Annotated in this window: 80 protein-coding genes and 2 rRNA genes (2 of these 82 cut by a window edge); 27 read left to right on the forward strand and 55 right to left on the reverse strand. The window is 43.5% G+C overall.

From position 1 onward, the window contains the following. Positions 1-454, forward strand: the final stretch of a protein-coding gene (locus tag GDK41_RS13905) for an alpha/beta hydrolase (RefSeq protein WP_152086974.1). It extends 515 nt beyond the left edge of the window; only the last 454 of its 969 coding nucleotides appear in the window; its start codon lies beyond the left edge, outside the window; its stop codon occupies positions 452-454. Here the strand turns inward: GDK41_RS13905 and GDK41_RS13910 are convergent. Further along, positions 403-1,239, reverse strand: a complete 837-nt coding sequence (locus GDK41_RS13910) for a cation diffusion facilitator family transporter (RefSeq protein WP_232056569.1) — start codon at positions 1,237-1,239, stop codon at positions 403-405. The genes GDK41_RS13905 and GDK41_RS13910 overlap by 52 nt on opposite strands. A 248-nt stretch (positions 1,240-1,487) precedes the next feature. Between GDK41_RS13910 and trmL the strand changes: the two genes are divergently transcribed. Then, positions 1,488-1,952 (forward strand): tRNA (uridine(34)/cytosine(34)/5-carboxymethylaminomethyluridine(34)-2'-O)-methyltransferase TrmL, encoded by a 465-nt coding sequence (gene trmL, locus GDK41_RS13915; protein WP_152087592.1) that lies wholly within the window; start codon positions 1,488-1,490, stop codon positions 1,950-1,952. A 19-nt stretch (positions 1,953-1,971) separates the two neighbouring features. Here the strand turns inward: trmL and gpsA are convergent, their stop codons facing one another. The 4 genes from gpsA to GDK41_RS13935 are packed head-to-tail and all read right to left on the reverse strand — an operon-like array spanning position 1,972 to position 4,206. Further along, positions 1,972-2,979, reverse strand: a complete 1,008-nt coding sequence (gpsA, locus tag GDK41_RS13920; protein WP_152086975.1) for an NAD(P)H-dependent glycerol-3-phosphate dehydrogenase — start codon at positions 2,977-2,979, stop codon at positions 1,972-1,974. 3 nt (positions 2,980-2,982) lie between these two features. Further along, the gene (secB, locus tag GDK41_RS13925) at positions 2,983-3,468 is read right to left on the reverse strand and encodes a protein-export chaperone SecB (RefSeq protein WP_152086976.1); all 486 of its coding nucleotides are present in this window, start codon (positions 3,466-3,468) and stop codon (positions 2,983-2,985) included. Positions 3,469-3,505: 37 nt separating this feature from the next. Continuing rightward, on the reverse strand, positions 3,506-3,763 hold the full coding sequence (gene grxC, locus GDK41_RS13930; RefSeq protein WP_152086977.1) for a glutaredoxin 3: 258 nt from the start codon (positions 3,761-3,763) through the stop codon (positions 3,506-3,508). Positions 3,764-3,774: 11 nt separating this feature from the next. Continuing rightward, positions 3,775-4,206, reverse strand: a complete 432-nt coding sequence (locus GDK41_RS13935) for a rhodanese-like domain-containing protein (RefSeq protein ID WP_152086978.1) — start codon at positions 4,204-4,206, stop codon at positions 3,775-3,777. Between the two features lie 292 nt (positions 4,207-4,498). Between GDK41_RS13935 and gpmM the strand changes: the two genes are divergently transcribed. From gpmM to GDK41_RS13960, 5 genes are all read left to right on the forward strand, one after another. After that, positions 4,499-6,043, forward strand: coding sequence for a 2,3-bisphosphoglycerate-independent phosphoglycerate mutase (gpmM, locus tag GDK41_RS13940; protein WP_152086979.1), 1,545 nt, complete (start codon positions 4,499-4,501; stop codon positions 6,041-6,043). A 2-nt stretch (positions 6,044-6,045) separates the two neighbouring features. Continuing rightward, positions 6,046-7,179 (forward strand): murein hydrolase activator EnvC family protein, encoded by a 1,134-nt coding sequence (locus tag GDK41_RS13945; RefSeq protein ID WP_152086980.1) that lies wholly within the window; start codon positions 6,046-6,048, stop codon positions 7,177-7,179. A 38-nt stretch (positions 7,180-7,217) separates the two neighbouring features. Continuing rightward, positions 7,218-8,444, forward strand: a complete 1,227-nt coding sequence (locus GDK41_RS13950) for a S41 family peptidase (protein ID WP_152086981.1) — start codon at positions 7,218-7,220, stop codon at positions 8,442-8,444. A gap of 73 nt (positions 8,445-8,517) precedes the next feature. Next, a complete protein-coding gene (locus tag GDK41_RS13955; RefSeq protein WP_152087593.1) occupies positions 8,518-9,255 on the forward strand; it encodes a divergent polysaccharide deacetylase family protein in 738 nt (245 codons plus the stop codon). Positions 9,256-9,522: 267 nt separating this feature from the next. Then, a complete protein-coding gene (locus tag GDK41_RS13960; protein ID WP_152086982.1) occupies positions 9,523-9,942 on the forward strand; it encodes a CBS domain-containing protein in 420 nt (139 codons plus the stop codon). A gap of 45 nt (positions 9,943-9,987) precedes the next feature. On the opposite strand, the gene pepB is transcribed toward GDK41_RS13960, so the two are convergent. Further along, positions 9,988-11,283: an aminopeptidase PepB gene (gene pepB, locus GDK41_RS13965; RefSeq protein WP_152086983.1), complete on the reverse strand. Its 1,296-nt coding sequence runs from the start codon at positions 11,281-11,283 to the stop codon at positions 9,988-9,990. Positions 11,284-11,364: 81 nt separating this feature from the next. Here pepB and sfsA point away from each other — a divergent pair, with 81 nt between their 5' ends. The 7 genes from sfsA (at position 11,365) to panC (ending at position 17,268) form a co-directional block, all read left to right on the forward strand. After that, a complete protein-coding gene (gene sfsA, locus GDK41_RS13970) occupies positions 11,365-12,072 on the forward strand; it encodes a DNA/RNA nuclease SfsA (RefSeq protein ID WP_152086984.1) in 708 nt (235 codons plus the stop codon). Positions 12,073-12,247: 175 nt separating this feature from the next. After that, a complete protein-coding gene (gene dksA / locus GDK41_RS13975; RefSeq protein ID WP_070993460.1) occupies positions 12,248-12,691 on the forward strand; it encodes an RNA polymerase-binding protein DksA in 444 nt (147 codons plus the stop codon). 12 nt (positions 12,692-12,703) lie between these two features. Next, complete coding sequence (gene gluQRS, locus GDK41_RS13980; protein ID WP_152086985.1) at positions 12,704-13,609, forward strand: tRNA glutamyl-Q(34) synthetase GluQRS; 906 nt, start codon at positions 12,704-12,706, stop codon at positions 13,607-13,609. 209 nt (positions 13,610-13,818) lie between these two features. Next, complete coding sequence (pcnB, locus tag GDK41_RS13985; RefSeq protein ID WP_152086986.1) at positions 13,819-15,123, forward strand: polynucleotide adenylyltransferase PcnB; 1,305 nt, start codon at positions 13,819-13,821, stop codon at positions 15,121-15,123. Further along, positions 15,116-15,598 carry a 2-amino-4-hydroxy-6-hydroxymethyldihydropteridine diphosphokinase gene (gene folK / locus GDK41_RS13990; RefSeq protein ID WP_152086987.1) on the forward strand — a complete coding sequence of 161 codons (483 nt, stop codon included), beginning with the start codon at positions 15,116-15,118 and terminating at the stop codon, positions 15,596-15,598. The genes pcnB and folK overlap by 8 nt, the downstream gene beginning before the upstream one ends. Positions 15,599-15,625: 27 nt before the next feature. After that, positions 15,626-16,420, forward strand: coding sequence for a 3-methyl-2-oxobutanoate hydroxymethyltransferase (gene panB, locus GDK41_RS13995; RefSeq protein ID WP_152086988.1), 795 nt, complete (start codon positions 15,626-15,628; stop codon positions 16,418-16,420). Further along, positions 16,420-17,268, forward strand: coding sequence for a pantoate--beta-alanine ligase (gene panC, locus GDK41_RS14000; RefSeq protein ID WP_152086989.1), 849 nt, complete (start codon positions 16,420-16,422; stop codon positions 17,266-17,268). Before panB ends, panC begins: the two co-directional genes overlap by 1 nt. A gap of 415 nt (positions 17,269-17,683) precedes the next feature. On the opposite strand, the gene GDK41_RS14005 is transcribed toward panC, so the two are convergent. The 11 genes from GDK41_RS14005 to GDK41_RS14055 form a co-directional block, all read right to left on the reverse strand. After that, the gene (locus GDK41_RS14005) at positions 17,684-18,652 is read right to left on the reverse strand and encodes a PstS family phosphate ABC transporter substrate-binding protein (RefSeq protein ID WP_152086990.1); all 969 of its coding nucleotides are present in this window, start codon (positions 18,650-18,652) and stop codon (positions 17,684-17,686) included. Between the two features lie 77 nt (positions 18,653-18,729). Then, positions 18,730-20,061, reverse strand: a complete 1,332-nt coding sequence (phoR, locus tag GDK41_RS14010) for a phosphate regulon sensor histidine kinase PhoR (protein WP_152086991.1) — start codon at positions 20,059-20,061, stop codon at positions 18,730-18,732. A gap of 38 nt (positions 20,062-20,099) precedes the next feature. After that, positions 20,100-20,789, reverse strand: coding sequence for a phosphate regulon transcriptional regulator PhoB (phoB, locus tag GDK41_RS14015; RefSeq protein ID WP_070985814.1), 690 nt, complete (start codon positions 20,787-20,789; stop codon positions 20,100-20,102). 179 nt (positions 20,790-20,968) lie between these two features. Then, positions 20,969-21,919 carry a porin gene (locus GDK41_RS14020; protein WP_152086992.1) on the reverse strand — a complete coding sequence of 317 codons (951 nt, stop codon included), beginning with the start codon at positions 21,917-21,919 and terminating at the stop codon, positions 20,969-20,971. A 422-nt stretch (positions 21,920-22,341) separates the two neighbouring features. Next, complete coding sequence (fba, locus tag GDK41_RS14025; protein ID WP_152086993.1) at positions 22,342-23,406, reverse strand: class II fructose-bisphosphate aldolase; 1,065 nt, start codon at positions 23,404-23,406, stop codon at positions 22,342-22,344. Positions 23,407-23,546: 140 nt separating this feature from the next. Then, entirely contained in the window at positions 23,547-24,725 is a 1,179-nt protein-coding gene (locus GDK41_RS14030; protein WP_152086994.1) for a phosphoglycerate kinase, read from the reverse strand. Between the two features lie 42 nt (positions 24,726-24,767). Continuing rightward, on the reverse strand, positions 24,768-25,781 hold the full coding sequence (gene epd, locus GDK41_RS14035) for an erythrose-4-phosphate dehydrogenase (RefSeq protein ID WP_152086995.1): 1,014 nt from the start codon (positions 25,779-25,781) through the stop codon (positions 24,768-24,770). 108 nt (positions 25,782-25,889) lie between these two features. Further along, a complete protein-coding gene (locus tag GDK41_RS14040; RefSeq protein ID WP_152086996.1) occupies positions 25,890-26,513 on the reverse strand; it encodes a 3'-5' exonuclease in 624 nt (207 codons plus the stop codon). After that, positions 26,513-28,351, reverse strand: a complete 1,839-nt coding sequence (locus GDK41_RS14045; protein WP_152086997.1) for a DUF294 nucleotidyltransferase-like domain-containing protein — start codon at positions 28,349-28,351, stop codon at positions 26,513-26,515. Before GDK41_RS14045 ends, GDK41_RS14040 begins: the two co-directional genes overlap by 1 nt. A 97-nt stretch (positions 28,352-28,448) precedes the next feature. Then, on the reverse strand, positions 28,449-30,173 hold the full coding sequence (locus tag GDK41_RS14050) for a sodium:solute symporter family protein (RefSeq protein WP_152086998.1): 1,725 nt from the start codon (positions 30,171-30,173) through the stop codon (positions 28,449-28,451). An 11-nt stretch (positions 30,174-30,184) separates the two neighbouring features. Next, complete coding sequence (locus GDK41_RS14055; protein WP_152086999.1) at positions 30,185-30,448, reverse strand: DUF4212 domain-containing protein; 264 nt, start codon at positions 30,446-30,448, stop codon at positions 30,185-30,187. Between the two features lie 375 nt (positions 30,449-30,823). Here GDK41_RS14055 and GDK41_RS14060 point away from each other — a divergent pair, with 375 nt between their 5' ends. Together GDK41_RS14060 and purU are read left to right on the forward strand one after the other, a co-directional pair. After that, on the forward strand, positions 30,824-34,258 hold the full coding sequence (locus tag GDK41_RS14060; RefSeq protein ID WP_152087000.1) for a PAS domain-containing hybrid sensor histidine kinase/response regulator: 3,435 nt from the start codon (positions 30,824-30,826) through the stop codon (positions 34,256-34,258). Between the two features lie 126 nt (positions 34,259-34,384). After that, positions 34,385-35,215, forward strand: a complete 831-nt coding sequence (gene purU, locus GDK41_RS14065) for a formyltetrahydrofolate deformylase (protein ID WP_152087001.1) — start codon at positions 34,385-34,387, stop codon at positions 35,213-35,215. Positions 35,216-35,254: 39 nt separating this feature from the next. On the opposite strand, the gene GDK41_RS14070 is transcribed toward purU, so the two are convergent. Next, positions 35,255-35,908, reverse strand: a complete 654-nt coding sequence (locus GDK41_RS14070) for a response regulator transcription factor (RefSeq protein ID WP_152087002.1) — start codon at positions 35,906-35,908, stop codon at positions 35,255-35,257. Positions 35,909-35,999: 91 nt separating this feature from the next. After that, the gene (gene acs / locus GDK41_RS14075) at positions 36,000-37,937 is read right to left on the reverse strand and encodes an acetate--CoA ligase (protein ID WP_152087003.1); all 1,938 of its coding nucleotides are present in this window, start codon (positions 37,935-37,937) and stop codon (positions 36,000-36,002) included. 380 nt (positions 37,938-38,317) lie between these two features. On the opposite strand from acs, the gene GDK41_RS14080 reads away from it, so the two are divergent. Continuing rightward, a complete protein-coding gene (locus tag GDK41_RS14080) occupies positions 38,318-39,481 on the forward strand; it encodes a DcaP family trimeric outer membrane transporter (protein WP_152087004.1) in 1,164 nt (387 codons plus the stop codon). Between the two features lie 66 nt (positions 39,482-39,547). Here the strand turns inward: GDK41_RS14080 and recA are convergent, their stop codons facing one another. Then, positions 39,548-40,597: a recombinase RecA gene (recA, locus tag GDK41_RS14085; RefSeq protein ID WP_152087005.1), complete on the reverse strand. Its 1,050-nt coding sequence runs from the start codon at positions 40,595-40,597 to the stop codon at positions 39,548-39,550. 65 nt (positions 40,598-40,662) lie between these two features. Beyond that, positions 40,663-41,154: a CinA family protein gene (locus GDK41_RS14090; protein ID WP_152087006.1), complete on the reverse strand. Its 492-nt coding sequence runs from the start codon at positions 41,152-41,154 to the stop codon at positions 40,663-40,665. 22 nt (positions 41,155-41,176) lie between these two features. On the opposite strand from GDK41_RS14090, the gene mutS reads away from it, so the two are divergent. Then, on the forward strand, positions 41,177-43,756 hold the full coding sequence (mutS, locus tag GDK41_RS14095) for a DNA mismatch repair protein MutS (RefSeq protein ID WP_152087007.1): 2,580 nt from the start codon (positions 41,177-41,179) through the stop codon (positions 43,754-43,756). A 72-nt stretch (positions 43,757-43,828) separates the two neighbouring features. Here mutS and rpoS read toward each other — a convergent pair whose 3' ends face one another. The 10 genes from rpoS to GDK41_RS14145 form a co-directional block, all read right to left on the reverse strand. Continuing rightward, positions 43,829-44,806 carry an RNA polymerase sigma factor RpoS gene (gene rpoS, locus GDK41_RS14100; protein ID WP_152087008.1) on the reverse strand — a complete coding sequence of 326 codons (978 nt, stop codon included), beginning with the start codon at positions 44,804-44,806 and terminating at the stop codon, positions 43,829-43,831. A 56-nt stretch (positions 44,807-44,862) separates the two neighbouring features. Further along, positions 44,863-45,690 (reverse strand): peptidoglycan DD-metalloendopeptidase family protein, encoded by an 828-nt coding sequence (locus GDK41_RS14105; RefSeq protein WP_152087009.1) that lies wholly within the window; start codon positions 45,688-45,690, stop codon positions 44,863-44,865. Positions 45,691-45,781: 91 nt separating this feature from the next. Next, positions 45,782-46,420: a protein-L-isoaspartate(D-aspartate) O-methyltransferase gene (locus GDK41_RS14110; RefSeq protein WP_152087010.1), complete on the reverse strand. Its 639-nt coding sequence runs from the start codon at positions 46,418-46,420 to the stop codon at positions 45,782-45,784. A gap of 2 nt (positions 46,421-46,422) precedes the next feature. After that, a complete protein-coding gene (gene surE / locus GDK41_RS14115) occupies positions 46,423-47,172 on the reverse strand; it encodes a 5'/3'-nucleotidase SurE (RefSeq protein ID WP_152087011.1) in 750 nt (249 codons plus the stop codon). Then, a complete protein-coding gene (truD, locus tag GDK41_RS14120; protein WP_152087012.1) occupies positions 47,156-48,199 on the reverse strand; it encodes a tRNA pseudouridine(13) synthase TruD in 1,044 nt (347 codons plus the stop codon). The genes surE and truD overlap by 17 nt, the downstream gene beginning before the upstream one ends. Continuing rightward, positions 48,196-48,672, reverse strand: a complete 477-nt coding sequence (gene ispF / locus GDK41_RS14125; RefSeq protein WP_152087013.1) for a 2-C-methyl-D-erythritol 2,4-cyclodiphosphate synthase — start codon at positions 48,670-48,672, stop codon at positions 48,196-48,198. The genes truD and ispF overlap by 4 nt, the downstream gene beginning before the upstream one ends. Beyond that, the gene (gene ispD, locus GDK41_RS14130) at positions 48,672-49,364 is read right to left on the reverse strand and encodes a 2-C-methyl-D-erythritol 4-phosphate cytidylyltransferase (RefSeq protein WP_152087014.1); all 693 of its coding nucleotides are present in this window, start codon (positions 49,362-49,364) and stop codon (positions 48,672-48,674) included. Before ispD ends, ispF begins: the two co-directional genes overlap by 1 nt. Beyond that, on the reverse strand, positions 49,348-49,641 hold the full coding sequence (ftsB, locus tag GDK41_RS14135; protein WP_152087015.1) for a cell division protein FtsB: 294 nt from the start codon (positions 49,639-49,641) through the stop codon (positions 49,348-49,350). Before ftsB ends, ispD begins: the two co-directional genes overlap by 17 nt. 40 nt (positions 49,642-49,681) lie before the next feature. Further along, positions 49,682-50,314 (reverse strand): hypothetical protein, encoded by a 633-nt coding sequence (locus GDK41_RS14140; RefSeq protein WP_152087016.1) that lies wholly within the window; start codon positions 50,312-50,314, stop codon positions 49,682-49,684. A 48-nt stretch (positions 50,315-50,362) separates the two neighbouring features. After that, positions 50,363-50,842, reverse strand: coding sequence for a DUF2947 family protein (locus tag GDK41_RS14145; RefSeq protein ID WP_152087017.1), 480 nt, complete (start codon positions 50,840-50,842; stop codon positions 50,363-50,365). 62 nt (positions 50,843-50,904) lie between these two features. On the opposite strand from GDK41_RS14145, the gene GDK41_RS14150 reads away from it, so the two are divergent. The 3 genes from GDK41_RS14150 to GDK41_RS14160 all read left to right on the forward strand — a co-directional run bounded on the left by GDK41_RS14150 (position 50,905) and on the right by GDK41_RS14160 (position 53,238). Beyond that, positions 50,905-51,126 carry a DUF1653 domain-containing protein gene (locus GDK41_RS14150; RefSeq protein ID WP_152087018.1) on the forward strand — a complete coding sequence of 74 codons (222 nt, stop codon included), beginning with the start codon at positions 50,905-50,907 and terminating at the stop codon, positions 51,124-51,126. Positions 51,127-51,209: 83 nt separating this feature from the next. Further along, the gene (locus GDK41_RS14155; RefSeq protein ID WP_152087019.1) at positions 51,210-52,046 is read left to right on the forward strand and encodes an AAA family ATPase; all 837 of its coding nucleotides are present in this window, start codon (positions 51,210-51,212) and stop codon (positions 52,044-52,046) included. Positions 52,047-52,050: 4 nt separating this feature from the next. Beyond that, positions 52,051-53,238, forward strand: a complete 1,188-nt coding sequence (locus GDK41_RS14160; protein ID WP_152087020.1) for a vWA domain-containing protein — start codon at positions 52,051-52,053, stop codon at positions 53,236-53,238. A gap of 143 nt (positions 53,239-53,381) precedes the next feature. On the opposite strand, the gene GDK41_RS14165 is transcribed toward GDK41_RS14160, so the two are convergent. The 5 genes from GDK41_RS14165 to GDK41_RS14185 form a co-directional block, all read right to left on the reverse strand. After that, positions 53,382-55,166 (reverse strand): S41 family peptidase, encoded by a 1,785-nt coding sequence (locus GDK41_RS14165; RefSeq protein WP_152087021.1) that lies wholly within the window; start codon positions 55,164-55,166, stop codon positions 53,382-53,384. 77 nt (positions 55,167-55,243) lie between these two features. After that, positions 55,244-56,314: a helix-turn-helix domain-containing protein gene (locus tag GDK41_RS14170; RefSeq protein ID WP_152087022.1), complete on the reverse strand. Its 1,071-nt coding sequence runs from the start codon at positions 56,312-56,314 to the stop codon at positions 55,244-55,246. Positions 56,315-56,828: 514 nt separating this feature from the next. Continuing rightward, entirely contained in the window at positions 56,829-58,052 is a 1,224-nt protein-coding gene (locus GDK41_RS14175) for an alpha/beta hydrolase-fold protein (protein ID WP_152087023.1), read from the reverse strand. A 187-nt stretch (positions 58,053-58,239) separates the two neighbouring features. After that, positions 58,240-58,878, reverse strand: a complete 639-nt coding sequence (locus GDK41_RS20250; RefSeq protein WP_172971622.1) for a helix-turn-helix domain-containing protein — start codon at positions 58,876-58,878, stop codon at positions 58,240-58,242. A 573-nt stretch (positions 58,879-59,451) separates the two neighbouring features. Continuing rightward, on the reverse strand, positions 59,452-60,639 hold the full coding sequence (locus GDK41_RS14185) for an NAD(P)/FAD-dependent oxidoreductase (protein WP_152087025.1): 1,188 nt from the start codon (positions 60,637-60,639) through the stop codon (positions 59,452-59,454). Between the two features lie 424 nt (positions 60,640-61,063). On the opposite strand from GDK41_RS14185, the gene GDK41_RS14190 reads away from it, so the two are divergent. Beyond that, entirely contained in the window at positions 61,064-63,199 is a 2,136-nt protein-coding gene (locus GDK41_RS14190) for a S8 family peptidase (protein ID WP_152087026.1), read from the forward strand. 356 nt (positions 63,200-63,555) lie between these two features. Here the strand turns inward: GDK41_RS14190 and GDK41_RS14195 are convergent, their stop codons facing one another. From GDK41_RS14195 to GDK41_RS14270, 16 genes are all read right to left on the reverse strand, one after another. Continuing rightward, the gene (locus GDK41_RS14195) at positions 63,556-63,864 is read right to left on the reverse strand and encodes a hypothetical protein (protein ID WP_152087027.1); all 309 of its coding nucleotides are present in this window, start codon (positions 63,862-63,864) and stop codon (positions 63,556-63,558) included. Positions 63,865-64,069: 205 nt separating this feature from the next. Beyond that, positions 64,070-64,543, reverse strand: coding sequence for a hypothetical protein (locus GDK41_RS14200; RefSeq protein ID WP_152087028.1), 474 nt, complete (start codon positions 64,541-64,543; stop codon positions 64,070-64,072). 55 nt (positions 64,544-64,598) lie between these two features. Next, entirely contained in the window at positions 64,599-65,180 is a 582-nt protein-coding gene (locus tag GDK41_RS14205; protein ID WP_152087029.1) for a hypothetical protein, read from the reverse strand. 27 nt (positions 65,181-65,207) lie between these two features. After that, on the reverse strand, positions 65,208-69,056 hold the full coding sequence (locus GDK41_RS14210) for a contractile injection system tape measure protein (protein ID WP_152087030.1): 3,849 nt from the start codon (positions 69,054-69,056) through the stop codon (positions 65,208-65,210). Between the two features lie 2 nt (positions 69,057-69,058). Further along, on the reverse strand, positions 69,059-74,086 hold the full coding sequence (locus GDK41_RS14215) for a hypothetical protein (RefSeq protein ID WP_152087031.1): 5,028 nt from the start codon (positions 74,084-74,086) through the stop codon (positions 69,059-69,061). Between the two features lie 14 nt (positions 74,087-74,100). Further along, on the reverse strand, positions 74,101-76,833 hold the full coding sequence (locus GDK41_RS14220; RefSeq protein ID WP_152087032.1) for a hypothetical protein: 2,733 nt from the start codon (positions 76,831-76,833) through the stop codon (positions 74,101-74,103). A 123-nt stretch (positions 76,834-76,956) separates the two neighbouring features. Then, positions 76,957-80,136 (reverse strand): hypothetical protein, encoded by a 3,180-nt coding sequence (locus GDK41_RS14225; protein ID WP_152087033.1) that lies wholly within the window; start codon positions 80,134-80,136, stop codon positions 76,957-76,959. A gap of 88 nt (positions 80,137-80,224) precedes the next feature. Next, a complete protein-coding gene (locus GDK41_RS14230) occupies positions 80,225-80,629 on the reverse strand; it encodes a GPW/gp25 family protein (RefSeq protein ID WP_152087034.1) in 405 nt (134 codons plus the stop codon). 30 nt (positions 80,630-80,659) lie between these two features. Beyond that, a complete protein-coding gene (locus tag GDK41_RS14235) occupies positions 80,660-82,282 on the reverse strand; it encodes a phage baseplate assembly protein V (RefSeq protein WP_152087035.1) in 1,623 nt (540 codons plus the stop codon). 1 nt (position 82,283) lies between these two features. After that, positions 82,284-83,018, reverse strand: a complete 735-nt coding sequence (locus tag GDK41_RS14240) for a CIS tube protein (protein ID WP_152087036.1) — start codon at positions 83,016-83,018, stop codon at positions 82,284-82,286. 2 nt (positions 83,019-83,020) lie between these two features. Beyond that, on the reverse strand, positions 83,021-83,221 hold the full coding sequence (locus GDK41_RS14245) for a hypothetical protein (protein ID WP_152087037.1): 201 nt from the start codon (positions 83,219-83,221) through the stop codon (positions 83,021-83,023). Between the two features lie 23 nt (positions 83,222-83,244). Further along, a complete protein-coding gene (locus tag GDK41_RS14250; protein ID WP_152087038.1) occupies positions 83,245-83,700 on the reverse strand; it encodes a phage tail protein in 456 nt (151 codons plus the stop codon). A 51-nt stretch (positions 83,701-83,751) separates the two neighbouring features. Continuing rightward, complete coding sequence (locus tag GDK41_RS14255; RefSeq protein ID WP_138597422.1) at positions 83,752-84,198, reverse strand: phage tail protein; 447 nt, start codon at positions 84,196-84,198, stop codon at positions 83,752-83,754. A gap of 131 nt (positions 84,199-84,329) precedes the next feature. Then, complete coding sequence (locus GDK41_RS14260) at positions 84,330-85,754, reverse strand: phage tail sheath family protein (protein WP_152087039.1); 1,425 nt, start codon at positions 85,752-85,754, stop codon at positions 84,330-84,332. Between the two features lie 286 nt (positions 85,755-86,040). Beyond that, entirely contained in the window at positions 86,041-86,439 is a 399-nt protein-coding gene (locus GDK41_RS14265; RefSeq protein ID WP_152087040.1) for a 3TM-type holin, read from the reverse strand. Positions 86,440-86,453: 14 nt separating this feature from the next. After that, positions 86,454-86,870: a hypothetical protein gene (locus tag GDK41_RS14270; protein ID WP_152087041.1), complete on the reverse strand. Its 417-nt coding sequence runs from the start codon at positions 86,868-86,870 to the stop codon at positions 86,454-86,456. Between the two features lie 166 nt (positions 86,871-87,036). Between GDK41_RS14270 and GDK41_RS14275 the strand changes: the two genes are divergently transcribed. The 5 genes from GDK41_RS14275 (at position 87,037) to GDK41_RS14295 (ending at position 92,532) form a co-directional block, all read left to right on the forward strand. Continuing rightward, complete coding sequence (locus tag GDK41_RS14275) at positions 87,037-87,783, forward strand: hypothetical protein (protein ID WP_152087042.1); 747 nt, start codon at positions 87,037-87,039, stop codon at positions 87,781-87,783. Between the two features lie 154 nt (positions 87,784-87,937). Then, positions 87,938-89,263 carry a serine hydrolase domain-containing protein gene (locus GDK41_RS14280; protein ID WP_152087043.1) on the forward strand — a complete coding sequence of 442 codons (1,326 nt, stop codon included), beginning with the start codon at positions 87,938-87,940 and terminating at the stop codon, positions 89,261-89,263. A 3-nt stretch (positions 89,264-89,266) separates the two neighbouring features. Further along, on the forward strand, positions 89,267-89,974 hold the full coding sequence (locus GDK41_RS14285) for a response regulator transcription factor (RefSeq protein WP_152087044.1): 708 nt from the start codon (positions 89,267-89,269) through the stop codon (positions 89,972-89,974). Beyond that, positions 89,964-91,196, forward strand: coding sequence for a HAMP domain-containing histidine kinase (locus tag GDK41_RS14290; protein ID WP_152087045.1), 1,233 nt, complete (start codon positions 89,964-89,966; stop codon positions 91,194-91,196). Before GDK41_RS14285 ends, GDK41_RS14290 begins: the two co-directional genes overlap by 11 nt. 319 nt (positions 91,197-91,515) lie before the next feature. Beyond that, the gene (locus tag GDK41_RS14295; RefSeq protein ID WP_152087046.1) at positions 91,516-92,532 is read left to right on the forward strand and encodes a hypothetical protein; all 1,017 of its coding nucleotides are present in this window, start codon (positions 91,516-91,518) and stop codon (positions 92,530-92,532) included. A gap of 264 nt (positions 92,533-92,796) precedes the next feature. On the opposite strand, the gene GDK41_RS14300 is transcribed toward GDK41_RS14295, so the two are convergent. The 3 genes from GDK41_RS14300 to GDK41_RS14310 form a co-directional block, all read right to left on the reverse strand. Further along, entirely contained in the window at positions 92,797-93,513 is a 717-nt protein-coding gene (locus GDK41_RS14300; protein ID WP_232056468.1) for an alpha/beta hydrolase, read from the reverse strand. 485 nt (positions 93,514-93,998) lie between these two features. Next, positions 93,999-94,113, reverse strand: a 5S ribosomal RNA gene (gene rrf / locus GDK41_RS14305). Between the two features lie 192 nt (positions 94,114-94,305). Then, positions 94,306-96,260 (reverse strand): 23S ribosomal RNA (locus tag GDK41_RS14310); it runs 931 nt beyond the window's last position.

Consider the following 96,260-nt stretch of genomic DNA (forward strand, 5'->3'; position numbering starts at 1 on the left):
ATGGGTGGCCAAAATAGGCTGCTGGGTAGGACTCTCTAAACACTATGCTTTTGGTCAGAGCAACTATTTGCCAGTCGCGTTTGATGAAAACCAGCTAACCCATTGCCACACGCGATATCAGCGCTTTCGCTCATTATATCAAAAGGAAACAGAACTATGCTTAGGGGGAGTCAGTTTTAATTGGCTTAACGAAGTGTTTAATTTCATAGAAAAAATCCCGAGTTTAAACATAACCACCCCATTACTCATTGCCAGTGCTGAACAAGATGAAGTGGTCAATAACCGAGCGCACACACAGTTTATTAAAACTCATCCAAATGCGCATATAAAAACGTTCGCCAATGCTAAACACGAGCTACTTTGCGAAAAAGATGACATTCGACACTCGGTGCTCAACGAGTTTTATCTGTTTTGTGATAGTTTAGGGTTAACCGCCAAAGAAACAGGGTCTTGATGAATTAAAATATCGAGGTCTCCCTCAAAAGCCTGCTGGATCATTGCAACCACTTCATCACTCACTGCATGTGCACGCATCAGTGGCATGTCATCGTCAAGCTCTAAGTGCAACTGAATAAACTTCACTTTGCCACTTTGGCGTGTTCGCAGATCATGCACGCCGTATACATTTTCATGACTTGACGCCAGCATAATGATTTCTGCTTTCTCTTCGTCGGGAAGCTCTCTGTCCATTAGATGCGCGGCACTTTCCTTGGCTATATCCCAACAGTTATAAAGTAAGTACCCTGCAACGCCAATTGCAAAGAGTGGATCGGCATAAATAACGCCATAGTAAGAAAGCAAAATTGCCAACAGCACTGCAATGTTTAATAGCACATCTCCTTTGTAGTGCAGCGAGTCAGCCTTAACAGCGATAGATTGTGTGCGTTTAACGACCTGATATTGAACCGATACAACAAGTAATGTACATACAATAGCAAACAAACTAACCCATACCCCAAGCAATGAATGCTTTAAAACCACGGGGTTAATTAAACGTTCAATCGCGTGAAAAGCTAATAAGCAGGCAGAGCCAGCTATGAACGCAGCTTGCCCCAATCCCGCCAAGGCCTCTGCTTTACCATGTCCAAATCGATGGTCATCATCAGCAGGGCGAAGTGCATAACTCAACACTAAAAAGCTCATTAAAGAGGCACTAATATCTAGTAACGAGTCAGTCAATGACCCAAGCATAGAAGCACTGCCTGATGATAACCATGCCCAGCATTTGGTGATAATCATTAAGCTAACCATTAGCATGGTAAATACACTGGCAAAGCGTACTAATAGCTCATAACTTGGCTTTACATTTTTCTGCATTGACCAAAAGACCTCGAGGACTAGGTTAAAAATTTCTTATTTCAATAGTTTACAGTCTATACGGCACAAGTGAAATAATGATGACATAAATGGATAAAAGCCACAGAGAATACTTACCTAAGCAGGCGTCATTTCGTTATACTAAGCAGCGTAAATTTTTCGAGGTGATTATGTTAGATATCGTGCTTTACCAACCTGAAATTCCACCCAATACCGGCAATATCATTCGCTTGTGCGCAAATACAGGGTATGCGCTTCACTTAATAGAACCTTTGGGTTTTGACTGGGATGATAAACGTGTTAAACGTGCAGGCTTGGACTACCATGAATTTAGTCATGTAAAGCGCCATGCCTCATTCGAGGATTACTTAAAAGATTGCCAACCTAAGCGTGTCTTTGCCTGCACGACAAAAGGAACAAAATATCATCATCAACCTCAGTACCAAGCTGGAGACTGTTTGCTATTCGGCCCTGAAACTCGTGGCCTTCCTGAGGAGATTATTTTTTCACTACCCGAAGAGCAGCGTCTGCGCATACCAATGCGTGCAGATAGCCGTAGTATGAATTTATCTAATGCGGTTGCGGTGTTTGTTTATGAGTCTTGGCGTCAATTAGACTTTATTAATGCAGTATAAAAATAACAAAAAGCGGAGTTTACTCCGCTTTTTGTTCTCTACCAAGTAACGCCATTGCCGCTTCTTTTACATCTTTTTGTTGATATAAAACTTGATAAATTTGCTCTGTGATCGGCATTTCAATGCCACTTCTTTGAGCAAGTAGATACACTTCTTTGGTGTTACGGTAACCTTCAACGACTTGACCAATGCTTTGCATAGCTTCATCTACCGCCATTCCCTTACCCAAGGCTAAACCAAAACGACGATTACGCGATTGGTTATCAGTACAGGTTAAGATCAAATCACCCAAGCCAGCCATACCCATAAATGTTTCAGGACGCGCGCCAAGCGCTGTACCTAATCGACACAGTTCAGCCAAGCCACGTGTGATTAGTGCCGTGCGCGCGTTGGCACCAAAACCAAAACCATCTGACATCCCCGCACCAATTGCAATAACGTTCTTAACCGCTCCGCCCAACTGAATACCGATAAAATCGTCATTGTTGTATACGCGAAACGAACGACCGCAATGGAGTAACTTAGCTAACTGTGCAGCAAAATGACTCTCAGTGGCAGCCACCGAAATGGCTGTTGGCAATCCAGCGGCCATTTCCTTTGCAAACGTTGGCCCTGATAATACCGCTAGCGGAACTTGCTCACCAAGTTGTTGTTGAGCAACTTCTTGCAACAAGCGTCCGGTGTCTGGTTCTAGGCCTTTTGTTGCCCAGGCAACTTTTGCATTAGGTAATAGGTGATCTCGCACCTTTACTAACGTATCAGCAAACGCGTGACTTGGTACAACCAGCAATACGATTTCACTTGCTGTTACAGCGTTAACTAAATCGCTCTCTAACGTTAAAGACTCAGGAAACTGACAATCAGGAAGGTAACGTTGATTTTTGCGCTCAGCTGCAAGCGTCGCAACGTCATCTTTGTTTCGCCCCCATAAAGTCACCTTGTGACCATTACGGGCAAAACAAATAGCAAGGGCGGTGCCATAAGACCCCGCCCCTAATACAGTTACAGCTGACTGAACTGAATTCATTACTTATGCGTCAGCAGTTTGCTCTGCTTGCGCTGCTCTTTGCTGCATATACTGAGCAAACAACGCATCAAAGTTCACTGGTGCTAAGTTTAACTGCGGGAATGTACCACGGTTCACTAGACTCGCTACCGCTTCACGAGCGTATGGGAACAAGATGTTCGGGCAAAATGCTCCTAACATGTGCGCCATTTGTACTTCTTCTAAATCTGCAATTGAGAAGATACCTGCTTGTTGAATTTCACATAAGAATGCAGTTTCTTCACCAATGTTTGCTGTTACCGTCAAAGACAGTACAACTTCAAATACGTTGTTATCTAGCTTGTCTGAACGGGTATCCATGTCTAGCTTAATTTCAGGAGTCCACTCTTTTTGGAAGATCGCTGGAGAATTTGGTGTTTCAAACGAAACATCTTTAGTGTAGATACGTTGGATATTAAACTGCGCTTCTTGTTGTTGTTCTGTCGCGGCATTTTGATTTTGTTCTGTCATGAGTGTTCCTAAATTCTTTGAATTTTATTTAATTTTCTTACAAGTTCAGCAAAGCGTTTAACTCGCCTTTTGCTTCGATAGCCATCATATCGTCACAGCCACCAATGTGATTATCATTGATAAAAATTTGTGGCACAGTGTAACCACCATTGGCTTTTTCTATCATCTGCTCACGTAATTCTGGTCGCTGGCCAATATCGTACTCTGTGTATGTTACACCTTTTGCATCTAGCAGCGCCTTAGCTCTGTGACAAAACGGACAATAATCTTTTGTGTAAATTACAACCTCAGTCATAAAGGCTCCTATTATTTTCCAGTCGTGGTCGGCAGCCCAGCACTTTGCCATGCGCCCATTCCACCATTAAGCACGTATACATGCTCAAAACCTGCTTTGTGCATTGTGTTAGCAATTCCTGAGGCAGTCATCCCCGTGGTACACACCAATATAATGGGTTTACTTTTTTGTTTTTCAAGCCCTGCAAAATCACTTTGTTTTGCCTTTTCTGCGCTTAGCTGCACAGCTCCAGCAATCCTACCCGCATTAAACTCTTTGGCGGAACGAATATCGACGACTTGACCACCTTCACGGTTAACCAATAAAGTTAATTGTTGAGGATTCACCTGCACGATGGCTGAAAACTTACTTTTAAACCAGCTTGCCACTATCATAACGACAAGGGCTAACCAAATAACGCTTAAAATCGCGTTGTTGCTTATAAATTCGATGTATTGTTCCATGCACCTTCCAACTTAACTTTCTAATGTGCGATTTTAACTCACTTCACACACCCATATTATGAATAGCCCAGCAGTATACATTTTGCGTTCGTTTGGGTATAGCCCTTTGTCTTAACATCCAGCGCATATCCCCTCTCACAAGCAGTTAAACTGATAAATAGTTGAGGATAAATCATAGCAACAGGGCTGAATTTTTACGCAAAACAAGGTATGCTAGGCCAACTGTTGTGTCGCGCTAATGTGCCCACCTTTTCCTGTGCACATGTGTTAAATTAGTTCTAAAGGAGCCCAAATGACTGCACAAAAAAAACCACTTGTTCTAATGATTTTAGACGGTTGGGGTTATAGAGAAGAAAGCGAAAGTAACGCTATTTTAGCAGCCAATACCCCTGTGCTAGATCATTTATGGCAAACAAAGCCTCGAACTTTGATTTCTGGTTCAGGGCTCGATGTGGGCCTTCCTGATGGTCAAATGGGTAACTCTGAGGTTGGACACGTTAATTTAGGTGCAGGACGTATCGTATACCAAGACTTTACCCGCATTACTAAAGCGATTGAAGACGGAGAGTTTGAGCACAACCCTGTGTTAGTTGAGAGCATTGATAAAGCGGTTAAAGCCGATAAAGCCGTTCATTTAATGGGCCTTTTAAGCCCAGGTGGTGTACATAGCCATGAAGATCATATCATTGCAGCTATTAAACTCGCAGCAAGGCGCGGTGCAAAAGCCGTTTACTTCCACGCATTTTTAGACGGTCGAGATACGCCTCCACGTAGCGCTCAAGTGTCTATTGAGCGAGTCGAAAAACTATTTTCAGAACTAAAATGTGGTCGCCTTGCATCAATCGTTGGCCGCTACTATGCAATGGACAGAGATAACCGTTGGGAGCGCATAGAAGCAGCTTACAACCTGATGGTGAGCGCACAGGCACAGTACACTTATGCGGATGGTGTAACGGCACTGAATGCAGCATATGAGCGCGACGAGAATGATGAATTTGTCAAAGCCAGTGTTATTCAACCAAAAGGGAGTGACGCTGCCACAATAAATGATGGCGACACCCTGATATTCATGAACTTTAGAGCCGATAGAGCGCGTCAAATGACACGCACATTTGTAGACCAACAGTTCAATGGGTTTACCAAGCAAGTCTCACCTCAGTTAAGCGCATTTGTCATGATGACTGAGTACGCTGCAGATATAGATGCGCCGGTGGCATTCGCTCCTGAAGCACTGACGAACGTACTTGGTGAGTGGCTAGCTAAACATAACAAAACGCAACTGCGTATCTCTGAAACTGAAAAATATGCACACGTGACGTTTTTCTTCAGCGGAGGCAAAGAAGATGAGTTTGAAGGCGAAAAGCGTGAACTGATCCCATCACCACAAGTGGCCACTTACGATCTGCAACCTGAGATGAACTCTGCGTTACTTACCGACAAATTGGTAGAAGCCATTCACAGCGGTGCTTATGATGTTATTGTTTGTAACTATCCTAATGGCGATATGGTTGGCCACTCCGGCGTATTCAGTGCTGCAGTAAAAGCCTGCGAAGCCGTTGATCAGTGTATTGGTCGAGTCGTTGAAGCGCTTGAGCAGGTGGGCGGCGAAGCACTGATCACAGCAGATCATGGTAACGCTGAGCAAATGACTAATGCAAAAACAGGCCAAGCTCACACTGCACATACCTCAGAACCAGTGCCATTTATTTACATTGGCCGAGATGCGGTACCACATGATGGAAAAACCCTCAGTGATGTTGCGCCAACCATGTTGCACTTACTTGGGATGGAGCAACCGAGTGAAATGACTGGCACGCCTATCATGACCTTGAAATAACGATGCTTAATTTGCCCAGTAAGTTATTTGCGCTTGGCATATCATTGGTGGTTACCTCGGTGGCCGCCAATGAGTCTAGAACCAAGCAAGATTTAACTGAAGTACAACAAGAGCTCAAAAAGAGCCAAAAAAACTACCAACAGCAACGAGATAATATCGCGGCGTTGCGTGCAAAACTCAAAGCACAAGAATTAGATATTGCAAAAAATTCAAAGGCACTATCATTAACCAGACGTGGTATTGCTGAAAACCAACAACACCAGTACACCTTGCAAAATGAGGCCAAAAGTCTAGAAAACAAAAAGCAACGCTTACAAAAACTGCTTGCTGCGCAACTCAAAAGTGCCTATATGACGGGTAGCCATGACTATTCAAAAATGCTCTTAAACCAAGAGCAAAGTGCGACTTTAGAGCGAACTATCAGTTACTATGACTACTTCAATAAAGCGAGAATAACGCAGCTAGAAGAGCTGAAACAAGTTTTCTTCGAACTAGCGAAAAACCAACAACAGCTTGAACGTAAGCAAACACAATTAGCTCAACTAAGAGAACAACAAGAACAACGACAAACAGCACTTGTCGCACGCCAAGAAGAGCGCCAAGTACATCTGCAAACGCTCAATAAAGCATTGCAACAAACCGCACAAGCTATCGACTATTTAAAAGAAAACGAACAAACATTGCTTAGCACACTCGAAGAGCTAGCGAGCATTCAACAGCCCGAGGAAGTGGTCCTAGATGGCCTAACACAGAGCAAAGGACAGCTACAATGGCCAAGTCAGGGACGTTTACGTCACCGCTTTGGACAACGTAAACATGCGGGGATGAGCTGGAAAGGAGTCGTTATTCAAGCCCAAGCAGGCACACCTGTTAACAGCATAAAGCAGGGCCAAGTGGTTTATGCCGATTGGCTAAATGGCTTTGGCTGGGTCATGGTTGTTGACCATGGAAAAGGGTTTATGAGCCTTTATGGCCACACTCAAACACTACTAAAAGATGTTGGTGATATCGTCAATGCGGGTGAAACCATCGCGTTAGTTGGCCAAAGCGGCGGACAAATTCGATCTGGTCTATACTTCGAAATACGGCATAAGGGAAGCGCTGTCGATCCGGTAAAATGGTGTAAAGCAAGTTAATTGATTAACCCGTGCTGCACCAACACTTGGAGCAGCACATGAACATATTTTTTCGTATAAAATGCACTTGCAAACGCGTTTATCAAAGTTGGGGCTTACTCGCCCTTAGCATACTGCTATGCCTAAGTTTTGCCACGCCCAATGCGTTTGCAAAGCAACACTACACCGAAGAGCAAGTTGAAGAGATCTTGTTTCACATTCATGCCTACTATGTTGAAGATTTGGTGCTCAGCCACATTGATAAAAACAACTTTGAGCAATTACTTGCGCAACTAGACCCTTATTCGAAATATCTCTCTGAAGCCGAACTCGAAGCTATTTTTAGTGCTGCAAATGGACGCTATACAGGGATAGGGATTGAGGTTGAAGAAATAGCTAATCACGTTGTTATTATCAATACCCTGCCAGGTTCACCTGCAGATATTGCGGGCATTGAAGGTGGTGATAAGCTAGTGGCCATTAACAACCATGACGTAACAAACAAAGACATTGCTTATGTGTCTAAGCTACTGCAAAAAGCAGAGTACTCAATCATTAAAGTTACTGTAGAGAGAAAAGCACAGCAACTGACACTGGCACTACGTCGTCAAGAAATTAACCTAGAGAGCGTCACTAGCCTGTTACTTAGTAATGGCAATGGTTACCTTTCATTGAATGGCTTTAACAATAACACTTACCATGATGTCGCTCGGCATCTAAACCGCTTGAGACTCGAAAATGGCGAAGCACTCAGTGGCTTAATAATTGACTTAAGAGATAATCCCGGTGGCACCCTTACGAGCGCCGTTGCCATCTCAGATCTGTTTTTGGATGCCGGTACCATCGTGTCAACGCAAGGGCGATTTTATGATGCCAATCAGCACTTTAGTGCTCAACAAGGCGATGTACTCAATGGTGCTCCCGTGGTTGTAATGATCAATGAAAATTCAGCCTCCGCCGCAGAAATACTAGCCGGCGCACTGCAAGATAATCGTCGGGCCATCGTCGTTGGAACCCCTTCTTTTGGTAAAGGCTCCGTGCAATCACTCATACCTATCGGCAATGGTACCACCGCACTTAAACTGACCACTGCGCGCTACTACACTCCATCTGGGCGTTCCATTGAAGGCGTTGGTATTGAACCGGATATCCCTCTTACGCAGCAAGTGCTTTCACATTTAAGTAAAAGCGCTATAATGACTGGCGAACAAACAGCCAAAAAAGAGCATTTAGCTAGACTAGACTCTCATTTAACTGATGCAAGAAAGTTACTTAAAAAACATTAAATTATAATTATTAAAAACAATAAGAAATGGGACTGTGCGACGCATATACTGGGGACTTTTAGCGCTGTGGCTGATGGCTTTGCCAAGCGCTGCAAAACAAATAGCCATTGTTATAGATGATATTGGCAACCACAAACGAGATTTACAGCTGCTGGAATTACCCGGCCAGCTGTCGTTTTCTATTTTACCTCATACGCCGTATTCTCAGCAATTTGCGTTTTTGGCCAGCCAGCAAAGCAAGGAACTTCTACTGCATGTACCCATGCAGTCACTGCAAAATAAAGCGCTTGGTCCAGGTGCACTCACTTTAGAGATGAATAAATGGCAGTTACAAAGTACCTTAGGGCACGCTTTAGCTACGTTACCGCAAGTAAAAGGCATTAATAACCACATGGGCTCTGCACTAACACAATTTGTTGAGCCAATGAAATGGACGATGGAAGTTTTAAAAAGACGCGGACTGTTTTTTCTCGATAGCCGCACAACAGAGCATACTCAGGCCCAGACAGTCGCCAACTTATATGGTGTTGAAAATATTAGTCGTCATATATTTTTAGATAATATTACGACCACTGAATCATTGAGATCACAATTTGAAGCTTTAAAACAAAAAGCTGATTCAGAAAATTTTGCCATCGCCATCGCGCACCCCTACCCCGAAACGGTCGCTTTTTTGACAATGGCTTTACCAGAGCTTAAAGCGCAAGGTTATGAATTAGTCCCCGTTTCACAATTAGTTGAGTCCAAATATATTCAACTAGCCGAGCATAATAAACCTCAAGCACGCTTTTTTATCCCAACCAGCGATTAGCAGCCAATCTAGTCGACTAACTTCGAGTTTTAATCGTTGTTTTGAAACAATAAATGCAGCGCTCAGACACTATCAGTCTCTTTTTGCTGCTAATCACACGCAATGAAACACATCAACATCAGCAATAGAAAATTAGCTTTAAGGCATAGGTTCATCGCCACTTAAGTCGCATAGTTTGATCTCGATTTATGCACAGCGCAAAAATGTACGTTATAACTAAGATATACATATTTAAGTGCAAACCCAATTCAGCTAGAGGAAATAATGATGTTAAACACTGTTGCCGATCTGATGACAGCCGATCCCTTTGCAGTTTCACTCAAAGCATCACTAAAAGATGCCCACGATTTAATGCGAGAGAAAAACATTCGCCATATTCCAGTTATTGACGAGCAGGGTATTTTGCAAGGCATGCTGACTCAGAAAATAATGATCGCAAAAGTAATGGGGATTATGGCAACGTATGGAGCAAATGCTCTGGAAAGAAAAGAGAAGTATACCGTTGTTGAAGACATAATGGCCACCGACTTTGCGAGTATCAAGCCCGAGCAAAACCTTGCGCAAGTGGCTGATTTTTTTGTTAGCAACCGTCATGGCTGTATGCCTGTTGTCGATGAAAACAACAAATTATTAGGGATTTTAACCTCTTCTGACTTTGTGCGTCTGGCCGCAGCGCTACTATCGTAACACGTATTTTGGCAATGCTAGCAGCTAGCATTGCCAAGCAAACACTTAGGCCTTTTCAGCTAACGTGCGCGCCACCGTTCTCATTCCTAAAGTTGTAGCGCCAGCGGCCCATTGACTCCCCGCATTGTTTTGAAACGCTGCAGCTAAATCAATGTGTACCCAGCCTTTACCTTCGTTTGGCACAAAACGCGACAAGAACCCAGCGGCATTTGAGGCACCACCAAATCCACCGCCTTTTTGTGCACGACTGTTTGCGGTATCAGCATAAGCTGATGGGCAGTTGTTCTGATGCCACTTTTCAAGCGGTAAGGGCCATGCCGCTTCAAATTCTTCACCAGCAAACTGCTGAACATCACCAACTAACTCTTTATCTAAACCAAATAACGCGTTGTATTCTTGACCAACCGCGACTAACGCAGCCCCGGTGAGCGTTGCCGCATCGATAATAAGCTCTGCGCCAGTTTCACCTGCAGCCATTAAACCATCGGCCAGCACTAAACGGCCTTCAGCATCAGTATTAACAATCTCAACGGTTGTGCCATTTTTATACGTTAAAATATCACCCAATTTGTATGCATGACCTGAGATCAGGTTCTCAGCACAGCACAAAAACAGCTTAATACGCTTATTTATACCACGCTGAATAGCCAACGCTAAGCCTGCAGTGACCGTTGCAGCTCCCCCCATGTCGCACTTCATACCCAGCATTCCTTCACTGGGTTTAATAGAGTAGCCACCCGAATCAAACGTGATACCTTTACCTACTAACGCAGCACTCACTGGCGCATCAGCATTGCCAGTTGGGTTATAATCAAGCTCTAACAATACAGGCGGACGCTCACTACCGCGGCCGACTTCATGAATACCTATCCACTGTTGCTCAAGTAATGCTTTGCCTTTAATAATTTGATAGCTGACATGCTCTGGCGCGAGAGATTGAATGAACTCAGCCGCTTTACCCGCTAAACTTTCTGGGTAGATATCCTCTGCGGTCCCATTGATCATTTGTCGAGCCCATGTTGCCGATGTTTGCAAAGCAGCCAACTCATTCATATCTGATTGCGCATTGTCTACAAAAGTCACACCTGCTAATTGCTTGGGGCTTACAAAGCCTTGATAAAACGCCCACTGCGACTCTGTGCACCACTGCTCGCCTTGCAGCTGTACTTGCGTGATCCCTTGTTGAGCAAGTGTTCTGGCCGCTTTTTGAATATTTTTGAGCGTTTCACTTTCATTTAAGTGAACCGTTGCACCTTGGTTATCAAAAGATAAAGAAGCACCGGCTCCCCAATGTGGCGCAGCGGCCTCTTCACTTAAACGAACAATAAATTTGTCAGACATAATCCTATATTCTCTTGCACTTGTTAGTGTCCTAAAGTGTACACTAGTGCGCATATAGCCCCAACCTAATGCGATTAATCAATGAAATTTGCAAGTTCGCTCAACAAAGCAACCCTTATCAAACGCTACAAACGCTTTTTGGTCGATTTACACTGCTCACATCAGGGGGAGTTCACGGTACACTGTGCCAACACAGGTAAAATGACTGGCTGCGCCGACACTGGATTTAGTGCCTACTACTCCACCAGTGACAATAAAAAACGTAAATATCCACACTCATTGGAGCTTACACAAAACACGCAAGGAGCGCTTATTTGCGTAAATACCAACCACGCCAACACGGTCGCCTTCGAAGGTATTGAACAAGGTATCGTCAAGCAACTGAGTGGCTATACTCGCAGCCATAGAGAGGTAAAGTATGGCCAAGAAAACAGCCGTATTGATATTCTGCTTGAAGATGATGAGCGTGCACCTTGCTACGTTGAAGTGAAATCGGTCACCTTGCTAGAAAACAACCGTGGCTATTTTCCTGATGCCCAAACACTCAGAGGCCAAAAACACCTTCGCGAGCTGATAGCATTAAAACACCAAGGCGCAAGAGCAGTATTATTGTTTGTCGTAATGCATGAAGGAATTAACGACGTCGCAGCGGCCGAACACATCGACCCCCACTATGCCACCTTACTTACTCAAGCATCTCAAGAAGGCGTAGAGATATTGGCGTATAAAGCAACTATCTCAGCACAGGAAATTACCCTATCACAGCAAGTACCTGTTAATATAAGTTGAAATAAAATTAATGATCCCCATATCCCAGCTCATTAGAATTTCGTCTCTAAGACTGAGATGTCTTCGCAAATGCCATACTAAAAAATGAAAAAGTGTTTGCGTAGGGGGGGAGATTCTGCTATTTATAGCCGCCGGCGTTAGCTGGGGTAATGTATTAAGGATTTAGGAGAATGCTATGCCTGACCAAAAGAGACTAGGCTTATTAGCTCAAGCCGGTTTAGAACCTTATCAGGAAAAACCGGGCGAAGAATACATGAATGACGCACAACGTGCGCATTTCAAAGCAATATTAGAAGCATGGCGTAAAGATTTGCGTAACGAAGTTGATCGTACCAAGACGCACATGCAAGATGAAGCAGCAAACTTTCCTGATCCTGTCGACCGTGCAGCACAAGAAGAAGAGTTTTCTTTAGAGCTGCGTACACGTGACCGTGAACGTAAACTGATCAAAAAGATAGAAAAAACACTGCAGCTAATCGAAGATGATGACTTTGGCTTCTGCGAGTCGTGCGGTATCGAAATCGGTATCCGTCGCTTAGAGGCTCGACCGACAGCCGATTTATGTGTTGATTGCAAAACACTGGCTGAAATTAAAGAAAAGCAAAACGGCCGAGGTTAATCTCAGCCCATTATGCTCACCCCAGCATTATCCCATCAAGGGAGCTATCGCGGTCGATTTGCTCCCTCGCCTTCGGGTCCCTTACATTTTGGTTCGCTCATTGCAGCGCTTGCTAGTTTTTTAACTGCCAAAAGCCAACAAGGTCAGTGGCTGGTCCGCATTGAAGATATTGATACACCGCGCGTAGTCAAAGGCGCAGACAGTGACATTCTGCATACTCTAGAGGCCTACGGGCTACACTGGGACGAGAACGTAATATATCAAAGTCAACGCCATTCTTTGTATGAAGACGCGTTAGAGCATCTTAACCAACAATCCCTAGTTTACGCATGTCAGTGCACACGCAAAGAAATAAAACTGCGTGGCGGCTTTTACGACAATCACTGTAGAACACTCAATCTACCGCGCTCAGGCAACGCCTTGCGTTTGCAACAGCACTTTCCCATAGAGAAATTTCATGACCAAATTCAAGGCTTAGTGCACATTCCAAAAAAAATTGCGCATGAAGATTACATAATCAAACGCCGTGATGGCTTGTTTGCGTACCAATTGGTAGTCGTATTAGACGATATTGAGCAAAAGATTACTCATGTTGTAAGAGGTGCAGACTTATTAGAACCAACGGCTCGCCAGTTGGGGCTGTTTGAACAACTCGGCAATTGCGCGCCACATTACGCTCATATACCACTGGCTGTAGCCAAGCCTGGCTTTAAGTTATCAAAACAAAACCATGCACCAGCAATAGACAAACGCAACCCCATACCTGCAACGCTGGCTGCGCTGCGCTTTTTAGGGTTTAATCCTCCAAGCGAATTAACCACTGCCACAATTGAAGAAGTATTAGCATGGGCGGTGCAATCATTTTGCCTTGATACGATCCCAAAAGTGCAGGAAAAACCCATGAACTATGATGCTTAAGCAAACAATATTTCAGTCCAAAACTTAATTTTTCGTCAGCACTGGTATATTATAGCGAGCCTTATAGGTTCGCCTATGCATTTTATTACTTTTGGCATTCCCACTGTTTTAGGAGACAGGTTATTATTTCTAAGTTATTTAAGTTTTGCAGACAATTAGTTGGCCAAAGCGATGCTAAGGCGACGACTGTAACCTGTACCGAGCCAAAATTGATCCCGCGTAGCGAGCACAATATTTCTCGCAAGCAACTAAGTCCAAATGCAATTAAAGTATTGTACCGCTTAAAGGATGGTGGCTATGACGCCTATCTTGTCGGTGGCTGTATTCGAGATATTTTACTCGGCATAGAGCCAAAAGACTTTGATGTTGTGACTAACGCTACTCCAGAGCAAGTAAAAAAGCTGTTTCGTAATTGTCGGTTAATTGGCCGACGTTTTCGCTTGGCACATATCGTATTTGGTCGTGAAATTATTGAAGTAGCAACAATGCGCGGCCACCATCAGGGCCAAGATAGTAAAAACCCGATAAGCCAATCGAGTGAGCATGGACAACTACTCAGAGACAACGTCTATGGCACCATTGAAGAAGATGCAGAACGTCGCGACTTCTCTATTAACGCGCTTTATTACTCCGTTAAAGACTTTAGCATTCATGACTTCGCCAATGGTATTGCCGCAATAAAAGAGCGCAAAATTGAACTGATCGGCGATCCCGAAACTCGATATCGAGAGGACCCAGTACGAATGCTACGTGCTGTGCGTTTTGCAACAAAACTCGATATGCAGATCGCGCCAGCAACCGAGGCGCCAATTAAAGACTTAGCCGACTTGTTGAGTAATATTCCACCGGCTAGATTATTTGAAGAAACATTAAAATTATTTCTTAATGGTAAAGCTGAGCAAAACTACCACATGCTAAGAGAGATGGGCTTATTTAAGCAACTATTTCCAGCTCTTGATGCCATTATTGAGCAAAGCGACAGTGGTTTCGAGCCGCGCTTTATCGCACAAATGTTTGCAAATACCGATCAGCGTATCAATGCAGACAAAAAAGTAACTCCTGCATTTGTCTATGCTGCACTACTTTGGTTCCCTCTGCTAAAACGCAGTGAGCAACTTCAACAACAAGAACAAATGCCCATGTTTGATGCGTATGCACAAGCGATGAACCAAGTACTCGCAGAAAATGCCAAACAAATCGCAGTACCAAAGCGTTTTACGCTGGGAGCGCGTGATATTTGGCATATTCAAATGCGTTTAGACAAGCGCGGTGGTCAAAGAGCGTATCGACTGTCTCAACAACCTCGCTTTAAGGCTGCTTATGACTTTTTACTACTTCGTGTAGAAAGCGGAGAGCATCAACAGCAAGCATTGGCTGATTGGTGGACAGATTATTTAAAGCAAGATATCAATGGCCAAAAAGATATGGTGAAGTCGCTACCGACCCAAGAAACAGGCAAGCCTCGTCGCCGTTATCGCCGCAAACCCAAAAAGAAACCACAAAGCAATGACTAAAGTTTACATTGGTTTGGGCGCAAACCTTAACGAACCTATTGCGCAACTAGAACGTGCTATCGATGCGTTAAAAAGCCTATCTGATAGTCATTTTGTTGGCTGCTCACGCTTTTATGGTTCAAGGCCTATGGGTCCTCAAGATCAACCCGATTATGTAAACGCAGTGGCGTGCATTGAAACCAGCTTAACAGCTGAAACATTGTTGGATGCACTGCAAAAAATAGAACTTGAACAGGGTCGTATTCGTAAAAACGAACGTTGGGGGCCCCGTACACTCGATTTAGACATTTTACTATTTGGTGAATTACAAATTAATACCGAGCGCTTAACTGTACCTCATTATGGGTTATGCCAACGTGAATTTGTTGTTTACCCTTTGCTTGAGATTGCCCCTCACCTTGAACTGCCCTCAGGTGATAAATTGACGGACATTTGCAAACAAGTGCCGCTAAACGGCTTAACTCCTATTCAATAATAAATACACTCCATCAAGAGGACTGACATGGCTAAGGTAACTGTATCAACACTGGCAAAAATGAAAAAACAGCAAAAAAAAATCACGGCGCTTACAGCCTATGATGCGAGTTTTGCAAAACTATTTCATGATAATGGTGTTGATATCATATTAGTCGGCGACTCTTTAGGCATGGTCTTACAGGGGAGCGAAGACACGCTTTCTGTAAGTAACAATGATATTGCCTACCACACACGCTGTGTAAGAGCTGGCAGTAAAGAACTATTTGTTATAGCGGATATGCCTTTCATGACTTATTCGAACCCTACTCAAACATGTGAAAACGCAGCACAGCTAATGCGTGCGGGCGCAAATATGGTGAAGTTAGAAGGCGGAGAATGGCTATTAGACAGTATTCGAGCTCTTACCCAGCAAGGGATCCCTGTGTGTGGCCACTTAGGGCTAACACCGCAATCAGTCAATGTCTTTGGTGGCTTTAAAATTCAAGGCCGTCAAGATGAGCAAGCTGACCGCATGGTTGCTGATGCCAAAGCGTTAGAAGAAGCCGGTGCTCAGCTGCTTGTTGTTGAGTGTATTCCATCACCACTTGCAAAACGTATCTCTGATGAACTTAGTATTCCAGTGATAGGAATTGGCGCAGGTAAAGAGACCGATGGCCAAATCCTCGTTATGCATGATTTAGTGGGTATTTCAGCGGGCTATATTCCAAAGTTTTCTAAAAACTTTTTAGCTGAAACGGGCAACATGCCGGATGCAGTTAAGAAGTACTGTCAAGATGTACAATCTGGCGCGTTTCCTACTTCTGAACATGAGTTTAACTAATGCAATCAGTCACTGAGATTAAATCGCTACGTAGTCAAATTAAAGCGTGGCGTCAGCAAGGCTTAACCATCGCCTTTGTACCAACGATGGGCAATTTACACTATGGCCATTTTTCATTGGTAGAAAGAGCCAAAACGCTTGCCGATAAAGTGGTAGTGAGTATTTTTGTTAACCCGATGCAATTTGGTGCGTCGGAAGACTTAGATAGCTATCCAAGAACGCTTACAGAGGATAAGCAAGGTCTTGCTGAGCTAGAAACAGATCTTGTTTTTACGCCAAGTGTTGACACTATTTACCCTAATGGACTTGCAGCACAAAGTTATGTCGATGTCCCAGAAATATCTTTGGGCTACTGTGGCGGCTCTCGACCCGGTCACTTCAAGGGCGTTGCAACGGTAGTAACCAAACTATTTAATATGGTGCAACCAGATATTGCGTGTTTTGGAGAAAAAGACTATCAACAGTTGCAAGTCATCAAAACCATGGTGAGAGATTTGTCTATGCCCATTGAAATTGTGGGGGTACCAACTAAACGTGAAGCCTCAGGTCTTGCGATGAGTTCTCGCAATGGGTATTTAAGTGCACAAGAGAAAAGCACTGCCAAAGTGCTGTTTAACACACTCAATGATGCAGTAAGCCATTTGCAATCTGGTAATACAGAGTTTACCCAAATTGAAGAGCAAGCAAAACAAACATTAATCGAGCATGGTTTAAAACCTGATTACTTTAACATTGCTAATGCGCAAACATTAAGGCCAGCAAACCAAAATGATAAACAGCTAGTTATTCTCGCAGCAGCGTTCTTGGGTAAAGTTAGACTCATAGATAATATGCAAGTAACGCTCTAAAAGTAAAAGAACATTTGTTAGTTATGCGTTTATACCCATTCGCATAATTAACTGCTCTCTTTAGAGTCGATAAAAATTATCGCTATTTTGTTGTTTTAAATGAGACGTTTAAACGCAACTGGTGTTAAGTTTTATCCCTAAAAATGATTAATACCAATCCGCTTAACTAAGTGGTCTATTTTGAAGCAAGAAAACCTTGTCGATAGCAAGGCAAAAATTACGTTATTTTGTTGTTCTAAATGAGAAATTTTTAACGCAGCTGTCGTCAGGTTTAATCCTTCAAAAGGATTAAGTGTTATTGCGCATTAGTATTGCATCATCTCATCAACGTTTATTAACAACAAAAATGCCCCTACGATAAGGGGCATTTTTTTGAGCGCTTTCTAAAGCCTTTCCATAGGCTAAAGAGTTTATTTTATAGCAAGCCTAACTTCTTCAGCTCTGAAGTAGCCATCTTACCAGAAAGTGGAACATAACCATCTTTCTCTACAATCTTTTGACCATCTTGAGACAATACCATCTTCAAGAATTCAGCTTCGATTGGCGCTAAAGGTTTGTTTGGATGCTTGTTCACGTAAACATACAAGAAGCGAGATAGTGGGTATTTACCTTGTGCAACATTGTCTAGTGTCGCATCTACAAAGCTGTTGCCTTTTTTAGCAATCGGTACCGTACGAACACCTGATGTTTTGTAACCAATACCAGAGTAACCAATCGCATTCACTGATGACGAGATTGACTGTACTACAGATGCAGAACCTGGCTGTTCATTTACGTTATTACGGAAGTCGCCTTTACATAATGCTTTCTTTTTAAAGTAACCATAGGTGCCAGATACTGAGTTACGACCGTAAAGCTGCACGTCTTTTGCAGCCCAGTCGCCTGTTAGGCCTACATCACTCCAACGCGTTACTTCTTCAGTTGCACCACACTTACGTGTTGATGAGAAGATAGCATCCACTTGATCAATGCGTAGACCTTCAATTGGGTTATCTTTGTGTACAAATACTGCTAACGCATCGATAGCTACGCGCACTTCTGTTGGCTTATAGCCATAGCGCTTTTCAAATGCTTCGATTTCTTTAGATTTCATCTTACGGCTCATTGGGCCAAAGTTAGCAGTCGCCTCTGTAAGTGCCGGCGGCGCAGTAGAAGAACCTGCCGCTTGAATTTGGATATTTACGTTAGGATAAATACGCTTATATTCTTCTGCCCAGAACGTCATCATGTTTGCAAGCGTATCGGAGCCCACAGAAGAGAAGTTACCTGAGATCCCGCTGGTTTTATTATATTCTGGTAGAGCCTTATCTAGCGCAGATACTTGTGTTGAAACTAAGGTTGTTACAGCCACACCCATTGCGGCAACTAAGCTTTTAAATTTCATTGGGGTTACTCCAATTGTTCGTCCCATTTAAATAACGCAGACTATTTTGCAGTCATTCGATGACAGAAAAATTACTCTTAAATGACACTTTTATGACTTTCAGCATTTGTCATAAAAGTACTCTTTGATTTAGGAAAGGCAAATGAAAAGGTAGATCCCTCACCTACAGTACTCTTAATCTCAAGTGCTGAGTCATGCCTTGTCAGTACGTGTTTTGTTATAGCAAGCCCCAAACCAGACCCTCCGGTTTTTCTGCTACGCGCTTTATCAACACGATAAAAACGCTCTGTTAATCTATGAATATGCTCAGGAGCTATACCATCACCATTATCTGTTACCGAGAAACGTGGACGACCATCTGGATCACATTGCCAACTCACTTCTACACGCCCGTCAGATTTTGTGTAGTGAATAGCATTAAACACCAAATTAGAAAAAGCACTGCGTAATTCATCTGCTGCCCCTAATATGTCTAATGAGGGGTCAACATTAAATACCAGCTCATGGTGTTTATCTTGGTTTAATGACTTGGCCTCTGTTTCAATCAATGAAAGCATCCTAGGCACATCAACCGGCTTATCCTTCTCATGTTTTCGAGCACCTTCAATTCGAGATAGCGATAACAACTGATTCACTAAGCTATCCATTCGCTTGCATTGCTCTATCATAGTAAAATGCGCTTTATTCCAAACAGATGGTGGGGGCAAATTATCACTCTCTAACATCTCTAAATAACCCGTCACCACCGTTAATGGTGTTCTGAGTTCGTGAGACACATTAGCAACAAAATCTTTGCGCATTTGCTCCAACTGCTTTAAACGCGTGATATCTCGAACCACCATCATTAGTTGCTCTGCATAGGGCATAACACGGAATTCAAGTACTTGCTCGCTAGCATGACCTGAGTCTAACTCAAGTGGCTCATCGAACTGATGATTGTTCATATATCTGACAAATTTAGGATCTCGGATCAAGTTATCCAAGCGTTGTCCATGATCAGTGGGCCACTGTAAGCCAAGCACTTTTAACGCCAGTTGATTACACCACACGATACTCATGTCTTGTTGCAGAACAACAACTGCATCAGGAACTGCTTCAGCACCTTCACGAAAACGTCTGATCAGTTCGGCTAGTTCATTTCGCTTTTTACGATTTCGATGCTGTAGATGGTAGATCCCCTCAAAAATCTGCTCCCAAGCCCCCTCTCCTTCGGGTGGGTTGAAGCTTCGTTGATTAAGCAACCAGTCACTGAGACGATACAACTGATGATAATGCCAAAGTAATAACGAAAGCGCCCCGATAAATAACAATACGAAGGGGGCACCAATCAAAATACCGATCAAAGTCAAAGGCAGAAAATACAAAAACAGGCGTTTAAATAACGCCTGTTTATTAATCACTCGGTACATATATAATCGTGTCCTAACACAACCACTACTAGCCTATGTTATAACTTGCTAGAAAAACGGTAACCTGCACCACGAACAGTCTGTACAAGTCTATCGTGACCTAATGGCGCGATTGCTTTGCGCAAACGACGAATGTGAACATCAACCGTTCTGTCTTCAACATACACATTAGTGCCCCAAACATGGTCAAGTAACTGTTCTCGACTATACACGCGTTCTGGGTGGGTCATAAAAAAGTGTAACAAGCGAAACTCTGTAGGTCCCATATCAAGCTCACTACCAGCTGATGTTACGCGATGTGAAATAGGGTCTAAACGCAAACCGTGAACCTCGATAGCTTCTTCAAGCGAAGTCGGTGAAACTCGGCGGATCACTGCTTTGATCCTTGCCATAAGTTCTTTAGGAGAAAACGGCTTAGTAACATAGTCATCGGCACCAACTTCTAAGCCTTTGACTTTATCTTCTTCTTCACCACGTGCCGTTAACATAATAATTGGGATCTGTCGGGTATATTCACTTTGCTTAAACTTTTTAGCTATCTGAATACCACTGCCTCCTGGCAACATCCAGTCTAATAATACCATATCTGGATAAGGCTCTACCATCGCGGCAATTGCCGAATCATAATCTTCAGCTTCAATAGCTTGAAAACCATTTTGCTCTAAAACAAATACCAGCATTTCTCTGATAGGCGCTTCATCATCAACTACAAGTACTTTACGTGACATCCCAATGTTCTCTTTCATTACCGAAGTTGGTGTCATTATTATGACTTAGTGTGACAGTTTTATGAAATACTACACCGGATTTTAAAAAGCTGCCAAAAAAATTACAAATAAAAGAATATTCAAAATAATTTCGTAGCTTATTGATGTTACTGGATTATTTAAAAAATAAAAATATTTAACTAAAAATCGTATCGTAACGTTAGTGCCATATGTTCTTGCTCAGCATTATTATCTAAGTCAAATTGAGAGTACCAAAAATACATACGCGCTTGCTTTGAAAGGCTTTTTTCTACACCTAGAGATGTTGCATTACCAGAGTCTGATAATTTACCACTCGCACCGTCTGAGTCTTGATATTGTGCAAGTAACTTGTAACTTTTTATTTTGTATGAGGCACTCACCATAAAACTGTCGACTTTACTGCTTGAATCAACTTTTTCACTTTGTTGATATACCCCACCAAGTGTTGCATTACCCATTTTACCTTGCACTGTGATACGATTAATATCTTGCCCAGCCACTTCTTCATCATGAGCAACACTAATATATATAGGCGTTTTCTTTAATTTACTGTCACCATACATAGCTGCAACCGATAAACCAGACTTTCCTTTTTGCTTGCTATTATCTTCAGCAATGTAACTTACAACAAACTTTAAATGATTGAGCTCTGGCGTGCTGTATTGAATAGTATCTCCCAAACGATTTTCACCAGCAAACAGGGTCTTAATATCCGCTTCAAAATCATTCATCATGTCTACTTTACCCTGCGACTTTTTCATCGCGGTGTCGTCACGACCAATTAAAATTTGTCCCAAACTCCCCTTCATACCAACATATTGAGATCTTGCAGTAATATTCTCACCACTTTTACCATCTTTATCATTATCCGCTGGATTCACTTCAAACTCATACTTGAAAAATATTTCTAATCCGTCATTTACTTTCGTATCACCTTTAAAACCCAAGCGAGAAGCATAGCTTTCTATGCTGGTTTCACTCTCACTCGATATATCACTGTATTGGACACCCGCGTGCACTCGACCATATGCTTTTAACGTTTCAGCACTGACGAAACCAGATATCATAGATAAGGAAAAACAACCAACCGTTAGTAAATTTATTTTCATGATTGCGCAGCCTCAAGGGATAAAGTTTTAAGTTCAAATCCATGAACTCACATAACTCAAAACACGAGCTTCAGTATAAAAATTAGTCGCTCCTGAGGGGAGATCAAGAAATAACCCTGCTCAAGATCAAATTTATACTAAGAAGCGTATTTCAGATCAAAATCTTACTAACCCGATCCCTTCAGGGATCAGTATTTTACTTACACTAAAGCCTACAAATACTTTTACAACCATACAATTAGCTAAAAAACACCCAAAAATGAGCTATATTTGGATCTAACGCTATTTAGCTAGTAAAAAACTGATCCCAGTAAGCTAAAATGGCTAACTTACTGATCTTAAAATATGATCGGTGGTAAAATATTGATCCAAAAAAAAGCCTCATATAGAGGCTTTTGATTAACTAATAGCAGACTTAGTTATTATTTGATCTGAGGGTTTAACTCACCAGATAAATAACGCAAATGCATATCATCCAATGAGATTGGTTTGATCTTACTTGCTTGTCCTGCTGTGCCAAATGCCTCATAACGATCAACACAGATCTCTGTCATTGCCTTGGTAGCCTCAGCTAAGAATTTACGTGGGTCAAAGTTGGCAGGATTGTGCGCAAGGTGACGACGGATAGCACCGGTTGATGCTAAACGTAAATCAGTATCAATATTTACTTTACGTACACCGAATTTGATACCTTCAACAATCTGTTCAACAGGCACACCGTAAGTTTCTGGGATCTCACCACCGTATTCATTAATTACTGCAAGCCAGTCTTGTGGCACAGATGAAGAGCCGTGCATTACAAGGTGCGTATTTGGAATACGCGCATGGATCTCTTTGATGCGATTAATCGCTAAAATATCCCCCGTCGGTGGACGTGTGAACTTATACGCACCATGTGAGGTACCACATGCTATCGCCAGTGCATCTACACCTGTTTTGCTTACAAAATCTGCAGCTTCTTCAGGGTCTGTCAATAGTTGATCGTGAGTTAGTTTACCCACCGCACCAATACCATCTTCTTCACCGGCTTCACCTGTTTCTAAAGAACCAAGTACACCTAACTCACCTTCAACTGACACACCACAAGCGTGAGCCATTTCTACTGTGCGACGGGTTACATCAACGTTGTACTCATAACTAGAAGGCGTTTTACCATCGTCTAATAGTGAGCCATCCATCATGACTGACGAGAAACCTAATTGAATTGAGCGCTGACAAACCGCCGGAGACGTACCATGATCTTGGTGCATCACAACCGGAATATGCGGCCACTCTTCAATTGCAGCTAAGATCATATGACGTATAAACGGCGCACCAGCATAAGCACGTGCACCCGCAGAACCTTGCACAATTACAGGGCTGTTTGTTCTGTCAGCCGCTTCCATAATCGCGCGCATTTGTTCTTGGTTGTTTACGTTAAAAGCTGGAACCCCATAACCATGCTCTGCTGCATGATCAAGAAGTTGACGCATACTGATTAAAGCCATTTTGCTTTCTCCAATAGTCGATGACTTTGTCATCTAGTTTGAACGGATAAATTGTATGTGGCCTACACCACTGATATTTGTTCACATCTAAGTGAGAGTGATATAAACAAATAAGGCCAGCAAAGCTGGCCCATTAAAAATTAAACGCCTGCTCTTTTTTCAAGCATAGCTACTGCTGGTAGTTTTTTCCCTTCTAAAAACTCTAAAAAGGCACCGCCACCTGTAGAAATATAAGAAATATCGTCTGCAACACCATATTTATCAATTGCAGCTAATGTATCACCACCACCAGCAATCGAGAATGCGTTAGATTTGGCAATGGCATTTGCAATCGCTTCAGTACCATTACCAAACTGATCAAACTCAAACACGCCAACTGGGCCATTCCAAACAACAGTACCTGCATGCTCAATGATTTGTGCCAATATATTTGCGGTATCAGGGCCGATATCAAAAATCATATCTTCATCGGTCACTTCACTGACATTTTTGATAGTCGCCACAGCTGATTCTGAAAATTCTGAGCCAACCACAACATCGGTTGGCACTGGGATATCGCCATCGTTACTGCGCGCAGCTTCTGTTAGCTTGGTTGCTTCAGCGATTAAGTCTTTTTCATATAAAGACTTACCAACTGGATGTCCTGCAGCCGCGATAAAGGTGTTGGCAATACCGCCACCGGCAACAAGCTGATCAACCACTTTTGATAGCGAATCAAGCACAGTGAGCTTAGTGGATACTTTAGAGCCACCAACAATCGCCACTAACGGGCGCGCAGGGTTATCTAATGCTTTACCTAGTGCGTCTAATTCAGCTGCCAATAAAGGGCCTGCACAAGCTACAGGTGCAAACAAACCAACACCATGGGTAGACGCCTGAGCACGGTGAGCCGTACCAAATGCGTCCATGACATACACATCACACAGTGCAGCTAGCTTTTTAGACAATGCTTCATCATCTTTTTTCTCGCCCACGTTAAAGCGAACATTTTCAAAAACGACCACTTCATTATCTGCAACTTCAACACCATCTAGGTAATCAGTCACTAAGCGAACATTTTGCTCTAAGGCATCATTTAAATAATCGACAACAGGCTGCAATGAATATTGCGCATCATACTCACCTTCAGTAGGACGACCTAAGTGAGACATCACCATCACTTTAGCACCTTTTTCAAGCGCTAATTTAATCGTTGGTAACGATGCACGGATGCGGGCATCAGAGGTCACTTTGCCCTCTTTAACAGGCACATTTAAATCTTCACGGATTAAAACGCGTTTGCCACTTAAATCTAAATCGGCCATTTTAATGACTGACATGGACCTTCTCCTTAATAAACGATACTTCAATATTCAAATAAACTACTTTTGTGCCAACATAGCTGCTGCGGTGTCGAGCATGCGATTAGCAAACCCCCACTCGTTGTCACACCATACTAATAACTTTACTAGCCGTTTATGACTAACTCGTGTTTGTGTACCATCAATAATACAAGAATGTGGGTCATGATTAAAATCAACCGAGACTAATGGCTCTTCGGTATAACTTAAGATCCCTTCAAGACGCCCTGATGCGGCCTGCTGCAACACCTGATTGACCTTCGATAAATCTACATCTTGGTTTAGCGTTACACTCAAGTCCATCGCTGTCACATTGATGGTCGGAACTCGCACAGCAATTGCCTCAAAGCGACTATGAAATTTAGGCAAAATACGTTCAATGCCCCGCGCTAACTTAGTATCAACGGGAATGATTGACTGGCTCGCAGCACGTGTTCGGCGCAAATCACTATGATATGCATCGATCACTTGTTGATCATGCATAGAGGCATGGATCGTCGTTATCGCGCCTGATTCAATGCCAAATGCATCATCAAGTACTTTTATCACTGGCACAATACAATTAGTCGTACATGAGCCATTCGAAACGATAGTATGCGACGGCGCTAACTCTTCTTCATTGATGCCATACACTATCGTGGCATCAACATCAGCGTCTGCTGGTTGAGAGAATAAAACCTTTTTTGCGCCCGCGTTGAGATGCTTTTGTGCATCTTGGCGCGAATGAAATACACCAGTACATTCCAGTACAACGTCAACATCAAGTGCTTGCCAAGGAAGCAAACTCGGATCAGCTTCGCTAAACAGTTGGATGTTATCACCCGCCACATTTAAATAAGGTGCTTGATGCTTTACATCAAAGGCAAAACGGCCGTGCGAGGTATCGTATTTTAAAAGATGCGCAACCGCTTTTGGGTCTGCCAGTTCATTTATCGCTACAATTTGGATCTCTTTCTGGCGTCCAGACTCGTATAACGCGCGCACTATGTTACGCCCAATACGACCAAATCCATTAATTGCCAGTTTGATTGTCATTAAAGTGAAAATCCAGCTATCTGCAAAAAGATGATAGGAGCATGGCTCCAAAGATGGCGCTATTGTAATCGACCATGATTAAATGTGTAAGGGAAATGATGTTTTTTTTTACATTAAGTCAGCTAATTTAATGCGTTTTCCTGCATTCATCGCGTTAACCTGTGCCAGAAGAAGCTCCGCTGTCGCTAACGCATCCGTCAAAGCATGATGCGTTTGATAATCAGGTAAATGATAACGCTTTCTACACGATGCTAGAGTTAAACCATCACCTGCTATAGGTTGTCCACGGCTTTGTAAACGTTTCTTTTCAATCTCCATAGTATCAACCATCGTTTGCGGTTCAACCGCGATACCTGTCATTACACTTGCTTGTTTGAGAAATGGCCAATCTAATGCGCTGTGGCACACTAACACTTTATTATAGAGCGCCTGTGATAGCGCACGCATAATGTACTCCAGCGACTCCCCTTCCTTTAGCATACCGTCGTCGATACCATGGTACACCGGACTTTGCTCTAATGCTTTTACATCTTTGTGGATATGGTACTGTGCTGAACTTAAATCAATTCGACCCGCCTCTATCGCTAGCCAAGCTATCGATACAATTTCACTTTGTTTGGCATCTAGTCCGGTTAGCTCTATGTCTACAACGAGATAATTCAAAGCTTCAAATTCACATTGCTTTAACTTAAATTGCTTATAGGCTCTTTGCCACCAGCGTTTTGCGAACACTACAAGCTTCCTCTAGCAAACTTAAAAGCACATGCCTGTTGTGCCCGCTTGATTAAACAAAACGCTTCTTTTAATTGGTGCTTTTCAAGCGATGTAAGGTCTGCAGGATCGATACAGTTTTCTGGCAAATGGTCATGCTCTAGCTGGTTGTTGAGTCGTAACTGAGTTAGATAGCGCCAACAATCTTTAAGATTATAAACATCGTTTTTATTTAGTAAGTCACTGCTAAGCAGTGCGTCTAAACGCTCTATTGTATTAGCTTTATATATTTGCGCTTTAAGCGCGTACAAGCGAGCCAAATCGTTAATGATCACCACACCTCGTCGTTTCAGATCTAAGAACTTATGCTGTTGTTGATCTTTCTCTAGTTTCAGTTGTTGAAACAACCCCAGCGGTACAGAATTTGTATTGATATCCGTCGCCATTGCAGCAAAAAACAAGTCATCTTTTTTCAGCTTGGCCAGCTGTGCAGTAAATTCGCTATAGAGCGTACTCGACCCTTCTATAAAGCGTAAATCAAAATAGATTTTACAATTAAGCATTGCCTTAGGCGTCGGCGCGTATATCCATTTTTCAAAACGTGCTAACCATTGCTGTATAGAGCCTCGACATGCCTCGTTACTGGCCATAATATTGCCTGGGCAGCGCTTAATACCGCATTGTGCAAGCTGTTCACACACAAACTCCCCCATGCTCTCGAAGTATACACGCTGCTGCTGCGTTACATCATTTGGCAACAGCAACCCATTATCTTGATCTGAATGCAATGTTTGCTCTTCTCTTGCCTGGGAACCAAAACAGATCCAGCTAAATATACAAGGTGCTTGACCATGTTGCTGCTGGTAGATAGCGATAAGGCGCGCTGTTAGGGCATCACTTAAACCACTCAATAATTTGCCAATTAAAGAAGTATCTTCCACATTATTGGCGAAACTCTTGAGTAATTGCGGGATCTCACCCGCTAGATGCTTCAATTGTGCAACACCTTGCGCTTTGTAAATATTACCAATTAATTGTACAGGGTCGCTCTTTTGCTGCTTGAGCAAGTCCGTACTCGTAAGCATACCAAGTGGCACATGGTGTTCGTTTAAAACGGGCAAGTGGTGGATATTATGTTTTAGCATCAAGTGAAGAGCCGAGAAAACACGTTTATGCTCAAATACATACTTAGGAGAGTGAGTCATGATAGAAGATAGCATATCACCTGGGTCTCGCTCTTGTGCCAAAACGCGATTGCGTAAATCCCTATCCGTCACTATCCCTAATAGCTGCTCATCTTCGCTGACTATAATCGAAGAAACCCCATGTTGGCTCATGGTTTTTGCCGCATCAACAATTCGAGCATCAGGCGTTAAGGCCACTGCACCTTTGCTCATCACATCACTGATCTTCTTTTCAGTCCAATTGTCACGAGTTTGCTTATAATGAGAAGACAATAAGCGGTTTGCATGTGCTTTTACAAAGTATTGTTCGAGTAGCGGATATTCATGTCGTAAAAAGTCAAAATCCGTCTGTTTTAGCGCGTAAACAAGACCTGCGCTGGTAACACTCAATTGATTTTTTATAGCCTCCCCTGTCAGTAAGGAGGGGTAACCAAAGTAATCTCCCTCGCCTAAACGCGTTATCACTTCTCCATTTGCACTGAGCAGATCATAACTACCAGAGCGGACTAAATATAAATACAGCTTTGAACTGCGCAACCACTGATGTTGATTCTGCTGCGTTAAGTAAATCACTTCAAGATGAGTGGCAAAAAAATGACTCGCGGCTTCTGGTAACTGACTAAATGGCATTTGTTTAATAACAAACTGTTTAACCTCAGCGATTTCTGGCGTCACGTCATACTCCTTAACTCATATTGCGCACTCTGAGTTGCAGGCTGTTAACAAAAAACCCAGCCCAATGGGCTGGGTATCCTTTTACTCACTTGAGCTATTAATGCGCATGAGCAGCACTTGAGCCTTTTGGATTACGAATACTTTCTACCATTTGTTGCACTTCAACTGGTGTTTGCGCAGTTAATTTCAATACTACCGCAGCCACCACAAAGTTCACCACCATACCTACAATACCTATTCCCTCTGGAGAAATACCGAATAACCAATTCGCAGGAGTGTTAAGCTCTGGGCTAACAAACTTAAAGTAAATAATATAGGCAGCAGTGAAGGTGATCCCTGTTACCATACCCGCAATTGCACCCTCTTTATTCATACTCTTAGAGAAGATCCCCATAATAATCGCAGGGAAGAAACTAGCTGCAGCTAAACCGAAGGCAAACGCAACTACCGAAGCTACAAATCCAGGAGGATTAATCCCAAAATATGCTGAAATAACAATTGCTACCATGGCTGACAAGCGTGCGGCAAGTAACTCTTGTTTATCACTTATATTGGGTTTAAGGGTACGTTTGAGCAAGTCATGAGATACCGAAGTGGATATAACGAGTAACAACCCTGCAGTTGTAGATAATGCCGCAGCGATACCACCGGCCGCGACCAATGCGATAACCCAAGCAGGTAAATCTGCGATCTCAGGGTTTGCCAACACCATAATGTCACGATCTATCTTCACTTCATTAGCGCTATTTGGATCTTCTACTTTACCCGCCGAGTAAGACATCTTGCCGTCGTTGTTTTTGTCTTCAAATACGATCAACCCTGTTCTTTCCCAGTTTTTCACCCAAGTTGGTGCATCCGCATACACAGTACCACTGCCATCTTTACCGTTAATGGTATCTATCATATTAACGCGCGCAAATGACGCAACAGCAGGTGCTGTTGTGTATACAATAGCAATAAAGACCAAAGTCCAAGCGGCAGATATACGGGTATCTTTAACACGAGGCACAGTAAAAAAGCGCACAATAACGTGAGGTAAACCAGCTGTTCCCACCATTAATGCAGCGGTAATCGCAAACACATCAATCATGCTCTTAGAGCCTTCAGTATACTGAGCAAAACCGAGCTCGGCACTTAACCCATCAAGCTTGTCTAAGACGTACATCCCTGAGCCATCAGCCAGTGTAGCGCCAAAACCTGTTTGTGGCAGCAAGTGACCCGTCATCATCAACGAGATAAAAATTGCGGGAACTAGATACGCAAACACCAGTACACAATATTGCGCAACTTGTGTGTAGGTTATCCCTTTCATACCACCCAGTACGGCATAGAAGAACACAATCACCATGCCGATATAAACACCGGTTTCAATGTCTACTTCTAAAAAGCGAGAAAACACCACGCCAACGCCGCGCATTTGCCCCGCAATATAAGTAAAGCAGATAAATATGGCACACAGTATGGCCACAACACGCGCCACCTGAGAGTAGTATCGATCGCCAATAAAGTCGGGCACAGTAAACTTGCCAAACTTACGTAAATAAGGTGCCAAGCACAATGCTAGTAAAACATAACCACCAGTCCACCCCATTAGGTAAACACCACCATCGTAACCTGCAAACGAGATGATCCCCGCCATAGAAATAAACGATGCAGCACTCATCCAGTCTGCTGCGGTTGCCATGCCATTTGCAAACGGCGGTACACCGCCACCAGCAACATAAAAGTCTTGCGTTGATCCCGCTCTTGCCCATATTGCAATGCCGATATAAAGCGCAAAGCTCAAACCAACAATAATAAATGTGAGAGTTTGTACATCCATCGTATTGCCCCTTATTCGTCTACGCCATATTTTTTATCTAATGCATTCATTTTGAATACGTAGACAAAAATCAAAACCACAAAAGTGTAAATTGCGCCTTGTTGTGAAAACCAAAAACCTAATTTGAACCCAAAGAAACGGATTTCATTCAGTACATCTACCAGCAAAATGCCAAAACCAAACGACACGACAAACCAAATTGCCAATAGTTTGAACATTAAACTGAGATTTTCTGACCAGTATGCTTTTGCTTGTTGTTCGTCTTTAAAAGCCATTTTTGTATCCCCTATCACTTGCTCTGTGATGAGCTGTGTTGGTATTAATTGTCATCATTTACCTTAGCAATGGCTTTGTAAGAAGAAATTGAGACCTTAGTCGTAGCAATTAACTTACCTTTACGTAAACTGCACCTTGAAAGAAACTAATACAAAATAAAACTAATAAATAACAATGGCTTAAAAATATAAAACAAAGCGCATGTGAACTTGCCCTAAAATATGACGCTTATACGACATTAGTCTAAATATATTTAGAATTACAATTAATTACTTTAAATACAAAAACTTGTAATTTATCAGACCAAGTCAGCTATACAGACTTAAAAACAAATTGTGGTAAGGTAAAGCAATCGAAGTTTAAGAAGAACAACAATGACAGCCGCTCTCATTCTCGTTGCACTGAGCTATATAGGTGTATTATTTTGGTTGGCCAACTGGGGGGATAAAACCACCCCCCTGGCAATGCGCATTACCCATCACCCCTTTGTCTATGCGTTTTCATTGGGTATTTACTGCACATCTTGGACTTACTATGGTGCAGTTGGCACGGCAGCAGAGAGTAGCTGGCACTACTTACCAATTTTATTGGGGCCAGCCTTACTGTTTTTGTTTGGCCATGGTTTTTTACGCAAATTATTACTGGTCAGTAAAAAGCAAAATATCACAACCATTGCAGACTTTATTTCAGCACGCTATGGCAAACGTCAAACCACTGCTGTGATGGTCACTATGATAGCGCTGCTGGCAACGATTCCTTATATCGCACTGCAACTTAAAGCGTTAAGTAGTAGCTTTTTGCTGCTACAACAAGATGACGCGCTCTCTGGAAATGTACTTGCATTAACTGGCACACTCATTATGGCTTTGTTTGCTATCTTTTTTGGCACCCGCAAAGTGGATGTCACAGAGTATCGCTCTGGATTAATGTTAGCAGTGGCTTTTGAGTCAATCATCAAATTACTGGCACTCGCTGCGGTTGCATTTCTGGCTATTATAACGCTAATTCAGCTACCACAAGCGCACACCATTTCTTTTCAACATTGGCTTAATTTTGACGCATTAAACTTCAACTTTATTGGCCAAACGTTAATGGCTGCCGCTGCCATTATTTGTTTGCCTAGACAGTTTCACGTCACTGTGGTCGACAACCAAAATCATCGGCACTTGCATACTGCTCGCTGGGCGTTTCCACTGTATTTACTACTCACAGCCGCCATGATCATCCCTATAACAACCGCAGCAATACACCCGCAAATAGGGAGCAATATTTCTGCTGATAGCTTTGTACTTGCGCTACCTCTCATGCTGGACCACCCCATTGTTACAACTTTTGTCTTTATCGGGGGGTTATCAGCCGCAACAGCGATGATTGTTGTGGCAACCTTAACGCTCAGTACCATGTTATCCAACGATGTGGTTTTGCCGCTGCTGTTAAAACGTAAATTGAAGCGCAGTGCACTTACGCGCAACTACAAAACCCCAATTTTGCTGATCCGCCGCCTAACAATTGCCGCAATCTTATTGCTGGCTTACCTATACCAACAATGGTTTGGTCATGGTGAAGCATTAGCAAGTATGGGCTTGGTTGCGTTTTCTTTGGTCACTCAACTCCTGCCTGCCATCGTTGGCGGGCTGTATTGGCGTAAAGGACATGCCTACGGTGTTTATGCAGGTTTACTCGCTGGCTTTACCTGTTGGGCATTGTTTTTAATGCTGCCAGTGGTCAGTACCGGGGCACCTTTCGATTATGAGCTAAGACAAAGCATCATTACGCGTGGTACGCTCATCGCGCTGCTGGCCAATATCACCTGCTATATTAGCTTTTCACTTGCTGCCCATGAACGCTTGATTGATAAAATCCAAGCCGCCGCCTTTGTTTTTCCAAAAGAACAAGCGCGCTTTTCAAAGCGTTTAGATAAAAATGTTAAAGCCAGCGTTTATGACTTTAAAGTACTACTGCAAACATTCTTGGGTATTCAGCGTTCTAATCAACTACTTAGTCACTATGCACTGAGCCATAGTATTGATGACAATAACGCACATCCCGATGCTGATTTTATTGCTTATTGTGAGCGAGCACTCACTGGCGTCTTAGGTGCTTCATCAGCGCAAGCGCTTATTCATACCGTGGCATCAGGAAAACAAATGGCATTTGAAGAAGTAGTTAACTTTTTTGATGAAACCACACAAGCGCTACAATTTAACCAAAATCTACTTTATACCTCTTTAGAAAACCTCAGCCATGGTATTTCCGTTGTTGATAAAGATCTCAACTTAGTGGCTTGGAATAAACGTTACAGCGAAATGTTTGCCTATCCTGAGGGCTTTTTGGAAGTCGGTTTACCCATTGAAAAGGTGATCCGATTTAACGCACAACGAGGTGAATGTGGTCCAGGAGATATTGAGCGATTAGTCGATAAACGCGTGCAACATTTACGCAATGGTACTCCTCACCACTTTATTCGCCATCGACGCGATGGCCAAGTATACGAAATGCGCGGCAACCCTTTACCCGAAGGTGGTTTTGTAACGAGCTTTTCGGATATTACGATGCACATTGCTACCCAAAATGCACTCGAAGAAATCAACATGGATCTTGAAAACCGCATTGAGGCTCGCACGCAAGAGATCCGCACCATCAATACCGATTTGCAAGCACAAATAGCTTCTCGTATCGACACAGAAAAAGCGCTCATGGCCGCTAAAAAAGAAGCAGAGCAAGCCAATGATAGTAAAACGCGCTTCTTAGCTTTAGCCAGTCATGACATATTGCAACCACTTAACGCTGCGCGTTTATACCTTGCTGCCATAGATGAAAGCCAATTAAATCAACAAGATCAAGGTAATTTCGATAAGCTATCTGATAGCTTAGATTCAACGGTACACTTAATGTCTGCACTGTTAGATATCGCTAAGTTAGAACAGGGTGCCATGAAACCCGCACCGAGGCATTTTTGTATTGATGATATTTTGAACCCACTGGCCAATGAATATGCCATAGTCTCTAGCGAGAAGGGCTTACAACTTAAAGTTCGCAGTAATCATGCTTACGTTCATAGCGACATTACATACCTAAGACGAATTATCCAAAACCTCGTCTCTAATGCAGTAAAATATACCGAAAATGGCAAGGTGCTAGTGACATGTCGTAACCGAACACACAGTTTGCGCCTAGAAGTGTGGGACACCGGACCTGGGATCTCAGAGCATCAATTGAATAAGATTTTCCATGATTTCTATCGCATCCAGAGTAATGACAACAAAGGGGTTGGCCTTGGCTTAGGCGTTGTAAAACGGCTTTGTGATCTACTGTGTTTAGAGCTGGATGTCACTTCAATTGTTGGTAAAGGGAGTCGTTTTTCCATCACTATCCCTGTTGGTGATAGGCAACTTGCAGATTCAAAAGCGAATGCTGATCCACTTCAATCACAAAGCAATAAAAAAGCCCAACTCAAAGTCATAGTTGTAGATGATGATCCAAAAAACCTCAAAGCCATGGATAGCTTACTAAGTAAGTGGCACATCAACGCAGCGCTCTTTAGTCAAGCACAAGAGGCAATTGAATACGCAAACAATCAGCATGCGCCCGATATGATATTAATGGATTATCAACTTGGTCAGGACGGCGATGGTATTTCACTCATTGCAAACTTACGAAAGATTTGGCAAGCCCCTGTTCCTGCGATATTGATTACCGCAGTGCGAGACGAGGCGCTAAAGCAACAGGCTAAACAAGCGCAGATCCACTACTTGAGCAAGCCAGTTAAGCCCGCAAAACTAAAAGCATTACTCAATCATCGCCTGTAACTTCGCTTATCAGCGGCTAATTTCAAAAAATAGCCGTTATTTTGCAATTTATAGTTAACCTAGTGATTGCGGGTTGCTAGTATGCTAAATCCCTTGCTAAAAAGGGTTTGTATAGGAATGAGGAAAATGAACTACATACTTACTACGCAATGTGCCGATGACGTCGGGCTCATTGCTAAAATTACCAACTTATGTTTTCAACACAATTTAAATATTACTCGTAACAATGAATTTGTAGACCGCGAAGGATCTCGTTTTTTCATGCGCACAGAATTAACAGGCGAGCCAAACCCGCAATTTTTGGATCAGTTACGAGCGCAACTTCCACAAGGTGCGCAAGTTTCACTTCATCATGGTGAGAAAACAAAAGTTGTTTTATTGGCAACCAAAGAAGCCCATTGTTTAGGTGGTGTGCTACTTAAAGAATATGAAAAAGCAATGAATATCGAGATCTTAGCCGTGGTGGCCAATTATCCTGATTTAGAACCTTTAGTTACTGGTTTTGGTATTCCTTTTCACAACGTACCGCATACCGGGTTGTCGCGCTTGGAGCATGATAACAATATGGCGCAAGTCATTGAGCAATATCAGCCTGATATTATTGGCCTAGCCAAATACATGCGTATTTTAAGTCCTGAATTTGTAGCTCGATTCAACAACCGCATCATTAACATCCATCACTCGTTTTTACCGGCTTTTATTGGTGCAAAGCCTTATCACCAAGCGTTTGAACGTGGTGTAAAAATCATTGGCGCAACGGCACACTTTGTCAACGATGAATTGGATGAAGGCCCGATTATTGTTCAAGATGTTACACAAGTGAGCCATGCTAATGATGCTGAAAGTATGGCAAAAATGGGCAGAGACATTGAAAAGACGGTCTTTTGTAAAGCATTACAATTGGCTTGTGAGCACAAGGTTTTTATTAACGATAATAAAACAGTAGTATTTAGTTAATTGACTTTGTTAGCGAGCATAAGAAGCGCTTGGCGCTTTTTATGCTTGCGACTCAATTGGTTCTAATTGCAGTTTAGAAGCTATCAATACTGCTTGTGTACGGTTATACACCCCTAACTTTCTAAAAATTGCGGTGATATGCGCTTTAACCGTTGCTTCTGAAATATGTAACTCGAAGGCGATCTGCTTATTGAGCAACCCCTCATGTAAATATTGCAGCACTTTAAATTGTTGAGGTGTTAGTGAGGCGACTTGCTGAGCAAGCTCTTTATCTTCGTGCTCTGTGTTGGCGACTTGGTCTTTTATATTTTCAGGCAACCAGTTGTCTCCTTCCAACACAGAATCAATCGCTTGACTGATCTCTTGCGGTGATGAGGACTTAGGAATAAAACCCATCGCGCCATAGGCCATTACTTTAGAGATCACGCTAAGATCTTCACTACCAGATACCACCACAATGGGTAGACTCGGATAATCCTCTCTCACCCTTATCAAGCCGTAAAGATCTCCACTTCCTGGCATATGTAAATCCAATAATAGTAGGTCTAAGTCATCTTGTTGTGAGAGTATGGACAGTGTGCTATCGAAAGTATCGGCTTCAAACACAGTGAGTGAATCAAACTGATTTTGCAACGCGCCTTTTAGTGCCGCTCTAAATAACGGATGATCGTCTGCAATTAAAAACTGGTTCATACTGTGCTCCTAAAAAATTCGGCCACTATCTTGCAATAGCAGCCGATATACTCGTTTAGAATTAAATGAAATTCAAGCTTTTAACGTTCAATTAACGATTCAAGCGGTTCTCAATTAACTCATCGACTACGCTAGGATCCGCAAGCGTTGACGTATCTCCTAACTGTTGATACTCATTAGCCGCAATTTTACGCAGTATACGGCGCATGATCTTACCCGATCTGGTTTTTGGTAACCCGGGTGACCACTGGATCATATCAGGAGAAGCGATTGGGCTAAGTTCTTTGCGTACCCAGTTTCTCACGTCTTTGGTTAATTCTTCTGTGACCACCACTCCCTCATTTGGCGTGATGTAAACATAGATCCCTTGACCTTTTATATCATGGGGGTAACCCACAACGGCCGCCTCAGCAACAGACTCATGTGCAACCAATGCACTTTCAATTTCAGCAGTACCCAGTCGGTGCCCAGAGACATTGAGTACATCATCCACACGACCTGTGATCCAATAATAGCCATCTTCATCACGGCGACAACCATCCCCTGTAAAGTACACCCCTGGGTATGCTGAGAAGTAGGTTTGCTCAAAGCGCTCATGGTCGCCGTAAACTGTGCGAGCTTGTGAAGGCCAGCTATCAAGAATAACTAAGTTCCCCTCAGCAGCACCAGGTAAGTCATTGCCTTGCGCATCAAATAGCGCAGGCGCAATACCAAAGAAAGGTCTGGTTGCAGAGCCTGGTTTCATATCAGTTGCACCTGGCAGTGGCGTGATCATAATGCCACCGGTCTCTGTTTGCCACCATGTATCTACAATTGGGCAAGCGCCATTACCAATTTTGTCATAGTACCAAGACCAAGCTTCTGGATTTATTGGCTCTCCCACAGACCCTAGAATACGCAAACTAGCACGATTAGACGTTGCCGTAGGCTCATCGCCCTTAGCCATCAAGGCACGAATGGCCGTTGGTGCGGTATAAAGAATAGTGACATTGTGTTTATCAACAATTTCACCAATGCGGCCAGCACTTGGGTAAGTTGGTACCCCCTCAAAAATGACTTGTGTGCAACCATTTGCCAAAGGTCCGTATGCAATGTAGCTATGACCGGTGATCCAACCCACATCAGCACTACACCAGTAAACATCGTCTTCTTTCAGATCAAATACGTATTCGTGAGTCATTGATGCATAGACCAAATACCCGCCGGTAGTATGCACTACGCCTTTGGGCTGACCTGTCGACCCTGAGGTATATAAAATAAATAGTGGGTCTTCTGCATCCATGGCCGTTGGCGGGCACACAGTATCTACATCAGCAACTAACTCATGCCACCATACATCATGATTTTGCCATTCGACTTCACCACCAGTTAAACGATGAACTACCACATGTTCAATCTCAACGCCCGGTTGCGAAACCGCTTCATCTACATTTGCTTTGAGCGGGACACAATTGCCCCCACGTCGTCCTTCATCTGATGTGATCACCACTTTAGCACCAGAATCTTTAATTCTATCCGCTATGGCTGATGGTGAAAAGCCGCCAAATACAACTGAGTGAATAGCTCCAATTCGAGCACAAGCCTGCATCGCATAAACAGCTTGTGGCGTCATAGGCATATAAATCGCAACACGATCGCCTTTGTTTACGCCCAGTTTTTTCAAGCCGTTTGCTAGTTTTGCAACTTCATCATGTAAAGTTTGATAGGTGATATGCTCACTTTGTGCTGGATTATCGCCCTCCCAAATGAGTGCAACTTTATCTGCTTTATCTTTAAGGTGCCTATCAATACAGTTGTAAGAGGCATTAAGTTGCCCATCTTCGAACCATTTGATGCTGATGTGGCCTTTATCAAATGAGGTGTTCTTAACCTTTGTAAATGGCTTTGACCACGCTAGGCGTTGCCCATGTTCAGCCCAAAATCCTTGTGGATCCTCAATTGACTGCTTATATAGCGTGTTATATTTATCGTTATCAATGAGTGCATTGTTCTTTATAGCTTCAGGAACAGGATAAATGCTCTGTGTCATAGTCATCTCCATTTTAATTTGTTTGCCTTTCGGCGTTGCCCAAGCATCACTCAGCCAAAGCCATGAAAGTATTAGACCTTAGTTGTAGAGGTAAATAACACCGACCTATAACATGAAATTATCTCAAGTATTTTGCATAGCCAAGCAAATATTCTTCTACTCATTATAGACTCTATAAAGTTGCATAAAATCAACAAATTAAATAATTCCTTCGATTTTAGTAAAATAGCCTATTCCGCTTTTTCCTTCTAATTGTTACCACCTTAGTCGTATAGACCAATAGGTAATTGAGTAAATGCCATCCTTCATCAAAAGTGAATACCGACGCTTTATTATCAGACAGCGACTCAACAAATGCGTCGTTGCAAAGGAAAATCATTATGACAACATTCGGTTACACAAGAAAAACGACAATTGCCGCTAGTATTTTTACCGTGCTATCTACCCCGTCGATCGCAGCCTCTATAGGTCAAACTGATATCAATTACGGCGGCTATATTAAGCTTGATGCCATTTGGAGTGACTTTTCCGATGGCACCTTAGGAAGCGGTAATATCGGTCGAGACTTTTACGTACCAGGTACGACACCTGTCTCTGCAACGTCCTCTGAAGATGCAGTATTTGACATGCACGCAAGACAATCTCGATTTAACTTAGCCACCAACACGAAGTTAGACGATGGCAGTGAAATTAAAACCAAAATTGAACTCGACTTTATCGCATCAATCGGTGGTAATGAGCGTGTCACAAATTCATACTCACCAAGACTTAGACAAGCTTACGTGAGTTACAAAGGCTGGATGTTTGGTCAAGCTTGGTCAAACTTTCAAAATGTCTCTGCTTTGCCAGAAACACTGGATTTTGTAGGACCCGCCGAAGGCACCGTGTTCGTGCGCCAAGCTATGGTTAAATACAAGGTGGGTAATTGGTCATTTTCTGCAGAAAACCCAGAAAGCACCGTAACAACCGCAGATAGTGCAAGAGTCGTTACCGACGATGCCAGCATGCCAGATTTTACAGCGCGCTATACCTATAACGCTGATTGGGGTCATTTTGTTGTTGCAGCGCTTGCTCGTCAGCTCACCTACAAGTTGGGTGCTGCCGACGAAAGCGAAACATCAATTGGCTTAAGTGCGTCGGGGCGCATCAATTTTGGCAAAAATAACCTCAAATTTATGCTCACACAAGGCCAAGGTTTAGGACGTTATGTGGGGTTAAATGTTGCAAATGGTGGTCTATATGACGGAAATAAGTTGCATGCCATTGACTCTACTTCTGGTTTTATTGCTTATCAACAGCTGTGGAGTGATGAACTGCGCTCGACCTTCCTATATTCGTTTTTTTCTGCTGATAATGACAACAATCTACTTTCTATTTCGGGTAACCCAACTAAATCCAGCCAAAGCTTGAGTGCTAATTTACTCTATTCTCCGGTTAAAAAGCTGACCTTTGGCGTTGAATACAAAGTGGCGACACGGGATACCGAAGCTAAAATTGACGGCGATCTGAATCGTTTACAGTTATCTGCAAAATACGTTTTTTAACGGTGTTGCCGTTTTCCATAAAAAAGCCCAGCATTGCTGGGCTTCTTACGCTTAATTCGAGTTTTTTTATAGTTCAACATCCGTTGCTGCTAAACCTTGATCTTCACCTTCTTCAGGTTTAATGGTCGCTTGCAACAGTAGCATCTCACGCAACTTCCCTTCTATCTCGTTGGAAATTTCAGGGTTTTCTTTAAGGAATTTAATTGAATTAGATTTACCTTGTCCAACTTTGCTTCCGTTGTAGCTATACCAAGCACCTGACTTTTCAACCAGCTTGTGCTTAACGCCTAAGTCAATCAACTCACCATGCTTAGAAATACCTTCACCGTACATAATGATAAATTCTGCTTGCTTAAATGGAGGTGCAACCTTGTTCTTAACTATTTTAACCCGTGTTTCGTTACCAACAACTTCGTCACCTTCTTTAACAGACCCAATACGGCGAATGTCAATACGTACTGATGAATAGAATTTAAGCGCGTTACCGCCTGTTGTTGTTTCAGGGTTACCAAACATCACACCAATTTTCATACGAATTTGGTTGATGAAAATACATAACGTATTAGAACGCTTGATGTTTGCCGTTAATTTACGTAGTGCTTGAGACATTAAGCGAGCTTGCAAGCCAACGTGCGTATCGCCCATATCACCTTCAATTTCAGCTTTTGGTGTGAGAGCTGCCACAGAGTCAACAATCACCACATCTACAGCGCCAGAGCGAACCAGCATGTCACAAATTTCTAGCGCTTGCTCACCGGTGTCTGGTTGAGATACTAAAAGATCATCAACATTTACGCCTAATTTTTCTGCATAGACTGGGTCGAGCGCATGTTCTGCATCAACAAAGGCACAGGTTTTGCCTTGCTTTTGTGCTTCAGCGATAACTTGTAACGTCAACGTGGTTTTACCTGAAGACTCAGGTCCATAAATTTCTACAATACGGCCTGTTGGCAAACCACCAATACCCAACGCAATATCAATACCCAGTGAGCCGGTAGAAATTGATTCGATATCGAGCGCTTTGCTATCGCCTAGCTTCATAATCGAACCTTTTCCAAATTGACGTTCAATTTGTGACAATGCAGCGTCGAGTGCCTTTTGTTTGTTATCGTTCATTTGCTTCTCCAATCTAGCGTAATGGGCTCAGTATACTGTATAGAATCACAGTATCAAGTACATTTTTATCCTTGAATACGAGAAACTATATTTTTTAAAGCAAAAGCAATAGCTTGAGTCCTAACATAACTACGATCACCGGTAAAAACTTGCTCATAACTAGTCACATCACCCTGCACATTAATTGCAAACCATACCAATCCCACAGGTTTATCATCTGAGCCGCCACCTGGGCCGGCAATACCTGATACCGAAACAGCAATATCTGCATTGGCCGCTCGCGCAGCTCCTGTGGCCATTTCTAAAACAGTTTGCTCGCTCACCGCACCATAACTATTTAATGTCTGGGTATTAACGCCCAATAAATCTCGTTTTGCATCATTACTGTAGGTAACAAAACATCGGTCAAGATAGTTGGAGCTTCCCGGAGTATCTGTGAGCGCGTAACTTATACCACCACCAGTACATGACTCAGCGGTAGTGATCGTCAAACGTTTATCCGTTAAAATAGCGCCCAATTGTGCAGCCAGAGTCTTAATCTCTTGGTTTAGCTCCATATTCAACCTCTTAGGTAGATGCATGTCGATAGATTTATATTCAGAACATACTATAAAACAACAAACCCCTATGATGCAGCAATATCTTAGGATTAAAGCTGAGCATCAAGATATTTTATTGTTCTATCGCATGGGTGATTTTTACGAACTGTTCTTCGATGATGCTATCCGTGCGGCTCAATTGCTAGATATTTCACAAACCCATCGTGGCAAGGCATCAGGCGATCCCATTCCCATGGCCGGCGTGCCTTACCATGCTGTAGAAAATTATCTAGCGCGTTTAGTGCAAATGGGTGAATCTGTAGCGATTTGTGAGCAGGTGGGCGATCCTGCCACCAGCAAAGGGCCTGTTGAGCGTAAAGTAGTAAGAATAGTTACACCAGGAACTGTTACAGACGAAGCGTTGCTACAAGAGCGTCAAGACAATTTACTCGCTGCATTATGGCAAGATAAACAGCATCAATATGGTGTTGCGTACCTTGATATTAACTCTGGTCAATTTTGTATTGTTGAGCTTAAGACCGATGAAGCACTCAGTTCAACTCTACAACGCTTGCAGCCTGCAGAGTTACTCTATCCTGAGTCATTTAAAAACCTACACCTCATTGAGCAGTTTAAAGGCGCACGAAGACGCCCCGATTGGGAGTTTGATTTAGATACAGCCAAACATCTCTTATGCCAGCAATTTGAGACAAAAGATCTTATTGGTTTTGGGGTAGAACAAGCAGCTACCGCGTTAGTGGCTGCCGGTTGTGTTATGCAGTATGTAAAAGATACCCAACGTACCGCACTGCCTCATATTCGCGCTATCACCTTAGAGAAAAACGAACATGCGGTGATCTTAGATGCAGCAACGCGCAAGAACCTCGAATTAACCCTTAATCTCTCAGGTAGCATTGACAACACATTAGCACAGATCTTAGATAGATCAGCGACTCCTATGGGATCACGCCTACTTAAACGTCGGATCCATACTCCAATTCGAAATCGCAATGAGTTGAATGCCAGACTTAATGCAATCTCAAGCTTAATAGAAACTCAATTATGCCTTGATACCTATGAGGCCCTAAAACAAATTGGTGATATTGAACGTGTCGTAGCAAGGCTTGCACTATGTAATGCACGGCCAAGAGACTTAACCCGTTTAAGATCGGCTTTACAAGCACTGGCACCACTGCACGCGTTATTGGCAGAAAGTGATGATGCTCGCATCAAACAGATCTGTGTACAATCTCCTACGTTACCAAAGCTACAAGATCTACTTGAACGCGCCATTATCGACAACCCTCCGATTTTGATCCGTGATGGTGGCGTGATAGCCACAGGCTATAACGCCGAGCTTGATGAATGGCGTTCACTCAGCCAAGGTGCTACGGATATTTTAGAGAAACTCGAACTAAGAGAACGAGAAAGAACAGGGATCAGTACACTCAAAATTGGCTATAACAAGGTACATGGGTTTTATATTGAAATTAGCCGCGCAAACTCACACCTAGTACCTGCTGATTATATTCGCCGTCAAACGTTAAAAAATAACGAACGCTACATCATTCCAGAGCTCAAAGAGCATGAAGATAAAGTGCTCGGTAGCCAAAGCAAGGCATTGGCACTTGAAAAGCAACTCTATGAGCAATTGTTTGAATTCATCGCGCCTTATCTAGAGCAACTACAATTAATGGCCGCAGCTTTAGCCGATTTAGATGTGCTCAACACGCTCGCTGAGCGCGCACAAACTCTTGACTACTGTAAGCCTGTTTTAAGCGATAGCGATGAAATACATATCGAAGCTGGACGCCACCCTGTCGTAGAGCAAGTCAGTAAAGACCCATTTATCGCCAATCCAGTGCATCTTAATAATGCACGTAAGATGCTGATCATTACAGGCCCAAACATGGGTGGTAAATCAACCTATATGCGCCAAACAGCTCTGATTGTACTGATGGCACACATTGGTAGCTTTGTGCCAGCAAGCGCTGCAAATATTGGCAACGTAGACAGAATATTCACCCGTATCGGTGCCAGCGATGATTTGGCATCTGGCCGCTCTACATTTATGGTTGAGATGACAGAAACAGCTACCATTTTGAACAATGCCACCAAACAGTCTTTAGTACTGATGGATGAAATTGGCCGAGGTACCAGCACCTATGATGGTTTATCTTTGGCATATGCCACTGCCGACTATTTAGCTCGACAATTAGAAGCAAAAACACTCTTTGCAACTCATTATTTTGAGCTGACAGAGCTTGCTGAGCAGCAATCAGGGTTGGTGAACGTGCATTTAGATGCGGTCGAGCACAACGACACCATTGCCTTTAAACATACCGTGATGGAAGGGGCTGCAAGTAAGAGCTTTGGCTTACAGGTCGCGGGCCTCGCCGGGGTGCCAAAACCAGTTTTAAAACTTGCCAAGCAAAAGCTAGTGCAATTAGAGAATCACCAGAGTGTTGTTGAACCTATTGCACCTGCTCAACATGCTTTACCACTCACAGAGCCTGTGTTATCTGCTGTTGAGCAAGCACTTCAAGACATTGAACCTGATGACTTAAGCCCAAGAGAAGCGCATGCCCTATTATACAAACTGAAACAGCAACTGAATTAAAAAGTAAATTTTCGGCACAAAAAAACCACCTACTAAAGGTGGTTTTTACCAGCATCTACTTAAGTTTAACTTTTATAGTTGCTCAAATAAGCTTTCGGTACTTAAACCTTCATGTTGTAAAATATCTTTTAGGCGTCTTAAAGCTTCTACTTGAATTTGACGTACTCGCTCACGCGTTAAACCGATTTCTCTGCCCACATCTTCAAGCGTTGATGGCTCATACCCTAATAAACCAAACCGCCTTGCTAATACCTCTCGTTGTTTAGGGTTTAACTCACCTAGCCAATCTACAATATGGTTATTAATATCATTGCTTTGCACTTCGCTCTCTGGTCCATGGCCTTTCTCATCGGCAATAATATCCAGCAATGCTTTATCGTTCTCTCCCCCAATTGGGGTATCAACTGACGTTATTTTCTCATTCAAACGCAGCATTTTTGTTACATCTTCAACTGGGCGGTCAAGACACTCTGCTATTTCTTCAGCCGTTGGTTCATGATCGAGCTTTTGCGTTAATTCTCTTGCGGTACGTAAGTAAACATTTAACTCTTTAACGACATGTATCGGCAAACGAATAGTGCGAGTTTGATTCATTATTGCACGTTCGATGGTTTGACGGATCCACCAAGTGGCATAAGTCGAAAATCGAAAACCACGTTCAGGGTCAAACTTTTCAACTGCCCTGATCAAACCAAGATTACCTTCTTCGATTAAATCAAGTAGCGCTAAGCCTCGGTTATTATAGCGACGGGAAATTTTAACCACTAAGCGTAAATTACTTTCAATCATCCGCTTACGGGATGCCTCGCAGCCTTTAAGCGCCTTACGAGCGAAGTACACTTCTTCTTCAGCGCTAAGCAAAGGTGAAAAGCCAATCTCACCGAGATACAACTGGGTTGCATCTAAATTTTTTACAGTCTCATCTTTGGCGAAGATGTCGTCATCGTCGTCAATTTCTTCCAATAATTCGGCCTTTGAGCTATCTAGCTCGTCGAGCTTATCTTCAAAATCGTCCGTTTTTTTGGTTTTAACATTTGCTGTTTGAGCCATACGCATCCTCCCAAGTGATTGAATAGTGACGCATTGCGTTACCCACTTTTACGCCACTACTTACTTGGCAAATATTTAACCGGATTAACAGCTTGCCCTCTAAAACGGATCTCAAACCGCAATGCAGTTTTAGAAGCATCTGTACTACCCATTTCGGCAATTTTTTGCCCAACTTTAACTTTTTGTTGCTCAGTAACCTGTAACTTCGAGTTATGCGCATATGCACTTAGGTAATCATCGTTGTGTTTCAATATGATTAAATTACCGTAACCTCTTAGTGCACTACCGGCATAAACAACCACTCCGTCAGCAGCAGCCTTTACAGGGGCTCCTTCAACGTTGGTGATTTGAAGTCCTTTATAGCCATTTTCTTTACTCGAAAAGTGCTTTGTTACCTTACCAACCGCAGGCCAATGCCAACGTACCTTATTAGAAAACAAAGCCTTAGATGCGTTGTCATTTTTACTGCTATGTTTTTGAACATACTCTCGTTGTTTTGGCTGATCAAGCTCTTTTTTCGCAACTTTGTTATTTTTTTGTTTATTTAAGCTGGACTTATTTCGCGTGTTTGTGTACTTTTTGCGCTTTTTGTTTTTATTTTGTGGATACTCAACATAAATCAATTGACCAGGAAAAATTACATAGGGCGGCTTAATACCGTTAATCTGCGCCACAGTTCTCACATCTTTATTTGCACTGAAAGCAATGGCAAATAACGTGTCACCTTTTTGCACTTTATAACGATTATTTTTAATGTGAATTTTTTGTGTTGAACTGGACTTACCAGTCTTTAGGCTTGTTACTGGGGCGGGCGTACTGCGACTACTACAACCACTTAACAACATACAGGCAATTGCCATCATCAGCAGGTATGTTTTAAGCATCGTTCACCCTTTGAGTATTATAATTATATTGGCTATGTAGTTATCACAAAACTCGCTTCGCTATATTTTAACAACGATAGCAATTATTATATTAAATAATATCACCAGCAACCAAAGGTACAAATCGCACTGGCGCTAAACGGTGTTCAATAAAGCGCTCTCCTTTGCGAACAAACAACGTTAGTTGTTGCTCTTGCTCCCCTAAAGGTACGATCAGTGCCCCCTGATCTTCAAGCTGCTCTAACAAAGGTTGGGGTACTTCCTTGGCAGCCGCTGTAACAATGATCCCAGAAAAAGGCGCTTTAGATTGCCAACCTTGCCAGCCATCACCGTGTTTCATGGTTACATTGTATAAATCAAGCAAATGCAATCGACGTTTTGCTTGCCACTGCAACGCTTTAATACGCTCAACACTGCATACTTCTGCAAATAGTTGAGCCAAAATAGCCGTTTGATAACCAGAGCCCGTGCCAATCTCTAACACTTTACCGGTTACACCCACTTGCAGTAGCACCTCCGTCATTTTAGCGACGATATAGGGCTGTGAAATTGTCTGTCCCTGCCCTATGGGTAAGGCCGTATTCTCATAAGACTTATGTTTAAGCACATCGTCAACAAACATATGTCGTGGTGTCTGGGCTATCACCTTTAAAACCAGTTGATCTTCCACGCCTTGCTCTTTGAGCAATTGAACCAACGCATTGGCGCTGCGTTTATAGCTACTTAACACCGTTAATCAGCCTCGGCTAACCAGTCTGACATTGCCGTTAAACTTTCATGGGCGGTCATATCCACTTTAAGCGGTGTGATCGCAGCATAGCCATGATTTATAGCATGAAAGTCAGTACCTTCGCCTGCATCGCTCTCACTTCCCAAGTTGCCGTACCAAAATATATCTCGGCCCCATGGGTCTTGTTGCTTAGTCATTGTTTCGGCTTTGTGCCTAGCCCCTAAACGACACACTTTAATGCCCTTAAGTTCAGTAAGTGGCACATTGGGTACATTAATATTAATAATTTGATCTTTTGGCAGCGGGTGGCTTCGCAATTGTTTTATGATGTCTAAAGTTACCTGTGCCGCTGTTTCGTAGTGGTTCTCTTGTTTAGAACTTAACGAAACGGCAATTGCTGGCAAGCCCAAATGACGCCCTTCACTTGCTGCAGCAACAGTTCCTGAATAAAGCGTGTCGTCTCCCAGGTTCGCACCATTGTTTATACCTGCCACGACCAAATCAGGTAAATCGTCCATGAGCTGATTAACCCCTAAATGCACACAATCAGTCGGCGTGCCATTAACTGATATAAAGCCATTATCAAGTACGGTCGCTCGCAAAGGATTAAGCAAAGTCAAAGAGTTACTAGCACCACTGCAATTTCTATCCGGGGCTACAACGGTGACGTCTGCAATTTGTTTGAGCGCTTTATATAAAACCTCAATGCCTTTAGCATGTACGCCGTCATCATTACTAAGCAAGATCCTCATCAACTACCTCACGAGTTAAATTGTCTTTACTGGCATCTCGATGCTGTACCAGCTCTCTAAGCACGGCTGTGGCAAATGTACCTTTGGGCAAACTGAATGACAGTTTAATCGTACTACTGTCTATTGTTTCCACTTGTAGGTTGTTTGGCACTAAGCGTAACGCCCGCCTTTCAATCTTTAAGCCTAACTGCCCAAGCCCTTGTTGCCAAGCACTATATGGTTGTAACCATTCTCTTTCTTGTGCAACTAACCCTTTCTCACCCTTACCAACCATGGGGGCAGATAATAAAATATCACCACTGGTTAAGCGTGCGATGATCTCATCACTGATATCATCTTCAAAAAAGGCATTGCTGCCATTTAACAAAAACACTTCTCGATGCCATGTTTTAGCTAAACCGTGGTGCTCAACACGTAAACTCACCAACTGATTAAAAATGTGAGAGCGCGCCGCTGAAATTACAATGCCACGCAGCTTTTTGTCTCTGATCTGCTCACCTGAAAATAAACGCTCAGCCATTTCCAAGTTGTGCCCATCATGGCCAAACCGTTGCTCACCAAAATAGTTGGGAACCCCCTGGCGCACTGCGTTAATCCGAGAAAGAATATCAAGCGGCATATCAACATTACGCAAGGTGAGCTTAAAATGGTTACCACTGTGACAACCTGTGCGTAATTTTCGGTTATGTCGAACTTGTTTAACAACAAAAATACTGTCGCTGTTTAGTGCGCTAAAATCGATCTCTTTTTTAATAGCAACAGGTACGCTAAACCACTGACTACATACGCCATGACGGTCTTTTAAACCCGCGTAACTGACATCCCTTGGGGCAACATTGGCAAGCTTGGCGATTTGTTTTGCTACATAGGTGGTATTTTCACCCTTTTTAATGATCTGAAGACAAACATGCTCGCCTTCTCCAGTCAGTGGAATATCTAAAAGCTCATCCACCATAAAGTCTTCAGCACTGGACTTAAAGTCAGCTTTTGACTGAGGCTGGCCGTATAAATAATTGAGCGTATTCATGACTTGATCAACACCACAACAGCATGGGCTGATATGCCTTCTTTTCGGCCCTCAAAGCCTAGCTTTTCTGTTGTGGTCGCCTTTACATTCACTTGTGAAATATCTGCTTGGCAATCTGTGGCTAGATTTGCTCTCATCGCATCAATATGGGGGCGCATTTTAGGGGCCTGCGCAACGATGGTCACATCACAATTACCTAACTTATAGCCCATTGATTGCATTTGTGAAATAACCCGACGCAACAGAATACGGCTATCGATCCCCGCAAATTCTGCCGATGTATCGGGAAAGTGTTTTCCGATATCTCCTAACGCTAACGCACCGAGTACAGCGTCACACAAAGCATGAATTGCCACATCTCCATCTGAATGCGCTATAAAGCCCTGTGCATAAGGTATTTTCTCTGCGCAAATAGTTAGTGGGCCCTCGCCACCAAATTTGTGTACATCAAAGCCATGACCAATTCTAATCATTATTCACTCTCTTGCTTAGAAATTAAAAAACACGCCAAATCATAGTCCTCTGGCGTGGTTATTTTAATATTATCACTGCGTCCACAGATAAGTTTAACTGGGTGTTGTGCCCACTCCATTGCAGAGGCTTCATCGGTAATTGAAACCGAATTTTCCAGCGCCCGTTGCAGCGCGTCTTTTAGCGCTTGGTAAGGGAAAAACTGCGGCGTTAAAGCCTGCCATAGTTGCTCACGAGGTACAGTCTCTAAACTATGAGTTTCACCTCTTTTGATGGTGTCTTTTACTCGAGCGGCAAGAAGGCCCCCTTCCCCATCAGCCATACATTGTGTGATCAATGTTCGCATATCTTGTAGGGTCACTAATGGGCGAGCAGCATCATGCACCAAAACCCAATCAGGCTGATGTGAGGTTAAGGCATTTAGGGCGTTCAGCACCGAGTCGGCTCGCTCTTTGCCCCCGTTAACAGCGATAATACGTCGATCTTGCAAAGGTAATGTTTTGAAGTACTCATCCGTTTCGCTGACAGCAACAACTATGCTATCTAGCTCCGGCAGTTGCCCCAGTTTATTTAAAGTGTGCTCAAGAATCGTTTTATCTGCGATTTTTAGGTATTGCTTGGGGTGTCCAACTTGCATTCGGCTTCCAACACCCGCAGCAGGCACCACCGCCGCTATTTTAATTGTTTGGCTCATGATGTTTTCTAGGGAGTACTCGTATAAATGTTTCGTTTTCTTTGATCATACCAAGCTCATGGCGTGCGCGTTCTTCCACACCTTCTAAACCCAGTTTAAGATCTTCAATATCGGCTTTTAAAAGCTTATTGCGTTTAGAGAGTTTGGTATTAAGTTGCTGATGAGATTCAACGGTGCTTTTTATTCTCGTATAGTCTTGAATGCCGTTATTCGCAAACCACAAACGGTACTGTAAAAAAACAGCCAAGCAGAGTAATACTAATTGAAATATGCGCACAACCTAGCCTCCTAAGTGCCAGGATATTGCATAAAGCGGATTAATGATGTCGTTGTTTTGGTACTTTAACATTGGTCCAATTTATCATGCTGGCTAGCAACATTTCTCTTAGGCTTAACACGCGCGGCGCAACCACTTTTCCATACTGCCAACGATGACCGCAGCATGCAGCTACCATCAGCTGTTTTGTTGGCTTAAACAACCTAAAATCATCATCATGACTATAGCCTGAATAGCTAAACCAACCGTATTGGTTACAATGTACAGCATTGTCTCTTACTTGATCTATGCTGTCTATGACAACCTGCGAGTATTGTACATCTGCGATCAATACTGGAACCACCAAACCAATGAGATTACTTGATGAAAAGAAGTCTTGGTTTTTGTGCTCATCAAACGGTGGCAACGTGCGTTTTTGTGATGCCAGCCAGCAACCATTTTGACTATCAAGCTGCAATGGCACTTCACCTTGAGTAATGTGCCGTGCTGCTCGCTCGACATAATACGGCAAACTCAAAAGCTTACGCTGTAATTGCTCGGCACTGTACTGTTGGGCCAGAGCGGGTATCTCTCGCGAATAAAATACATTAACCAGCTCAGCAAATAGCAAACGTTCTTGTTCGTTGTGCCACAAGTTACTTTGTTTGGTGTCTGTTATGTGTTGCTTTACCACGCAGCCTCCGTCAGTTGACAAAGTTATAGCATGGTAAGTACATACAGGCTAGCCTTTCGGGCGCTTCCCAAGTTTGGCTTGTCCACTTTCTAAAAACTGCACAACCCCTTGGCGCTTTTTACCAAGTAAAAGGCTACCATCGGCTAAAAACATAAAGTTTTGCCAACAGCGCTTAAACACGTCAAACTGCGTTTCAATGACTTGATCTCGGCTCAAGCAAAAATAAACAGTGGTATTGTCTTCCCAGTTTAAAAAATTACACAGTGGTTCAGGCAAGCAAGGCTCTGAGTTTTCCCAAGGCTTTTCCCAATTCAATTGCTCAAGCCATGTAGCGTCATCGCCGGGCCATTCTGACTTGGTAAAAAAATCAGGATGGTCCTTCTCCCTTGAGACCATGGTACTCCAAAGTACCGCAGAGCGCTCAGGGGTCATCAACTTTATTGCCTCTAAGTCACTGTTATCAATCGGTAGATCTTGGTGTTTAAATACCCAAGCTTTCTTAAATTTATCTATAGAAATATAATTCATCTTTACGCCAACTAGGCAAATGCATAACCACCAAGTATACAGCACAGCAACTGGAGCGAACAATGAAGCAAACACTAAAAGCGGGGATTTATCAGCATTACAAAGGGCCTAAATACCGTGTACACCATGTTGCCAAACACAGTGAAACCGGTGAAAACATGGTGGTATATCAAACACTTTATGGCGATTTTGATTTTTGGGTAAGGCCTTTAGATATGTTTAACGAGCATGTGCAATTTAATGGCGAGCTTGTGCCACGCTTTAAGTTTATTAGTACCGATTAAGAAGAAATAAGCCATCTAGCTAGAGGTCTGCCGCTCATTTATGGCACACTAACCTCATCAGACCAGATCAATAGGAATTTAACATGAGCTTCGAAGGTACCAGTAATTACATCGCCAGTAGTGCACTAAAACAAGCCGTTAATGCAGCTGTAGTATTAGAAAAGCCCCTTTTGATAAAAGGCGAGCCTGGCACTGGCAAAACTCTGTTGGCACAAGAATTAGCTAACAGCCTCAATACAGAGCTGATCCAGTGGCATATCAAATCAACCACTAAAGCTCAGCAAGGGCTATACGAATATGATGCGGTGTCGCGTTTACGTGACAGCCAATTAGGCGATGAAAAAGTACATAATATCAGCAACTACATTGTTAAAGGCAAGCTCTGGCAAGCTTTTGAAGGGCAGCAGCGCCCGGTATTGCTCATTGATGAAATTGACAAAGCAGACATTGAATTTCCTAACGACCTACTGCTTGAACTTGATAAAATGGAGTTTCATGTTTATGAAACTGGTGAGCGTATTAGCGCTAAAGTTCGCCCGATTGTTATTATTACGTCCAATAACGAAAAAGAGCTACCCGATGCATTTTTGCGTCGCTGTTTTTTTCACTACATTGACTTTCCTTCGCCAGAGCAAATGCAACAAATTATTGATGTGCATTACCCCGGCATTAAACAAGATTTAGTACAAAAAGCGCTTGAAGCATTTTTTAAATTAAGAGACATACCCGGATTAAAGAAAAAGCCAAGCACCAGCGAGCTATTGGATTGGCTAAAACTCTTAATGGCTGAAGATGTAGACGCCCAAACCCTGCACGATCACACCCATAAAGGCGGTTTAATGCCTCTTTTTGGCGCGCTACTCAAAAATGAGCAAGACGTCAGCCTTATTGAAAAATTGGCCTTTATGAGTAAGCGATAACCTTATGTTAATCGATTTCTTTTTTACTTTAAGAAAATACGGTCTTAAGGTTTCTCCGCGAGAGTTGCTAGATTGCTTGAATGCACTTAATCATGGTTTAGCTTTTGCTGATTTAGATGCCTTTTACGAACTAAGTAAAACCATATTTATTAAAGACGAAACCCAATTTGATAAATTTGACCGCGCATTTGCAGACTACTTTGAAGGCATTGAAGACAGTGACTTTCTTAGCCAACTTAAAAAAAGCACGAACTTACCCGATGATTGGTTAAGAAAAGAATTCGAAAAGCACCTAACTGATGAGCAAAAGGCGCAAATCGAGGCCATGGGTGGACTCGACAAACTGATGGAAACCCTTAAACAACGCCTAGCAGAGCAGCAAAAAAGGCACGCTGGTGGCAACAAGTGGGTCGGGACGGGGGGCACGTCTCCCTTTGGCGCGTATGGTTATAACCCCGAAGGAGTCAGGATTGGGCAAGAGGCAAGCCGTCAGCGCCGAGCGGCAAAAGTGTGGGATAAACGCCAATATCGAAACCTTGATGCCGACAGTGAAATTTCAAGTCGAACGATGCAATTAGCACTAAAAAAATTGCGTAAGTTTGCTCGCAGCGGCGCAAGCGATCAGCTTGATCTTAACGAAACAATTGCCGCCACCGCCAAGCAAGGCGGCATGCTCGACGTAAGAATGGCACCAGAGCGCCATAATGCGGTCAATGTGTTGATGCTGTTTGATATTGGGGGCTCCATGGATGACTATATTCATTTATGCGAGCAGCTATTTAGCGCAGCGCACAGTGAATTTAAACACCTTGAGTTCTTTTACTTTCATAATTGCGTGTATGAGCATGTTTGGCGTGATAATCAGCGTCGCCAAGCAAGTTTAATAGATACTTTTCAGTTAATTAACCGCTTTGGCAAAGATTATCGGCTCATTTTTGTTGGCGATGCCACTATGGGCCCTTATGAAATAGCATACCCTGGCGGCAGCGTTGAACACTGGAACCAAGAACCAGGTGATCTGTGGTTGCAGCGCTTAACCAACCATTTTGAAAAAGTAGTGTGGCTTAACCCACAGCCCAAAGAGTATTGGCCCTATTACCAATCAATTCAGATGATTGAACAAGCAATGCAAAATCGCATGTACCCAATGACATTAGATGGGTTAAGTGCAGCAATAAAAGCCCTGAGCTAGCCTGCATATCGCCGCCAGCTACATACTTTAAATAACCTGACCTCGGGATAAGCAACATGCTACAGCACTGTATGATTTGCTCTGGTAATGGACTGATATAGCTCACTTTGTCATATCCACTATCCCGATTTCAGGTTAACTGTTCAGTTACGCTTGATGACAGAAAATATAGCCGCCAGAGCAGGGTCTTTTGCGGCAAAATAATCGTCAGCACTCAGCTCTATGGGTAAGTCAGGTGCCACCCAAATACGGTGATCTTCTGGCGCACTGGTTTGGTGAAATTGCGACGACAATAAACCATGCTGCCTGCTGTAAGGTAAGTTAAACCAACCCGACTCACCAATGGTATTGGGGCGAGTACCCGACGGTTCACCCACAATAATCGGGGTTGTAATTGCCTGTACTTTAACCAAAATATCATGGCCTGCCGAAAAGGTATTGCGGCCCACCATTACAAACAGCTTACCTTGTGGTTTATACATTTCAAAAAATGCGGTTAGCGCTATCAAAGGCGGTGTAATAGAGCCGTTACCGCCACTGTTATGGCGCAAGTCTAAAACTAGATGTTTGATATCTTTACTTATAATTATATCTCTGAGCTGAGTGCTAAATTCGGCCAATGACATATCCTTGCGGTTTCTTACGTCATTCACTTGCACATATAAAAGGCCTTGTTCGGCGAAATATTCATGCCAATAAGGTATCTCATTATGCTTTAAATAAGTAGGCAACTCGCTTGAGCGCAGCTTAGGTAACTTAGGGAACCCTGTAAAGCGCATGGCACGTGCCTTTGGGGTTACCGTAAACTGTTCATCTTGCTTGCGTAAAGTCAGCGTCACCGCTTGCTCAGCTGGTACAATATCTAATCCTTGCAACACAGGGACTAAGCTTAAATAATACGGCGCTAACCAACTTTGCTGCATTTGATTGTCTCGCGCGTTAATGTTGCCAACCAACTCAATGGCGTTAGCCACGCTCACATCACCAAAACGCTCTACTTTACTGCCAATCAAATGTTGATATTCATCGCTTGCAGCAACGATATACAAGCCGTCGTTAAATAAGTAAAACTGCACAGGCAACTGAGCAAAGTTGCCATGCGCGCCCCATGCTGGGATTAAAATATTGTGGCCATTATCAAGCAGGCCAATAAGCTGCATAAAGCCAAATACTATTTGCTCATCGCTCAGCTGTGGAATGCGCTTATGTAGCGCATCAACTTGCGCTTTAAAGTCAGCTTGACTGATAGAATGAAACGGATTAACGTGCAGACGCTGAATTTCAGCATAAAGATAGGCTAAATCGCTGCGCCAGCCTGCATCTCGGCTCATATTTTGTGTATCAATCACACCTGCGGCGCGCTTAAACGCATCACTATTTTCCATATTCTTAAACGCGGCCATGGTGTCACGACTAAACAAGCTACGGCCTGCCAGTTTGGGTTTATCATCCCAGCGTGCAGCAAGGGCTTTGTTGAGCCATTCGATAGCAAGTACCTGCTCACCAGCAAACCCATACGCCTGTGCTATTTTAACCATTAAATCGTTTGGCGTACTGGCACCGTCGGGAATGCCCGTCAAACGGTGGCCCAGCGAAAGCGCTTGCTCAAACGCGCTCACCGCATTAAGCCATTGCTTGTGATTAAAATACGCCAGCCCCAACAAATACCAAGTGGCACCATCGTTTTGATATTGATTGGTTAACTTTTCTAATAAGGGTTTGGCTTGTTGCCATTGAGCTTGCTTGGCAAACTGTACTGCTTGTTGTTTATCGGCCAGATAGTCGATGGGCTTTTTAACTTGGCTGGCAAGGTAAACATTGTCGGCTTGGTTGACCATCTCGGTGGTTTTGTTTTGTGCCACGGCATTTAGGCTCACACCTACTAGCAACAAAGCGCTCAACAACATGCGCCCATTCATATACAACATTCAACGTCTCCTTTGCGAGTGAGACATGCTCACGATTTACTTACCAGCAGCATAACAAAGCCTGTCAAAAATCAGGTTTAAGATCCTGATCCGCGACTAATTAACTGCTTTTTATACTGCATTGGCGTAAGTTCAAACTCCTTTTTAAAACTATTGAAAAACGTCGACTTTGAATTAAACCCATGATCTAAAGCGATATTTATTAATGGCATAGTAGAGTGTGGCATTGTTTCAATGACTTCTTTGATCGCCCTTGCTCGCAGGCTATTAATGTAATCACTAAAGTTACGGTGCGCGACGGTATTCACCGCCCATGAAATATCTCGCACTTTAAACCCGGTATGGTCGGCCAATTCAGCAATGGTCAATTTGGGATGTTGATAAAGCTTTTCATGGCAAACCACCTGTTCGATTTCAGTAAAAATAGTCTGTGCCAAAGCATCATCTTGCTTCTCAATGGCTGGCTCATTCAGCAAACTTTGGTAACGCTTAATATCACCAAATACCTCGGGGCTGCGCACTACTTTAAAAATCAAATAACAAGACAAGCTAAAAAACACCAATTCACTGGCAAAATACAGCCCCTTTTTGAGCAAAAGTGGCGTGATGGTTTGCGTGTTCATACGCACTAAATCCAGCACCAACACCGTACAAAACACCCCAAGCGCCATTGATAGCCACTTTAACGAGTAGCTATCAACCTGCGAGCTAACCGACTTCAGCAAGGTATGATATTGACTCAATTTGATAAAACACAACGAAATATAAACCAGCTGACTGAGTGACCCCAGCAACACCACAGTTTGCACCTGCGAGGTAAACGGTAACGCCAATAACGCTGGTAAAAAATGCGCGGCCGTTTTCACCGTTACCTTTGCGTCCTCCCCCGTTAGCGCACTCACCAACAAATACAACAAAGGCCCAAACAGCAGAGTAAATACAGGAGTTATCAACATCTCCCCCAACAGAGCATTATTCTCAGCAATATTCAGCACACACAACACACTTTGAAACGCTAAAAACAGCGCCAACAGCCGAAACTTAACCACATGAAACACCAACGCAGCACCAAACGCGGTCATAAACGCAAACACCACTTGCAGCACACTCACCGCTTCAAGCGTGATGGGGGAAGAAACAAAACTCATTAACTGATCAAAACCTTGGGATGGGTAGAATTTGTTAACTTTAAAACAAAAGCGTATCACACTTTGTGAAGTCGACAGTAACCTTTCATGCGGATCATTAAAGCCACGTCCCCATAAGCAACACCAGCCGTCATCCTGACGAAGGTTTGGATCTTATTCCCGAGTTTTACACACATTGAGCTCTCATAATTATCCCAACAACTAGGTAGCTCTGTATTCACTACCAGGTAAGAGCTACTTTGACTTATTGTCTGAATTCGGGCAAAGACAATTCAGACATACTAATTTAAAGTAAGCTATTACCTAACCCGATAATTTGTGCATATAAATCTTAGCGGTAGCCATAAGCAAAATAATTGTCCAAATAATTTTCACTTATATCTGGCTGGAATAACGCAGCCATACCAAAGAAAAACCATTTTACTTTACTTACTTCTGCCTAGTGTCAGATATCGTTAATATTACTCAAAGTGTAATTAATAGATATGTTTCATACGTTCATCTTCAATGCGATTTAATTTGACTGTTTACTGCTCAGATTTAACCTTTCAATCTGCGTTTTGAAAAAAATTGCGTTGCTAGTTGATTTTTCTTCTGCCAATTTTAAACCTTGCTTATAAACATCTAACGCCTTGTCTTGGTCACCTATCTCTTCGTAGGTTTGGGCTAGAGCATTGAGTGCACGAAATGACTCTGGGTGTTTTTCCATACTTAACTTGAGTACTTCTAAACCAATATTTTGATATCCATCGTCAAATAGTGCGAAACCAAGCTGCCTAAAAGCAATTTCAGGTACTTCTGCTGAGACAGAGTACTTACTAGCTCGATTATCAAAGTAGTCTAATAATCCTTTCATTTCACCACGTTGTTTATAATCCGCTAGCCCAGAGTACACGGGTATTTGATAATCAGAGAAAACAAAGGATAAGCCTGCATACAAGGTTAAGTAAGGCGTCGTCATATGGACCTGTTCAGACATAGTTTGGTACGTCCAATTGAGCCCACTTTTCGGCTTTTTCTTCATTAATGCAACAAAAGTATTGAAGGCATCAGAGGCGCTTTTTCCTTCTGCAAATTCATTGCCAAAACTGAGGTAAAGAGAACGTGGTAACTGTGTCTCTAAAAGCTCAAAATGTTTAAACTTGTCAATTAACTCCCCGTTATTCATCTGGATAACAGGGCTAGCAGCAATATAGTTATCAAAAATCTCAGGTTCACTGGCTAATACTCCCATAGTAAAGACTCCTGCCATTGAGTGACCAAAAAGAGTTTTATGTTCTGAAATACGGTATTTGCTTGCAATAAGAGAAAATACTTCATGTTTGATAAATTTTAGAAAGTTTTCTTTTTCTGAGGATAAGTCTCTACGTCTTGTGCCTCGGTTATTAGTGATAGCAACAATAATGCTTGAGGGGATTAATGATTCATTTTGTAATATATCCTCTGCGACAATCGCGTGCGGTAAGTGTCTATTGCCATCCAATAGATAAAGCACAGGATAGCGCCTTGTTGTAGACTCGTAGCCATCAGGTAAATGAACCAACAGCTCTCTTTCCTCTCCTAAAGTGCTAGATTTCAATTTGATTGATGTATATTTTTGCGCAAATTTTCGCTGTTCAACTAGCTTGGGCTTAGTCGACTTATCCTTATTTTGGTTTGCATCTGCAGCCAAAAGATGATTGCTCATTGAAATAAGCAGTGAAAAACAAAAAGTAAAGATCACTCTTTTAAAGTTCATAATTTAAACAACTCCGAAAATGTAATTGGAAAGATTTATGGCAAGGAAATCTACCAAACTCATAGAACTGAGCGTCAATCTCTATCGGATTTGCTTAAATTAACTTTTACTTTGTGACTAGTTTATATATAACGCAATGAAATATATGATTTAAATTTTTAAATCATATAATGAGGGCTTTTGATACTTAAGAAACAACTTTCATAGAGTTAGCTCTAAATTGACTCGGAGTTGTTTGTGTATATTTCTTAAAAGCGTTATTGAATGAGGTTTTATTGTTAAAACCAACCTGATAAGCGACATCAATAATAGGCAGTTTTTGAAAGGCTGCATCAGCTAACATTTCCTTAGCTCGCTTGATCCGGGCTGAGTTTATAAAATCATAAAAGTTCTGTCCAAGCTGTTCATTCAATGCTTGTGATAAATGATGAGGAGTAGCATTAAGGTTTTCGGCTAACGACGCTAACGAGACTTCATTATCCAGAAAAACTTCTTCATTTCGCATCAAAGCATTAAGCTGGTTAATAAGCTTAAGTGAGCCATTTTTAGTGAGAGTAGAATTATCGTACTTGCTATTAGCTTTAACCAAAACTTGGGCAAAATGGATTTCAGGCTTGCTTATTCCCCAAAAACCAATCAAGAAGATAAACATACATTCAGAAATACTTACGGCCAAACGCATCGATTCCAACACATCTAAACCTATGAGCTTTGAACTCATTTTAACCATTTCTATCATGAGCAGTAATGCATAACCAGCAATTAGTAATTTAAGCCAATTTAGTTTAGCATTTTCCAGATTCGACAGATTTTGCTTAATGTCCATGTGGTGCGCTTTAATTCTCAGCCAACAAGCCCCCAAACAGCAAGCTAATTGAGCGCTTACCAGCATAAAAAACCAATACCAAACTTGCTGACTAAAGCCTCCATCAATCAAGTAAAAATGTGCACTTTTAAATAAAGCTCCAAAAACAGGACCCGCAGCAAGTAAATACCATGTGACGTTCGATGGTTTTTTGAACCGAGTGAAACTAACGGTATACAAATAAAGCAATGGGCCGTACAAAAATTGTAAATAAAAAATTGTCGGATGGATCATTAGCTCATGAAATGAATCTGGTAAGAAGCTAACGTACTCATTCCATAAAGGAATGATGGTTAGGACAATAAAAGCGGACAAAATTCGGTTAGCCCAAAGCGCCCCGTGTTTCTTAAACAAAAGGAGCAAAGATAACGAAAGACCTTGGCCAACGCTTAGTAAAAGAATGATTTTCAGAATTTCATCGTTCATACATTAATACTAATAATTAACGGGAAGAGTAGATTAACTACCAATAGGGTAAGCCTTCTAAAAGTGTAGTTGCTCTGTTGATTGTCTTCGTTTTATTCCATTAAAACACTAAACCACCTGCCCTGCGGCAAATCCGCAGCTCCACGCATACTGAAAATTATACCCCCCTAACCAACCCGTCACATCGGTCACTTCGCCGATAAAGTACAAGCCTTTTTGTTTTTTGGCTTCGAAGGTTTTAGAGCTGAGTTCATCGGTGTCGACGCCACCGAGTGTCACTTCGGCGGTGCGGTAGCCTTCGGTGCCGTTGGGTTTGATTTGCCAGTTGTGGAGGTAATTGGCAATGGCGTCTATTTCACTGTGAGTGAGCTGGTTAAGGGCTTTATCGGGGATGGCTTGTTCTGTTATAAGCACTTCAACAAAACGCTTAGGTAAAATTGCGCCTAAGGCGTTTTTCAATGATTTGCTGGCGCTTTCAGTACGCCATTGATGAATGGCCTCACTCAGGCTTAACTCTGGTAGTAGGTTAATGGTCACGGTCTGCCCGGCTCGCCAAAATGACGATATTTGCAATATCGCAGGGCCAGAGAGCCCACGATGTGTAAACAAGATGTTTTCTTTAAATTGTGTGCCACATTCGCTACTTACTTCACAAGGAATACTCACGCCCGATAACCCATCAAAACGCACTTTGTCGTGGTCATGCAAGGTGAATGGTACTAATGCAGCCATAGTCGGCAACACTTTTAACCCAAACTGTTCGGCGATTTTATAACCGATGGGGGTTGCGCCTAGTTTTGGCATGGTTAAACCACCGGAGGCCACCACTAAAGACTCACACTCAAAGGTTTGCTCATTGGTGGTGATAATATAGCCACCTTGTTCTTTGGCCTGCACGCTCAGCACTTCGTTGCGTAAAAATATTTGTACACCTGCCCAGTTGCATTCTGTTGTAAGTATATCAACAATATCTTGCGCGCTGTTATCGCAAAATAACTGCCCCAGTGTTTTGTGGTGATAGGCTAAACCATGGCGGTCTACCAGCTCAATAAAGTCATGTTGGGTATAGCGACTTAGGCAAGATTTTACAAAGTGTGGGTTGCCACATAGGTAGTTGCTAGGCGATGCGCCTTCGTTGGTAAAGTTACAGCGCCCACCGCCACTGATTAATATTTTACGGCCTGGTTTTTTGCCCATATCAAGCACTGCAACCGAACGGCCACGGTAACCTGCTTGGGCCGCACACATCAGGCCTGCAGCCCCTGCACCAATAATTACAACATCAAATTGCGACATGTCTTACCCAACTTACAAAACTCAATCGGTTATTATACCCAGATTATCTGGCGAAGTCAGAACCTCGCCTACCAATTGTTCTTGGAAATTGCTATATCGTACAAAAATACAGCACATAAAATAATCACAAACAGGCAACTTCCTGCACATTTTTTTACCATTCAAGTAAAAACACAGTTACATTTACATTTATTTACATAACATAAATATAATTTACCTTCGTACAAAAATTAGGCACATCCGTTTAAAAACAACCAGTTACTGTAATCAAAATGTCATATAGCCATCCGCTTATAACAAATAAAACAATGTAAATAACAAAACAGTTCTTTTAATTTGTTAACCGCAACTTTACGTTCTGTAACGTCTACATTGCACTTACGCAGAGTAGATTTAATAAAAATACAACATGTTAGGGAATCTTATGACAACAACAAATCAGTTCAAATTAGGTGCATTGTCACTGGCAATGACTACCCTGTTCACGGCAAATACAGCGTTTGCAACTGCAGACTTATCCGCTCAAGCAAATATTAACTTTGCACAAACATCAGCAAAGCTTCAGCATCAAGGTAAGTTTGGTACTCAATTCATTATCAAGTATAAAAATAATGACCAAGCACTAATGGGTATAGAAACAGACGCAACCGTTTCTCAAGCAGTAATGAATCAACGTGCACAAAGCTTCGTGCAAAGCTTTGCTAGCAAAAAATCAAATGTTAAAGCGCACTATATTCGCCCTATGGCACTTAGCAACCATCACGTAATGCGTGTTGATAAAAAACTATCTCCTGCAGAAGCTAACTCTTTCATGCAAGAAGTAGCAGCGTCAGGTAATGTAGAATACATCGAGATTGACCAAATGCTGCAGCCATTTGCAGTGCCAAACGATCCGCGTTATTCAGATCAGTGGCACTACTATGAAGCAAATGGTGGCCTAAATCTGCCTACCGCATGGGACAATGCAACAGGTGCAGGTGTTACAGTTGCAGTATTAGATACCGGTTATCGTCCACACATCGATCTGAACGCTAACATTTTGCCTGGTTACGACATGATTTCAGACTTAGACGTTGCAAATGACGGTGGTCTGCGCGACAACGATGCAAGCGATCCAGGTGATGCGGTAACAGCAAATGAATGTGGATACACACACAGCGCACGTAACTCAAGTTGGCACGGTACTCACGTAGCGGGTACGGTTGCTGCGGTAACTAACAACGGTGAAGGTGTTGCCGGTGTTGCTTATGACGCTAAAGTTGTTCCGGTTCGTGTACTTGGTAAATGTGGTGGTTTAACGTCTGATATCGCCGACGGTATTATTTGGGCATCTGGCGGCAGTGTTGCGGGCGTACCTGCGAACGCAAACCCAGCGGATGTTATCAATATGAGTTTAGGTGGCAGCGGTAACTGTAGCGCAACAACTCAAAATGCGATTAACCAAGCTCGCGGCAATGGTGCTGTGATTGTTATTGCTGCTGGTAACGACAACGGTAATGCTAACAACTTCAACCCTGGTAACTGTAACGGAGTTGTAAACGTTGCATCTGTTAATCGCAGCGGTGGCCGCGCTTACTATTCAAACTATGGTACGTCTATCGATGTAGCGGCACCAGGTGGTGCGCAGAGCTCAGCGAATGATTCTGAAGGTGTATTATCAACGCATAACTCAGGCAGCAATGCTCCAGTTGCTGACAGCTATCACTTCTCACAAGGTACATCAATGGCCGCTCCGCACGTTGCGGGTGTTGCGGCACTTATCAAGCAAGCAAAACCTTCGGCTACACCTGATGAAATTGAAGATATCTTAAAAACAACCACACGTAGCTTCCCTGCAACGTGCACAAGCTGTGGTACAGGTATTGTTGATGCAGCGGCTGCGGTACAAAAAGCCAAAGGTGGCATTATCGACCCACCTGTAGATGAAAAACTTGAAGATGGCGTAGCTAAAACAGGCCTAGGTGGCGCTAAAGGTAGCCAAACTTTCTACTATGTCGATGTACCAGCAGGTGCAAGCAAGCTCAATGTTGCAATGAGTGGTGGCTCTGGTGATGCTGATCTATATGTTCAAGCGGGTGCTAAACCAACAGCAAGTAGCTATGTATGTCGCCCTTGGAAAGGTGGTAATGAAGAGACTTGTACTATCGATAACCCAACAGCCGGCAAGTATTGGGTTATGCTAGAAGGTTACAGTGCATACGCTCAAGTTAACTTACAAGCAGATATAACCACAGGCACAACTAATCCAGATCCTCAACCAGGTGGGGGAACTGAAACCAACATTTCTGGTACTAGTGGGCAATGGCTACACTACACCATTGAAGTACCAGCGGGTATGAGTAGCTTCACGGTAACCACATCTGGTGGCTCAGGTGATGCTGACTTATATGTTAAGCAAGGTGTTCAGCCTTCTGCTTCAACCTTTGACTGTCGCTCTTGGAACAATGGTAATTCAGAAGTTTGTACTTTCACCAATCCAACTGCAGGTACTTGGCACTTAAGCTTAAATGCATACAGCTCATTTAGTGGTTTAACACTCAATGCTCAATACAACCCATAAATAGTAGTTTTCCCCAACACAGGCTTAGCTAGGCGTTTTTATTTTTCTATTACGCTCAGTTAAGCACCAAAAAAAATCGGTCACACCTTTGGCGTGACCGATTTTTATTTACACAACATGCTAAATCAATTTTATAAATCGTTGACGTTAATATCATAGGTTTCCAATAAGAATACTAAAAAGCGTCGTGTATTACCCCTCAGACTAGGAGGAGCAATGTCGGGTAGTAAGTCTTTTGGAAGCTCACAACACCTTAATCAACACCATCGAGCCTTCATGCAGTGATAACGCGCTTTTACGCACTGATAACAAGTAAAATGATGTGCTCGAGTAAATTCGCTTATCCAGATGTACAGTCATTCCTTTTTGCGATTGCGCTTATCTTTATCAACTGACAAGGCGTCTTTAATTACCATTATCAATGCCATGATAACGGGGGAGATCATCCCCACAACGGCCGTAAATGCCTCAACTTCAAGAAAGTAACCAGAAAGACAAGTCACCAATACCAAGATCACCGTAGTAGGCATTGCCCACTTTCCTACCAACACCATAACAACATCTTGTGGTGTGATACGGGTTTTGCCATCTTGTTTGGGCTTTTCTTCTTTGTTAGGTTCGTCTTCGCCTTCAGGTGGCGAGGCGCTTTTAAAGTTTCTTTTCATCAAAAATACTCCATTGACTGTAAAGTTTTGGAAGGAGGAGGCGAATGCCTCCTATACAAATAGTCGCTACTCGCTTGTAAAGCTTGCAGGAAAAGGCAGGAAGAGAGGGAAGACGGTTATTCACCTTTGTTGTTAAAGGTTGAAAAATAAAGTATTTAAACGGTTTTTTTGTTAGGCAAAGTCACTTGCCTACAGCTGAAATAACTCAATGCAACCAATCTGTTGCACTGCATTGAGTGGGCTTTGCCTTAGCGTGAGCGCCATTAAGCGTGGTTGTATTTAAAAGATCAAAGTAGGCAATGCTTAGCCTTAACCACCGAAGCAAAGCGCGGTGTGATTGTTGGTTTATTTGCTTAAGCGTGCGGTCACACATTTGACCACTGATGGGCAGATTAAAGTGTTGCTGTAATTCACTGAGTAATACATCGATATTGCCATTGATAGACGCTTTAAATAGCAAGTTAGCAACATCTTGGTGTTTTAAATCATCACCTCGTAATTGCTGCCAGATTTCATCACAATATTGCTGCTTAAAAAGCAGGTAAAGCTCGCTTTGAGAAAACCCAGCACCAATCATGGTTTGCCAACAATCTAGCTGATCTAATACCACGCAGTACAAGTCAACTTTTTGGCCACTCCAAGCCATTACCCTTTTAAATGCTTGCGCATAACTTGCCATCTTAAACCTCATTTTTGGCTTTTTCAGATGACGTACCAGCAGCCCAAACGTGACATTAAATACGACTTAAATTGGCTCTTTTTTGAATAAAGTTTAGCGCGATAAAATCGCTAATTAGCGAAGAAAGCTCTGAGTGACTGTGGGTATGCTCATGCCACAAAGTCTTAGACCCCACCTGTGCCAAAAAATGGCTATAACCTTCATCATCAAAGTAAAGTGCCTGTATTTGACTACTTACCAGCGCCGTTTTATAGCGACAAGCTAGATAAGTACTGCCTGACTGTGTGAAAAATACCATTTGACTATCGTCACTCGAAATCGGCGGGTCATTGACTGGCGTACCATTAAATGTGAACACCACCTCATAAATGACATCAACGACCATATTGTTGTGCTCTAACTGCTCGGTTTTTATTTCTAATTCACTCCCATAACCATGACTTGCCAACTCAGCCTTTACCTCTGAAAGTTGTGCTATTACACGATGAGAAAAGAGCTCATCCAGATATCGTTTACGGTCATATTCATTGTGAAGAAATCCACTATCGGCATTGCGTTTTGCTTGCTCGTAAAGCTGCACCCGATGCTGGTGGGCTAAAATTAATTCATGGGTATTCGCTTCATTGTAGGTGTGCATAATAATCCTCTGTAAAATAGCGTGCGGTTAAAATCCGTATTTCCATTCGATGTGTAGGAGTGTTTGATCCAACCAAGGCAATTGCACCATACCGAGGCCCCAGGGTAGCTTTGCCATGAGTACATCTTGCACCATAGTTTCAGCATTGATGTGATAACCCGTTTCGATTTGCTCAACCTGCCCCTCACGAACAATAAATAGGCGTACAAACTCGTCAACTGGCATACCTTTGAGTATCTCCCAGCGACTTACCAATGCATGCAGCATGTAATCAACCGCAGTTTTGGTTTTATCATCAAGTTCAATAATGTCATCAATTTCCATGTCTAATGGCAAACCGAGTAACGCTTTTGCGGTGTGGCTCACTTCAATTAACGGGTCAACATTCGCGATATAACACAGCACAGCATGTGCCAGCATAAGCGCGTGTTCATCAACAAACATACCCGCTTGCTCATGCTCACTGTCATGCAATAACGAGAGTTTCGAGAACAAGGTAGGTAAGAATGGCCACACGATGACTAAGCCCACATCAAAGGTGACGGGGCTCATTAGTTGCTCACTCACTTGCTGTAATTGTTCAAGCTGTGCTTTCACTTGCTGCATGGCTTTAGTGACTAAACCTTGCCCGGCTTTGCTTGCTGTTGCTTTATGCAATGTGCGCAGCTTATTTCGGCTTTGCGTGACGGCGCTTTGTAACTGTGCTCTACTTTCAGTCGTGATATCAGCCAACGGCCGCGAGGCAATGCGCTTTTCAATGCCCGTTAATAGTTGCTGTGCTTGTTCTACAGTTTGCACCTGCATTAAAGCGCGTACTAGTCGAGCAGGTTGGGATTGAGTTTCACTGCTCACAACGTGCTGTTGCCCAGCGGTTTCACCTTTTACAGCATGACTGAGTGGCACAGTAGCGATTTGCTCAGGAAATGCGGCATGCACAGAGTTGTTGGCTTGTGCGGTGCTTTGCTCTTTAGATACAACTTGATCAGAGCGGCTGAACTGAGAAGCGGCTTGCTCAGTTGCCTCTAATTCTTCTGTGCGTTGATGCTGTGCTAATGTAGTCGTGCGGCTTGCGCTTGCTTGTGTTTGCCACACAACCTCATCAAAGCGTTGATTACTTGGCGCGGTACCTGATGTTTGCTGTTGGCTTCTAGCGCATTCAGTGTGCTGCACCTGAGAAGGCTGCTCATCATTTGCTTCCATTCCTTGCTTTTCAAAATCAAACGCAGGTGTAAGCTGTGCTTGGCTTTGCTTGTCGTTTGATTGGGTTGTGCTAGCTTCGCTTGCTACAGGTGGCTGTGCAAACTCATGCTTAACACCTTCTTGATATGGCTGTGCGTTATTATCGGCTTGTGTGGCTTGCGTACCATATAGCGCCTGTAATTCTGCTGGCAATGCGCTTGCGGTAGCCATACTCGATACGGGTGTATCCGCGTTTTCTTGCTCACTTGGTAACGACTCTATGGGCGCAAGCAAAGATGCAAATAATGCGTGGTTATCTTCACCAACTTGCTCACACACACCATCAAGCAAAGGCTGCAGCCAAGCATCTGGACTCGAATAAGAACGAGCAACCTGAGGCACAGCTTGTGTCATGGTTTTGCTCATGGTTTGCAGTGTTTTAATATTCGCGGCTAACAATCGAACCAGTTTTTCGCCTTGCTCTCCCAATGCTGCTTTATTGCTTGGCAACAGGCTTAGCTCATAGACAAACCACGTTTTTTGCGCCGCAACGAAAGCATACAAACGACCGATTGCCCCTTGATAGCTCAGCTGCGACGTATAAGCGAGTTTGGCGATGTGTTTTACACGCAGCACACATTGCCAAACGGGTGTTAGCGCTTGGTGTTGCAAAGGTGTCGCTGGCAGCAAAGCATGCTGACGCTGCAATTGCTGCTGCAGCTCTTGCAAATTTGAATTCAGTTGCTGATATGCAAGTTCAATCTGTTGGCTAAGCGAGTACTCTAAGCTGCGTTCCATCGCTTTAACTGGTTGAATTTCTTTATTATCAATCTGCTCTTTGCTTGAGAACGACTGGCAATAATTCAGCAGTTTGTCTAACACCTCATGTAAGGTGGCCACATTGCCAATGCTGTTCACACGTAGCCATAAATTGGAATAGCTTAAAATAGGTAAGCTTTTTAGCACCACTTGTGCGCTCGCTAAGATATCCAATTCTTGATGGCAATTGAGCTGTTGTGGCACTTGTTGCTGCGCTTGCTGTGCAAGCAACCAAGTTTTTAGTTCGCTTAACACCGAAATAAAACGCTGTGGCGCTATCGCATCTGCAAACACTGAACCTGACTTCTGGTTCAATATCTTTTGTTGTTGGGCACACCAAGCACTGACATTATCCAGCCAGCTCGCAATGGCGTGCTCCGCACGCACATTCTGCTGCTCAGCCAAGTTTGGGGCAACGAGCAGCGATGCGCTCACATCCTGCAATTGCGCGAGCAAGCGATATACCTTCATCAAGCTAAAATGGCTAATGACATGGCGCGATTTACTCGTTTTATGTGCTCGCAAACGAGTTATGAGCTGTTCGGTTTGATGCAAAATGGCTTGCGGCGCATTTTGCCCCAGCCAAGTGTCGCTGACTTCTTTACTTATCAACCCCAATTGCTTAACAAGCCCAGCCGTTAACAAGGGCTGATTTGCTCTGAAAGCTTGTAAAGCAAGCCATACCTTGAGCTTTTGCTCTAGCAAAGCCTGTGGTTCAACAAGCTGTTGCAACAAGCTGCGTAGCTGGATCAGCGTGTCACGCAGCAACGCACTTTTGCTATGTTGTCCCCGCTTGCTCTCTATCTGACTTGCACTGTGCTTTTGTTGCGCTGGTAACCGTGATTGACTTAGCAAAGATGACGGCTTATTGGCTTTTGCAGTGAAAGCGCTGCCATCCACTAACTCAATGGTGAGATCAGTATTGCTTGCTGCGTGCATCACAATACGCTTTAAACTGGCCACACTGCCTGTTTCAGTTTTGCCGCTTTGCACCGCACACCACATTGCGATGGCTTGGCGGTGCTTGGGCCAATTCAAAGCCAAACAAACTTGCTGTAGCAATCGCTCATCAAAATGATGTGTTGCTACAAACTGTTCGTGCACACTCAGCAACAAGGTTCGCTGTTGTTGCTTTTCGCTTGTAAGCTGCACAGAGCTTTGGTTTGAAATCGTCTGCTCCAACCAACTGATGAAGCGCGACACCTGTTTAGGCGAGAGTTTAGTTAGTAATGTCTTTAGCTGCGCATGCGCATCGCTTGGATAAAACGGCGCTAGCAGCGCAAATAATACCGCAGGCTCGTGTCTAAAAAAGGTCACGAGCTGATCGCGAAATTTTGGCCAACTTGGGTGATGTTGCAAAGCTGGCAGTGCGTTTTTTTGTGCTTTGAACGCCTGCGTTATCAGTCGTTTTAGCTCAAGTTTTAAGGTGGCTTTGGCTATTTGTGTGGGCGGTTTGTCTGCCAACAAGTAAATCAGAAAACGCTGCGCGTCAAGGTTCAAGTGCGCAATTCCTTGGCGCTTAACCGCTTCACTGACCGCATACTGATGTTGCGCAGTGCTCGTTTGTTTTGCCTTTTGTAAGTGGCGCTCAAGCATATTTTTAAGCTGGGGGTACACATAACATTTAAACGCTGAAAATGGGTCTTGCTGCACGTGTTGCCAATCAATTTGCGCAAGATCAATGTCGATATCTGGTAACTTTAGGGTATCAATCGCTAACTCATATGACTCAAATTCAGACCAATCCATTTGCGACAAGCCACGTATTATCCACTGCGCAAACTGATTTTCTAAGTCTGCGAGGCTGGTGTTGGTGGCTTGCAAGGTTGATTTAGGGGCCTGGATCTGGGCCCCTATTTGTTTAATAGACAGTTTCATAACTAGATATGGTCATGTCGCCAAGGCTGCGTGCCACACATTACAGGTGCATCTAAGTACAATGCGTGCCACAAGTAATCGTGATGTGTGTGTCCATCATCAGGGTTATCACAACCAGCGCTATAAATATGATGGCCAACATCGCCTTGCGCTCGGTTATCACGCCAATAACCTTGTGCCATTAAATTTTGACACTTGTATGCGCCACCGCCATACACCAAGGCAACATTCGAACGCGCCACCACTTGGCAATCATCACAATAGGCAACGCCACCGCCATACTCAGCGCGGCACATAGACACGGTTAAACTTGACTCAGTTACGCCAAATACCCCACCACCTTGACGCGTCGCCGAACAATTTTTGATATTGTTCGCTTCAATGCCACTTACCTCAGCCTCGCCGTAAAGCGCGCCGCCATCGCCATTAACATGATGGTTTTCAATCACGCAATTAAGCTTGGCACTTTGCACATAACGTAAGTGGAATGCGCCCCCGTTGCCTTCGTATACACCACCATTCATCAGTGCACCATCAAAAGTAAAACCTCGCATCTCTACACTCTTCACCAAGGCGTCACTTTGTCCGTGAATTAAGAAACGACAACCAGCATGCTCTTTAACAATACGCGTTTCACGCTCGTTAAAGCCGATAATGCTCACATTAGAGCCAATACGCACTGGTTGCTTTAGTTTATACGCACGGTTCATTTGCGGGTGACACATGTGTGGTAACAGCAAAATTGTCACATTAGATAGTATTTCGCGGCTCATCACCTCATCGAATTCCAACTGATTTTGTATCAGCAACACCTTGTTGTTTTCTGCCAGCGTCCAGCAGTGTGCATCCACATAGGCTTTAACCGCCGCTTGCGTTGCCAGAGTTTCATCCGACGCCATGTCTCCACCAAGTTCAACATCACTCGACACACCAGAAATAGCTTGCGTATCGCCAAGCTGTAACGACTCAGAGGCCACGTTGCCTTGCACCGTAAAGTCACCTTCGGCGATGGCTCCTTGCGCTAGAGTTAAGCCTTGCTCTACCACCAGCGTGTTGCGAACACGCACATCTCCCGCCACATCTAACTTGTGACTTGGTACTTGTGTGCCCATACCGACATCACCTGTTGGTGTAATGTGCAGTGCCTCTGTCTCTGCGGCACTGACACTCAATGGAGCCGCGGCTTGGTTGGAGTTGAGTGTAATGGCATGCTCGCCCACCTCCCCCGACATCTGAACCGCTTTAGTACTGACTTCATTAGCACGCACTTCATGGGCCGTTTGTAGTGAGCTTAAAAACTCAACGTGGCCATGCACAGTTACATCGCTTTTGAAGGTGGCGGCCGGGGAAATTGCCACAAGCGAGTCCACTTCAAGCCCTTCGACAGTTAAGCCACCTTGCAGCGTTGTGTGCTTGGCAACCACTAAGTCGTCGCGTAAGTGCGTGCGTTTTTGTACTGACAACTCATCGTTCAAACGCACCGACGCTTGGAAGGTACTGTCGCTGTGCACTTCAACTTGGCGGTTAAATGTTGCGTTACCTTCAACCGTTAACGTATCTTTTAACAAGGCATCGTCGTGTACCGTTAAATCGGAGCGTAGTTCCACATCGCCAAAAATTTTCGCGCCATCAAAGCATTCCAAACGACCCGAGCCGCGCAGCACGCCATCAAGCTCAATGTCGCCCCTAAACACCGCGTTGCCGTTAATGTCTAGCGCTTCACGAGGTGAGTCGGTTTGTACACCCAGTTTACCGTCTTCAATAACAATGGGTTTTTCGCCTTGATGATAAACCGCAAAGGCTTTGGCAAAGTGGTTTTGATCAATGGCCACCTGGGCGATTCCTGCTGGCATGCCCACAGTTTCTTCATCAATAACGCTGCTAAACGGTAAACCAAAACGCGCTTCACCAGCCAACTCTGCGTTGCCATGTACATTAATGTTGCTTCTAAAGCTCGCGTACTCATCCACATGCAGGCTTTCGTCTACTTCAAGGCGGCCTTTGATCTGCACGTCTTTTCTAAATTGGCTATCTTCTGCCACATCAAGAGCATAGTCTGGGCGCTCAACGCCTAAACCTAAACGACCATCGTTGAACACCAGCCCAATTTGACCACCTTGCCTTTCAATCAATAAACCTTGTTTGCCTTGCTCTTGAATATGCACGCGCGCACTAGCTGGGTTATCCGATAAATTTAAGTCACCATCAATATCCACATGACTATCAAATTGCGCTCTGCCTTCAACTTGCAGTGAATTGCCTTCTAACTGCTTCGCGATTTTAACGCTATCGTTCGCGTTTACTCGGCCATTGATGGTCAGGGTGTTATCAATCAAGGTTTGCCCTTCAACCGTCAACCCTTCATTTAAGTGTGTTTCACCATTGGTGATGGTTAAGCCATTGTGTAAATCAACCGCGTCAGCCACCGATAAAGTACCGTCCAGCGTGGTGTTGCCCGTTACCGTTAAGGCATCTTTGGCAAACTCAGCGCTGTTATTGGTCACACTAATACTTAAACCATCTTCAATTGTCGTTGCGCCTTGCACAGCCAGCGCATTATTTAATTGTGTGTCGCCATCTACGGTTAATGTTAATTCACCGCCTTCTATGTGCACTTCACCGCTGATATGTGCTTTTCCAGTCAGGGCAAAGTTTACATCGGCTTCTGGTACGGTTTGGTTAATCGCTAGTTGCCCCGCAGCGACATACGTGGCTTTGCTTTGCTGTGGATCGCTCACTTTTAATGCGGCGGTATCCGTGTGCTGTGTCATCTGTACTTGCGAGTCAGCGACATTGATAAGCTGTTGTTCGCTCTCGTTATACACGGCAAAACTGCCTATCACCTTGTGACTACCCCAAAACGCTGTCTCACCAAACACTTGGAATGGCGTTGCAAAATCGGTTTGTCCAATCGTGACAATTTGGTCTTTGATACTAAACAAGCTATTGGCAGCGTGGGTGATATTTACATCGCCAGCAATCTCGACTGGGCCCGTTAACAGCGCTTCACAATCCACGTGGAATGGCTTTAATGGCTCAGATGCAAATATACCGAGCTTGTCAGCCTTTGTGGTGATGATTGGCTTAATGCCTTGGCCATCAAAATAGCTGACATCAAGGCCGGTATTATTGGTTAAATTACTGAGTACCGCCAATTTGGCACTGGGTTGCCAGTTCGACATATCAACAGGTGAAGCGATATGAACGCCTTTGTTTACTTTGGCCTGCTCGAGTTGCGCGTGGTAAGTGACATTCAACTCAGGTGCGGTGATTTTTCCTTCCACATTAACGGGCACAGCCATCGCCGCTGAGCCCACTTGCACGCCTTGCTTTTTCACGCGCAGCAGCGTGTTATCTTCGTAGTCTTTAAGTAGCAGTGCCGACTCATCTTCACCGTTAGTTTTTACCGCGACTTTAGCGTGCAGCGACTCACCTAACTCGCCAATATTTACCCCTTGGTTGATATAGGCACTTTGCGCTTTGAGTGCCGTTTGGGTAGAGATCATTTCACTGGCGTGAATATCTTTAAACTGGGCACGTTCTTTTACCGTCATGGTGGTATTGATGAGCGCGCCTGTCGCACTGTCTTGCTCTGATACGTCTTGCTGGGTATCACCTACCCACAATTTTTGCGAGGTGGTTTTTTGTGCAACCGTCGCGTTACCATTAACAATTAACTCACCCGTTGTTGCTTGGCCTGCAGTTAAAGTGTTTTCGATAGCAGCGCTATCACTGGCAAGGTGATTTTGTGCCGTCACATTACTGGCTGTTGTGTCGCCATCAACGTGTAAGTCATCTTTGATATTCGTTTGTTGGTAGAGTTTAATTTTTGACTCACCTTGCGCTGGCGTATCGGTTACTGTCAAAAATTCGGTTGCCTCAGTTGCAACATGTAACAACGACGAACTCGTATCACCCAGCACATCTAGCTTTGCCGTCGCGTTGCTTTTACCCAATGCCAAATTACCATCAACCGATAAACACCCAGCTTCGCTTGGCAATTCTTCAGAGCCTATTGCAACCGACTTAGACACACTAACATTGCCTTGAAAATAACTCTTATCTTGGTTATTTAACTGTACATAATGGTTATCGGTTAAATCGCCAATTAGTGCGCTGCCATTAACCTGAAAGTCGGCTTGAATATTGGTTGTGCCAACCCCAACTTTACCTTCAGAGTCGATATAAAAAGGGGTTGTGTCGCTATTATGGTCATCAACGCGCAGTAACGCATCCATATCACTACTGGTTTTAGAAATGTGTAATTTGGCCTGCGTACTTTGCGCATCAATACCAATACCAAAGCCATCACGGGCTTCTAAATGCTCGGTAAATACCCCGTTGCGGCCGGTTAGCTTATCGTTAAGGGTTGTCTCCCCGTCAACGGTGAGTGTACTGATATGGGTTTCTGCCAAAGAAGCCGTCTCAGAGACATTCAAATTGGCTGCCTCTACGGTATCGATGACATTTAGTGATCCTTCAATACCCGCATCACCAAACACACTTACTCGAGGCTGATCATTAATATCCAATTCCGCGCGCATCACATCAAGCTCACCACGAGATACTGATAATGCTTCTGTTTGTACTTGCGCTGCGCTCAACTGTGTATTCGCAACCACGTGATCGGCTTGCAGTGTATCGGCTACGGTGACTTTTTTCTCGCTATTGGACACCGTTAATACATCATCGAATACCACCATGGTGTCGCCATCGACGTTCAGCGTATTTGCGCCGCCTTGCGTCATAGTCAATTGCGAAGGTGTAAGGCGCAATTGCTCATTCGCCTGCGCATCCGTTCGCACCGACACCGCAGAACTGACTTCAATTTCAGTTTGTCCGTCTTGTTCAACTACCTTGATGGGGTCATCCACTTGGTTGAAGCTTGAGCGGATCATCGCTTCAAAGTCATCACCGGTTGGGCTTTTTAAATCATCAAACTTCTCAATTAGCGTTTGACGTCCTTCTTTTTCGACCAACGTGGTCGCTTGTGCAGATAGCGTAGCTTCTTGCTCATTTATTGTGTTCATGGATTATTCCTTGATTAAATACGATTAGGCTTGCTGTGGGCAACGATAAATTTGGACTGTGCAGTGGCGCTGGGGTTAATAGTTGAAATAGACACCGGATAGAGCGGCCGTAAATAAGCCAAAGGTGTGTAACCGATAGTCAGCCTTTGTGAACGCTCTGCGTGATCAGAAATACTGGGGCGGCAAATATCGTCGATATAGTGCTGGGCACTTAAGTAAAAAATATCATCGGCGCTAAAGCCACTGGGAAAATGCGCCGCATGCTGGGCAATATTGGCCGCGACACTTTGATAAATGGCACTACTTGTTTGACCCTCAACAACAAATTCATGTCCTGAGCTATCAGTGCAATACATAGCAAGTAAGCTGACCATATTTGCTTTAACCGTATCCCATTGATTGTTTTGGCCCGCTTGATGAGTTAACAACACGGTTGATAATGGCCACTGAGGCCCTGTATTTGGCTCAACTGGCATAGGGTAAGTAAAAAACGCACCCAAGAGTTTACTCAGCTGTTGTTGAATGTCTGACAATGACTCACTTGGCTGGGTAAAGCGGACTTTTTGCGTTTGCGAAAAGTAGTTCAACCAGCCGTAGTAAAGGCGCTCAAACAAACTCATGGTTTCTCTATCGAGCCACAAACAATGCACTGGCATGTGTAACGGGGTAAGTTCTCGGATCTTACGCTCAGTAAATTGACGAAACTCCAATGAGGCAAAACGCGTAGTCCAATCGGGCAACACAAAGTACAGGCTGCGACTAAGTTGCATACGCAGCGCGGCGTCCAATTCATCACCTTGCAACATACCCGCTTCAACTAAACTGCCTTCAACCAGATAAAAGCTTTCACGGTTGTGAATTGCTAACGGCATATGAGCGGGATGCGATAAACCGAGTCGGCGCATGATGCCTTTTACCATGCTGCTGCATTGGCTTTGTTGAATATCATTGGCCAGATAATCGTAGCCTTGGCAGCGGTTTTCACCCAATACGCCAATCTCACTGAGCAAACGACATTTATCAATGTACTGACGCAGTAACACCAAACGCTCGAGCAACGACTCTTGTGGATTTGGATCTCGCGCATCTTCTAAGCTTGACGTATAAAACGCAAAGACGGCTTTGTATTTCAGTAAATTGGCGTCAACCGTACGTTCTGCAAAGCGCGCAAGCAAATGTTGCGCACTGTGGTTTAGACGCGTTAACTGGGCAATTGAAAAGTCACTTTCAAGATTATGCTGCATGCCGCGCTGCCAGTAAGCCAAAGAAGCCGTATCTAAAAGATGCTCTATACCACTGATGCCAGTTAAAGCCTGGCTTAATTGCGAATGGGGTAAAGCACAGACTTGCTGCCAGAAAGCGCTCACTTGACCTTCATTCAATGATTCACTAGCAAGCATACGGTCTAGCAACTGACCTAAACCTTCAAATACGCTTGCTTGTGGCAAAGAGAGAATATCGGGAAGTACATCCAATTGTTTATGCTGATCCGCCATTATTTGGTCGAATAGCTGCAAATAACCTTTGAACTGAAGGAGTTGTGCTTTTTGTTCGCTGTCGATACGCGCATCTAAGGTTTGCTCCGTTACGGCATACACCTGCGGCAATTCGTGCTGCAACGAGCGGTAGTCACTGAGCCCTAAATATTCACCACTTTGCAAGCGCGGCAGCATGCTGTTAGCCGGTAGTGATGGCGGTAGCTTAAGCCCTTGCAAACCAGCACGAATGGCGTTTTTTTCATCGTCGGTCAGTTGATAGGGCTGGCCGTCGATGAGTAGTGCTAACTCATTAAAAAAGTTCGCTTCATCAAAACCAAGCTCTGCAATATTGATGATTTGCGAATTGTCGTCACTGCCAAATTGAATTTGCCAAAACTCATAACCCTCTTGTGCGTTGTAATTACTGCCGTTTTGATCCGCGACAAAGTGGAAGGCATTCACTTGCTCAATGTGCTCATGCTCATGTAGCACACTTAAAATATTGGAGCTAAACAAACGGACACTGTAAGCCGACTTATGTAAATCTTCATCAAGTACAAACCCATACTGAGGTTTTGGTCCTTGATAAATTTCATCAATTTTTAGGCCCCTTTGCAGCAGTTGCGCAGCTGAATACTTGGGAATATCCGGTGAGATCTCACGGCCAATCAAGGTGTAAATTTCCACCAGCAAAGCGACCAAATCATCAACATGCTTAAGTGATAAAGTCATGCCGACATTGACTTTGCTAATATCGTAAAACATGATGTTGCCAAGGGTGTGATTAACGCACCTTGCCTTAGCAAAAACACCACTAAGCTGCTCAGTCACGGCACTTTTTTTATTCTCATCGGGGGCGTAAAGCAGCACATTAAAGTCAATGATATTGGTGCTTGCATCCACGTTTTGACGGGTAGTGACATGCACATTTTTGACGTCGCGCAAATCAAGAACAAGGCGTCGATAGTCATCCTCTGTCACACAATGACTAAACAGCACTTGTTCGGGTTCATAGAATTTTACACTGCCCCTTGCATCTGCTTGCGCAAGCAGTTCAGGGACCGAGTAATCCAATTTATAACTGAGATCAGACAGCACATACACCAACACTTCCAACAAGGTCACACCGGGGTCAAAACGGTTATGATCGGTCCAAGTGTTGGGTGCAAATTGCTGTATTCTAGCCATGCCTTGCTGACGGAGTTTTGCCAAATCTTGCCCAGTATTGCTTGGCGCTTGATTGACTATCTGCAGAGCTTGATTGTCCATAATTTTCCTGAATTTAAGGTATGAATAACGACAAGACGCGCGCAGCAGTAAACTGTGAAAAAAAATTTCACCGTTTTGTAAATAATGACGGGTTTTGTCTATGAATAAAGCGCGAATACGGGATTACTGAACCACAAAGTCCAGTTCAATTTCCCACTTGCCAATCCCTTCAAATACATCACCTAGCGTGTTGGCGAGTGCGATTTTGTGATTGCGTGCAGGCACTAAAATATCGTGTGGGTTATCAGCGCTAATAGCACTGTAGTGTTTTTGGCTTTGGCCATCTTTAGTAGCGCGGATCACTTGGATCATATCCACCGCAGGATGGGTTTCTAATACCTGCGCTATGGATGCCAAATAAATAGTGCATTCAAGTGGTTTATCCAATTTATTCCATGGCGTGAGCGCATCCACCACCATATCATTGAGCTCAATCACTGTGCTTTGAATATCGTAGAGCGGGTCAATTTTCACAATTAGCTCAAGCTGCACTTCCACGTAATTAGGGTCGTCAATCTCTACGGTGAGGTTCGGCACAGACAGCGCATTAACCTGCTCACGGATTTGTCGTTTAAGGTAACGTGGCACTTTAGGTTGCAGTACAGACACATCGTGATTGAGCGGCACCACAACCAGGCTTAAACCCGACTCAGTGACCACAGGGCGCACCGAATGTAACTGCGGAAAAGTTTGCAATACAAAGTGCTCATAGTCCCATGCACTGAGCAAACGCTGGCGATGATTTAGCCGCTCACTAATACGACGATCAAACTGTTCGGTAGTTTCAACCACTTTGGCTCCAAATGAGGCAAATGGCTGAATCACTTTGTCGACTTTAGGGTTTGGCAATACCAGCTTATTGATTGATTCACTAGGCAACGGCTGCGCAAAATGAGCGGGCGCATTGCTTTGGCTCGTTAGGGTCACTTTAAGGCCTTGCGTAAAAATCCCTTTAAGCTTGGAATAAACTGGAAACGTGTTATCAAAACTTGCAGGCGTCTCGTTTCTGGCATGATTTATTTTAGCTCGCAGCCACAATTTACCATCGTGATTGAATGAGTTGCTTTGTGTTAATTCTGGCAAGTAAAACACCACCAAACCAGAATCAAGCAAGTCATAGGTGCTGTCACTCAGAATACGCCCTTCTTCTGCTTGGCCTTGCGACTCTTCTCGCTTAAAACGGTGCCATTGCCCAGCGTTATAGTACTCCCATACAAACACAGGGTTGTTACCCATGTTATAACCATCTACTGGGTCAACCTGATAATACATGCGTACTTGGCCCGGTGTCGTAACTTGATTAATCGCCATATATAGATAGCCAAACTCCTCCATACGCGGCAATAACGACAGTAAACTTTGCTGGGTAAACTGCTCAGTCGGGCGACCAACTGGGGCAATATGCTCAATGAAAATTGGGTTACCAACCATCACGGCGGGCGAAGTGATACTTTCACTTTGATAGTGCACACGTAGTGCGTCTAAAGTTGGAGTGTAAGGCTGATTCACCAACACGGGGCTATCTGAAGTGGCATTTTTATAAGCAAAGTACTCGATGACTTTGGTGTAATCTTTATGAGCAAAATCTTGCTGTGATAGCTCAAGCGAGTACCATTTTGGCCACTTAGTCGCACTCGGTTCATCAAACGGCAGCAGGTGAAAATCTCTTAACGCGTTGTTGTCGTTTTGCAAGAAGGTCAAGGTGTTGGTCGCCACGTTGTTATGTGGCGCTGGCAACGTATCATCATTGTCATTGTAAAATAGCGCAACATTGCTTTGTTGGTTACCAACCGCGTCTGAGCGGGAGATATTTATGGTGCTGTCTGGCCACACTAAGCAGTTGCAATCATTGCCAAATAACTTATCAGTGCTCAAAACAATGCCATCGCACGATTCATCATTTGCACACACGGCACTTTTGTCAAAATAACCGGCCTCTGTGCCATTTTGCTCACTGAAATAGTAACTATAAGCGCGATAATAAGTATCAAAACTCTGTGGTCTATCAAGCCAAGTAAACTCCATACTGGCATTGACGATGTTTTTAGTCACTAATTCTGGGTGCGTAAAGTGCACCTTTGAGGCGAGCCTTGGCGCCAAGCCAAATGGCTCAAACGGCTTGCTGGTATCTAAATCTACTTCGCCATTGTTGGCAACAAGTCCATCTAGCCCAGCGACATGTGTGGTGATACTCACCTGCGTAACCATGAATTTACTCATGCGCGCGTAAACACTCGCGTCATCACTGTATAGCAGCTGGTAATGGTCACTTTTTAGTACCAAAGCAATAAATGGTAAAGCCTTATCGGCACCAATTGGGGCGGTTGGCAACGCCGTGATAGGCGCAAATAACGCATCAAAATTGAGCGAAAGCTGTTGACCCACCACGCTTAAGTTAGCGCTATCGATGCTTTTCATCCCCTCGCTGGTGGTGATGTAAAAATCAAACCAAGATAACCAGTTTAACAGCTCTGCTTGGTCGCCAAAATTAAGCGTAATACTGCGCGTGCCGCCACTTAAAAACAGATCTTGCGAGGCTATTTTAAATCCCACGTCAACATTGGCACTGTTTCCTAATACATTCTGTCCAAAGGTCGGCTCACTTTGCTCAAGAAGCACACCTTGCGCTGTATCCAGTAAAACTTGATGCTTTATATCAACTAGCTGACTTGATTTAATTTTATTGACCGTTGCCACGTAATCGACTTGTGCATTGTTAATAGTGGCGACTTCAGTGGTGCTATAAACAAGTGGTGTGCCATCACTGTCTTTGCCACCATCAAACTCAGTGCCCGCTGGCAAAGTTAATGCACTAGTGTCGTTTAAGGATACTACCAAGTGGGCACTGTCTGGCGTGGCTGGCAGCGGCTCGAAACGCAGCACTTGAGCATAAAAATGTTCTAAATGGCGAGACACAAATTGATTAAACTGCGCATTACTATGGCTAAGTAAATCAATAAAGGTGAGCAGCATGGCCATATCTGGGCGCGCCGCTAGCGCTTTTATGTGCTCGTCAGCTTCGCCTTGCTCAAGCAATTTGACAAGCCCAGCTAGTTTTTCTGGCTCCGGTAATATGTTTTCCCAAGAACCATTGACGCTCAGTGTGCGCTCATCAATGTAATTAGTTTGCTTAGCTAGTGTTGATAAATACCTAAGCCAAGCCTCTGTGGTGCGCGGTTCGATATTAAAAAAAGAGCGCGACAGCGCTTTTATCTGTCGTCCAAGCTGACTACGCCCCACTTCACTTGGATTGACGGCATTGAGCGCCGCCAAGGTGGTTGTGTTGTTAGACTTCACAGTCATGAGAATACCTTGATCAATAAAAAGGTTTAAACTGAGCAAACCAAGCTGTTAGCTGCTCACAAAGTGCCAATAGAGTGTTGTGCGTGCGTTAAACCGATTGCTCGGTTAAATAGAATGGGAAAACCATGTTGCTACGGCTGTTAGTTTGTCGAATTAAGTAATTAAGCTGGATCAACAACACGCCGTCATACAACTCACTGCTATCAAAGTCGATAGACTCCAAAATGATACGTGGCTCATGGTTGAGTAACACCGTGGCTATTTCTTGCCTAAGCTGCGCCAAACTTTGTTCGTTGGCGTCGGCAAAGGAGTAACTGGCAAGGCCAGACCCCATCTCAGGCCAAAGCGGTCGCTCCCCCACCAAGGTATTTAAGGTTAAGTGAATAGCCTGCTTTAACAACGCTTCGCCACTGTCCATCACAGGCCCACTACTGGCACTTCGAAAGCGTACAGGGAAGCCCCAGCCGGTGCCTAAAAATGCTTGTTCTAACATAGTTGCTCCTTGTTTTTGCCTCTCGCGAGGCTATTTCACATCGACGCCTTTACCTTCAAGGGTAATGCTGTCTGACGTTTTAACATTGATGGCTTTGGCCACTTCTAAGGTCGATTTATCTTTGCTTTCAATTTTGAGTGATTCGCCCGCCACCATCGAAGTCATATCTTTTTGAGTCAGTTTGAAGCCTTCTTTTGCGTCAAACTTCACCGTGTGATCGGCGCTGGCTTGTAGCGTGAGCAGCGGCTCTTTGAGGGTAAATTGCAATGCCAATGCCTGCTCTTTGAAGAACAAACCGCGCTGTTCATTTTTATCGTCATATTCAAAGGGCGGTTTGGCTTTGGGATTATGGCAAGCACCGAGAATAACTGGGTGTCGACTGTCACCGCCGATAAAGCCCACCAGTACTTCAGTATCAACATCAGGGGGTAAAAATAACCCCTCTTCAGTGCCAGCAAAAGGACTGGCTAAACGCGCCCAAAGAGGTTTGCCACCACTGACACTGGGTAGCAACACAGGAATACGGTGCAATGCTTGCGCATCGGCTTTAAACGCAGCCACCTTGCCAATCAGCATAGGTGTAAAAGGTGTGTTAGCGTATTCGGAGTCAAGGCTCAAAGTCAGCGGAACACCAAAGATAAAATCACAAAACCAACCATCGCTGGATAAATGATGATGCATTTCGCCCACCACATAATCGCCCGCGTATTGCTTGCCAACACCTGAGAGCGTTAACGCATCCAACAGCTTAACCGTGATGGGAGCTTTGGTGGCAGACATATCCACTCGCACATACCCTTGATACATATCCAGCATACGATAATATTGCTCAGCACTGGCTTTGGCTGCGAGTTCTAACTTATCTATGGGTGCTTGTGCTAAGCGTAAGGTATCGGGGATCGCAAGCGCTGTATCGGCATCTGCATGGCTTTTAAATTTGGCCGCTGGCGCGACAGGATCGGCATTATCATTGAGTTTTTGCTCTTTGATGTCCCAGCTACTGTACTGTAATTTTTTAAGATGTGCAGTGACGTCACAATGTAACTCAAAGTCTACGCAACCATCCATTGCCACATTAAATTCGTGGGCGGTAGGTGTGTGTTTAGCTAAATCCACCACCTGATTTTTACCATCATTAAAAAACGCAAAACCGTTACACAGTAAGCGGCGCATAAACACCGACCAAGGCTGTTCATCCACCACCAAAAATTGTTGATGCTCAATTTTACTCGCTGCAATGGTCCCCGCCGCCGCACCGTAGGTTTTCAATAGATCACTGAGTATGTCGCCATCTTTGCTCTTTTCGTCATACAGCTTGCTCATGGCATTTTGACAAAGCTTGATGGCATCGGCTCTGGCTTCAATACGCAAAAAGGGTTGACGTTCGTAGCCAATACCTTGCGCGGTAATAATGCCGCTATAAATGAGCGTTTGTTCACCATCGCCAAAACCCGCTTTGACCTCAATGGCTTTGCCCATTTTGAATAAGTCTTCATCTGCTTTGGTGAAGGTTTCTTTGGCCATGTCGCCATCTTCAATCAGCAAACACAGTTGTGAAATTTGGTTCACGCCATTTTTCACCCGCACTTCGCGCACCGCAATTTTGTCGCTAACCTTGGTACCTTCCACGGTAATGGTATATCGCAAGTCCATGTTAACGCTCCAAAGGCGGGTAAATAATATCTGCACCTATTGCAGCACTGCGGATCGATGCCAAACGGTTTGCCTTAGCCACTTGATGCACAAACTGTTGATTGCCATAAATCTTGGCACTTTGGATTAATACGGAGTCGCCAGCTTGATGTTGAATAACATGGGTCAGATCGGGCGAGCTTTTGCCCGATTTCAGTTTTATTTCTTTTTCTGATAAACACTCTACAACGCAACAGTGCACTTTGGCTTTTAAGCGGCGACCTTTGTTATCCACTAATTCGGTTTCAACTTTGGTCGTGCACAACATGCCATCGAAAGTGCCACTTGGACCATGATTGAGTGTCATATTAAGTGGCTGGATGGTTACATAAGTAGGTTCGTGCGTTTCACTTTGCACTGCAGTACCGTACTTCAATAAAGTTTGGATATGCTTCTCAGTCTCGATATTTCCACTTAATTTGGCGGCCAACTCAGTGGGTAAATCAATAATCGTATCATCCAACAAAAATGTAATACTGAGTTTAGAAGGAGAAGACTTTTGGTATTGGCTTGCCCCACTCTCGGCACCGATGGTTTGTGATTTTTGAATATCGTTGGCATAACTGGTTTGCAACGTTTTTGCGTCGTACGGCAGAGTCAGCTCAGCAAGTTGATTACCCGAGCCTCGCTCTACTTTGCTATAAAAGGTCACTTTACATAGCGGAGACCCAGCCGCATTGCTGCCAATACCTATCATCTTTATGGCCTTTTTTGTCTAGTAAATTGCTGAAATTGTTTATCAACGTAGCGCTTAAGTGACTTTTCTAATTGTGCAACTTGGTTATTTATCACCGAGGTATTTATATTACCCGCCTGTTGCGCTTGTTGGTCGTTATCTTGTGGCTCATCTTGCTCGGATAAACTGGCTTTGATACGAATGGCATCACATTGAATTTCCATGGGCACTCCTTGTTCTGTTGTTATTAAGTGAACGGAATTGGCACCGTGACGAGGTTTTGATAACTAAACGTGATGGATTCAATCAGTACATCATTGCGGGTTGCATCTAAGCTATCCCATTCCCAACTTTCCATAAATGCACGCGTCACAAGCCAAGCTTTGGTTGGTAAATTGTTGTCGTTCAATAAGGTGATCAAAATATCATTGCGCACCGCAAACTGATCCCATTGTGGCAAGCTAATAAAATTAGTGATTTCTAATGTACTTCCCGTGCGCAACACCCCACGCTTAAAAGTTAATGTGCGTGTTTGTTTGTTGCTGCCTACCGTTGCACGATTGCCGTCGTACTCAATAGTGCGATTGACTTTAAGGCCACTGATCTCTTTAAAGAAAATATCTATTGGATTGGGTATTGCCGCGGAGGTGATCAATGCAGCAAAGCGATATCCCACCATAGGTGTGGTAAGTTCTTGAATCATAATAATGTCCAAAAAAGGGCACTAACGTGCCCAAGACAAGGAGAATGAAAATTAGTGGAATTCGATCTTAATGTCGTCTGCCATCATCTCTAATGACTCAACACTCGCCTCATTAGAACCACCATTGATACTTGGTGCTGTTAACTTTTTAGGGAATGCATTAATCACTTTCCAAGTCACTAACGGCTGCGAACGGTCTTCGTTGGTCAGTGAAATGGTGATGTCTTTTTTATCAACCAAGTTTAGGCTGATAGATGAGATCCAGTCATAGAACTGGCTCTTTTGACGCACAAGACCACGTTTAAGTGTGATGTTTACATCCGTTGGTTGCCCAGGCATGTGCTTTTTGCCATAACCATCTTTATAGGTAATGGTTTCAACGCCGATATCTAAGCCCGATACTTCCGAGAACGGAATGCTCTCTTCACCAAAGCTCACGACAAAACGGTATACCGGGATCGGATATTCTGCTGCGATGTCTGCTGCTGTAGTAGCCATAAAAACTCCAAAAAATAATAATTTCTGTGCCCTGAGTCACTGTCCAACTCAGGAAAATAAAAGAGGAAAGATTGGTTGAGAAAACCAAGAAACGTATAAATCAGTACCTCAACCAATCTTGGTTGGGTTTATTAGCCTTCTAGGCTCTTATGCGAGAACGTCAGTACAATAAATTCAGCCGGGCGTACTGCCGCAAGACCGATTTCAATATTCATAATGCCGTTGTTGATGTCGTCTTCAGTCATAGTTTGACCAAGGCCGACATTGACAAAAAATGCTTGTGCGGGGGATTCACCAAAGAACGCGCCTTGACGCCATAAGTTCTCTAGGTAGCTTTCAATCATGGTTTTAAGCTTTAACCATGTAAATGGCGTATTTGGCTCAAACACCGCAAACTGTGTTGCTTTTTGAATTGATTCTTCAACCATGTTGAATAGACGACGAACAGATACATAACGCCACTCATTATCGTTACCGGCAAGCGTGCGTGCGCCCCAAACTAGTGTGCCTTTGCCCACAAACGTTCGAATAGCATTGATAGATTTACCTGAAGTGGCATCCACGTTTAAGCTTTCTTGTTCTGTACTATCAATCGCAAGTACAGGCATAAGCACTTGAGAAAGCGCAATGTTTGCTGGCGCTTTCCACACCCCACGGTCTTTGTCCGTTTTCGCAATAATGCCAGCGATAGCAGGAGATGGAGGAAGTACAAGGTAGTTTTTAGCCAGTACTGCTTTGACCGTATTGTAGATCTGCGCATTGTAGTCCATGTTGTCTGCTGTATCGCTTCCAAGTGTCGACAATGCTACATCCTTGTAAGTCACGTCTTTGGTTGCTTCATCAATTGAATCAACCAAAGTGACCATGACAGCCGTTTCATCGTAACTACGCGCCATCGTTGTTTTTAAGTAAGGATAATAAGATGCACCATACTTAAGACCTTGTGTCACTTTGTCACGTAAACGCGCTGAATCATGAGCAATTGCTGTTGTGCCCGCTGGCGTGGTTTGCATTTGTACATCCACCAACGCAAAGCGGTCCATGCGTTTTTCGGCATGTTTAAGTGCTTTGTTTTGCACTTCGTAGTGGCCCGTTTCATCTAAACCAATGGCTTCTGGTGATGAAATTAGCGTCACCTCATCGACCTTATTTAACAAGTCAATTGCAGCTGTGTAAGCTTCTTTTGCTGCCATCGTGCCTGCACTACCAATAGAAACCACGTAACATGCACCACCGCCATTGGCAAAAAAGTGGCTCACTGCCTGATGTAAGAAAAACATAGCATTAGGCGTCGAGTCCGCCATTTTGAAGGTACTGTTGGTTGTGTCTTTAACAAGCACGCTAAAGCTTTCTTGATAAGGACCACCAAAATTTGCTTCAAACTCAACCATGCTCGTGATACGTACCGGCATGTTTAAGAAGTTAACATCGCCTGCGTCATTCAGCTTGGTGGTGTGACCAATAAACGCGGGAATAGCCGTCGCCACTTCAGCAACTGACGGCGGTAGAATTGACTTTTCTCTAACGTAGACGTCAGGGGTTTTATATTGAGACATAGTATTTCCTTTAGTTAATAGAACGCATTCTTAAATGCCAAATTGACAAGAATAATGGGATGAGCGCCAAGCAAGTCTTTAATTAAGGCCTACCCACCAATAAAAAATGGATAAACAGTTGGCGGGCCTTGCTTGGTACTCAAAAGACTGTGTGGGTTGCCCCACGGCTCCGCCTCATCAGTCACAACTGATGTAGAATTTTTTTAATTTGTGCTAAGAAGACGAGGGAATTTGAAAAGTGTGAAAATAAAATTCGAGAAAGTTAAATTGATATTTTTCATGGCGATTAACGGGCTACACCTTTTAGTTTTTCAACGGTGCGTAACCCAGCCAGCCCCAGCATAGCTAAAGTTAGCTCCATCATGGCATCTAAAGGCAACTGTGGCGTGCCCAATTCTGGCCACAACCACTGCAAAATAGGGTTAATTACAAAAGCAAACAAAAACCCCAAACCACATACCCACATCAAAAAAGGCCGCGCGCCGGCAACCCACAAACTGCGATGCGACGCTTGTACTTGATTGATTTTACTCTGCACAAGATTTGGTTGCTGTGCCACACGTTGTTTAAGTATTTCTAAATTCAGGGTTTCTTCGTCGCTGGTAAATAGCTCATCAAGCAAAGAGCCGATTGCTACAACCGGAGTCTGCGCATTTGCTGAAAATAATGCCGATAACAATCCCATAAACTCTGCTCTCCCTATGCAACAGTTAGCTTTGTTTGCCCAGCATCTGTGAACTCAATACTAATATTGATAACTGGCGCAGGATCTGGCACGCCTTGTGGGTTTTGTGCAGGCTTAGAGACCTGTAGTAGCGCCATAATTTTAGTGTCTTTGGTTACTAACCCCGTCTTAGACTTGCCTTTTACGGTTAAGTTAGGTTTGCCTGATATAGCTTTTCCCATAGTAATCCCCCCTTTAAACGCTGCATTGTCATAATTAGATTGAAATTTTTGCAACCACTGCGTTACGTCATCTTCCACTAACACCGCCTTTTTCCCTTGAGAAAATTTGTTTTTAGACGCGGATGATATTTTGTCGCTGGTTTTAACCAATTGCTGCGCACCATTTACTGTAATTTTAACGGCGGCCCCATCTACACATACAAGTGGCATGTCACTTCCTTAGATTTATAGTCATTACTTGAACATAAAGACGCTAAGTAGGTGTAGATGTGACAGCTTTTTTGCCCCTAATATAGAAAATTTCATTTTTCATGAGTCACATTAAGGCTTAAGGTATTTACGAGACTTTAACATGTAAATAAATAAGGAAATAACAATGAAACAGTTAGTACTTTCACTTGCTTTTGGATTAGCAAGTTACAACACCGTCGCATCACAAGTCGTTTACGATACCGATGGCAATGCAGGGCGGGTTACCAATTTTTATAATGCCCCAATCGACGCCATGGTTACACAATCAAGCTCTGCCTATGACTTGCGTATTTACACACCTCATTTCACCAACCGTGAACCTTGTCAAAGCGCCGCTGTATATGACCAAAATACCGATACGCTGATAGTAGTACTTAATGCTGAGTTTAAAACTTTATCTGGACGCATACCTCGTGGTCACGAGTATAAAGAGAAGTACGTAGAGGCTAATTGCACCGATGAACTTGGCAACCGCCAAACGCTCAGACATAAACTGGCTCCGGCACCAAAAGTTGCTTTCAACAGCCAACTCGACGTTGCCAATTGGGTAGACTCTGACGGGCGCAACCCAGGCTACTTTCAAGATGTAACCTACAATGCACAACTAAATCTAGATACGAGCGAACCAAATGGTTATTGCCGTTCAGCCACTTTGGTGGGTCAAGCGCCAGAATTGTTAAGCAAACGCCATCAATTCGGCTTTTATAGTGACGCATTTAGTATTTCTGGTAACGCCAAATACGATGCAAGAGCGAGTGTACTGGTCAACGAACTGCTGTGTAAAGGCACAGGTGGCACCACGCGCGCAGTAGAAATCTGGCACATCAATGAGCAAGAGCAACGTCGCGAATATTCTGTTGAAGTCTTTTAAAAAAAAGAGTCAAAATACCTTATAACTCTTCAAGAAAAGCAACACTTTTGTGTGCTGCTTTTCTTTATTCTTCCCCTGCATTTTACATTGAGTTTACCTCCGCCGATTTAATCTATTACGCAACCAATACAAACCTAATCATTAAGGTATCAAAATGCGTAAATCAACATTGAGTGCGGTAAAAAGTACATTAGCTTGTGTAGTCTCAGCAACTTTACTGGGTATTACTTGTAACACGCTTGCGGCACCAGCAATTCAGCCTGCCAATATAGCCCAAGAGGCTTATCAACAGATTGAAGCTAATTCGCTAGAAACAAACATAGAGGCGCTGCTTGCTGAGCACCAGCTACCCGGTATGGTGCTAATGGTCAAACATCAAAATAAATTAGTGCATTACAACGCTTACGGTAAGGTCAACGTGGATAAACCACAGCCGATGACAAAAGATGCGCTATTTCGTATTTTTTCTATGAGTAAACCCATTACAGCAATTGCCTTGTTACAGTTAGTCGACAAAGGCCTAGTTGCGTTGCATGACGATATTCGCAAATACTTGCCTGAATTTGAGATGTTCGAGGTAGATAATCAACCACAAATCGTTACTGTTCATCATTTACTCTCACATACAGCCGGCTTTGGCTATGGCGGCGGTATTAAAAATTGGGTCGACATTCGCTACTTACTCGCTAACCCATTAAGTCGGAACAACACCTTAGATGATATGGTTGATGATCTATCAGGTATCGAGCTTAAATTTGCGCCTGGGGAGCGTTTTGAATATTCCATTGCGAGCGATATACAAGGTGCGATTATAGAAAAAGTGAGCGGACAGACCCTAGACGCTTACCTAGCTGAACACATTTTTAAACCGCTGAACATGAAAGATACACATTTTTTTGTACCTAAAGACCAACAACATAGACTCGTTGACATGTATGAATATGACGCGTCAACTTTTGAGGAAGCTTATACCTTCAATAAGGAAAAAATCTTGTTTGTTGAAGAGGGTGTGGATAGCGATTACCTTGAAAAACCAGCATTACTTTCTGGCGGGGGCGGTCTTGTATCCAGTGCGATTGATTACAGCAACTTTGTTTCCATGCTTTCTAATAAAGGTAAATTTAACGGACATACGCTGTTGTCTGAACACCTCATCGAGATGATGTTGAGTTCAAAAACACAGGGCCTCGACACCCACTTTATGCCTAGGCTGTACAAAGGTGCAGGCTTTGGTTACGGTGTAGGAGTTAAAGAAACAGAGGGCGAACTGCGTCAACAAGGTTCATTCTTTTGGGCAGGCATGGGTGGAACCGTATTCTGGAGTGACCCTAAATCTGAGCTTGAAGTGGTTGCCATGATGCAAGTAGAAGATGGCTGGATAGCACTGGAAAAATGGCTTATTCCGCATATTTATAAACTCATTAAAAGTCGCTCAGAGCAATCGTTACAGGCATTAGTATTAAGTAATAATAAAGGATAAAAAATGGCAAATATTCTCGTGGTAGAAGACGACATGGATATTGCACAAGGTATAGCCGAGTTCTTAGAGCCAAAAGGCCATGAGCTCGACTTTGCCTACACGGGCAAGCAAGCGCTTGCCTTGCTTGAGCAGCATCAATATCAACTCGTCCTATTGGATATTAACTTGCCCTTTGTTAATGGTTATGACATTTGCCGTCATTTATCTGATGATATTTTAGGTCAGCATTTATCTAAAGTCCCGGTGATCATGATGTCATCACGCTCTCACGAGCAGGACATCATTCAGGGATTTAAATCTGGTGCTTGGGATTATCTAAAAAAGCCTTTCTCATTTGCTGAACTATCTGCACGCATTGATGTTGGATTAATGAAATCAGCTTCACGTACTTCATTAAAACAAGTAACCGCTTATGCTGGTGCCTCACTGGATGATGAAACGCTGTTATTTTCTTATCAAAACAGTGCGCTACAGTTACATACTGTTGGCTACGAAATACTAAAATTACTGATGACCAATGCACCTAACGTGGTAAAAACAAGCGCGATCCACACACACTTATGGCCCAATGACACCCCTGATAGCGACCCGCTAAGAGCGCATATTTATAAGCTCAGAAAGCAATTAAAAGCGGCATTTCAGCAGCCTTTTATTGAAACCGTCAAAGGCGTTGGTTATCAGTTTTTAGTTGGTGAAGACGATGCTATTTAAACATGCAAAGCAACCCACGTTGCTATCTCGGGTTAGACAACACAGCATGTGGCTTTCGCTAACGCTGTTTACGCTATTTTCTTTCATGACACTTTTCATTGTTTTTGCACTTGAAGATGCCGTGTTTAAAGATCAGTTACAACAAACTTATCGCGCTATACAAAACGGCGCCTCATTACCCGATAACTACAATTGGCTAAAAGACACATCACAGTTCAAAGTCTCTGACAGCGAACAAATGAAGTACTTTGAGTTTGAAGATAACTTTGGCGAGTTTAAACAAGCTGATCAACATTTTCATTTTATGAAAGCGGAGCAAGGGGTACTCATACTCAACAGCTCAAAGCTTGGCATCATCACCCGAGTTATTGATGATATTTTACTACTGCTACTATTTATGCTCTTGCCTACTTTGCTCTTAACCTGCTGGTTTTCAGCAAAGTTGTCGGAAAAAGCCTTAAGTCCATTTAATCGAATGTACCGTATCCTTGCTAAAGAGCGCACGCAAATATGTGAGGTGAAAGCCGAGCTGGATAATATCGAAGAGCAAGATATTCAGCTACTTAGCAAAAAGCTGATTGATGCACTGGAACAGCAAAACCATATGCTGCAAACGCAGATCGCTTTTAATCAAGGTATGGCTCATGAGATCAGAACGCCTTTACAAGTTATGTCACACTCAATGGAACTTATTGGCGCTTCTGAGCCAACCATCAGGGAACTAAAGTCATATCATCGGTTGGAAAACGCCATCTCGAGAATGCACCGCATCAGCAGCGCTTTACTATGGCTAACTTCTAACGCGCAAGAAAGTCACACAAGCTGTGTTATTGACGTGATAGAGCGCGTGCTTGGGGAATCGCACACGTTATTAGAAATGCACCAAATTAACGTAAAAATAAATGAATGTGACCAATCAAAGCCATTGATATTACCTGTGCCTGAAATTGTTTTAGAGCTGGTAGTACTCAATTTACTCACTAACGTTGTCCACCACAGCCAAGCCGCGCCAAGCGACAAATATTGGCGAATAGACATTGACCAGTCGAAGGTTTCTTTTTGCAACCCAAACGGGCAAAATGATTTTTCAGGTACTAACCAAGAACGCTTTGGATTAGGTCTACAATTGGTAAAAGCGCTTATGCAAAGATTTAATGTGGCTTTTACTTCTAAGCAAAATGCGCAGGAGTTTAGTGTGCAATTGAGCATCACAACTATGTAAAGAACACGCTTGAAATAGTTTAAGTAAGAAAATAACAGCTAAAAACATGATTTATAATGTTTTTTACTTGTAATTTATACCTTAGTTTATATTTAAAACCCTGTCCCCACCCATTTTCATTAGGTAGTAATTTATTATTAGTTATAAGTCCTGATTTTGCGCTTTACAATTTGAAATAGAGCAATAATAAACTAAATTTTAGAGTCTCGGGGGCACGTTTGATTTGGCAAAGTTAGAGAGCACGCCAGTTGGGTAATCAGCTTTACACAACAATCAAGGATTAGTAGCTTGTCTTTTACAACCTAGTGTAGGTGACACTATGAATAACCTTGCAAAAAAAATCTGCACAGCCTCAGCGCTGGCTGCCTGTATATCAACATCTGCTTTTGCTAACACCGTTTATACCAGTGATTCGAGTGTAACAGCTTGGGATGTAATGTTTCCAAACCCAGCTTATAGCAATTGGACCAGTGCCTGTACCGTTGAACCTGATGTAGGTCTTGATGCCAATTGGCAAAACCCACATCCAGCCTTTTCATTTGGGCATTATGCACACCCTTGGCAAGGCTATGTTGGCAATTTTGCGAGCTGGATAAATGCTTGGTCAAATATCAGCTCACAAGGCCCTTATGGTCAAAACTGGACCAAGTATGCGGTAAGTGTGACTGGTCAAGGGGAATTTGTTTTAAAACTGCTAGCTGATAACTGTTCATGGGTTTACATAGACGGTACGTTAGTTGGCTTTCAATCGGCTTCGTGGAGCGCAAGCAACATTACCTATCCAGTTTCTCTAGATGGTGAACACAACCTTGAGTTTCTAATTTTTGATGGCGGCGGCTTAGCTGGTGGTATGTTTCGTTTAGAAACAAACACAGGTACCTCTTTCCCTGACTCAGATGGCGATGGCTTAACTGATCCCGAAGAAATACTCACCCAAACCGATCCCAATAACCCGGATAGCGATGGGGATGGCTTTAGCGATGGCGAAGAAGTAGACGCAGGCTCTAATCCTAACGACGCCAACGACGCCCCAGTTGTTGATAGTGATGGCGACGGCGTCTTAGATGACAACGATATGTGTAACGATACTGCTGCAGGGGCCCTTATTGATGAAAATGGTTGCTCTGGCGTGCAAAATGTTGCCAATGCATGTAACTGCGCGGGTCCAACTATCGATTTACCTTGGAAAAACCATGGTCAATACGTAAGTTGTGTTGCTCATGCCAAGAATATTGAAGTTGCAAATGGACTGCTCACCGACGAAGAAGGTGATGCCCTAACCGAAGCCGCAGGCGAAAGTGAATGTGGTAAAAAATCAAATGGTAAAGGTAAGTAATCAACCAATGTAATGAAAGATGGTGCTCGATAATGAAGTATGAATAATTCACTCGAGCACTTATCTTTTACATTACCAGTACGGCATAAATAATACCAATTGCATTAAATTGGTGATCAGATATTGCGACAGATAAATGACTTAGTAACAAGGCAAATATTTCGCTATGTAGTTATTCTACATGAGAAATATTTAACGCAGTTAATGAGTTATTTAGCTCGCTAGAATGATCAATGTATTAATAAAATTGGTATAACTACCTTGCTATATCCTTGGCAACGATTGCTGTAACCCTAAAGTCAATAACACACCAAATGAACTAAAGTGTGTGAGACCATCAAGCACTTTTGATTGAATATTTAATCCTTTATACTTTCTAGACTTTAAACGCGCATCAAACTCCAACATATCATCTACCATCCACTTTTCTTCACCACCAACAAACATATAAACGTTCGCTTTCATCGAATCATGCTTTTTGGCATAGGCATCTTCTAAACGAAAAGTGACTTTATTATCATAATAAAGCGAAGGGCTACCTAAGATGTAATGGTCGAATAGCTCTGGCATATTCAACAAAATATTAGCCCCCAGCAACCCTCCAAACGAATGACCTACAAATACCGTTTTATTGTTATTTATACGGTAGTTTTTATTTAACAACGGTAAAACCTCTTCAGCAATAAAGTGCATATACTGCTTTGCTTTTCCTGAGTGCTTTTGTGCTTCTAAAGAGTGACCGTTGGTCTCTTTTGGTGCATAGGTCGGTGTGTAATCTCGTGTGCGACTAATGAGAGGATCATCACCGATTGAGTAGGATATGCCAACAAGGATTACATCTTCAATATCTCGACGTTCCATTAGATGCACAATTCCACTGGCTGTCGCTATCGAGTAACTGGTATCGTTCAACAGTACTAACGGGTACTGACGCTCACCTTTGACATAGCTTTTAGGTAACCGTACATAAAGCTCATACACCAATCCAGTGGCTTTTGACTGAATCTGCAGAGTATAAGTGTTTGGAATTTTAAACTCTGAGCCTTGGTTAGCATGCAATTAAATGGAGATACACATTAAAGCAACAAGTAAAATCTTATTAAAATGGGAAAATACCATCATCCTTACCATCCTGTATTAAAAAAAATTAACCAGAAAAGGGACGAAGTTATATAGCACGATTGCAATAAAGTCAACGCCAGCACCAGAAAGAGTGATTTAAAAACAACAAGTTAATAAAAATAATCCCTTCGTCTTATCAAACCTACAAAAACGAAGCAAGGTGCAAAGGACTAACGACATCGAACTCAGTGAGATTGCTTCCTTTTGCGTAAGGTGAAGTGGCCAGTTTGTAGAATGCCGAAGGGCTCAGCTCAAATGTTGGATGGCGCTGCGCTTATCACAACCTATAAACCCCAAACGCAAAAAAGCCCGACTCTTTCGAATCGGGCTTTCTCTAATTAGGTGCTTGGCGATGTTCTACTTTCACATGGCAGCTGCCACACTATCATCGACGCTGTTTCGTTTCACTTCTGAGTTCGGCATGGGGTCAGGTGGTTCCAAAACGCTATGTTCACCAAGCAAATTCTTAGTGCAAATGTTTAATGACATCGTGCATCGCACGAGCATTCCATTTGCGCAAGGTGAATCAATTTCGCGATACCGCTTCGTCGTTCACCTTGTTTAATTCTTAAATTCGGAAAATTCTGATAATTCGTAAAACACTACTCTAGTAATACTAACTTCTAACGTGCAAAACCACTTTGGCGTTGTATGGTTAAGCCTCACGGGTAATTAGTACTGGTTAGCTTAACATGTCACCATGCTTCCACACCCAGCCTATCAACGTTGTAGTCTTCAACGGCCCTTCAGTTAACTTAAAGTTAAAGTGAGAACTCATCTCGAGGCTCGCTTCCCGCTTAGATGCTTTCAGCGGTTATCGATTCCGAACGTAGCTACCGGGCAATGCAATTGGCATCACAACCCGAACACCAGCGGTTCGTCCACTCCGGTCCTCTCGTACTAGGAGCAGCCCCTCTCAATTCTCAAACGCCCACGGCAGATAGGGACCGAACTGTCTCACGACGTTCTAAACCCAGCTCGCGTACCACTTTAAATGGCGAACAGCCATACCCTTGGGACCGACTTCAGCCCCAGGATGTGATGAGCCGACATCGAGGTGCCAAACACCGCCGTCGATATGAACTCTTGGGCGGTATCAGCCTGTTATCCCCGGAGTACCTTTTATCCGTTGAGCGATGGCCCTTCCATTCAGAACCACCGGATCACTATGACCTACTTTCGTACCTGCTCGACGTGTCTGTCTCGCAGTTAAGCTGGCTTCTACCATTACACTAACCGTACGATGTCCGACCGTACTTAGCCAACCTTCGTGCTCCTCCGTTACTCTTTGGGAGGAGACCGCCCCAGTCAAACTACCCACCAGGCACTGTCCTCAATCCCGATAAGGGACCTAAGTTAGAACATCAACACTACAAGGGTGGTATTTCAAGGTCGGCTCCACACAAACTAGCGTCTGTGCTTCAAAGCCTCCCACCTATCCTACACATGTAGGGTCAATGTTCAGTGCCAAGCTGTAGTAAAGGTTCACGGGGTCTTTCCGTCTAGCCGCGGGTACACAGCATCTTCACTGCGATTTCAATTTCACTGAGTCTCGGGTGGAGACAGCGTGGCCATGGTTACACCATTCGTGCAGGTCGGAACTTACCCGACAAGGAATTTCGCTACCTTAGGACCGTTATAGTTACGGCCGCCGTTTACCGGGGCTTCGATCAAGAGCTTCGACCTAAGTCTAACCCCATCAATTAACCTTCCGGCACCGGGCAGGTGTCACACCGTATACGTCATCTTACGATTTTGCACAGTGCTGTGTTTTTAATAAACAGTCCCAGCCACCTGGTCACTGCGGCTGACTTCAGCTCCAAGCGCGAAGCTCTTCACCTAATGTCAGCGTACCTTCTCCCGAAGTTACGGTACGATTTTGCCTAGTTCCTTCACCCGAGTTCTCTCAAGCGCCTTAGTATTCTCTACCTGACCACCTGTGTCGGTTTGGGGTACGATTCGAAATAATCTGAAGCTTAGAGGCTTTTCCTGGAAGTAGGGCATCAGTAACTTCACCACCGTAGTGGCTCGTCTCGTGTCTCAGCCTTAGCAACCCGGATTTTCCTAAGTCGCCAGCCTACACACTTTCACATGGACAACCAACGCCATGCTTACTTAGCCTGCTCCGTCCCCCCATCGCAATTATTCCAAGTACGGGAATATTAACCCGTTTCCCATCGACTACGCTCTTCAGCCTCGCCTTAGGGGTCGACTTACCCTACCCTGATTAACATGGGATAGGAACCCTTGGTCTTCCGGCGTGCGGGTTTTTCACCCGCATTATCGTTACTCATGTCAGCATTCGCACTTCTGATACGTCCAGCATACCTCCCGGTACACCTTCAACCGCTTACAGAACGCTCCCCTACCCCGCGAACAAAGTTCGCAGCCGCAGCTTCGGTGGTATGTTTAGCCCCGTTACATCTTCCGCGCAGGCCGACTCGACTAGTGAGCTATTACGCTTTCTTTAAAGGGTGGCTGCTTCTAAGCCAACCTCCTAGCTGTTTTAGCCTTCCCACATCGTTTCCCACTTAACATACACTTTGGGACCTTAGCTGGCGGTCTGGGTTGTTTCCCTCTTCACGACGGACGTTAGCACCCGCCGT

The sequence above is a fragment of the Pseudoalteromonas sp. A25 genome (assembly GCF_009176705.1).
Classification (GTDB): domain Bacteria; phylum Pseudomonadota; class Gammaproteobacteria; order Enterobacterales; family Alteromonadaceae; genus Pseudoalteromonas.

What these genes read in the sequence shown, in the direction of transcription:
- epd (WP_152086995.1), bottom strand. Translation starts at nt 25,781, where the DNA reads ATGACAATCAAACTGGCAATTAATGGATTTGGTCGTATTGGGCGTAAC.
- phoR (WP_152086991.1), bottom strand. Translation starts at nt 20,061, where the DNA reads ATGTACCGAGTGATTAATAAACAGGCGTTATTTAAACGCCTGTTTTTG.
- panC (WP_152086989.1), top strand. Translation starts at nt 16,420, where the DNA reads ATGCAATCAGTCACTGAGATTAAATCGCTACGTAGTCAAATTAAAGCG.
- GDK41_RS13910 (WP_232056569.1), bottom strand. Translation starts at nt 1,239, where the DNA reads ATGATTATCACCAAATGCTGGGCATGGTTATCATCAGGCAGTGCTTCT.
- GDK41_RS14160 (WP_152087020.1), top strand. Translation starts at nt 52,051, where the DNA reads ATGTTAATCGATTTCTTTTTTACTTTAAGAAAATACGGTCTTAAGGTT.
- GDK41_RS14285 (WP_152087044.1), top strand. Translation starts at nt 89,267, where the DNA reads ATGGCAAATATTCTCGTGGTAGAAGACGACATGGATATTGCACAAGGT.
- GDK41_RS14230 (WP_152087034.1), bottom strand. Translation starts at nt 80,629, where the DNA reads ATGTTAGAACAAGCATTTTTAGGCACCGGCTGGGGCTTCCCTGTACGC.
- GDK41_RS14235 (WP_152087035.1), bottom strand. Translation starts at nt 82,282, where the DNA reads ATGGACTTGCGATATACCATTACCGTGGAAGGTACCAAGGTTAGCGAC.
- GDK41_RS14185 (WP_152087025.1), bottom strand. Translation starts at nt 60,639, where the DNA reads ATGTCGCAATTTGATGTTGTAATTATTGGTGCAGGGGCTGCAGGCCTG.
- pepB (WP_152086983.1), bottom strand. Translation starts at nt 11,283, where the DNA reads ATGTCTGACAAATTTATTGTTCGTTTAAGTGAAGAGGCCGCTGCGCCA.
- GDK41_RS14295 (WP_152087046.1), top strand. Translation starts at nt 91,516, where the DNA reads ATGAATAACCTTGCAAAAAAAATCTGCACAGCCTCAGCGCTGGCTGCC.
- sfsA (WP_152086984.1), top strand. Translation starts at nt 11,365, where the DNA reads ATGAAATTTGCAAGTTCGCTCAACAAAGCAACCCTTATCAAACGCTAC.
- grxC (WP_152086977.1), bottom strand. Translation starts at nt 3,763, where the DNA reads ATGACTGAGGTTGTAATTTACACAAAAGATTATTGTCCGTTTTGTCAC.
- GDK41_RS14175 (WP_152087023.1), bottom strand. Translation starts at nt 58,052, where the DNA reads ATGAACTTTAAAAGAGTGATCTTTACTTTTTGTTTTTCACTGCTTATT.
- ispF (WP_152087013.1), bottom strand. Translation starts at nt 48,672, where the DNA reads ATGATTAGAATTGGTCATGGCTTTGATGTACACAAATTTGGTGGCGAG.
- GDK41_RS14215 (WP_152087031.1), bottom strand. Translation starts at nt 74,086, where the DNA reads ATGAACACAATAAATGAGCAAGAAGCTACGCTATCTGCACAAGCGACC.
- trmL (WP_152087592.1), top strand. Translation starts at nt 1,488, where the DNA reads ATGTTAGATATCGTGCTTTACCAACCTGAAATTCCACCCAATACCGGC.
- GDK41_RS14060 (WP_152087000.1), top strand. Translation starts at nt 30,824, where the DNA reads ATGACAGCCGCTCTCATTCTCGTTGCACTGAGCTATATAGGTGTATTA.
- GDK41_RS14055 (WP_152086999.1), bottom strand. Translation starts at nt 30,448, where the DNA reads ATGGCTTTTAAAGACGAACAACAAGCAAAAGCATACTGGTCAGAAAAT.
- GDK41_RS14265 (WP_152087040.1), bottom strand. Translation starts at nt 86,439, where the DNA reads ATGGGATTGTTATCGGCATTATTTTCAGCAAATGCGCAGACTCCGGTT.
- surE (WP_152087011.1), bottom strand. Translation starts at nt 47,172, where the DNA reads ATGAGGATCTTGCTTAGTAATGATGACGGCGTACATGCTAAAGGCATT.
- GDK41_RS13935 (WP_152086978.1), bottom strand. Translation starts at nt 4,206, where the DNA reads ATGGAACAATACATCGAATTTATAAGCAACAACGCGATTTTAAGCGTT.
- GDK41_RS14260 (WP_152087039.1), bottom strand. Translation starts at nt 85,754, where the DNA reads ATGTCTCAATATAAAACCCCTGACGTCTACGTTAGAGAAAAGTCAATT.
- GDK41_RS14275 (WP_152087042.1), top strand. Translation starts at nt 87,037, where the DNA reads ATGAAACAGTTAGTACTTTCACTTGCTTTTGGATTAGCAAGTTACAAC.
- GDK41_RS14240 (WP_152087036.1), bottom strand. Translation starts at nt 83,018, where the DNA reads ATGATAGGTATTGGCAGCAATGCGGCTGGGTCTCCGCTATGTAAAGTG.
- GDK41_RS14245 (WP_152087037.1), bottom strand. Translation starts at nt 83,221, where the DNA reads ATGGAAATTCAATGTGATGCCATTCGTATCAAAGCCAGTTTATCCGAG.
- folK (WP_152086987.1), top strand. Translation starts at nt 15,116, where the DNA reads ATGACTAAAGTTTACATTGGTTTGGGCGCAAACCTTAACGAACCTATT.
- GDK41_RS13955 (WP_152087593.1), top strand. Translation starts at nt 8,518, where the DNA reads ATGGCTTTGCCAAGCGCTGCAAAACAAATAGCCATTGTTATAGATGAT.
- phoB (WP_070985814.1), bottom strand. Translation starts at nt 20,789, where the DNA reads ATGTCACGTAAAGTACTTGTAGTTGATGATGAAGCGCCTATCAGAGAA.
- mutS (WP_152087007.1), top strand. Translation starts at nt 41,177, where the DNA reads ATGTCGATAGATTTATATTCAGAACATACTATAAAACAACAAACCCCT.
- GDK41_RS13950 (WP_152086981.1), top strand. Translation starts at nt 7,218, where the DNA reads ATGAACATATTTTTTCGTATAAAATGCACTTGCAAACGCGTTTATCAA.
- GDK41_RS14270 (WP_152087041.1), bottom strand. Translation starts at nt 86,870, where the DNA reads ATGCCACTTGTATGTGTAGATGGGGCCGCCGTTAAAATTACAGTAAAT.
- secB (WP_152086976.1), bottom strand. Translation starts at nt 3,468, where the DNA reads ATGACAGAACAAAATCAAAATGCCGCGACAGAACAACAACAAGAAGCG.
- GDK41_RS14255 (WP_138597422.1), bottom strand. Translation starts at nt 84,198, where the DNA reads ATGGCTACTACAGCAGCAGACATCGCAGCAGAATATCCGATCCCGGTA.
- GDK41_RS14165 (WP_152087021.1), bottom strand. Translation starts at nt 55,166, where the DNA reads ATGTTGTATATGAATGGGCGCATGTTGTTGAGCGCTTTGTTGCTAGTA.
- GDK41_RS20250 (WP_172971622.1), bottom strand. Translation starts at nt 58,878, where the DNA reads ATGGACATTAAGCAAAATCTGTCGAATCTGGAAAATGCTAAACTAAAT.
- GDK41_RS14290 (WP_152087045.1), top strand. Translation starts at nt 89,964, where the DNA reads ATGCTATTTAAACATGCAAAGCAACCCACGTTGCTATCTCGGGTTAGA.
- GDK41_RS14280 (WP_152087043.1), top strand. Translation starts at nt 87,938, where the DNA reads ATGCGTAAATCAACATTGAGTGCGGTAAAAAGTACATTAGCTTGTGTA.
- GDK41_RS14150 (WP_152087018.1), top strand. Translation starts at nt 50,905, where the DNA reads ATGAAGCAAACACTAAAAGCGGGGATTTATCAGCATTACAAAGGGCCT.
- GDK41_RS14090 (WP_152087006.1), bottom strand. Translation starts at nt 41,154, where the DNA reads ATGGAGCTAAACCAAGAGATTAAGACTCTGGCTGCACAATTGGGCGCT.
- gpsA (WP_152086975.1), bottom strand. Translation starts at nt 2,979, where the DNA reads ATGAATTCAGTTCAGTCAGCTGTAACTGTATTAGGGGCGGGGTCTTAT.
- dksA (WP_070993460.1), top strand. Translation starts at nt 12,248, where the DNA reads ATGCCTGACCAAAAGAGACTAGGCTTATTAGCTCAAGCCGGTTTAGAA.
- GDK41_RS14030 (WP_152086994.1), bottom strand. Translation starts at nt 24,725, where the DNA reads ATGTCAGTCATTAAAATGGCCGATTTAGATTTAAGTGGCAAACGCGTT.
- GDK41_RS14145 (WP_152087017.1), bottom strand. Translation starts at nt 50,842, where the DNA reads ATGAATTATATTTCTATAGATAAATTTAAGAAAGCTTGGGTATTTAAA.
- GDK41_RS14225 (WP_152087033.1), bottom strand. Translation starts at nt 80,136, where the DNA reads ATGACTGTGAAGTCTAACAACACAACCACCTTGGCGGCGCTCAATGCC.
- GDK41_RS14005 (WP_152086990.1), bottom strand. Translation starts at nt 18,652, where the DNA reads ATGAAATTTAAAAGCTTAGTTGCCGCAATGGGTGTGGCTGTAACAACC.
- ispD (WP_152087014.1), bottom strand. Translation starts at nt 49,364, where the DNA reads ATGAGCCAAACAATTAAAATAGCGGCGGTGGTGCCTGCTGCGGGTGTT.
- gluQRS (WP_152086985.1), top strand. Translation starts at nt 12,704, where the DNA reads ATGCTCACCCCAGCATTATCCCATCAAGGGAGCTATCGCGGTCGATTT.
- acs (WP_152087003.1), bottom strand. Translation starts at nt 37,937, where the DNA reads ATGACACAGAGCATTTATCCTGTTCCTGAAGCTATAAAGAACAATGCA.
- GDK41_RS14070 (WP_152087002.1), bottom strand. Translation starts at nt 35,908, where the DNA reads ATGAACCAGTTTTTAATTGCAGACGATCATCCGTTATTTAGAGCGGCA.
- fba (WP_152086993.1), bottom strand. Translation starts at nt 23,406, where the DNA reads ATGGCTTTAATCAGTATGCGTCAACTTCTTGATCATGCAGCAGAGCAT.
- GDK41_RS14200 (WP_152087028.1), bottom strand. Translation starts at nt 64,543, where the DNA reads ATGGCAAGTTATGCGCAAGCATTTAAAAGGGTAATGGCTTGGAGTGGC.
- GDK41_RS14155 (WP_152087019.1), top strand. Translation starts at nt 51,210, where the DNA reads ATGAGCTTCGAAGGTACCAGTAATTACATCGCCAGTAGTGCACTAAAA.
- GDK41_RS14050 (WP_152086998.1), bottom strand. Translation starts at nt 30,173, where the DNA reads ATGGATGTACAAACTCTCACATTTATTATTGTTGGTTTGAGCTTTGCG.
- GDK41_RS14210 (WP_152087030.1), bottom strand. Translation starts at nt 69,056, where the DNA reads ATGAAACTGTCTATTAAACAAATAGGGGCCCAGATCCAGGCCCCTAAA.
- GDK41_RS14205 (WP_152087029.1), bottom strand. Translation starts at nt 65,180, where the DNA reads ATGCACACCTACAATGAAGCGAATACCCATGAATTAATTTTAGCCCAC.
- GDK41_RS14195 (WP_152087027.1), bottom strand. Translation starts at nt 63,864, where the DNA reads ATGAAAAGAAACTTTAAAAGCGCCTCGCCACCTGAAGGCGAAGACGAA.
- GDK41_RS13945 (WP_152086980.1), top strand. Translation starts at nt 6,046, where the DNA reads ATGCTTAATTTGCCCAGTAAGTTATTTGCGCTTGGCATATCATTGGTG.
- GDK41_RS14220 (WP_152087032.1), bottom strand. Translation starts at nt 76,833, where the DNA reads ATGGACAATCAAGCTCTGCAGATAGTCAATCAAGCGCCAAGCAATACT.
- panB (WP_152086988.1), top strand. Translation starts at nt 15,626, where the DNA reads ATGGCTAAGGTAACTGTATCAACACTGGCAAAAATGAAAAAACAGCAA.
- GDK41_RS14170 (WP_152087022.1), bottom strand. Translation starts at nt 56,314, where the DNA reads ATGAGTTTTGTTTCTTCCCCCATCACGCTTGAAGCGGTGAGTGTGCTG.
- purU (WP_152087001.1), top strand. Translation starts at nt 34,385, where the DNA reads ATGAACTACATACTTACTACGCAATGTGCCGATGACGTCGGGCTCATT.
- recA (WP_152087005.1), bottom strand. Translation starts at nt 40,597, where the DNA reads ATGAACGATAACAAACAAAAGGCACTCGACGCTGCATTGTCACAAATT.
- GDK41_RS14250 (WP_152087038.1), bottom strand. Translation starts at nt 83,700, where the DNA reads ATGATTCAAGAACTTACCACACCTATGGTGGGATATCGCTTTGCTGCA.
- gpmM (WP_152086979.1), top strand. Translation starts at nt 4,499, where the DNA reads ATGACTGCACAAAAAAAACCACTTGTTCTAATGATTTTAGACGGTTGG.
- GDK41_RS14190 (WP_152087026.1), top strand. Translation starts at nt 61,064, where the DNA reads ATGACAACAACAAATCAGTTCAAATTAGGTGCATTGTCACTGGCAATG.
- GDK41_RS14105 (WP_152087009.1), bottom strand. Translation starts at nt 45,690, where the DNA reads ATGCTTAAAACATACCTGCTGATGATGGCAATTGCCTGTATGTTGTTA.
- truD (WP_152087012.1), bottom strand. Translation starts at nt 48,199, where the DNA reads ATGAATACGCTCAATTATTTATACGGCCAGCCTCAGTCAAAAGCTGAC.
- GDK41_RS13960 (WP_152086982.1), top strand. Translation starts at nt 9,523, where the DNA reads ATGTTAAACACTGTTGCCGATCTGATGACAGCCGATCCCTTTGCAGTT.
- GDK41_RS14080 (WP_152087004.1), top strand. Translation starts at nt 38,318, where the DNA reads ATGACAACATTCGGTTACACAAGAAAAACGACAATTGCCGCTAGTATT.
- rpoS (WP_152087008.1), bottom strand. Translation starts at nt 44,806, where the DNA reads ATGGCTCAAACAGCAAATGTTAAAACCAAAAAAACGGACGATTTTGAA.
- GDK41_RS14020 (WP_152086992.1), bottom strand. Translation starts at nt 21,919, where the DNA reads ATGAAAATAAATTTACTAACGGTTGGTTGTTTTTCCTTATCTATGATA.